Raw genomic sequence first — 115,343 nt, 5'->3', positions numbered from 1 at the left:
TTTGATTATAATTTTCAGGAGTCAATGTTCATCGGAGTATCGCTGACCGCAACCAGCATAGCCATCACGGCAAGCGTATTAAAAGAGATGAAGAAACTGAATACGCCGGCTGCACAGGCGATAATCGGAGCGGCGGTGATAGACGATGTCCTCGGTCTATTGGCGCTGTCAATAGCCGCGCAATCCGTAAAAGAAGGCAACATTGAGCTTATGAAAATAGTTTTGACAGCAATGAAAGCGGCGGCCTTTTTGATCGCTGGGATCTTTGCGGCCCCGTACATCAAAAAATTGTTCATGAAACTTGATGAGCAGGGAGTCGCTAAAGAATTCCCGGATTTTTTATTCATCATGTCGATCATGTTCTGTTTCCTGTATGCGTCTGTTGCGGAGATAATCGGCCTGTCAGCGATTGTCGGGGCTTTTTTATCCGGGGTGGTGCTGGAGGGCCTGAAATTTAAAAACAGCAAGGACCTTAAAGAAGGCGCTGAATACTTGCACGTAATTTTCGGCGCGATTTTCTTCATCAGCCTGGGAATACTGGTGAATTTGAAGGAGCTGTCATTTAGCATCCTGCCTTTTTTTGCGGCATTAATTTTAGTAGCGGTTTTAACAAAGGTCATCGGATGCGGGATTGCGGCAAAAATGGTCCGTTTCAGTAATTCGGAATCTTTGATCATCGGGTTTGGCATGTCTCCACGGGGCGAGGTTGCGATGATAGTGGCCCTGATCGGTTTGACGTCAAACATAATAAGCCAGAATTTGTATGTTTCAATAGTGCTGATGTCTTTGGTGACTACCGTAATCACTCCGGTTGTCGTAAGGAATTTAAGGTGGTAAGTAACAGGAACAGCGATAAAGTTTATATCTCGATTGTCCGTTTAATAGTAACTACAACTATACATTTCGAAAAAAAACATTAAATAAACTCAAAATAACAAAGGAGGCGCAATAATGGCAGACGACAAAAAGATCGAGGTGCTAATGGCAGAAGGCAGGACCTTTCCGCCGTCAAAGGAATTCAGCAGCAAGGCGCATATCAAGAGCATGGCTGATTATGAAAAGCTCTATAAGCGTTCCGTGGAAGATCCTGAGGGCTTCTGGGCGCAGATGGCGGAGGAAAATCTCACGTGGTACAAGAAGTGGGACAAGGTGCTTGAGTCTGACTTCACCATACCTTCGATAAAATGGTTTCAGGGCGGAAAGCTCAACGCATCCTACAACTGCCTCGACCGCCACCTGACAAGCGCAAGAAGAAACAAGGCCGCGATAATCTGGGAGGCCGATGACGGCTCCTATAAGACATATACATATCAGCAATTGCATCTTGAGGTAAACCGGTTTGCCAACGTCCTTAAGAAAAAGGGCGTGACGAAGGGCGACAGGGTGACCATCTATCTGCCCATGATCCCGGAACTTGCGATCTCCATGTTGGCGTGCGCTCGCATCGGGGCCATACACAGCATAGTATTCGGAGGCTTCAGCTCTCAGGCCTTGCGGGACAGGATACAGGACTGTAAGTCGAAGCTCCTTATCACTGCTGACAGAGGAGTGAGAGGCGGAAAACTTGTGCCGTTGAAATCCAACGCGGATGTTGCGCTGCAGGAATGCCCTACAATTGAGAAGGTCATAGTGGTAAGGAGGGCGGACAGGATAGAGATGGAGACTAACCGGGATTCATGGTGGCATGATGATATGAAGGAGCCGGACATCTCAAACTACTGCGAGCCCGAGCAGATGGACGCGGAAGACCCGCTCTTCATCCTCTACACATCCGGTTCGACTGGCAAGCCCAAGGGTGTTCTGCATACGACCGGCGGATACCTTCTTTACGCCCAGCTTACGTTCAAATGGATATTCGACTATCATGAAGAAGACATACACTTCTGTACCGCGGATATCGGATGGGTCACCGGGCATAGTTACATTGTGTACGGCCCGCTTGCCGAGGGAGCCACGAGCCTGATGTTTGAAGGAATCCCGACATATCCTGATGCCGGAAGATTCTGGCAGATCTGTGATAAACATAAGGTCAATATTTTCTACACAGCGCCTACCGCGATAAGGGCATTAATGAAAGAAGGTGAAAGCCATGTGCATAAGCATGACCTTTCATCACTCCGTGTCCTCGGCTCGGTTGGAGAGCCCATCAATCCTGAGGCGTGGATGTGGTATCACGTCAATGTCGGGAAAGAAAAACTGCCGATCGTTGACACATGGTGGCAGACAGAGACAGGCGGAATATTGATCACTGCGCTTCCCGGCGCGATGACGCTGAAGCCAGGCTCCGCAAACAGGCCTTTCCCCGGTGTTGTGCCGAAGATCCTCAAAGAGGACGGCTCGACTGCTGGAGTTGATGAAGGCGGTTATCTTGTAATTGATAAGCCGTGGCCCGGAATGATACGAGGCACATACGGAGACCCTGAGCAAAAGCGGGTGAAGGAAGTTTACTTCGCAAGATTCGCAGGCAAATATCTCACCGGCGACGGCGCGCGTGTTGATAAAGACGGCGACTACTGGCTCATGGGAAGAATAGATGACGTTATCAATATCTCCGGCCACAGGCTGGGAACAGCGGAAGTTGAATCGGCCCTTGTCAGCCACGAGGCAGTTGCTGAAGCCGCTGTTGTCGGATTCCCTCATGAGATCAAAGGCGAAGGCATTTACGTTTACGTTACGCTGAAAGACGGGCAGAAGCCGTCCGATGATTTGAAAAAGATCCTCGTGGGCCATGTCAGGACCGTCATCGGTCCGATTGCAACGCCTGACAAATTACAGTTCGCACCGGGATTGCCGAAGACCAGAAGCGGCAAGATCATGAGAAGGATCCTCAGGAAGATCGCAAAGGGCGACGTCGATGAACTCGGCGACACATCAACCCTTGCCGACCCGTCAGTGGTGGATAATCTTGTGAAGGAAAGATTGTAGAGAAATCTTGTGTAGGGGCGGGTTTGAAACCCGCCCCTACATTTCAGGGGAAACCAATGAAGACTCACGATGAAAAGATCCATATCCTGTCGGAAATAACACAGACATATGAGCCGCCCAAAAAAATAAAAGACAATGCCTATCTCAGGGACTATCAAAAAATTTATAAACAATCCATAAAAGACCCTGATGAGTTCTGGGCCAAAACCGCATCGGAACTGCACTGGATCAAACAATGGAAAACAGTTTCAGCAATTAAGAAACCCAGCCACAAATGGTTTGTCGGCGGAAAACTGAATATTACCCAAAACGCCCTTGACAGACACCTTTCTACATGGAGAAGAAACAAAGTCGCCCTTATCTGGCTCTGCGAGACAGGCGAAGAAAAGATAATTACATACCACCAGCTTTACAGGGCTGTTAACAAAATGGCCAACGGCCTTAAATCCCTCGGCGTGAAAAAGGGCGACAGGGTCGTGATTTATATGCCGCTTACTCCTGAGGGTATTATATCCATGCTTGGATGCGCGAGGATCGGTGCGATCCACAGCGTTGTCTTTGCCGGGATGGGTCATCACGCGCTTCAGGCCCGCATTGAGGACAGCAAGGCAAAGATAATAATAACCTCTGATATAACATACAGGAGAGGGAAAGCGATAGCGTTGAAGCCTATTGTGGATGAGGCCATTGCGGACATCCCTTATATTGAAAAGGTGATAGTGCATAGAAGGGCTGAAGAAAAGATCGAGCTTTATAACGGCAGGGAGATGGATTTTTATGAGCTGTTCAATTCGCAGCCTGCGGAATGTGAAGCCGAGACAATGGATTCCGAAGACCCTCTGTTCATCCTCTATACCTCAGGGACAACAGGGAAACCTAAAGGGGTCGTCCATGTTCACGGCGGATATATGGTAGGAACATATTATCTTGCAAAGGCCTTTTTCGATATTAAGGATGAGGATGTCTACTGGTCCACATCGGACATCGGATGGATCGTAGGTCATAGTTATATCGTGTACAGTCCTCTTGTTGCAGGAGCAACAGTGCTCTGCAGGGAAGGGACCATTGATTACCCCAACCCCGGCATTGTCTGGTCCACTGTTGAAAAATACGGCGTATCGGTTATGTTCACCGCGCCGACCGCTGTCAGGATGTTCATGAAATTCGGAACAAAATTTACAAACAAATATAACAAGAAAAGCCTCAGGCTTCTTGCGTGCGCCGGTGAACCGTTGAATCCGGAGGCATGGAAATGGACGCAGGAGCATATCTGTGCAGACCACGGCTTTGTAATGGACAACTTCTGGCAGACGGAAGTTGCAGGCCCTATGATCGCAACATTCCCGTGCATGACCGCGAGACCCGGAAGGGCCGGGGTCCCGGTGCCCGGCCTTCAGGCCGAGATAGTTGACAGGAGCGGCAAGCCTGTTGAAAACGGCAAGGGCGGACTGCTCATAATAAAAGAACCGCTGCCCTATATGCTCCGCACTGTTTACAACGACCCCAAGAGATATGAAAAGGCATGGGAGACCATACCGGGCGCTTATTTCACCGGAGATATCGCGGTAAAAGATGAACACGGATATATCTCCGTGCTCGGCAGGGCGGACGACGTGATGAACGTCGCAGGCCACAGGATAGGCACCGCAGAAGTTGAATCAGCGCTTGTCAGCCACCCTTCAGTCGCCGAGGCGGCTGTTATCGGCAAGCCCGATGAAATAAAGGGAGAGACCATTAAGGCCTTTGTCATTTTGAGAGCCGGCAACAAAACGTCTGACGCATTAAGGGATTCCATTGTTCGCCATGTACGCAGAGAGCTTGGCCCGATTGCCACTCCCGAAGTAGCCTTTGTTGACAAACTGCCAAAGACGAGGTCGGGCAAAATTATGCGGAGGGTCCTGAGGGCAAAAGAGATGGGCCTTGATATCGGCGATATCTCAACGATGGAGGATTAATTCGAAATGAAAAAATTCACCCCCGACAAAAACAACTCCGTACTCGTTATTGTGGACATTCAGGACAAGCTCGCGGTTGTGATGAAACACAAACAGCGGGTGACCGATAACTGCCTTCACCTCATTGAAGCCGCAAAGCTCCTGGACATCCCCCTTCTTGTTACCGAGCAATATCCAAAAGGACTCGGCCAGACAGTTAAGGAAATTAAAGAAGCCATACCGCACTACGAGCCTCTGGAAAAAGTCACATTCGACTGCTGCAAGGGAGACGGGTTTTTAGAGAAAATCGCCTCATTGAGAAAAACACATATCATCCTCACCGGGATGGAAACGCATGTTTGTGTTTTGCAGACTTGTCTGGGACTTTTGGAAAAAGGATACTTTGTTCATCTCGTCAGCGACGCTGCCTGCTCAAGAAAGAAAGATAATTTCCTCTCCGGCAGAGAACTCATGCGCGATGCAGGCGCGGTGATCACCTGTACTGAAACGGTCTTGTTCCAGCTCCTCGAAAAAGCCGGCACGCCAGAGTTTATTACGATAGTTAAGAGAATAAAATAACGTAGGGGCGAACGGCCGTTCGCCCCTACAATTGTAATCGCAAAGGGCAATTCACCGAATCACCCCTTCAAAAGAAAAACCAATTCTATTAAAGATTCCCCCTTCATTACCCGATTAGTTCAGTAGGGCCGGGGTTACCCCGCCTTGCTGACACCATAATAATTATTCGGGAGAAAAAAACATGAATAAAGAAAAAAGTAAAAACCGCTGGACTGTTTTAGCCGGGGCATTGATCGTCCAGATAATTTTAGGGACCGTTTACGCATTCAGCGTTTTTGTGAAACCTCTTGAGGGGGAATTCGGATGGAGCCGCACAACTACCCAGTGGGCGTTCTCTTTTGCCCTGCTGACCTTCGCGATAGTCATGATCCCCGCGGGCCGTTTGCAGGATAAAATCGGCCCGCGCAAGGTCGCCTCTATCGGCGGCATTCTGCTCGGTGTTTCTTTTCTGCTTGGCTCATTGCTGGTTGATCAAAGCCGCCCCTGGGCGCTTTATCTGACCTACGGAATTATCGGCGGGGCCGGAATTGGATTTGCCTATGTTTGTCCGATTGCCGCTGCAGTAAAATGGTTCCCTGACAAAAAGGGTTTGATCACCGGTCTTGCAGTAGCTGGCTTCGGAGCAGGCGCACTCTTTTTTGCCGGACCTGCATCCATACTATTACAGCAGCCGGGAACGGGCGGAGAGGCCATGGGATTGTCACAGATACTCCTGGTAGCGCTGGGCATCTCAAAGGGAAGCGGATTCGGGATCGGCTGGAAGACATTCTTTGTGCTTCACGGTATCACCAGCGCAGTGTTCGTTATTCTCGGCGCGTCGCTTCTTAGTAACCCGCCTGCCGGGTGGCAGCCTTCGGGATGGAACGCAAATAAATCAGGGAACAAGGCTTCAAATGACGTTGCCTGGAGAGAGATGCTCAACACTCCTCTTTCCTGTATGCTCTGGCTGACTTTCATTTTCGGAGCAACATCAGGATTAATGGCCATAGGACAGTGGAACCCGTTGATGAGCGCCATTCTTAAAGGGAGGACTTTCGCCCCCGAATGGCTGGGGACCTTTGGACGCTTTGTCGAGCCTATAGGCATCCTCGCTATATTCAACGCGCTCGGACGAATTTTCTGGGGCAAGGTGAGCGATTTCATTGACCGCCCGAGGGCCATGATGATAATGTTCCTCGCGCAGGGCATGGCTTTCATGCTCCTTGTTAGCGTTGAGTCTCACGTGGCGGTCTTTCTTGCCTCCGCATGGGTAGGGCTTAATTTCGGCGGGATATTCGCGCTCTTTCCGTCAGCAACCGCTGACTATTTCGGGACAAAAAATCTCGGGGTAAACTACGGCTGGATATTTACGGCTTACGGCGTTGCGGGCATCCTCGGCCCTGTCGTAGGCGGCGTTCTCTATGACGCAACCCACCAGTACATCATGGCATTTGTCTTTGCGGGAATTTTATGTTTTATAGCAGCAGGCTGTTCCGTAGTTGTCTGGGGCCTGGCAAGGGCAAGGTTGCAGGATTTATCTCAACCAGTGGAAGTCGAAAGTTTGCACGCGCTGCAGCACGTCGCGTCATTGAAGAATTATACGCATGTCCCTGAAACCACATTGAACAAAGAATGTGTTTAATGTAGGGGCGGGTTTTAAACCCGCCCTACGGTAATACAAATGAGGCGACCCGCCGGACCGCCTCTACCTTCTTACTACGAGGACAGGGAATCTCGCCTCTTTGTGAATGATCCCGAATGTCACGCTGCCGAGGACCGCTGAGGCGATGGCGCTTCTTCCGTGAGAGCCGATGACGATGAGATCAACGTTTGCCTTTTCCGCTTCATTTATTATTTCCTCAACGGGATGACCGGTGCTTATAATTTTTGTAGCCTTGACACCGTTTTTCTTGCACAGTTTTTTTCCCTCTTCAAGATACGCCTCGGCAGCGATCCTGAGATATTCTCCTATTGGTTCTATGAGGTGAGTAGGCGCGGCCTCCGCTGAGATGGATGTGGCGATATAAGCGCTCTGGTCGATCACGCTGATAAGAATTATGGATGCATTTGTCTGTTTTGCAAGCCCTACTGCAAAGTCAACGGCCTTCTGTGACGTGCCGGAACCATCTGTGGGCACGAGAATCTTTGAGATCATAAACCCTCCTTGTTTTTTTATATTAAAAATCAGCCACTGTCACGAATTGACTCGAATAGAGAAGATATAAACAGTGCCTCTATTACATATTTTGGTTAAGAGAAAATTATTTTATCTGTTTTATTCATTCGTGTTTATTAGTGTGCATTCGTAGCAACTCTTTCATAGACTATCGCAATACTTGCAGCGCCTTTTCGTAGTCAGGTTCTTCAGCAATCTCTTTTACCAGCTCGGTGTATATCACCTTCCCTTTTTCATCAATGATAACTACTGAGCGCGCCAACAGCCCCGCGAGAGGGCCTTCGGCTATCCTGACCCCGTAACGGTTGCCAAAGGACCTGTTGCGCAGTTCAGATACTGGGATGACGTTATTGAGACCTTCCGCGCCGCAGAAACGTGAAAGCGCAAAAGGCAGGTCCAAGGAGACACATAGAACAACCGTATTTTTCAACTTATCAACCTCTGCGTTGAACCTCCGCACAGAGGCCGCGCAGACAGAGGTGTCAACGCTGATGAAAATATTCAGGACCGCCCTCTTCCCGGCCAGGTCCTTTAACGATATGTCGGACAGGTCGGTCTTTGTAAGAACAAAATCCGGCGCCTGTTCTCCCGCCTTAGGCAGCTCTCCAATAGTATTTACCGGTGAACCTTTAAATGTTATTTCCGCCATCATTTCCTCCTTAGTTACAGGACGGGGCCGCCCGCCTGCAGACTGTGCATATTTTAGTGAACTCCATTCCAATGGTTGCAGGCATGAAAGCCTGTGGAAAAATTTCTATACGACACCTTTTAAAAGCAGAGGGCAAAGAGCAGAGTGCTAAGAGAAAAAGTATGAATACATTTTGCCCTGAAGCAAAAATGTAATAAGTTGTTTGTCGATTATAGAAATTATGGAACAGGCTTTCATGCCTGCTGAAAGACCTTAAATAATTATTAATATGTTTTATTACTCGCACTAAAAGCTGTGCCATACGCCTATTCCAAATTGTATAGGGATGCCGGAACCGCCTTTCAATAAATAAAGCCCCCTGCTTCTTAAAAGAAGATATGAGTAGTTAATTTCTCCGAGAGGGCGGACCTTTGTCCCTATGACCTCGCCGGCTACTGTCACTTCCCTGCCGGGAGAGAACACTGCCGTGTCGAGATACCCTTCGTATAGAACAAGGAACCTGCCGCGGGATATGTCCGTGTACTCCGGCCTTTCACGATAGTCGAGCGGCTTTTCGATCACCTCGAGATAGGTCCCGTCCTGCGTGTTTAAAGAACTTACAATAGCGCCTCCAAGAATGAACAGCCTGCCTTTGTATTCATCAGGGTCCTTGAAGAGCGCGGGGATTGATGTTCCCTGCTCCGCTCTGTCCCTCAATTCCTGCGGCACTACATGGGCGCAGCCTGAGACAAAAACAATAATGGCGAACAGAAATATGAGACGTTTCATAATTCAATTATAGTGCGAAATAAGAAAAGCGCAACCACTATAATTAATCCGGGATCACGTCATGCTTACAGGGGATGTGTTAAATATCAATATACTTTTCTATCTCCCACGGGGTCACCTGCATTTTAAAAACGTTCCACTCTTTTGTCTTGATATCAATGTATCTTTTGTACAGATGCTCTCCCAATACACTTTGTATCAGCCTGTTATTTTTCAGCTCAAGTATTGCCTCAAAAAGGGACGATGGGAGAGTGTCTATTTTTTTAGATATCAGCTTGGCTTCATCAAATTCATACAGGTCCTCTTCAACGGGATCAAGCAGCTTCATGTTCTTTTTTACGCCGTCAAGTCCAGCGGTAACCATTACAGCAAAGGCCAGATAAGGGTTGCAAGCTGGATCAGGGCATCTTAGTTCCATGCGTGCAGTGCTTGGTTTGTCATCAAACCAGTGGGGGACCCTCACCAGCGCCGACCTGTTGATCCTGGCCCAGGAGATATACACGGGCGCTTCAAAACCGGTCACCAACCGTTTATATGAATTAACGGTAGGGCATAAGACCGCCATCATGCCTTTTATGTGATGAAGCTGTCCGGCAATGAATTGATACGCTGTCTTTGAGAGGTTATATTTGTCCCCGGGATTAAAGAACGCGTTTTTTTTCTTCTTTGTGTCAAAGAGGCTCTGATGGACATGCATCCCTGAACCCGGCAGGCCCATGATGGGTTTCGGCATAAAGGACGCCCTCAGGCCATGCCTCTGTGCAATAGCTTTTACCGTGACCCTCAATGTCAGTAAGCGGTCGGCCGTTGGGAGCGCTTCTCCGTATTTAAAATCTATCTCATGCTGCCCTGCGCCAACCTCGTGATGTGAAGCTTCGACATCTATCCCGAAATAATCAAGCGCGGTTGTTATCTCCCTCTTTATTGTGTGGGCCTCATCAGTGGCAATGTCAAAATATCCGCCGCTGTCATTAGGCTCTAAATTTGCAAAGTCATTTTTAAAGAGGAAGAATTCAAGCTCCGGACCCGCGTAATAGTCGAACCCCATCGCGCGCGCCTTTTTTAATGCCTTTTTCAAAATGAATCTCGGGTCCCCTTCAAACGGCCTCCCGTCCGGTTTGTATATGTCGCATATAAGCCGCGCGGTATTGCCTTCTGTGGAATTCAGCCACGGGATGAGTGAATATGTGTCCGGGTCCGGTTTTAAATACAGGTCGCTCTCGTGGATCCTGGCGAAACCTTCTATTGAAGAACCGTCAAACCAGGCCCCGTACTTTAAGATGTCCGGAAGGCTTTTCACCGGAGCGGTCACCTGTTTTAATGAACCCAGGATGTCCGTAAACTGAAGGTTTAAAAAAGTCACTTTGTCCGCCTTTGCTTTTTCCAGCACCTCTTTCGCTTTCATCATTGTATAGCTCCTTCTCCTTTCTCTCCTGTTCTTATTCTTATCGCTTCCTCGATATGGCTTACAAAAACTTTGCCGTCACCGGCTGTGTTTGTTTTAGCATTCTTGGTAATTATCTCTATAGCTTTTGCCGCGATGTTGTCCGGCACTATGATCTCTATCTTTACGGTTGGTATAAAATCGAGGCAATGCTGCATCGTGGTAAAAAGCCTGAGGGCGTTCCATCCCCCCGCCTCGTGGAGCTTGACCTCGGTAAAGGTCATGCCCTGAATGCCTATTTTATTCAGGCCGTCTTTGACCTCATTCAGGTTTGACGGCTTTATAACAGCTTCAATTTTTTTCATAGAGCGTTTTAGAAAGGCACCAGTTTTGAATACTCATACAAGGTTGACATGGCGCTGCTTTCAGTGAATATGCCGTTTTCTTCCAGTGCGGCAATGGGATTCAATCCCCCGACGATAACCATCCCTACCTTATCTATTCCAACAGGAATTTCCAGAAGCGCCTTGTTAGGGTCGCCCATATGGATGACACCTTTTATGCCACGTGCCGCCATAATTTCTGTAAGCCTTTTAGCCGCATCGGCACAAACAACCGGGATCTCCCTGAAACTCGCTAATATCCTGCCGGAAGTCCCTTTTACCAGGCCTGAGACATTGGTCATTTTGCTTTTGATGAATATTTCGAGCGGGTCAAGCGATGACCCCTCATAACTTATCAGCGACACGAACCTCGCGGGCTTCCCCGCGATTATTTCAACGACCCCTCCGAATTTTGATGTTACCGGTATCCCGGCCTTTAAAAATATGCCGTTGATGGTAACACTGCATACGGTCCCGATGCCGACCTTGCCCTTGGGAATTACGACATCGCCGATCCTGCCCCCTCCGCGCGCAAAAATGATCCTGTCGCTCATCACATACGGGGATGAAAAGACCGGCTTTAGCGTCCTCATTACATTTGTCAGTTCATCTTCAGGGAAAAAAGAGATGTTGAGGATAATATCTCCCTTTAATGTATCAAGGTTGATCGACGTAAGATAGGAAAGAGACTCGATCTTGCTTATGACGAATCCGAGCTTGTCCGACACGTGAGCATGCCGGATCTCATTTTTGCCTTCCTTTGTGATCCTCCTGCCTTCCTTGCCGAATACTTCCGTATATCCGCGCTCATCAAGGATCTTCAGATGGTAACGGACCGTCCTTTCGGTAAGGTCCACCCCGTGCATCTTCAACTGATTGGATATTTCTTTTGCTCCTGTTATGTCTGCCTGTTTGTCTAAAATTTTGAGGATGGAGTACATTGTCTTGGTCATTGTCATTCCTCTGCCGAATTATGGTTTAAGGGCAAAAACATGGCCCTCATTATTCCTCACAAACTCAGATCAGGCGAGCGGAGAAACCGCGCACGCGGTTTCTCCATCGGCCCGTCATTGCAGTTGTTATGCGAATAAACTTCTAACAGAATAGAATCCTCTGTGCCTCTTCCATATCGGATTCCATCACATAAGTTATCCCTGTCACATCCGCGGCTTCCTTTGTCAGGGCGACGAGGTCGCTTCTGTCAAGGTATTGAAGCGCGAACTTCCTTGAGCCTGCCATGAACTGCTGGAGCCCTGCCTTGAGTCTGTCCGCAAAGGTATACATCGCCACAGCGCCGAGAGGCAGCTTGCTGAAGTCTTTACCAAACTTCACCTTTAATGTTTCGATCGTGATGAATATCCTCTCCGCCACGTCTCCGTATTTTTTTATGTCCGGCGGCAGCTTGTCCTCCTTGATCCAGTTCTGGATATTTTTCCCTATGAATGCCGGCACCATCAGCGCCCTGCCCATGCATACTGCCTTGAAATGCGGGGCCCCTAAGGCAAGCGCCTTATACACATGGTCTTCAAGAGAGAATCCTCCTGCTATCGCGAGGTCAGGAACATATTTGCCCTTTGCCTTTAACTGCGATGCAAATTTATAAGCTAAGGACTGCAGGTAGATCGTCGGGATCCCCCATTCATTCATCATCCTCCAGGGACTCATTCCGGTGCCGCCGCCAGCGCCGTCAATGGTCAACAGATCGATCTCCGCGTCAGAGGCGTACCTTATGGCCCTTGCAAGGTCCGATATCCTGTATGCTCCGGTCTTCAGTGAGACGAATTTAGCCCCTGCTTTTCTATAGTGATTGGCCGCCTTGATGAATTCCTCATGGTCGACCATGCCAAGTCTTGAATGCCTCTCAAATTCCCTGATCTCCTCTTCTTCAAATGCCTTTTTCACAGCAGGGTCTTGAGGATCAGGCATTACGATATAGCCTTTGCTTTTCAGTTCCAGCGCCCGTTCGAGGGTCTTTAGTTTTACCTCTCCGCCTATATTCTTTGCCCCCTGCCCCCATTTCAGTTCGATGCAATTAACGCCGAGTTTTTCAATTGCGTATTCAGCGGAGCCGAGTCTTGTGTCCTCTACGTTTTGCTGAAGGATTATGTCACCTGCACCGTCATGCCAATCCTTGAAAGAATTGACCCTTCTTTCCAATTCAGGCGAGCGGACCACCCTGCCTTTTTTATATTCCGACTTTGGGTCCATGCCCACAACATTTTCGCCGATAACAACAATGATCCCTGAGATCGCCGCACCGATGGCAAGCCCTTCCCAGTTGTCTTTGGCTATGTCCGTTGATCCCAGCGCGCCGGTAAAAACCGGGAGGCTGAGCTTTACTTTATATTTGTTGCCGACTGTTGTTTCCGTGGACACTGCCGGAAATATGGCCTTGTCGGAATCGGCCTTTATACCGACGGCCCCGACACAGGTTCCCTGGATGTTGAGATGAGAATAATCAACAGGATATTTTTTTGTTGCGCCTGCCGTTATCTTTCCGAAAGGCTTTGGATAAATTACCTCTCTTCCCCTATAGGAAGATTTTGCGATCTCACAGGGGCCCGGACATCCGTCAAGGCATGTTGAGCATATTCCGGAAGGCGCAGGGTCCGGAACCCTGTTGCGTGTTAAAGTTGCGGTGCTCGCGTTTGGCCGACCATAACCGTTATTCATAAAACACCTCCATTAAAGTAATACTGAATTCCCGGATAAGAAAATTAAGTATTTATTACCCGAGAGGGCAAAAAAATACCAAAGGTATTTTTTTGCTAAAAAATAACGCTGATAAAATCATTTTTCAGCTTTCAGCATACTACCAACAGCTCTGCTTCATCACCTCCTTCGTTTTTCCATTGCGATGGAAAATCTTCTTTTAGATAGATACTGTCTCCTTCCTTCACTTTCTCTTCTTTGCTTTCGACAGTCACCGACAGTTTGCCCTTCAGCACATATATGAATTCTTCGGTCCGTTGATATAGAAAGTGTTTGCCCAAAGATGTGTTTGGCGGGAAGACAACCAATTTAACGAATTTATTATCATCGCTTGTAACAGGATAAATCAGAACACCTTCTTCGTTGACAGCGGCGCCCGCCAATACTTTTTCTTTTCTCAGCAGCCATGAAGCTTTGTTAAGACCTTTTTCCTCCAGGAACTGTCCCGGATTCACGCCGAGGGCGTTGCATATGAGGACAAAAGAACTCAATGAAGGACTTATCTGATTGCTCTCAACCTGTGAAATAAAACTGGGTGTCAGGTCCACTTTGTCCGCAAGCTCCTTCTGGTTCATGCCGAGCCTTATTCTCGCCTCTTTGATACGGTTGCCTATCTCGGTTGACACCACTTTCTTCGGGAAGCTGATGGTGATCGCAGAATCCTTAATTTCATAGGCATGAGGCTTGAAAGGCTCCCTGTCCTGCCTGCCTTCGAGTTTATGCGCCTTGATGTACAGTTCTTCCCTTCTCTTGTACAGCTCAAAGACAACCTGGGTTATATGCCTGAGATTCGCCTTGAACTTCTGGCTGTGAGCATCTTTTTCAAGTATCCAGTAAGCTACGGTCTCAAGGTCATATAATCTCGGGCACATATAAGTGAAAAACTTGTACGTATCGTCTTCAGTCCCCCAGAGGTCCTGCATGCCCGTAAGACTGTTAAAAACATATCTTGCGCCCGGCGGCAGGCTTTCCTCTATTTGATTGAGCTTCTGGGTAAACTGTTCAATGCTTTTGGGGTTTTCGATCCTGACGATATTCAGGTCAGGTTTGTTTTTGTAAAACTTGAGAAACGTATCATCATTTTTACCTTTGCCTGAGGTAAAACAATCAAACAGTATCAAATGTTCCGGGACAATAAAATCTTTCAGCTTGCTCAGGATACTCTGGGGCGAACTGTTGAAACTCACATAAACTATTGTTTGGGATTCCTGGAAGGATTGCTTAATGAAATTCTGCATAAAGACATCATAGGAAGTTCCGGCATCAACTTCCCAGACTATATTGTCCCCAATATACAGAGAGTCTATGAGGGTATCAAGATTTTTAACGCCGGACGATATTTTTTGCATGGCAAACGGTCACCTTTTGCAGTACTAACTTTATATGAGGCGGATTTCCGTTGTCAAGATTTTATTATTCAACAGTGCCTTAGATAAAATCCCCTGCTGAAAATCATAAGAACCAGCATTTCATATACCTTGCTCCCGGTTTATTTGACAAACGTTAAAATTAATTGTTATTATTTCAGCACGGCAAACGGTTGCCGTCTAAAGCGTTAGATGCCATGGTAATTTGTCCGGCGTCAACGTTTTTTTTTGCCAAAAAGGGTTTATAATTAAATCTGGAGACACAATATGTGCAGGCTTGCCGCGATAACATCAAGTGAATACTTCTCGCCGATGGAGAACATCCTCGCCCTTGAAACTATGAAAGAAGGACATGACGGCTCCGGCATGGGGCTTATCCTGAAAAGCCTCGGCGGTGAATTTGAAGAATTAAAGGACTACCCCATCCTTTCAGGCATCTGTTCCAAGAACGGCATGCACACCCTCGATGATTACATGAACAAGCTCGGTTTCAAATTGAAATATGCGTGGACCCCCAAGATAAAGCCGGTTAAAGGGGTTGAAGGCCGCGACCATTACTTCGCGCGTGTCTACGATTATCCCGATTCTTATAAAGACAGGTCATTCGATGACAAGGGGGGGCTGCTCCTGAAGACAAGGCTCGCCCTCAGAAAACTGGGGGAGAGTGATGAATCAATTATAGTTTTCTCATTCTATCCCGATATACTGACGCTGAAAGAGGTCGGCGACCCGCTTGAGCTCAGTGAGTTTTTCGGTCTTGATAAATCCCCGCTCAAGGCAAAGATCATATTCGCCCAGGGAAGACAGAATACCAATTACGCGATCAACATGTACGCGTGTCATCCTTTTTTCATTCAGGGTTACGGCTCGATGACAAACGGCGAGAATACCGCTTTCGTGCCGATCAGGGAATTTTTAATAAGCAGAAACTTTCCCGGCTATATCGGTTACAACAGCGACAGCGAGGTGTTTTGTCATATCCTTCACTACACCTGCAAGCAGCTTGGTTATCCGCTTACATATTATAAAGACGTGATCACTCCGCTGAAACAGTCGGAGATCGATAAAAGGTCTGACAGCGAGGTTGCGAGAATGCTGAAGATATCGCTGAGGCCGCTCTGCATAGACGGCCCGAACTGTGTCATTGCCTTTACTCCGGACGGGACTTGCATTATGGTTCAGGACGCAAAGAAACTCAGGCCGGGTGTTGTCGGCGGTGTGAAAGGCAAATACGGATTTATGTCCGAGGAGTGCGGGCTTGACAGTGTAATTTCTCAAAGAGATAAATCACAGGATGTATTCCCCATGAAATACGACATGGTCATCGTCAAGCCGGGCGCGCAGGAGGTAATGGTATGGAACCAGCTTCACGCTTAGACCATAATCATGAGCTTTCCGTAAAAGATTTACCATACATAGTAAGATGGCGTGACGACAGGTGCAAACGCTGCGGCAGGTGCACGGCTGTTTGCCCGATGCTTTCAATAGAACCGGTTGTCGTTGTAAAACGGGTTTTACAGTCAGAGGGAATGGTACCTGAACCCAAAGCATCGCGGCTGGTCACCACTATGGTCAAACAGACAACAAACATCGAGCGCTATTGCATTGGCTGCGGTACCTGCACTCTTGTTTGCCCAAACGAGGCAATTGAGCCGGAGTTTAACCCGCAGCATAAATTCAACTTCCATAAAAACAAGGGCGGGCAGCCTTACAGAAGGGGCGGCAGGAGAAACGATCCGATGCCTTCAACCCTGGACAGGCTCAAATTCACCAGGATCTCCATGCTCACCGACCCCGCGCTTGACGCAGGCAGGCATGAATTCAGGATAAGGACTTATTTGGGCAGGATCCTTCCCGCGGAAGAGCTGCCGCTGAAAATGATTGACGGCAAGCTTGCCGCTGACAAGACTACCGGTAAATTCATACCGCCAGTCCGGGAAATATATCCTGTGATGATAGGCAGCATGTCCATAGGCGCGCTTTCCCCCACCATGTGGGAAGGGCTTGCGATGGGCATTACGTATCTCAATGAAGTTGAAGGAATGCCGGTCGTCATGTGCTCGGGTGAAGGCGGAATGCCGCAGAGGCTTCTCAAGTCGAGGTTCATCAAATATTTTATTCCTCAGATCGCCTCAGGCTATTTCGGCTGGGACGAAATTGTCAGGACACTCCCTCATATGATTGAAGACCCCTGCGCGATCGAGATTAAATACGGACAGGGAGCAAAGCCCGGAGATGGCGGACTCCTGATGGCGCACAAGGTTTTGAAATTAATTTCTGAGATACGTGGAGTGCCTATGGGCGTAGACCTTCCGTCGCCTCCGACGCACCAGACGAAATATTCCATTGAAGAGTCTGTCGCAAAGATGATCCAGTCAATGTCCATGGCATGGGGCTTCAGGGTCCCTGTTTATCCGAAGATATCTGGAACGAGAACTGCAAAGGCGGTCCTGAATAATCTGGTTAGAAACCAGTATGCCGCTGCACTTTCCATTGACGGTGAGGACGGCGGGACAGGAGCTGCATACACGGTATCAATGGATACGATGGGGCATCCTATTGCATCAAATATAAGGGAGTGCTACCTTGACCTGGTGAAACTTGGCAAACAGAATGAACTGCCCCTCATTGCAGCAGGGGGTGTCGGAAAGAAAGGCAACCTTGCTGCGAACGCGGCAGCGCTTTTTATGCTCGGCGCATCCGCTGTTTCGATCGGAAAATATATCATGCAGGCCGCAGCAGCCTGTCACGGAGATGAAATGAACCGCTGCAATGTTTGCAACCTGGGAAAATGTCCGAGAGGCATCACGACTCAGGACCCGAAGCTTTATAGAAGGCTCGACCCCGACAAGGTTGCAGAGAGAGTGGTTGAGGTATATAAATCACTGGATATAGAGTTGAAGAAGATATTCGCCCCGATGGGCAGAAGCACGGAACTGCCGATCGGCATGTCGGACGGTATCAGCACGGACGACCATGCGATCGCAGAGAGATTGCAGATAAATTATGTATGTTGAAGATAGAGCACAGATGTCAGAATACAGAACTCAGACTACTAATAATAGTGTCTCAGTCTGTGCTCTGTGCTCTGTGCTCTGTGCTCTGAATTTATGAAAAAGATAACTTTAAAAGGGAACATAAACGGCAAGCGCACCCCGTCAAGGATCTTTGAAGAAGAGATACAGGACGCAGTCAGACAGGGCGCGAGAGAGATCCGGATCATCGCAGACGGGCAGCACGGCATCGGCGGAAGGGTCTGGCCAAAAGGCGAGGCTGTAAAGCTTACAGTGGAAGGTCCTGTCGGGCAGAGGCTCGGCAGTATGGGCTTTTTCGGGACCGAGATAGTTCTAAAGGGAAGCGCCTCTGACGATGTGGGCTGGATAAACTGCGGCGCGAAGATTACTGTTCTCGGTGATGTCACTAACGGCGCCCACAATGCCGCCGCACAGGGGATACTCTATGTGCAGGGAAGCGGAGGCGCGCGCTGCGATACGATGACAAAGCACAACCCGAAATTCGACCCTCCGCAGTCATGGTATTTCAGGGACGTGGGAGATACATTCGCTGAATTCAAGGCAGGCGGCATTGCAGTTGTCTGCGGGGTTGATCCGAGGAATCCGGAGAATGTCTTGGGCTACCGCCCGTGTGTCGGAATGGTTGGCGGCATGGTTTATTTCCGCGGGCCGATCCAGGGCTACAGCGAAGGCGACGTCAGGCTCCTTGATCTTACGGACCAAGACTGGCAATGGCTCACAGAGAACATGAAGCCGTATCTTGAAGCAATTGAGCGCACGGAATATCTCGATACGCTTACCCGCTCAAAAGACGACTGGAAAAAACTCGTGCCCTTCGCCGCGCAGGAACGCGCGAAGAAGAAAGTCTTCAAGATGTCCATCACCGAGTTCCGTAACAATATTTGGGAAACGGGCGTCGGCAAGGGCGGGATCTTCGCGGAGTACCTGAACCATCCTTTCACAGTTCTTCCTTACATAACAACCGGCGAAGACAGGAGATACAAGCCTGTCTGGAACAATTATAAATACGCTCCGCCCTGCGAATACGCGTGCCCAAGCGGGATACCTACGCAAAAACGCGCGCAGCTTATCCGGGCCGGAAAACTCCATGAGGCATTGGAGCTTGTTCTTCAATACAGCCCTCTTCCCGCTTCAGTATGCGGCGAGATATGTCCCAACCTCTGTATGCAGACATGCACAAGGGCGCAGGTTGATACGCCCTTCAATATCAAGGAACTGGGCAGGGCAAGCGTTGACCTGAAGCTTCCGAAGCGCGAGAAAAAGACGAATAAAAAAGTTGCGATCATCGGCGGCGGCCCCGGCGGGTTGTCCGCAGCCTGGCAGCTTGCGCTGAAAGGGCATGACGTTGACCTTTACGAGGCAGCGGAAAAGCTTGGCGGTAAACTCGAACTCTGCATCCCAAGAGAAAGGCTTCCTCAGGAGGTCCTTATAAATGAACTTTCGCGTTTTGAAAAGATCGGAGTGAAGGTCCATTTGAAGGCGGCGGTGAATAAAAAGAAGTTTGAAGATATATACAAAAAGCATGACGCGGTAGTAGTGGCGTGCGGGGCGCACAAACCGAGGATGATGAATGTCACCGGGGCGGAGGACACGGTTTCCGCATATGACTTTTTGAAGGGAATAAATATCGGCGATGCCCCGAAATTGAAAGACAAGAGGGTTGTCGTCATCGGCGCTGGAAATGTAGGAATGGACGTTGCGGCCCAGGCCTTCCACTGCGGCGCAAAAGAGGTGACAGCAGTTGATATCCAGAAACCCGCTGCATTCGGCAAGGAGCTTGAGATCGCCCAGTCATTGGGCACGAAGATCCTCTGGCCGAAGTTCACCGAAAAATTTGTAAAGAAAGACAAGAAGATCTACTTCACCGACGGCTCATCGCTTGATGCAGATGTTGTCGTGATATCAATTGGCGATACGCCAATGACTGAGTTCCTGACGCCAAGCATTCACACAAACAAAAACGGCTGGATAGAAGCTGACGAAGTCGGGCATACCTCCGACCCCAAGGTTTATGCGATCGGCGATGCAACCAAGCTCGGACTCGTAACGCACGCCATCGGTCACGGGAGAAAAGCTGCGGATGCTGTGCACGCACTGCTTGCGGGAAGGTCTTATTATATGCCTGCAAAAAAACCGCTGGTCCCCTATGAAAAGATAAAAACCTCCTATTACGACATCTGCAAAGGCGAACCCTTCAAGCCGGAGACCGAGGCCAACCGCTGCATGTCCTGCGCCGTATGCAGGGACTGCCACATGTGCGAGGCGACATGTTATTACGGAGCGATCAGCAGGAAGGACAATCCCGACGGTTCATACGAATACGTGGTTGACGAAAACCTCTGCATCGGATGCAGCTTCTGCGCCGGCATCTGCCCCTGCGGCGTGTGGGAGATGACGGAGAATATTTAAGGGGTTGGAAGTTTGATATTCTCAGAAGAAGTGTTCGGTTTTTGTTTAAATCAAAATGTATTCCAGGAATGCTGTAAATACTACAGTCTTTTTATAGAGACTTTTAAGCATATACAGAACATCAATATATTCATAAGCAAAGACCCGGAAATTCCTGATTACCGCCATATTTCTTTTATAATTACAATTAATGACAGCGTCGAAAATGTTCTTCACTCCGAAGACATGTTTATAAAGAAACTCAGGAAGCTGGTTAAAAAAGAAAAGCGGCAGTATTTTGTCTACAACTACAATTTGATCTAATTTACTTCTCTCATGTTAAATGCACACTTTTTGCTTTTGGATCAGATGCTTAAACTTATTTAAAGATTCCCTTGCCAGAATAATGCCGAGAGTTGAAGGGTCACTAATCTTAATAGATTGTTTCTTGAAAGATTCCGGATAATACTTTTTCTCGTACTCTTTCATTGAATGATACTCTTTCACCTTTATTTTAGACTTTTTCATTATCGTGCTCCTCTCTATTTTTCCGAAAATAATTAGCAAAAAACCCAGGGTTTAATTCCGGCTTGAAATAATGTTTTCTTTTGATCCAGATGAATCCATCACCTTTCGAGATTACGGCAACGTCAACGGGGCCACCAACGGTTTCAGCATCTAAAGATATTTTTCTTTTAAAGGAAGTTAGATTGACAAGCGATTCCGCCATTGCAGCAAGTTCATCTTTCGGAAGAAATGATACCGCACTGGTGATGGGATTAATGTGAGAAACCTGCCTATACTCCTGCAATTTTTTATTAAAATCTGCAAGTATTGAAAGACCGATTTCTTTCAGCTTTTTTGAAAACTCTTGCTTTCTGGCAGCATTAATATTTTCAATGCTATCCACAATATAATCAGGATACTTCTCGAAATATTCCGAAAGATAGTCAGATATGATTTTATTGTATCCGGGATCAACGCCTTCGATAAACGTGGCAACCATTTCGCTTTGTGCAAAAGGAATAATCCATGCTAAGGAGTCAACGTTAATAGCCGCGTCTTTTTCTTTCTTAAATTTAAGCGTATTATTAATTTTGGCTTCCATAGCAAATGAAACAAGCGCCGGGAATGTTTCTTCTTCGCCAAATCCGGCTATAACCAAACCGGAAGAATTTCTCGCAAACCTATCTTTTGAAAAGATACCTGCACAAATAATCTGCAAATCTTCAACAGTTTTCTCCGAAATCGGCAATTGCTGAAAAATTTCATCCTTAGCCTTTATAATTAGATCGCCATAGTTATCAATCAGGGTTTTATCAAAATCGCTACTGATATGGGTTAACTTTTCAACTTTATTCCATACCTCGTAATGCTTTCTGATAGTCTGTTCAACTATTTCCTTTACTGATGTTTCCGTAATTTTCTTATCACAAGATATTTTTTCTTTTACCTGCTCATCTATTTCACCCCGTAAGTCTGTAAAATACCCAGCAATGGCCCTGAAGAAATACTTTTTCTGTTCGGCTTCTGGGAACAAAGTAATATTTTCAGATAGGAAAGAAATGAAACTATCGGCATATTCTTTTAAAGTAGCAAACTTCTGCTTACCTAATCTTGCTCTGTATATCTTAATAATCGATTCCCATGGGATATCCATAAAATTAGCACTGCCATAGATCATTATTCCAACCGGATGAAATTTTGACAGGGTAAACAGCTTGTTGACCGTATTGAAAATCTTATGCCCTTTGTTCTGTTCAATCGTAACTGCGCTATCAGCCGCAAGAGCCACTGCCGTTTTATTCATTATTGCAATTTCAGCCGTCATAATTCTCCTGAATGATCTTACATGTGGGTCTGCCTATACGTAATATATTAGCAACATAACACAATATCTTCAATGGTTATTTTTACTTTTCCCCCTCCACAATCGTAATCTCCTCCGGTGTTAGACCGTAGAGCTTATAAACAATCTGATCTATCAATTCATCGGCTGTCTTGATTCTATTTTTCACCGGCTCAAGAACCGACATGCTTTTCATGAAATGATTCTCAAGGAGTTCCTGTTTCTTTCTGTCGGAAGAGTTTATAGAAAGTTTGTTTTTATTTCTTTTGAGGACTTCAAGAAAGTGATCAAAGCTATGCTCATGATATTCTTTGATTGCAGTTTTATTTGTTAAGCCGTCAATGTCTGTTCCGATCTCACGCTCAAGCCATATGAGGAAGCCTTTGATCTCCTCGTTCTTGGTTTTATTTAATTCAATCATCTGCTCGGCAAGGTAGGCGAGAAAGTCATGACTGGTGTCGTTTCTGTCCATCGCTAATTCATAATCAGCCCATTTTGAAATGTCTTCATATTTTGAACGTCTATACAGTGTGACAGCTTCCATGTAGAATTCTTTTCTTTCTTTTTCTGGAGTTGTGAATAAAATTGGAGGCATTGGCATGGAGTCAATCTCATAAGAGTTTACATGATTATTTGTGCTTGTAAGACGGAATCTCCATTCCCATAATGATGAATTTAACATGGCGAGAATAGAAAAGAGAGCGTACTCTTTAGGATTGATGATATAATTAATTGTATCCGAGCAAAAACTGTCTTTCGCAATAATGGTTGCAATGATTCTGCGCCAGTTATCTATTGCAGCTCCTCTCTGATAGCCGATTCTGATGTATTTGTAATCATATGCCTTTGTATTTTTACCATGTGCATCAAGATATTTTTGGACATCAAGATACATAGGTGTTCCTTGTTTAGGTTCTTCCTGAAATTCATACCTATTTACATGTGCGCCTCTAAAAATGATCGGGCCTTTTTCTTCGTCTGTCAAAAATTCCATAACAATTATTTCATTAGAAACTGTGTTTAATTTTAGTGCTATGTTAATTCTTTTTTCAAATGTGCGTTGAGAAGGAAAACAACTATTTCAGGAAAGCAACTTTTTCTTGTAACTTTGTGTAATTTTTTTGTAAACTGGTAACAGAAAGATAAAAAGAGACATCATAATGAAACTGCAAATACTGTCCAACTTAAATTATCCTATCGGCAACATCATCAATCAAGAATTGGCAAATTCAACTCAGGCAAGAATAGCTGTTGCATTTATGAAATATTCTGGATTGAAGGTGATTGAGCAGTCATTGAATAGTTGTTTATCAAAGAAAAGCAATGTCGAAATCATTGCGGGGTTAGATTTTAAAACGACCGACCCTCAAGCAATAAACTTTTTACTTAATATTAAGAAGTCATTTCCAAATTTGACTTTCTTTTGCTTCGGCGATAAAAAAGACAACAAAACTGATATCGTTTTTCATCCGAAAATTTACCTCTTTAATAACAAAAAAGAGACGACATCGATTATTGGCAGCACAAACCTAACAGGCGGCGGTTTGCTTTCAAATTTTGAAGTAAATACAGTTATCAAAGAAGACAAACCGCTTTATTTTTCTCAGCTTGAAGCAATCTATAATTCTGTAAAATTTACTCCGTCTATTTTTGAGCCTGATGAAGAATATTTAAGCGGCTACTCCGATATCTATTCTGCATTTTCAAAGAGTGAAGAGAAAGCGAGAAATGATAAAGGGTTAAAGAAAGTAATAGCAGACATTGAACGGAGGGAAAAAGAATTACCTGGAACAGTACCTACATTTAAATCTTTGATTATTGAAGCGATAAAACATTTAACACAAAATGCCGAATATGCTAAATTACAAGAAATCGGGAATTATGTTTTAACAAGAATTCAGGATGAGAAACTTGATTTCAATTTGACAAACTTCAGGGCAAATATACGAGGTGCAATTTATGATGACTTAGTTGGTTTCGACAATGCGTACAACAAAGGGCTTTATGAAACGAAAGGGAAATATACTGGCTTATTTAAATTTACTGAATATGGCAAACAATATCGTGGAAGATAGTTGTATCGGGGGATATTCATATCCTTATTGAGCTTTTCATTGCTGCCGTTTATCAGATGAAAAAGAGCCAAAAGCTCATCATACAAGACTGTCTTGGCGCTGATAAACTCGCCTTTCTCCTGTCTTGCCCTGTCTTTTATTCGCTGAAACCCGTAATGCTTGTAATATTTTGTCAGTGGATTAGTAGGCAGCAAGTCCCTTGCCTCTGCATTGAGCACAAAGAGTATCCTGTATAAAAGAATAAGACTGTGATGGTAAATCGAGTCGAGGTCTTTTTCCGAAAGATGGTTTTCTTCTCTGGAAAGGTACCCGTGGCCAAGCCATTCAACACATTTAAATACTTTTACTCTAAGGTCTTTTTCAATGTCTTCCTGAAATCTCAGGGATTCATCAAAAATATTATCAAGGAGACATCTGCCGGAGCTGTCTTTTATAAAAGCTAAGGGTCTGAAGAGAGCATAGAAATACTTAAACCTCTGAATATCTTCAAGACAATCTTCAATATCTATCTCGAAGAACTTGCTTGAGCGTCCCTCTTTGAAATAAAGCCGCCACTCTTTGCCATTGGTAAGAATTCCCCATTTAATGTGCTCTGACTCGTTCAGATAATCTCTTATCTGTTGATGCGGATACCTGCCCCCTGGAGCTTTGCCTTTACCGGAAGAAGGTTTGTCCAGGTTATGGTCCCATCGCTTTGCCTCGGTAATTGAAAGCGCCAACTTATATTTCATATGCGAAGATAACTCAAAGGCTTTGTCAGCGTCCTTACGGGAGGAATAGAGGAAATAATCGGGAACCTGTCTGCGCTCCGCTTCTGGAATTTGGTTCTGATTAAGAAAACCATAACCCAATTCATTAATAACTTTATCGATAAATCTCCTCTCGGTATTGGCTTCATTGCCTTTTCTCAATCCGACAATATTCGCCTTGTATAAATCCTGAATTGCCTTAAATATTGGAGATACTTCTTCATCTGAGGGCCATAATTTTGTTCCTGTCTGCGGCAGGCGTTCAAGAAGATAATGGCTTGAGAAAATGCCCGTAGTTATCCAAATATTTTTTGATGGCTTATATTGGTCGCTTTTACGAGGCATTTATAAGAACCATTTTATACTAATCGGCTGGGATTTTTCAGGTAAAAACGTGCTGTATGTACGAAGCAATCCATTACAGGGGAATTGTATATAAAAACCGGATTCCCGCTTACAACATGCGTGAATGAATCCTTTACAAAGACGGTTCATACGAATACGTGGTTGACGAAAACCTCTGCATCGGATGCAGCTTCTGCGCCGGCATCTGCCCCTGCGGCGTGTGGGAGATGACGGAGAATATTTAAGGCTTTCCTTTTTGTCATTCCTGTGAAAACCGAAATCCGGAAATGATCTTGCTGGTTCAATTTTGTTGATTGGACCGCCTATTCCCATCCATTTTCACTCATAAATATCTTCCAGCGCCAGCAATCGAGCGCAGCTTCTGCGCCGTATCTGTCCCCGCGGAGTGTGTTGGAGATAGCTGTGCATATGCTATAATCTGAAAATGAAAAAGCCCGATATGGATAGCGACATAAAAAGAATCGTGAACTATTTTAAACGCAGGGAAGAGGTATCAGCATTATATCTTTTCGGAAGCCTTGCCAGGAGCAGAGGAACAAAGGAAAGCGATATTGATATAGCTGTTCTCGTCAATGAAAAGAAATTGAAAAGAAGGAACTTTGAGCGTTTGAAAAATGAATACTATCTCGCTTCGCCGTCTTTTACTTTGCGCCTGGTGGACATTATAATTCTAAATACCGCTTCGCCTTATCTGAAACATCGCGTTCTTAAAACCGGGAGGATACTCTTTGACCAAGACAGGGAACTGAGGGTGAACTTTACTGCAAAGGCGATTATTGAGTATCTTGATTTCAAGCCGATAGAGGACATCTTTAACAAAGCTGTCGCTAACCGTTTCAGGAGGGCAGCAGTTGGTTGATAAATCCCTTATCAGCAGGAAACTCGAAAGGATGGAAACCTACCTTAACCAGGTCCGTCAGAAAAAGGACCCCGGGATCAAGTCGTTTGCAAATGACAGGGACCTCCAGAGCATTGTTCTTTTTAATCTTATTCAGGCGATACAGACATGTATTGATATCGGCGCTCACATCATAAGTGATTCGGAATGGGAGACTCCTGCAACACAGGCGGAGGTCTTTGAAATGCTTTCAAAGAACAAGATCATTTCAAAGCCTCTCGCAAAAAAAATGGTCCAGATGTCGGGATTCAGAAACAGAATCGTGCATGAATACGAAAAGACTGACATGAAAATCGTCTACACTGTCTGGAAAAAGCATCTGAGAGATATCGACAATTTTTGCAAGGCTGTCGTTCTGAGATATAACCTGTAACTTTATTGTGTTTCCCCGCTTTAATCTCCCGCGTATAACATCCGATATATAAGGTGAAAGGCTTGCGGTTAATTTGAGATAGCAATTTTAAAGTGATATCATAATTTAAATGCGCTGCAAGCGGAACAGAGAGATTTGATAATGGATAAAGAGCGCCAGACCATACTTTTTGTGGATGACGAGTTGAGTATTCTTAATTCCCTCCGGCGGCTGCTTCAGGATGAGGCATGGGACCTCCGCTTTGCTGAAAGCGGGGAAAAGGCAATAGACGTCCTGAAAAAAGAGGACGTTGACCTTGTTATCTCCGACGTGCGGATGCCGGGCATGGACGGCATAACCTTTCTAAAACAGGTCCGGGAGCTTTATCCCCATGTCGTCCGTATTTTTTTAAGCGGATATGCAGACCGCGGCGCAATAGTCCAGGCCCTCTCGGAGGGATGCGCCCAGCAGCTTGTCTCAAAACCGTGGAGGGACGACGAGCTTAAAGGAATCATACGGGACGCCCTCCTTCAGGCAGAGGAGTTGAAGCAAAAGGGCAAAGGGCTGCAGAAGATCATCAACTCCATCTCCACTCTTAGGACTATGCCGCAAACCTATTTTGAAATTAAAAAATGTTTTTCGCATATAAATACCGTATCCATAGAACACCTTGCGGAGATCATCGAGCAGGACACGTCCATCTCTGCTGAACTCCTGCGCTGGGCCAACTCATCCCTCTTCGGCCAGAGGCATAAGGTTGACACTGTTGAACGCGCCTTGATGGTCCTAGGTATAGACATTGTTGAAGGACTGGTCCTCTCATATTCGATTTTCAGCCCTATGTCGCCCGGATCTCAGTCGGACACGGGCTTTGACCTGAAGGATTTTCAGACCCATTCACTTTCATGCGGCATTCTGGCAAAAATGCTTGCCGGCAGGCTGCCGCATTTGGACGACAAGGAAGCTGAAAGGGCCTTTACCGCCGGGTTACTGCATGACATGGGAAAGCTTGTCGAGGAAATGTGCCTTGCCGACGATTTCAGGAAAATTATGGACACTGCCCGCTTGAAGAAATCGTTATTGATAGAAGCCGAATACGATATCCTGGAGACAAACCACGAGGAGATAGGCAGGCATCTTGCCGAGTGGTGGAGCATGCCGTCATTTCTGGTGAACGCAATAAGATGGCACCACGAGCCGCGCCTCTGTAAGACCAACCAGGATATTGTCGCTGCAGTGCATGTCTCCAATGTGCTTGTGCAAAAATTTGAGCTGGGCTCAAGCGGCAATTTCCGCGTCCCCGAGGCTGACCCGGCAGACTTGAAACATTTTGGCCTCACAGAAGAGGAACTGCCTGCCATCAAAGAATCCGTTATTTTTTACCTGTCATAAAAAAAATTGCGGTGGATTGTTTTCCATTATATAATTTAACCATGCCCCGGAACACCAAAACAAAAATGAAAAGGACCAATCCTGCATCCAGCAATTTTCCTGTCCACCGAAAAAAGGCGGACAGGAAAATGCCGGACCAGCCCGCCGGCAGTCAGGAGTCCACTGTAAGCGACATCAGCGAGCGGAGAGAGATCGAGCAAAAGCTTATTGAGTCCGAAAAGAAGTACAGACATCTTGTAGATACTTCCCTTGTAGGCATTTTTACTACGAATTTAAATGGCAACCTTATTTACGCAAACGAAGCGCTATTGCGCATTTTCGAATATGAGACTCTTCAAAAATTAAAGCATCACAACATATTGTCCAGCTATAAAAATCCGGAGGACAGGGTTGCGTTGATCCAAAGGATCAAGAAGGACGCCAGGGTGGACCATTTCGAAGTCGAATTGCTTACAAGAACAGGGGAAATAAAAAATATACTTTTAAGCGCGACCCTTGACGGGGATATTTTGTCTGGTATGCTTATGGATATCACGGAGCGCAAGAAGATGGAAGAGGCGTTACAAAAGGCAAAAGAAGAGCTGGAGCTCAGGGTCCGGGAGAGGACCGCTGAACTTCTCCGGGCCAACGAGATGGCCCGCGCAAGCAACGACCTGCTGCAACTGTTCACTCGCAGCTTTTCAAGAAATGACTACCTGGATTCTGTGGTAGACCTTGTAAGAGTATGGAGCAAATGCCGGTGCGTAGGCGTAAGGATATTGGATGAAAACGGGGGGATCCCTTATGAGTCATACGTTGGTTACAGCAGGGAGTTTTGGGAAAGGGAAAATTGTCTCTCGGTCAAGACGGACCAGTGTGCCTGCATCAGGGTGATAACCGGAAAATTCGAGCGCTGTGACGCCCCTTTTATTACTCCGAACGGTTCTTTCTTCTGCAACAACTCGCGTGAACTTATGAACTCATCGGAGGAAAACGGAAAGAAATGTTTCAGAGGTGTATGCGCTCAAAATGGCTTTGCGTCAATAGCAGTTGTCCCCATCCGCCATCAAAACAGGACACTCGGGGCATTTTACCTTGCCGATAAAAATGAAGGAAGGCTGTCAGGGAAGGATGTTGAGTTCATGGAGGTGATGGCCCCTATTGTCGGAGAAGTCATTCACAGGTTCAGCATAGAAGAAGACCGCACTCGCCTTATGGCAGCAGCCGAATCCGCGCCTGACGCATTTGTAATAACCGACATCAAAGGGAAGATCCAGTATGCCAATCCGGCCTTTGAACGCATAACAGGTTTTTCACGTCAGGACGCTGCCGGGCATGATCTGCATATACTTGACAGCGGCAGGCATGACGAGGCTTTTTATCAGGTCATCAGGGAATCGATGAAACTGGGGAATATCTGGAACGGCCTTCTGATAAGTAAAAAGAAGGACGGCTCGCTTTATCATGAAGATTGCACTATCTCCCCGGTTAATGATGCCGCCGGAAAGATCATAAACTACGTCTCTGTCAGGCGTGATGTGAGTGAAAAACTCAGGCTTGAATCCATTGCAGAGGCTGTAAATACCATGAACAATATCGGCTACATCTTCTCCGGGATCAGGCACGAAATAGGCAATCCCATCAACTCAATAAAAATGGCCCTGACGGTGCTCCAGACAAACCTGGACAATTATTCAAAGGAGTCTGTTCTGAATTATATTCAGCGCATACAGGATGAGCTGTCACGGGTTGAATATCTGCTGAAAAGCCTGAAGACTTTCAATATGTATGAAACACCTGCGTTACAGGACATAAGGATGACGGATTTTTTGGAGAAATTTCTTTCTCTGTTTAAAGAGGATTACGAGAGAAAGGGTATCGCCATAACATGCTCTGTGGATCCGGATGCGGAGTTATGCCATGCGGACCCGCGCGCGCTCCAGCAGGTGCTTTTAAATATTTTTACCAACGCAATTGACGCATGCGAAGGCAGGCCAGACCCGAAAATTTCCATCACTGTTTCAAAGTCTTCAGGTATGATACGGCTCAGGTTCTCCGACAACGGCTGCGGCATAACCGGGGAGCATCTTGGAAATTTATTCAAACCCTTTTATACTACCAAATCGAGCGGGACCGGACTGGGCCTGGTCATTGCGAGAAAAATGCTTGCGAAAATGAATTCCTCAATAGAGGTGAAAAGCCGGATAAATGAAGGCACGGAAGTTGACATATTTGTCGCTGAGGTCCTGAGTGAACAGCGATAGAGACAAAAGGGTCCTGCTTATAATAGATGACGACAGGCTGTTGTGCGACGTCATCAAAGACCACCTGAATAAAGACAACCTGAAGGTCCTTGCCGCGCATTCAATCGCGGACGGGACCGCCGCCTGCTCGCAGAACAAGGTTGATATTGTCATGCTCGATCAGAACCTGCCTGATGGCGAGGGACACACCATTTGCCCCTCGATCCTGAAATACAACGACCAGACGAAGATAATATTTATCACTGCCTATCCCAGTTTCGAGAACGCGGTCAGGGCCATTAAGGCAGGCGCCCATAACTATCTGTCAAAACCCTTTGAGATGGAGGAGCTGTACCTTGCCGTAAAACAGGCCTTAAAGACCCTCAGCCTTGAGAAGACCGCTCAAATTGAGAGTTACAGAAAAGTAAAAGACAGCGAAGATGCTGTCCTTGTGGGCGGCAGCAGGGAGTTTTCGGAAATCCTGAAGGCCGTGGACCTTGCCGCCTCAACGGACGCCCCGGTCTTAATTACAGGGGAAACCGGCACCGGCAAAAATGTTGCGGCCAAGGCCATTCACTATAAAAGCCCTGCCAAGGAAGACGCGTTTATAAGCATCAACTGCGCCGCGCTTCCTGAGAACCTGATAGAGGCGGAGCTCTTCGGCTATGAAAAAGGCGCATTCACGGGCGCTGCCTCTTCCAAACGGGGAATATTTGAAATGGCTGAAGGCGGGACCCTCCTGCTTGATGAAATAGGAGAAATGCCCTTGCACCTCCAGTCAAAGCTCCTCAGCGTCCTTGAAGATAAAAAAATAAAAAGGCTTGGCGGAGACCTTATCCGGCCTGTAAATTTCCGTGTTATAGCCGCCACGTCCGCAGACCTTGAAAACGTTATGGGTTCGAAATTCAGGAGCGACCTCTACTACAGGTTAAGCGTCATCAGGATACATATCCCCCCGCTGCGGGAAAGAAAGCAGGACATACCCGAAATCTGCTCTTATCTTCTGAAAAAGATAACAAACTGCCGTGACATTAAAATTGAGGATTCAGAGTTTGAGAAGCTCATGAATTATAAGTGGCCCGGAAACGTGCGTGAGTTGAGAAACATTCTTGAGAGGACTTGTCTCCTTCAGAGCGGGAACTTTATCACTCCCTCCGTGCTTCTGAGTGAGGCCCGCAATCCTGCCCCGGCCTGTAATGAAGAACTCACCGGGGACACCATCCTGCCTCTTGAGGAGGTGGAGAAACAATATATCCATTCCACACTCAAAAAACTTTCATTCAATGTTTCCAAGACTGCGGCAGCACTGCAAATATCTCTTTCCACTCTAAAGAGGAAGATCAAAGAGTACGGCCTAAAATAAAATTCATAGTCCAAAATGGACCTGTCCGTTCAATATGGACCGTCCCAAATAAACTGATATCACCTTCCCGGAAACCCCAAAAATTGTAACTGCGTAATTCTACCTACTATTTAAAAGTGGCATTGTCCTTGCAGTAAGAAGTGTAATGAAAACGTTACTGCTTGTTGATGATGAGAAATTGACTTTGTCCAGTTTGTCCGAGGCACTCAGGCTTTATGATAAAAATTTCAATATCATCACGGCGGAAAACGGCGAGCAGGCGGAGAAAATTCTCGAATCCGGTCAGATAGACCTTTTGATAACAGATCTGAATATGCCCGTTAAAAACGGCTTTGAGCTTTTAGCTTATCTGCTTGAGAAACGCGTTGAAATACCGGTAATCGTGATGTCTGCCGGGCTTACTGATGAGGCAGAAGAGATGCTTAAGCAGCTTAACGTCAGCGATTACATCGCAAAACCTTTCAGATTTGAAGCGCTTATTGAAATGATATGCAGTCTGCTGAGCAACGGGGCGGGAAACAAAAGGGTGTCCGGTATCTCAGCCGGACAAAAAAATAAACGGCGTATTGCCGGGTTAACTTCAGTGAAAAAGGGGGATGAAAAATGTGAAGAAAACCAACAAACAAATAACATCAAAAACAAACACGAAAGGAGAGATAAAATGAAGATGCATAACTTTTTGAATTTTATAAGTGTGGTATTTACAGTGGTCGCCCTTTCATTGGGCATTGACATGGGCTGGGCGCAGACAACGAATAACAGCGCCGGTGCCAAACAGGTACTTAAGTATCGCGGACGAGCTACACAGGCCGAGAAGAAGGCCGCGGCAGCCCGTTTCAAAGCGATGCGCGCTCAGAAAATACAGGTCGGTCAGCCTGTAGATCCACTTGCGGCAACGGCTACTCAGAGAATACAGAGCTGGCAGCTTGCAGCTCCACTTGCGGCTGCAGCAGCTCCTGCAGCTTTCGCTCTCGACCCCGGCGGGGTACCGCATTATTTCGGGCCTTATGGTAACTGGGCTTACAGCCCGCTTCCGACAGGGGCCGTCTCTGTCGTCACGGTTGAGGCTGGTGGCAGTGGATACACCGATCCTGTTGTCACCATCGACGATGTTTACGGCACAGGCACAGGCGCCACTGCTACGGCAACGGTTGTAGGCGGCGTCATTACCGCCATCACGGTCAACACCGGAGGCACGGGGTATAGCGCTCCTGCCGTCACCATTACGGATGCGACGGGCACAGACGCCATAGCTTCGGCAACAATAGGCGGCCCTCTAACCGGCGGCATCAGAAAATTCATAGACAAACTTCCGGGTCTCACGTCTGCCGGAGCTAACGGCCTTGTGACGCCTGGCGGTGACCCCCTCGGACAGCACATCCCGATTGCTGTTGCCGATACTACGACCTACGCCGGTTCTGACTATTACGAAATCGCCCTGGTCGAGTATGAGGAGAAAATGCACTCTGACCTGCCGCCGACCAGACTTCGGGGCTACGTGCAATTAGAGACACCGAATAACTTTGGGGTGAGCAAGCATATTACTCTGACAAACCCGGACGGCACTCCGATTTTGAAGCCTGACCTTTCTCAGGCTATCGCTGTTGATTACCCTCATTCTCTCGGACCCGTTATTGTTGCAAGTGGCAGCATTCCAGGTCAGCCGGGTGTGCCTGTCCGCCTGAAATTTTATAACCTGCTTCCCACCGGTTCCGGCGGAGACCTCTTCCTGCCGGTAGATACTACCGTAATGGGGTCCGGGATGGGCCCGAAGGACGCCATGGGCCTGGACTGTGATCCGATGATACCTGGTACGTCCTGTGAAATGTATACACAGAACCGCGCCACCGTCCACCTCCACGGCAACAATACTGTATGGATCAGTGATGGGACGGCCCACCAGTGGACAACACCGGCTGGTGAAAACACCCCGTACCCTAAGGGCGTAAGCGCGAGTAACGTTCCCGACATGCCGAATCCCGAACCCGGAGCACTGACTTTCTACTATACCAACGCTCAGAGCGCAAGGTTGATGTTCTACCACGACCATTCTTTTGGCATCACTCGTCTCAATGTATATGCGGGCGAGGCCGCGGGTTACCTTGTGACGGACCAAGTCGAGCAGGACATGATCAAGGGGACTAACCTGTCCGGAGTAAACCCGAATAATTTAAAGGTCCTTCCTGACCTTGGGATTCCACTTGTCATTATGGACAGGACCTTCGTAGACGCTACTACAATCGCCGCTCAGGACCCTACATGGAATTGGGGAACAACGCCGCCGGTTCCTAATACCGGGGACCTCTGGTATCCCCATGTCTATATGTCGGCCCAGAATCCGTGGGACGTTACCGGCACTAATGCCTTCGGCCGCTGGCACTATGGTCCCTGGTTCATTCAGCCGACCCCCGTGTGCGACAACAACGGGCTCCCGGTGGGGTGCATCGAGGTAGGACCAGTTCCAAACCCTTACTGTCTCCCGCAGCCGCCGACGACCTGCACTCTGAACGGCACCACCGAGCCAGATGCATTCGACTGCAGCGCAGCGCAATGGGAGCCTCCTTGCATACCAGGACGCCTAACCCTTCTATGGCGGGCGAAGCCTTTATGGACACACCGGTTGTCAACGGCACCGCCTACCCATACTTGGAGGTTGAGCCTAAGGCCTACCGGTTCCGCATCCTGAATGCCGGCGATGACCGTATGGTAAACCTGCAGCTCTATGTAGCTGCTGACAAGACAACGCCGACAACACCCGGCACTATCGGCACGGTGTTGTGCGATGGAGCTGCACCGGTTGCCAACTGCACAGAGGTCAAGATGGTCCCGGTTGGTGTGGCACCCGCGAACCAATATGCGGACACGCCAAGCGGCATTCCCGATCCGGCGACAAAAGGACCGGACTGGATTCAGATCGGCACCGAAGGCGGCTTCCTGCCGAAGCCTGTTGTAGTACCCAGCCAACCGGTCGGCTGGAACCTTAACCCAACAACATTCAATTTCGGCAATGTCAATCAGCACTCACTTCTTCTCGGAACAGCGGAACGGGCCGATGTCGTAGTTGACTTCTCCGCCTACGCCGGCAAAACACTCATTCTCTACAACGATGCCCCTGCGCCTTTACCGGCGGGTGTCACGAACTACGACTACTACACTGGCACGCCTAACCAAATGGATACGGGCGGCGCGCCCGCCACGCAGCCCGGCTATGGTCCCAACACCCGCACTATCATGCAAATCAGGGTAAACTTGCCCTTAACTACAACCACACCTGACGTTACTCTTGCGAATCTCAACGCAGTGTTCGCTAAGACAGTAGCGAAGAGGGGCGTCTTCGAGGTCTCCGAGGATCCGATCATCATTCCGCAGAAAGTTTATCAGTCGGCTTACAACGTGACGAATTTCCCATCGGCCAGCGCGAGCCAATACGTGCAGCTTGCCGATACACAGAAGACCTTTCAGCCTATCAACGAATCAGGGGTTCTTCAGCCTGCTGTAACGATACCGCTGGAGATGAAAGCAATGCATGACGAGATGGGCGGCGTCTATGACACCCAGTTCGGCCGTATGAGCGGGATGCTGGGACTCGCCAGCCTGACCTCCCCAGTCCATACCTTGATACCCTACGGCTTTGCAAGCCCTCCCGTCGATATCATCAAAGGCTCGGTATCCGGGAGTCAAATTGGAGTTCTTCCCGATGGCACTCAGCTCTGGAGAATCTTCCATAATGGCGTGGATACACACACCATACACACACACCTGTTTAACTCACAGCTCATCAACCGCACGGGCCAAGACGGGATTATGCTGCCGCCAGACCCTACCGAGCTGGGTTGGAAAGACACCTTCAGGATCAACCCGCTGGAGGTCACGTACCTCGCAATGAGACCGACCATACCGACGCCGGCAATGGTCCCATTCGATGTGCCTAACAGCGTCCGCCTGATTGACCCGACGTTGCCTCCGGGCGTCCCGCTGGTCGCGCCTGCACCAGCAGGATGGTTCGACCCAGAGGGAAACGCGATCCCGGCGATCTACAACCACGAAGTAAACTTTGGCTGGGAGTACGTGTGGCACTGCCACATTCTCGCCCATGAAGAGATGGACATGATGCATTCGCTGGCGTTTGCAGTGGCGCCGGTGGCGCCGACAGGTCTGACGGCTATTTCAGGACCGGGACTTCGGGTCGACCTGAACTGGTTGGACAACTCAATCAATGATACGGGGTTCACCATCCAGAGGGCCACGGATTCCCTCTTCACAGCCAACCTCATGAGCTTCACCGTGGATCCCCTCTTGACCACCTTCACGGATACGACGGTGTCGGGTGCCACGACATATTACTACAGGGTGTTTGCTAATAATACCGTGGGCGATACTGAGATTTACGCTGCTCCTGCAGTCGGCTTCCCGACCGTAACCATGGATTCGACGCCCTCCAACACCGTGTCGGTCACCATGCCGGCCGGCCCCGTAGCGCCGACAAACCTGGCGGCAGTGATCATTTCAGCTACACAAATCAGACTGACCTGGATCGACGCATCCAACAATGAGACGAGCTTTGTGGTCTGGCGCTCCGCTAACGGCGGCGTCTTCTCCCAAGTCGGAACAGTGAACCGCACCGCTGCCCAGTCCGCGGCAACAGGCGGTAACGTGACGTTCAACAACAACGACACAGCAGCCAATCCGTTGGTGGCGGGCACCACGTATCGGTACTATGTGACCGCACTGAACGCCCTCGGTTCTTCCGCAGCCTCGAACATCGCTGTCGTGAATTTCTTTACTCCGGCGGCGCCGACGGGACTGAGGGGCGCGGCGGTACGGATTGCCGGCAACTTATTGCAGGACAGGGTCTCCCTCAACTGGACGGACAATGCCAACAACGAGGCCGGTTTTACGATTCAACGCTCACTTACTCCGGGCTTTGCCGCTCCAACAACGTATAACGTTGGAGCCAACGTGACAACATTCAATCAGAATGTATTGCGCATATTCAACTTCTATTACCGGGTTCGCGCGACAAACGCTGTTGGTAATTCCGCCTGGTCCAACGTGGTGTTTGTAACAACTCCGTAAGTTAGTAAAAAACTGCTTTTCGGGGAGGGAAAAATCCCTCCCCGAAATTGTTTCACTTGGTCAACGGTATTTCTCCAATTCTTCCTTCAGCCTGGCGACCTCTTTCTTAAGGTCCACCATCTTCATTTCCCTGCCGACAGCCATGTCATAAAAGTCTTGAAGCTCTTTCAACCTCTCCTGGAGCGAATGTTCAAGCTCAATCCGGTCGGTGATATCCATCAGCACCCCTGAAATCATGTCTCCGTCCAGCGCCGCATCCACTAATACATTTTTGTTCTTGCCGGTTTTTGTAATCAGCCTGGTTTCAAATCCCTGTACCCGTCCATTCTGCCTCAGTCCTTCAATAAAGACATTCCTGTCGCTCGGGTCCTTATATCTTATAACCACCTTTTCCCGCATCAGCTCTTCAGCGGAATTAAATTCAAACATCGTTATCAACGCATCATTGACATACAGGATATCGCCTCCGGTATTTGTCTTGAATATTCCAACGAGGGCTGTATCGACAAGGGCGCGGTATTTCTTTTGCGATTCCTCAAGGGCCTCCACTGTTTCCCTGAATTCAGTTATGTCATGCAATATCTCTATCCCGGCGATTATATTTCCTTCGGAATCTTTTAACGGCGAAGCAATAATTTCAAAGTGTCTCATCTCCCCGTTTACAGGGGCGCTTCTTTTCACGGAGTGGATGCCGCCGTCACTAAACGCCTTCACAACCGGACAGTCTTCACAGGCACAGTCCCTTTTTTTGTACGCGCTGAAACAACACTCACCGGCATGGTCCCCGGTCAGATTTTTGTGAATGCTGTTCTGGTACAGTATCCTGAGGGAAATGTCCTGTATACTGATCCCGTTTCCGATGGCCCCGAGCACGGCCTCCAGGCTTTCAAACAGCTTTTTAATATCTTCGACGGTATTTATCATCAGCGCTTCATAGAATAGCACAGAGTTTTTTTCAGACGCAATAAAATTTTGCGTGCCTGTGGGTTTTTAATATGCGATACCGGCTCAAGTTTTTTTATGCAATTTTTTATTGGTAAATCATTCAGCATAATTTTTTTCTGGATTGAACGAGGTTCTTTGTTTTATAATTTTTACATACGCTGCTGTGGTTCCGGGGCTGATATAGCGGCAAAACATTCTGTGTTAAAGGGGTATCGGATGATGAGGGAGGGACAATGTCATTGACCAGGATCTCAACTTATGCGATTCTTGTTCTGACAGTTGCTACTGTTTTGTTCTTCGTCTTTTCCGAAGAGAGCCGTCTCAAGGCGCGGTGGATGCTGAATACGGTCATAGGGAAAGAAACCTGGCTTGCGACCATTTACCCCAACAAAGAAGACATGGGCGTTTTCAGGGAAGTCGGACATTTTAAGTCATTAAACGAATGCCGCGATGCCGCGCAAAAGGAACTGTCCCGGATCTCCGTCGCGGGAGTTTACGAATGCGGCCTCAACTGCGAAACCCTTTCCAAACTGCCGGGGGTTTTGTTCTGCCAGGAAACCCGGCATTAAGTCCACGCCGCTGAACTCAGACCTTAACTATATTTTAATGACTGTGGAAGGAACTATGGGAGGCAACATTTTGCTAATTCCGTTCATGCTGCTCTTATTGGCCCTTTTCTCATCCGGCTGCTCTCCACAAAAAGCAGGAGTTGATCTGTTAGTGACGGGAAAAACATTTTCCCTGACGGACGTTTTAGTGGACGGCAAGAGTGTTGTGGGTAATGTAAATAAAGATACTTCACGGACCATTGAAGGGATCACGTCCTTTTCGCTGGACCAGGGGACACACCTTATCGAATTAATAGGCAGCGACGGCAGACACGTGGAGATTGAGGCGAAAATTAAGGCGAGGGACAATTACGTCTCCTATGATTCGGCCGCCGGCAGGATCCAATGGAACGACGGCGAATATCAGGTTTCCCCCGGCAGGCCCGTTATCATAAAGTAATTTCCCTCTGGATGAAATAGCGGTTATTGGTTATAATTGTTGACCTTAGCGATTAAGAGGGAATGCCTCATTCAACAGGAGAAAACCAATGACCAATCTTGCAAAAAATCTTGCCTTGCCGCTTATCATTGCCTTGTTCATTTTCTCAGGCTGCGCAACTGTTCCAAAGGAAGTTGTTGAGCTTTCATATACCGTCGGACAGGACATCCAGGCTGTGCACTCATCCTACAGAGAATTGGTCCATGCGTATTTTGAGGGCTTGAGAAACAAAACCGAAGACTTTCTATATAACAAATGGAATCCAGCCTACATTAAGGACTTTGTTAAAAATGGCGGATTGATTGAACGCGTACACGGGACAGATCCTGCTCAGGTCCTTGGAGATGTTCAGTTATGGGCCGAAGTGGCTGTTGAGGAAATTGAGGGCAAAAGGAAAGAGATGCTGGACCGGATTGACCGGCAGGAAAAAGAACTTCTCGCCTATGTTGATGACGCCTTCTCCAAAATAATGCGGGCCAACTCCGCAATAACAGCTCATTTAAATAGTATTCGCAAGGTGGAGGCTGTTCAGGATGAAGTCCTTCAAACTTTAAAAGTAAAAGATTTGAAGGATGAAGTTAACCGGAAACTCGCTGCTGCGTCCACTGAGGCTGAAAATGCTATCGGGGCTTTATCAAGGGCGGAAGGCATAATTGAGAAGGCCGATAAGCTTAAATCGGAAATTAAAGGGACATTAAAAGGAGAAGGCAGATGAGCGACAGGGAAGATAAAAAAGCTGAGTTGAAAAAAAAATCGCAGGAATCGAAACAAAAAACAGATGCCTTGCTGTCTGAAGAAATTCAGGCGTTACAGCAGGCAGCGTCCTCCGACCTTCAGCGGTTACGCCCAAAGGTAACTGATACCGAAACATATGATAAGCTGATCAAAGCCGTAAATGAAGCCTCCGCAAAAAATGAAAGCCTTGCTGAACTGAAAAACAGGATCGAGAAACTCGGCGCGGTTGCCGTCAAAGTCGGCAAGGAAGTTGTAATGCTGTTAAAAGGTTTCTGAGTGTGCTTTCATAAGTTATTTCCAGATGCAGTCGGCAAGATTGAATGAGCATCTTCACACATTGAACTTGAAATTAATAATGTCCCCGTCGCGGACCGGATAGGTCTTGCCCTCAAGCCTGAAGAGCCCCTTCTCCTTTGCCTTGACCATGTCTTCTCCGGAAGAGACGTAGTCCTCGTAGCTGACAACCTCGGCGCGGATGAAACCGCGCTCTATGTCCGAATGTATCTTGCCCGCAGCCATCTGCGCAGTAGTCCCCTTTTTAATCGTCCACGCCCTGACCTCGTCCTTGCCGACGGTGAAAAATGAGATCAGCCCGAGCGCGGCATATGAAATCCTGCAAAGCATGTTCATGGCGGGTTCGGCAATTCCCAGGTCTTCAAGAAATACCTTTGCCTCATCAGCGGGGAGCTGGGCGATCTCCATCTCTATCTTCCCGCAGAGTGATAAGACCGGAGGCACGGAGCTTTGTCCGGCGCTTTTGAAATACGCCTCTATCTCATTCTGGAAATTCTTTATCTTGTCTGAATTGATGTCTTTCTCATCGATGTTAAGTGCAATGATCTCAGGCATGGTCGAAAGGAACTGGTAGGGGAGCATGAGCCTCTTTTCCTCTTCGTTGAATTCGAGGTTTCTCAGCGATATCTCTTCCTCAAGGGCCTTTTTGCATTTCAGCAAGAGCTGTTTGTCAGCCTCGTCCTGCTTCTTGCCCTTTTTCGCCTGCTCTTCAATTTTCTGAAGCCGCTTTTCAACAAGCTCAAGGTCTCCTAAAATCAACTCGGCCTCAAATGACTTCACATCCCGCACCGTGTCAACGCTTCCCATCGGATGAATGATCGATCCATCCTCAAAGGCCCTGACAACATGCACGACCGCGTCAGCGTCTTTAAGTAAATTGAAGACCTTCGTGTTGTGGGATACATCGCCTTTTGTGATACCGGCGTAATCGACATACTCAACAGTTGCGTAAGTGGTCTTCTTCGGATCAAAGACAGCCGTCAGCCTCTCGATCCTGACGTCAGGGACTTTGACCATTCCTATTTGCGGCTCAAGATCGGGAGAGATCACCGTAGGGTATGTAGTTGTCGCGAGGTTCAAACCTGTGAGGGCGTTGAAGACCGTCGTCTTGCCTGAATTTGAAAAACCTGTGATCGTTAATTTCATAGCACAAAAATTTCAGCCGCAGATTTGCGCAGATTTGCGCGGATTTTTCATTTACGTATTATCCGTGTTCATCCGTGCAAATCTGTGGCTTAAGATATTTCTTTAAAACTCTCGAATGCCGCGCGGGCGGTCTTGTTTATGTCCGCGGTTGAATGCGCGAGCGACATAAAGCCGGCCTCAAACTGTGAAGGGGCCAGATTGATCCCGCGCTCAAGCATCTTCCTGAAAAATTGCGCGAACTTCTGCGCGTCCGCTTTTTTGGCAGTCGCGTAATCAACGACTTCCGTATCGGTGAAGTATGTGCAGAACATTGATCCCGCCCTGTAGAACTTTGTCTTTATCCCGGCGCGTTTCGCCGCATCTCTCAATGCCTCTTCGAGCGCTGCCGATTTTGTCATAAGTTGTTTGTATGTGTCAGGCTTCGAGATGATCTTAAGCGTTTCAATGCCCGCTGTCATTGCGAGCGGGTTTCCCGAAAGTGTCCCGGCCTGATAAACAGGGCCGTCCGGAGAAACCATCCTCATAATGTCTTCTCTTCCGCCGTAAGCGCCGACAGGAAGGCCGCCGCCGATAACTTTACCTAAGCACGTCATGTCGGGTTTGATCTTGAATGCCTTTTGCGCTCCTCCATATGACACCCTGAATCCGGTCATGACCTCATCAAATATCAAGATAACTCCGTACTTTTTGGTCAGCCTTCTCAGCCCTTCGAGGAAGCCCGGTTTCGGAAGCACGCAGCCGATATTTCCGACGACAGGTTCAATAATAACGCAGGCGATGTTCTTTGCGCTTTGCTCTAAAACTTTTTTGACCGCGTTCAGGTCATTGTATGGAACGGTTATCGTGTTTCTCGCATAATCCTTCGGGACACCGGGACTGTCAGGCACTCCGAATGTCATTGCGCCTGACCCCGCCTTTACAAGCAGTCCGTCTGCATGGCCATGGTAGCAGCCCTCGAATTTTATCGCCTTGTCCCTGCCCGTGAAGCCGCGGGCGACCCTGATCGCGCTCATTGTCGCCTCTGTGCCGGAGTTGACCATCCGAACGATTTCCATGGAGGGATACGCCTTGCGGATCATCTGCGCAAGCTCTGTCTCAAGTGGTGTGGGCGCGCCGTAGCTGGTGCCTCTTTCACAGGCCTTCTGCAAGGCCTTGATTACCGTTGGGTGTGAATGACCTAAGATCATCGGCCCCCATGAGAGGACGTAGTCTATAAATTCGTTCCCGTCCACGTCGTAGATCTTTGAGCCTTTCGCAGACTGTATAAACAATGGGACCCCGCCGACAGCCTTGAAGGCCCTGACAGGGCTGTTCACCCCGCCCGGGATAATGCGTTTTGCCTTTTCAAATAATGCCTTTGATTTTTTCTGGTTTAGTTTTAACATGGCGACTCCTGTGAGTTAAGAATTTTCGTAAGGTTTATTTAACAATAATTAACGGAAAGATGTCAAAGAATCCGTTATGGAAGATGCCCTTACGCTTTAATTGACAAAATTTTTATGATTTGAAATAATACATTTGCATCAGCGCGCAACTACTTTAAACCCCACGACCCTGAGGAGCGGTTTAAACACATTGATTAAGTTTATTAACGCCAATAAATGGTTTAATAATCATCACGTCTTAAAAAACATCACCCTCGAAATCGCCAAAGGAGAAGTCATTGTAATCTGCGGCCCGAGCGGCGCAGGCAAGAGCACTCTTTTAAGGACCATCAATAAACTTGAACCCATCGACGACGGCGAGATCATTGTTGACGGCAAGTATCTCTCCGATCCAAGGACAAACCTGACGGGATTAAGGGCTGAAGTCGGTATGGTATTTCAGCATTTCAATCTCTATCCGCATAAGACGGCGTTAAAAAATATAACCCTTGCCCCGCGCAAGGTGAGAGGTCTAAGCAAAAAACAGGCATCGGACAGGGCGTTTAAGCTCCTTGAGAGGGTCGGCCTCTCTCACAGGCGCGATGCGTTTCCTTCGCAGTTATCAGGCGGCGAACAGCAGCGCGTGGCCATTGCAAGGAGCCTTGCGATGGAGCCGCAGGTCATGCTTTTTGATGAACCGACCTCCGCGCTTGACCCTGAGCTTATAAATGAAGTGCTTGATGTTATGATCTCGCTTGCAAAAGAGGGAATGACTATGGTCGTTGTCACCCATGAAATAGGTTTTGCCCAGAAGGTTGCCGACCGGGTCGTTTTCATGGACAACGGCGAGATACTTGAAGTGGGCAGTCCTCCCGATATTTTTGTGAACCCTCAGCATCAACGCACAAAGGAATTTATGAGCAAGGTCTTCCATATCCCGATTTTTTCCGAGGCGCAGGAAGAGGATTGATAAGGGGGGGAAGTGGTGGGCAGTCGCAGAATCGAACTGCGGACACAGGGATTTTCAGTCCCTTGCTCTACCGACTGAGCTAACTGCCCGTGCTGAAAAGCATAACCCATATTTTTTTTAATTGTCAACTTTGATGGTCCCGGAGAGCTCTGTTCCAATGATTGGAAACATAGAATGGCTGTGGAAGAATTTCTATGCGACACCGTTAAAAAAGCAGGGAGCAAAGAGCATAGGGCATAGGGCTTAGATGACTAAAAAGGCCGATATTCCCCTTGCGGTACTCTCCGGACTTCTGCTGGTCTTTTCATTCCCCCCGTTTGATTTTTATCCCCTCGCGTGGTTCGCCCTTGTCCCGCTCTTTATCGTACTTCGGGGAAAAGATGCTAAAAGTTCATTTCTGACCGGAATGCTGACGGGGTTTGTTTATTTTATGGGGACCATTTACTGGGTATTTCATTCCATGTATTTTTATGGCTATATTGCGGCTCCCTTAAGCGTCCTGATACTCATTGTTCTCTGTCTTTATCTTGCAGTCTATGTCGGGGTATTCTCCACACTGTTCAGTTTTGTTAGTAGAAATTCCAGGCTTCCTGCTTTGTTTATAGCACCTGTTTTATGGGTAACGCTTGAGTTTGTGCGCACATATGCCCTGACAGGGTTTCCCTGGTCCATGCTCGGATATTCCCAATATGAATTCCTGCCTCTCATTCAGGTGGCGGACATTACCGGGGTCTATGGTGTCTCTTTTTTAGTAGCCGCGACAAACGGCGCGATTTATGACATGGCCTTCTATCTGCACGAGAGAAGAAAGGAGCAGCCGCTATTTGCGCGGTGGCCCCTCACTTTAAGTTTAATAATATTTGCTGTAATCATCTCGGCGTCAATATCATACGGCTTTGGAAAGTTGAAGGAGAACAGTCAGGGACAAAAAATAAAGGTGAGCGTGGTGCAGGGAAATATTGAGCAGGACAAAAAATGGGATTTGAGATTTCAGAGAGACGTCATTGAAATCTACAAGAGGCTCACAAAAAAAACTTCAGCGGATTCCCCGGACCTGATTGTCTGGCCTGAAACCGCCGTGCCGTTTGTCTTTGGCTATGATAAAAACCTTACCGAAGACATCACCACGTTTCAGAAAGAGCTGAAAACCTACTTGCTGTTTGGAAGCGTCCTTCCCAAAAATATCCAGCCCGGCAAAACCGAGCTGTCAAACAGCGCTGTCCTGATGTCGCCCGAAGGCAAGGTTTTTTCAGTCTATGACAAAATCCATCTTGTGCCCTTTGGCGAATATGTGCCGCTGAGAAAGCTCTTCCCTTTTATTGAAAAGATAACAGTCGCCATCGGAGATTTTCTTTCCGGGAAAGAGGCCTCCGTCATGCAGACGCCTTTTGCGAAGATCGGCAATCTGATATGTTATGAGATCATCTTTCCGGGGCTTGTCAGGCAGTTTGTCTACAATGGAGCGAATGTCCTTGTGACCATAACAAACGACGGGTGGTTTGGCAAAACTTCCGCCCCTTACCAGCATTTTTCAATGGCAGTGCTGCGGGCGGTTGAAAACAGGGTGCCTGTTGTAAGGGCGGCGAATACCGGCATCTCAGGTTTTATTGACAGCAGGGGAAGGATTATTAACAAAAGCGATATCTTTGTTGAAGCAGCATTGACAGAAACAATCTCGCCTGGAAACCGGAAAAGTTTCTATACGCAAAACGGCGACCTTTTCGCGTACCTGTGCATAATCTGTTCGGCATTATTAATAATGAAAGCTGCGGCCTCCCGGAAGCCATAATTCACATGATGAACTCAGCCTTCAGTTCAGATCAAACTTACTTTCCCTGGTGAGTTTATCTCGCCCTCAATCTGATATTTGATTCCCAGGAATTTTTCAATCACCCAGAGATTTGTGATCAGATGCTTTGTGATGCGCGAGGTTGTAAAAGTTGAAGCCTCGCGCGCGAGGCAGAGGCAGATAACTATCTGATCGGCAAGATTGAAGTCAAGACATGCTGAGGTATTGTGGAAATATTTAAAAGCCTCAGCGGCTTCCCTGCCGACATCCTCTGCGCGTTTGCCTCTTGCGCCGAGGGCAGAAAATCCCGCAAGGCCGTTTTCATATACGCCCTTTAAAAAAACAAATGTCCCCTGCCCGTAAGAAGGGGCTTCAAGAACTTTAATGTTTGCAGTAAGAGGAGAGAGGTTTTGCATCGCAGAATTTCTCTGCCTCTCCGCAATATGAAGCGGGAGGTTTGAAACAGCGGAATACCCGTCAACTGAGAGCAATTCGCCTCTTGAAACTGCGTTCAGGCCTTTAATATTTTCAACCGGGGAAATTTTGAAACTGACCTCGCCGCCGCCTTTTGGATAAAAGCCGTATTTATTTATCGATGGCTCCACATTTATGCCGGTTCTTTTCAGCATGGCAAGAAATACTTCAGCAATGTAGTGATAGGGGGGGCTCATGGGCACATGCGTTCCGCCCTTGATTGTCACGGTTGAAGGGCCTTCCGCAAATAGGAGAGGAGGAAGAATGGTTTGAAAGACAAGGGAGCTTGAACCCGCGGTTTTAATGTCAAAGCAATATTCGCCCGGTTTGATCTTTCCTGGAATAAAGGCAAGCTCCATTGAACCAACCTCATTCCCCATGACTTCAGCATTGCAAACTTCAGAAACAGCGTTGACACAGGTAAGATGCTGCGGCATCAAACCCGGCTTCCTTCTCAGTTTTCTGATATTGAAGAGTTTGAATTTATGGCCGGTGACGCAGCTCAGGCTCAAGGCTGTCCTTAAAATCTGTCCGCCGCCCTCGCCATAACTGCCGTCAATCTCAGTGGTTTTCATATTTAGAAAATTTTGACCGTCCCTCTCCTTTACACGTTCTTTTTACTTATGATAACATTAGGATTGCCTGATAACTTTTTATTTACAAACTATCTGGAATATTATATAACCATATTAAAAATACACGGCACATATTATTTCTATAATTGGAGAAGTTAAAACTATGAAGCTTGCAATCGGTCTGGACATTGGCGGAACAAACACTAAAACCATTCTTGTAACTGAAGACGGCAGGGTGCTTGCCAGCCGGCAAACCCCTACCATTCCTGCTGCAGCAGCAACCTCTAATAACATTGAGGAATTGTTAGTCAGGGACTTGAAGGATTTTTTAAGTAAAGAAACTTCGATATCCAATAACGATATTGCCGGTATAGGCATAGGAGTTGCCGGCCTTATAGACAGAACAAACGGCCTGGTTCTGAAATCTCCCAACATCTCCGCGATAAACGGGCTTCCCATCGGAGAGCTTTTTGAAAGGGCGTTTTCACTTCCCGTTATTGTTGAAAATGATGCCAACGCTAATGCCTACGGCGAGAAATGGGTCGGCACCGGCAAGGACATAAATAATTTCATTGTCCTGACCCTTGGCACGGGATTGGGGGGAGGTCATATCTATAAAGGAGGGCTGTATGAAGGCCCGTTTGAAATAGGGCATATGATCATTGAGCCAAACGGACGCGCCTGCCCCTGCGGCAGCTACGGCTGTCTTGAGTCGTACGCGTCCGGCAGGGCCATTATAGACAGGGCGATTACTTCCATTGAGAGCGGCACTAAAAGCTCGTTGTCCGATTGCTGTGAAGGCAACTATTATAAGATCACCCCTGAACTTGTTTTTCAAAAGGCCCTTGACGGCGACAACCTGAGCAGGGAGATCTTCAGGGAAGTGGGATATTATCTCGGCACCGGGATATCAAATATGATAAATATATTCAACCTCGAGGCTGTGATCATCGGCGGCGGGCTTATAGGAGCGTGGGATTTATTTATCGGGGAGCTGACAAAAGAGGCTTTCAAACGCAGCTTTAAACCTTTTGCGTCGCCTATAAAAATTCTGAAAAGCACCTTGGGAAAAGATGCCGGTTCTCTCGGGGCCGCGGGGCTTCTCTTTAAGAAACTATCAGCGTCTCAGAAAGCGTTAAGCCAGTCTTTTTAATCCAAAATTATGCAATTAACCACAGAGAACACATTCTTATCCTCTCAACTTCTTGTAATTTCTGTGCCCCCTGTGGTTTATCAAAGGTAACACCATGTCCGGAAGCAACATTAGAAATTTTTCCATTATCGCCCACATAGACCACGGTAAATCCACGCTCGCCGACCGCATACTCGAAATCACCGGCGCGCTCACGCAAAGGGAAATGTCCAAGCAGGTGCTGGATTCAATGGACCTGGAACAGGAGCGCGGCATTACCATCAAGGCGCACGCTGTGAGGTTGAATTATACAGCGTCTGACGGAAAGGACTATATACTCAACCTGATAGATACCCCGGGGCATGTGGACTTTTCTTATGAGGTCTCGCGAAGCCTGGCTTCCTGCGAGGGCGCCATCCTCGTAGTTGACGCATCGCAGGGGGTTGAGGCCCAGACACTCGCAAACACCTATCTGGCAATGGACCACAACCTTGAGATAATCCCGATCATAAACAAGATCGATCTGCCAAGCGCAGAACCTGAGAGGGTGAAGGCGCAGATTGAGGAAGCCGTCGGCATTGACTGTTCAGACGTAATACTGACTTCAGCGAAAGAAGGCACGGGCGTGAGGGATGTGCTTGAAGCGATCGTTAAAAAAGTGCCGCCGCCCACTGGCGATAATGATCGTCCTCTCAAGGCGCTTATCTTTGATTCATGGTTTGACAACTATCAGGGAGTGATAGTGCTCGTCAGGCTTTTTGACGGTGAGGTGAAGAAGGGTTCAAAGATATTGCTCATGGCCGTACAGAATACTTACGAGGTGCTGGAGGTCGGCATATTTACCCCTCATAAAAAAACGGTTGATTCCCTGCATGCCGGCGAGGTCGGTTATATCATTGCGAGCATACGGAATGTGGCAGAGACAAAAGTCGGCGACACCATCACCGATGCCGACAACCCGACTCCCGAACCCTGCCCTGGGTACAAAGATATAAAACCGATGGTGTTCAGCGGTCTTTATCCGACTGAAGCCAACCAGTACGCGGACCTGAAAGACGCGCTCGAAAAACTGAGGCTTAACGATGCGTCCTTCAGCTTTGAGCCAGAGACATCTTCCGCGCTCGGCTTCGGTTTCCGCTGCGGCTTTTTGGGCCTCTTGCACATGGAGATAATAAAGGAGCGCCTTGAAAGAGAGTTCAAGCTTGAGCTCGTCAACACGGCGCCTACTGTTATTTATAAAGTTGTAAAAAAACCCGAGGACATCGTATTTATCGACAGTCCGGCGAAGCTTCCTGACAGCTATGAGTGGATTGAAGAGCCTTTTGTCAAAACCGTGATCTTCGTGCCTCAAAAATATATCGGCTCAATTCTCGAACTCTGCCAGGAACGGCGCGGGGTGCAGAAGGATTTTCATTATATTGGCAAGGACCGGATAGTGGTCACTTACGAGATGCCGCTGAATGAAATTTTATGGGACTTTTATGATAAACTAAAATCGCTGTCAAGCGGTTACGCCTCAATGGATTATGAATTCACGGGCTACAGGGAATCGCAGCTTATCAAGCTGGACCTGCTTTTAAACGGAGAACCCGTTGACGCCCTTTCAATGATAGTCCACAAGGACAAGGCCTACAGCAAGGGAAGACAGGTCGCTGAAAAACTGCGCGAAGAGATCCCGAGGCAGATGTTTGAAGTAGTCATTCAGGCCACGATAGGGAGTAAGATCATCGCGCGTGAGACCATCAAGGCCATGAGGAAAAACGTCCTTGCCAAATGCTACGGCGGCGACATAACGAGAAAGAGAAAGCTGCTGGAAAAACAGAAAGAGGGCAAAAAGAGGATGAAGCAGGTGGGCAGGGTCGAGGTGCCGCAGGAGGCGTTTTTAGCAGTGCTGAAAGTAAAATAGAAAATGCATCATTGTTTTTATTGTCATTCCCGCTTGCCGGGAATCTTTTTTAAAGAACGATTCCGAACAAATCGAAATGACGTAAATTAGGAGAAACACGTTGGCTAAAGGAAGAAAATCAAAATTTCGTGAATACGTTGAGGCAATTTCCATCGCCATAATCCTGGCGCTTTTTATAAGGGCCTTTGTGGTGCAGGCGTTTAAGATCCCCTCCGGTTCCATGATCCCCACGCTGCTTATCGGCGACCACATACTGGTAAACAAGTTTACTTACGGGATAAAGGTCCCGCTGACCGGCTCAAGATTTCTGATCTTCAACACGCCCAAAAAAGGCGATATCGTTGTCTTCTCGTTTCCGCTGAATAAGGAAAAACCGGAATGCACGAGTGCCGTCAAAAACATCTCTTCACGGTTTGAGGCCGCCTGGCAGAAGGGGAATATGGCTTATCTGTTTCAGGACGAATGCAGGGATTTCATAAAAAGGGTTGTCGGCGTCGGGGGTGACAAGATCGAGATAAAGAACAAAAAGCTGTACGTAAACGGCGTCTTGCAAAATGAACCTTATATAGTCCATTATGACAGCAACACTGAAACTGCACAAAGGGACAATTTCGGGCCTTTTGTTGTTCCCCGCAATACTATTTTTGCGATGGGAGATAACAGGGACCAAAGCTATGACAGCCGTTTCTGGGGTGTTGTCCCTATGGATGATATAAAGGGCAAGGCGTTTATAATGTACTGGTCGTGGGACAACGACGGCGGCATGTTGAGTAAAGTCCGCTGGGGCAGGATCGGCAAGCTTTTACATTAGTAATAAAGACATCCGCAGATTTCGCAGATGACACAGACTACTAAATAAATGATTTGTAACTTGAAATAAAAAAATCTGCGCTATCTGTGGAAAATTGAACTAATATGTTTACTGGACTGGTTGAGACAATGGGAACAATCTCTTCTGTTGAAAAAACAGGGAACGGCATCAGGCTGTCCCTGAAACCATCTTCTGATTTTGAAACACAGCTTGGCGAAAGCATCGCCGTCAACGGCGTGTGCCTTACCGTTACGATAAACCCCACGGGGATGGGGGGGTTATCCTTTGACGTCTCGCCCGAGACAATACGCAGCACTAACCTCGGGGAGCTTAAGGTAAGCGACAGGGTGAACCTTGAACGCGCGTTGAGATTATCAGACCGTCTCGGCGGGCATCTTGTAACAGGTCATGTGGACGGCGTCGGGACAATAAAAGAAAGAAAGACCGCCGGGGAATATACTTTTTTCACTTTTGAAGCGCCGGCGGAAGTTTTAAAATACATTGTCAGGAAGGGCTCCATAACAGTTGACGGCATAAGCCTGACAGTGGTAGAACCTGGCAACCGGTCTTTCAGCATCGCCATCATACCTCACACTCTCAAGGCCACTAACCTCGGAGAAAAAGGTATCGGCGGCAGGGTGAACCTTGAGGCAGACATTATAGGGAAATATGTTGAAAAATTTCTCGGCAGAAAAGATAATGACAAAGCACTAATGGACCTTCTGAAAGAGGAAGGGTTTGCATAACAAAGGCTGTCAGCTTACAGCTAATAGCTAATAGCTTTTTGAGGAGAACGATGAAAGGCAAATATAAATTCAACACCATTGACGAAGCGATTGACGATATAAAAAATGGAAGGATGATCATTCTCGTTGACGATGAGGACAGGGAGAATGAGGGCGACCTTACCATTGCCGCCGAGAAAGTAACGCCGGAGACGATAAACTTCATGGCTAAATACGGCAGGGGGCTTATCTGCCTCTCAATGACTTCTGAAAAAGTTGAGGCCCTTAAACTGCCGATGATGGCTGACATGAATACCTCCAGGTTCGGCACCGCATTCACTGTCTCCATTGAAGCGAGAAAGGGAGTTACCACAGGCATCTCAGCACATGACAGGGCCAAGACCATCAAGACAGCGATAAATCCGAAATGCAAACCCGAAGACCTTGCGATACCCGGGCATATATTCCCGTTGCGCGCGCAGCCCGGCGGCGTGCTCCAGCGCGCCGGACAGACGGAAGGCTCCGTAGACCTTGCGCGTTTAGCGGGGCTTAATCACTCAGGCGTCATTTGCGAGATAATGAATGACGACGGCACAATGTCAAGGGTACCGCAGCTTGCAAAGTTCGCGCGCAAACACGGCTTAAAAATGGTCACTATAAAAGACCTGATCCAATACAGGATGCGTAATGAATGCCTTGTGACAAGGCTCGCTACGACGACAATCCCCACCGCACATGGTGGCGAATTTACGGCCATTGCCTTTGGCAACATGGTTGATGATTCCGTCCATATAGCGCTTGTAAAAGGCGACATCTCTCCTGAAAAAGATACGCTTGTTAGAGTCCACTCAGAGTGCCTTACCGGCGACGTGTTCGGCTCCAAGAGATGCGACTGCGGGGAGCAGCTGCACAAGGCGCTTGCGCTGATAAAGAAAGAAGGCAGGGGCGTGCTGCTTTATATGAAACAGGAAGGCAGGGGCATCGGTATTGTCAATAAGCTTAAGGCGTATGCCTTGCAGGACAAAGGATTTGACACGGTTGAGGCAAACGTGAAGCTTGGTTTCAAACCTGATCTGCGGGATTACGGCATAGGCGCGCAGATACTCGTCAACCTCGGCGTGCGCAAGATAAAGTTGATGACAAACAATCCCAAAAAACTTATCGGCCTTGAAGGCTACGGACTGCGCATTGTTGAAAGGGTCCCGGTCGAGATAGCGCCTCATGAGAAAAACATAAAATACCTTTCTGTAAAAAAGAAAAAGCTCGGACATATGCTTGAAAATGTATAAATTATTTAAAAATGCAAAGGGCATAGCGCAAAGAGCAAAGGGTTGTGCAAGCAACAATGAAACTTGTTGCCCTATGCCCTTTGCGCTATGCTATTCAAGGGAGGGATTATGAAAAGATTTGAAGGTGAGCTTCAGGCAGAAGGACTTAAATTTGCAATAATCGTAAGCCGCTTTAATGACTTCATCACCGGCAAGCTCCTTGACGGCGCTGTTGACGCACTGATAAGGCACGGCGCTTTGGAAAAGAACATTGATATTATAAAAGTCCCCGGCGCCTTTGAACTGCCGCTCGTAGCGAAGAAGGCCGCCCAAAAGAAATCATACGACGCAGTGATATGTCTTGGAACAGTTATCCGGGGCGCGACCCCGCATTTTGATTATGTTGCCGCTGAAGCCTCAAAGGGAATTGCCACGGCTTCGATGGAAACAGGGGTCCCGATCGCATTCGGCGTACTGACAACCGATACGATTGAGCAGGCCGTTGAGCGCGCAGGGACCAAGAGCGGCAACAAAGGCTGGGACGCCGCAATGGTTGCAATTGAAATGGCGCAGCTGCTAAAAAAATTATGAAAATTTATAAGCAAATCTCCTGTAGGGGCGGGTTTAAAACCCGCCCCTACTTGTCACGCGTCACTGCCTTATGAAACGCCGAAGATCCAGAGAGTACGCTTTGCAAATCCTCTTTCAGCTTGACCTCACAGGCGGAGAATTCAATGAAGACGTGTGGAAGGAGTTCTGGGAAAACATTAAAGAAGAAGATGCGGTAAAGGACTTCACCCGTGACATAGTTGTAAACACCCGGAAAAATCTTGCTGAAATAGACGCAACAATAAAAAAAGCCGCTGAACACTGGTCCCTCGAAAGAATGGCTGTCATAGACAGGAACATCCTCCGGGCCGCCACATATGAACTCCTTTACAGAAAGGACATCCCCCCTTCGGTCGTGATGAACGAAGCCCTCGAAATAGCCAAGAAATACTCAACGGAAGAATCCTCTCCGTTTATAAACGGCATTCTGGACAAGATCGCGCGCTTAATGACACCGGGGTCCGGCAAGAAAGCAAAAAAGTCGTCTGGATGATATAGGAGAATAATTTATGATACCACGTTACACAAGGCCTGAGATGGCAAAAATATGGGAGCCGGAGAATAAATATCAGAAGTGGCTCGATGTTGAGATCGCGGCCTGCGGGGCATGGGCAAAGCTTGGAGCGGTCCCGAAGAAGAGCCTTGCCGTGATAAGGAAAAAGGCGGCGTTCAACATCAAGCGTATCGATAAAATTGAAAAGACCGTCAAGCATGACGTCATTGCATTCCTTACATCTGTTGCCGAAAATGTCGGCCCGGATTCACGCTTCATCCACAAGGGACTTACATCTTCAGACGTTCTCGATACCGCACTCGCGCTTCAGATGAGAGAGGCCTCGGACATTATCATCAGCGATGTCAAAGAACTTTTGAAGGTGCTGAAAGCAAACGCCGTCAAATATAAAAACACACTTCGTATGGGAAGGAGCCATGGCATTCACGCGGAGCCTACAACTTTCGGACTTGTGTTTGCCCTGTGGTATGAAGAGATGAAGCGCAACCTCTTCCGCCTGCAGTGCGCTAAGGAAACCATAAGCTACGGAAAGCTTTCAGGCCCGGTCGGGACCTTTTCAAACATCCCTCCGTTCATTGAGCAGCATGTTTGCAAGGAACTCGGTCTGCAGCCCGCTCCGGTTTCAACCCAGATAGTCCAGAGAGACCGTCATGCTGAATTCATGAACGCCCTTGCGCTCGTGGCAGGGACAATTGAAAAGATCGCCGTTGAGATCAGGCATCTCCAGCGGACAGAGGTGCTTGAGGCCGAGGAGCCGTTTGAGAAGGGCCAGAAAGGCTCTTCCGCGATGCCGCACAAACGGAACCCTATCGGATGCGAAAACCTGAGCGGGCTTGCGCGCGTTGTGCGTTCAAACGCGATGGCGGCAATGGAAAATATCGCGCTGTGGCACGAGAGGGACATCAGCCATTCTTCCGTTGAAAGGATAATCATACCGGACAGCACCATACTCATTGACTACATGCTTGTGAGGCTGACTAATATCCTCAAAGGGCTCAACGTTTACCCGGAGAGGATGCTTGAGAACATCAATAAAAGCTTCGGGCTTTACAATTCGCAGCGAGTCCTGCTTGCCCTGATTGAAAAAGGAATGAGCCGGGAGGACGCCTATCAGTTTGTGCAGAGAAACGCCATGGAAAGCTGGAGCGGCAAAAGGGAGTTTAAGGAGTTTTTAAAAGAAGACAAAGAGATAAAAAATTATCTCTCCTCAAAAGAAATAGAAAAGCTCTTTGATCTGTCCTATTACCTGAAGAACGTGAATTATATATTCAAGAGGGTGTTCAAGTAAACTCGGAATTCCCCTCTTCATGAAGGTGTAATTTTGTCACCCTGAATTCATTTCAGGGTCTTTATGCTGCTATAGATTACGGCGGATGCTGAAACAAGTTCAGCATGACATTTTACAGCTTGTTGGAAATCTTTCCGGCTTTCAGAAGAACCTTTTTCCTTCCGTTTTTATAAACCAATGTCACTGTGGGTTTGAAAAAAACAAAGTCCTGGTGAAATGACGCCCTGACTTTTCCGCCGAAGGTGCTGTTGTCTCCAAGGGCGATATGGATCGTGCCGAAGATCTTTTCCGACTCAAGAATGTTGTCAGGCCGTGAGGCCTTGTCGTTCGTGCCTATTCCGAGTTCCGCTATATTTGCGTTCTCCTTTTTTTCGGAAAGCTTTGACCGTAAATATTCTACGTACTTCTCTTTGCCCTCAACCTTTGTCGCCATGCCTTTTTCAACAAGAAGGGTCATCGGACTTTTCAATTTTCTTGTCGGAGCCCAGTCAAGCACGAGTCTGCCGTTTGCAGTGCCTTCAAGCGGGGCGAGGTAGACCTCTCCTGCCGGGAGGTTGCTGAATGTCCCGGACTTTTTGATAATGCCTGTGTCTGCTTTCGCCTCACGGCCTTTTTTTGAAAGCGTGATAAAAGTCCCGTTCGGGGTTTTGATCTCTATCTCTTCGCTCTTGTTCACTGCTACGGCGATCTTTGTTGTCCGCTCAAGCATCGTCTTGTAATTTACCCTCATCGCTCCTTCAAGCATTTCCTCGTCAAAGAGCGGCATACTCGCGTATCTCGTCCCGCAGATGCGGTTTAACATGTCCCTGAATTTCGTGTGGCTTGTTGAATAATATGAAAGCGCGATCACCGCGTCAACGGCTTCTTCCCTGTGCGCCTTTATAATTTTTTCGATCTCCCTGTTCTGAGCCTCCGAAGTTTTTTTGGCGAGAAGGGGTTTGAAAAGTTTTCTGCGTTTTATTTCCTTATGAACATTCTCTCCGAATGCCTCTCTCCACATCCCCTCCGGCGGCTCAACCCCATGACTGCCTGTTGGCTGGTATTCGATGCAGCAGATGTGCGGAGTAAAGTTTATCCCTGCCTCCGCAATACGCTTTGTGATCTTTCTCAGCTTGCTGTTATATCCGTCTGTGAAGACAATGACCCTTTCCGTCTTCTTCACTCCGAGGTTAATTTTAAATATGTTGTCTATGGCATTACCGATCTGATCTTTCATGAATTAAATTATACATGAATAAATAAAGAAGCTGCAGCAAAGCAGCCTAAACGACAATTGTCATCCTGAACTTGTTTCAGGATCTCAGCATTTTTTACATTCTGAAAGTATGAGATTCTGAAATGAATTCAGAATGACAGATCAGGCATTTTCTAAAATGCCTGACGGTCTGTAATCTGCGGGGAGAATTATTGTCCTCTGTTTGCTGCGTCTTGACTTATTGCCGTAGTCATCCGGTCTGCCACGGCTACCCAGCCGCCGCCCATGGCCTTGTAAATGTTTACAAGTGAGGTGAACAACGCGACGCGGTACTGTGCGTAGTTGAGTTCGGCGGGAAAAAGCTGCTGCTCGGCCTGGAGCACTGTCGAATAGGGCGCGTACCCGCCGTCGTACTGAAGCTGTGCGAGGCGGACATACTCGCCGCTCGCTCTGATGAGGCGCTCCTGCGCCTGGACCTGCTCGACAAGTTTCTTGCGGGCAACCAACGCGTTCTCGACGTCCGCGAAAGAATTCTGGACAGTTAATTCGTAGTTGAGGAGCGCGGCCTTCTGTATTGCCTCGGCCTGCTTTACCTGTCCGTAGATAGCGCCTCCTGTAAATATTGGCCCTGTGAAAGACCCGGCATAACTCCAGACCCGCGCAGGGCCCTTAAAAAGATCGGACAGATCCGGGCTTTCAAACCCATAGGCCCCGGTAAGGGAAATTGAAGGAAAGTAGAGCGCCCTGGCCGCGCCGATCTGCGCGTTGGCCGAGATAAGATTCTGTTCGGCCTGGCGAATGTCGGGACGGTTCATGAGAACATCCGCTGGAAGTCCCGCGGGAACAGCGGGCAGCATAAGCTCATTGATCGTCTTTCCGCGAGTGATATGCCCCGGATTGCGCCCGGTCAGGACCGAGAGAGCGTTCTCGGTCTGGGCGATCTGCGATTCTATCTGCGGGATTGCGGATGCGGCAGTTTCGTATTGGGTGCGCGCCTGCTCAACGTTCATCTGTGACACCTGGCCGTACTTGAAACGCAGTTCAAAAATTTTGACCGATTCGGCATATGTTTCGAGCGTGCGTTTTGAAATTACGAGCTGCTCATCGAGGCCGAGGAGTTGGACATAGTTGCCTGCCACTGATGAAACGAGGGAAAGGATTACCCCCCGCCGCGCTTCCTCTGTTGCAAACAGGTCCGCCTGCGCAGCCTCGGAGAGCCGCCGGATGCGGCCCCACAGGTCTATCTCCCAGCTCGCGCTTGCAAGCGCCTGATATGTAGACTGCGGGTTTGGCACTATTGAAAAAAGAAGTTCGGCCCCGGACTCGCTTGCGCGCTGTCTCGCACCGCTGCCGCTGTATCCGATCTGCGGGAAGAGCGGCGACCGTACCTGCATCAGCACGGCGGCGGCCTGTTCTACATTTGCGGCAGCGATCCTGATATTCCTGTTGTTGGCAAGCGCCTCGGTGATCAGGGCGTCAAGCGCCGGGTCCTGGAACTGTTTCCACCACCCGGTGTTCGCGGTGTCACGGACTTCTTTCTCTTCGTAAATAAAAGCGGCAGGCACATCAACCTTAGGCCGCACATAATCCGGCCCGGCCATGCAGCCGGTGAGAAAGATGGCAAACGCGGCAGCAAAAAGCATTCGCATATCAATCATCCAACTGCTCCTCTCGAGGCGCATTTTCAAGCTTGACCTTTGATGACATGGATGATGTTATCGCCGGGGCATCCACATGCTCCGCCTGCGGAACATTTTCAACCGCGCCTCCGCCCGTGAGAGTTTTCCCGCTGGTTACTTTAGTCTTCTTCTTTTCTTTTGAGCGCTCGCCAAGCCGGTCAAAGATGTAGAACAAAAGCGGAACATAAAGCATTGCCAAAGTCGTCTCGCCGATCATGCCGCCGATGATCCCGGTGCCGATGGAGTGCCGGGCGTTTGCGCCTGCCCCCATCGCGATTGCCAGTGGAAGCACGCCGAAGGCGAACGCAAGCGAAGTCATGATGATTGGTCTTAGTCTCTGCTCGCCTGCCTCGATCGTGGCTTCCATTATCGACTTGCCCTGTTTGCGCAATTCGACCGCAAATGACACTCTCAGGATGGCGTTCTTTGCCCCAAGGCCGATCAGCACGAGAAGGCCGATCTGGAAGTAGACATCGTTTTGCAGTCCGCGAAGCCAGTTCGCTGTAAGCGCGCCGAGCACCCCGAAGGGCACAGCCATCATCACAGAGCACGGCAGCGTCCATGATTCATATTGCGCGGCAAGCACGAGGAAAACTATGATGAGGCCGAACACAAACGCGATTGCAGATGTGCCGCCGGACTTTTTTTCCTCAAAGGCAAGGCCTGACCACGCGACAGTGTAGCCATGCGGCAGCACTTCACCTGCTACCTCTTCCATCGCAGCGATGGCCTGCCCGGAGCTGTACCCCGGCGCGGCATTGCCATTCACCTTTGCTGCGGGGAAGCCGTTGAAATGCGGAAGCAGATCCGGGCCAGTCACCCACCTGGTCGTAACGAGTGCGGAGAGCGGGACCATTTCGCCCTCGCTCGATCTCGTGTAAAGGCGAGTCAGGTCTCCGGGGTCCTGACGATATTTAGGTTCGGACTGCAGGATGACCCGCCAGACCCTGCTGAACTCGTTATACTGGCTGACCACGAGGGAGCCGAACTGCGCCTGAATGGCGCTGTAGACGTCTTTAACGGGAACACCGAGGAGGTTCGCCTTCTCGCGGTTTACATCCGCGCTCAACTGCTGCGTGGTGGCGCGGAAGGTGGTGCTAAGGCCGGAAAGCTCCGGACGCTGACGCGCCTTATTGATGAATTGTTGTGTAAGCTCATCCAGCCTCGCAGGCTCACCGGCGCCTGTGTCCTGTATCCAGAATTCAAAACCTCCGGTAGTCCCGATCCCCGGAATCGAAGGCGGGGCCACGGGAATTACAAGTCCCTCAGAGATGCCCCTTGCCTCCCTGTTTAAATTCATCAGCACTGCGCGCGCGTTTTCGGCAATCGCTTTTTTGGCTGATGAATACCGCTCTTCAAAAGGTTTCAGCGTTACAAAGAAAGTCCCGGCATTTGTCTTGTATCCGCTGTCAAGCAGGCTGTAGCCTGTAAACTGCGTGCGGTCTTCGACCCCGGGTATTTTTTTAAAGATGGCCTCTGTGCGGTCTGCAACGGACCTGCCTCGTTCGAGGCTTGCGGCGTCCGGCATGATTATCGCGGTCATTACATATCCCAGGTCTTCGTTCGGCACAAAGCTCGTGGGGAGAGTTTTGAAGAGATGGATAATTGAATAAACAAGCACCGCAAGGATTACAAAGGCAATGATCATCCTTTTGATGACGAGTGTCACGGCACTGCCGAATCCTCTTGTAATGCCGTCGACTCCCCGGTTGAACCAGGCGAAAAAACCGCGCGTGGTAGGCTCGCTGTGCTTCAGCAGGACACCGCACATTGCCGGGGTGAGTGTGAGCGCAACGAACCCGGAGACCGCCACTGAAATAACAATTGTAATTGCAAACTGCTTGTAGAGCTGCCCGGTAGTGCCGGGAAGAAATGCCGCGGGAATAAAGACTGACGCCATCACCAGCACCACCGCAACGAGCGAGCTGGATATTTCCCCCATGGCTTTGATCGTCGCTTCCTTTGGCGAGAGATGGAACCTTGCCATATTGCGCTCTACGTTTTCAACCACAACGATAGCGTCATCAACGACCATGCCTATTGCGAGCACCAGGCCAAAGAGTGTGAGCATGTTTATGGAAAAACCTAATGCAAGCATCCCCGTGAAGGTGCTGACAAGCGCGACGACGATCGCGACGGCGCATATGATGGTGGAGCGCAGGCTCTGGAGGAAAAGGTATACGACAAGCACAACGAGTATTATCGCCTCAAACAGTGTGTCTTCCACCTCTTTGATCGAGATGCGGACGAAATCATTTGTGTCAAGGGAGATCGCGTAGTCGATCCCCTCGGGGAAACGGGGTCTGATCTCTTCAAGGGTCTTGCGGACAGCCTCCGATACTTCGAGGCCGTTTGCCCCAGGCTGCTGGTAAACTACTATAAAGGTCGCGGGCGTGCCGTTGAGTTTACTGTCGATTACATATTGCATCAGGCCTACCTCGGCGTGTGCAACGTCCTTCAGGTGAACTATGCTGCTTCCGTCCCGGCTTGCGCGCAGGATTATATTTTCGTACTCTTCAGGCCGGGTGAACGGTCTTTGAGTTACGACAGGGAATGTTAACTGCACAGGACCCGATGTGGGCTCCTGCCCGATCTGCCCGGCCCCGTACAGTGCGTTCTGGCTCGCAACGGCCTGCTGTATGTCGCTTGTTGTGATCCCGAGAGACGCCATCCTGTCCGGGTCCAGCCAGATGCGCATGGCCTGGTCCGGCACACCCATGATCTGCGCCTGCCCCGCGCCGGGCACGCGCTTGATGGCGTCGAGGACATAGACATTGGCGTAATTCGCGATGTACTCGCTGCTGTAGCGCCCTCCCTTTGCAAGGACGCCGATAAGCATCATGATCGAAGAGGCCTTTTTTTGCACCTGCACCCCCTGCTGCACGACGGCGTCCGGCAGTTGAGGCATTGCGAGACTGACCCGGTTCTGCACCTGCACCTGCGCGATGTCCGGATCAGTATCGAGAGTAAAATAGACGGTGAGAGTCAATTGTCCATTCGAGGAGCTCGCCGAAGACATATAGAGCATGTTGTCCACCCCGTTTATCTGCGCCTCTATCGGAGCGGCAACAGAGTCAGCGAGGGTCTGCGAATCAGCGCCGGGATAAGTTGTTGTGACCGTGACCTGCACGGGGGTGATCTTCGGATACTGCTCAACCGGGAGCGCCTGCATTGCAACAAGTCCCGCAAGGCATATGATGGTTGCGATCACAGTAGCGAAGATAGGCCGCTCAATGAAGAATTTGGAGAACACGGATCACGTCCCCTTTATCTGCTGTCGGTTAATAAGTTTGCTTTCAGTGCAGGGCCGGAATTATAGGGCTTTACAGTTACAGACATGCCAGGACGAAGCGTGAACCCGCCGTCAACCACCACCTGCTCACGGTCCTTAAGCCCTTCATAGATGAACCAGTCATCACCGTGCCACTCGCCTGTCACTACCGGCCGCTGTTCAGCCTTGTTGTCCTTGTCCACCACCCAGACAAAGTGGCCCCTTGATCCCTGCTGCACCGCGCGCTGGGGCACAATGATCGACTTCGGCCTGACAGCGCCCTTTAATCGGGCGCGCACATACTGGTTTGGACGCAGTACGCCATCAGGATTATTCACACTTGCGCGGATAAGAAAAGTTCCGGTCTGCGCGTTATAAGACGGTTCGGCAAAAGTTATCTGCCCTGTATATGGATAGACCGAACCATCAACGAGTATGATCTCGACTATGTAATTTCCTGCGCCGGGAGTGCGCAGCAGACCTTTGGCGGACTGGTCGCGGAGTCTTTGTATTTCATTCTCGGAGATGCTGAAGTTCACCCACATAGGTGAAAGCACCGCCACCGTGGTAAGCAGGCTGTTCTGCGGATTTATGTACGTGCCGTCTGTCTGGCGCGCTGAACTGCTGACGCCGGTCACAGGAGAGGCGATCGTCGTGTAGGACAGGTTTAGTTTCGCTGTTTCCACCTGCGCCTTCGCCTGCTCAACCGCAGCAGCATTGGACTGGTACTGGCCTGTTGCGTCATCAAGGTCTCTCTGCGAGAGAGCGTTTTGCTCAGCGAGAGGTTTTGTGCGCGCGAGATTCAAACGGGCTGTTTCAAGAGCCGCCTCCTGTTTGGCAAGGGCGGCCTGTGCCTGGTCAAGCTGCACCTGAAACGGCTTGGCATCCATCTGGAAAAGCACCTGCCCTTCTTTCACCAGAGCCCCCTCAGTGTACAGGCATTTGTCGAGGAAGCCGCTGACCCGCGCCTGTATGTTGACCAGATGAGAACTCTGCGTCTGCGCCACATACTCCGCGGAAACCGGGACATCCTTCGCGCTCACATTCATAACCGAAACTACCGGCGGCTGCGGCGCCGATATCTTTTGCTCTTTCTTGCAGCCTGTGAAAAGAAATACAGAGCATATGAAAATGATGAACGATGAAATTATCTTTCTGTCTTCAAATCCCATGTGTAAGCCCTTTCTCTAACCTGTTCCCTGCTCTCGAAATGAAAGCCTGTTCCAGAATTTCTATAATCGACAATAAAACAGTAGCTGGTAGTTGAGTAGACAGTAGTTAGGGGTCCCCAACTACTGCCTACTGACTACCCTTTCAAGGTGTCGCATAGAAATTTTTCAACAGCCTTCCATTTCTGCAACCATTGCAACTGAGTTCAAATTGATTGCACGTTATTATTTTATCCCGTGAACATTGTCCAGAAATATTTTCAGCCTCTCCGACCAGAATTCAAAGGCGTCCTTTGCAGCCCCAAACTTTGTCAGTCCTGAAAGTTTTGAACCTTCCTGTTTATCAATCGCGGCAGCGAGCCGCTCATTTGTGAGAGAATCGAGAAACTCGGCCTCAATGCCCGCGCCTCCAACGCCCGTGTGTTTTCCTGTTACACCCTTTTTTATTGCGCTTATAGCAAGACCGACAGGTATCACGGTGGTAATACCGCTTGCCGCCGGATTGCTCGGTTCAAGGTCGGTAATGGCAACACGCACCCTCAGTACATCAGCGCCCGGTTCTCCCACAATGGGATAAGCCCCCTGCAGCGCCTTCACTGCGGCAAGGTGAAACGCATCCGCCATCTCCTTCATCTCTTCCGCCTGGATCCCTTTGTGCTCCGAGTCCTTTTTTAAATAGAACACCACGTAATCCAGCATGACCTTGTTGTACTTACTGAAGTCGACACCCTCCTTCAAATAGACGAAATCAACGCCGCCTTTCGGTCCCGGTTGGAAGGTTGGATAGTTCTCAAGGAACCCGGAATACTTCACCTGCTTTTGCGCGCATCCGGATGCAATGATCAGAATGGATCCGATTATTACAAATAAAATTCTCTTCCCTGCTTTCATGGCCCACCTCATTTTATAGATTAGTCCTTTTACAATTCTTGTATCACTAACGAAAATCAACGTCAATGCAGATTTCCTAATGAGATTATAAGTGGCGTCCGTCTTTACATATCATGGTTAAGTGATATCATTTTAATCATGAAACCCGAATTGAGTTTCAACAGGCCGGACAATAAGACATTGCAAATCAGCCTTGCGGGGGACTGGGTGCTTGGAATGGATGTTCCCGCTGCCGGTAAAACCAGGGAAGAGATCAGCGTCAACTCCGGGGTCGAGAAAGTGATATTTAATACGCTGGACCTCAAGAGCTGGGACACGGTGGTCCTGACGTTCCTGGTCAAAATCATCGCCCACTGCGCCAGTGTCAATATGAGCGTAGACAAAAACGGATTGCCGACTGGCGTTCAGCGTCTTTTGGACCTTGCCTCTGCCGCGCCGGAGAGAAAAGGTGTGAGAAAGGAAGCGGCACGCATCCATCTTCTTGAACAGGTCGGCGGGTCGGCTTTAACATTTTGGCGGACGCTTGTTGAAATGACGGCCTTTATCGGCGAGGCCTTTGCAGCATTTTTAAAACTGCTTCAGGGCAGGGCGAGATTTCGCAGGTCCGACCTCTTTCTAACGATACAGCAATGCGGGGCGCAGGCGCTTCCCATCGTCTCTCTTATCAGCATCCTTGTGGGCCTTATCCTCGCTTTTATCGGGGCGATCCAGCTCAAGATCTTCGGCGCGCAGATCTACGTTTCAAGCCTCGTGGGAATAGGAATGGTCCGCGCGCTTGCCGCTATCATGACCGGCATCATTATGTCAGGCCGCACCGGCGCTTCCTTTGCCGCCCAGCTTGGTACGATGCAGGTGAACGAGGAGATAGACGCCCTGAAGACACTCGGCATCTCACCTGTTGAGTTCCTCGTTCTGCCGAGGATGCTGGCCCTTTTTCTCATGATGCCCATCCTCAGTCTCTACGCAGACCTGATGGGCATTTTAGGCGGACTGATCATCGGGGTAACCATGCTTGACCTGAATTTCACGGAGTACTACAACACAACCAGGGAGGCGGTGAGCATTACTGATTTCTGGATCGGCCTTTTCAGCGCGGCGGTCTTCGGTGTGCTCGTCGCGCTTTCCGGATGCATGAGAGGTATGCAGTGCGGCAGAAGCGCCTCGGCAGTTGGAGAAGCCACCACTTCTGCGGTGGTGACAGGCATTGTGAGCATCGTAGTTGCTATGGCGGTGATAACTGTAATATGTAACATTCTGAATATTTAGCGCGTATTAATCATAAATTTTTATTTGGAGCGCCATGGAAAAGCCGGAGCCTCATATAGTTGTTCAGGACCTCACCATGGCATACGGAGACTTTCTGATACAGAGAGACCTCACTTTCACAGTGAATAGAGGCGACATCTTTGTTATCATGGGAGGAAGCGGCTGCGGCAAGAGCACCTTACTTCGCCACATGGTCGGGCTTAAGGAACCGGCAAAGGGAAAGGTGTTGTACCGGGGCGTGAGCTTCTATGACGCGGATGAGAAGGAGCGGGAGAGGATCATGAGAAACTTCGGCGTGCTCTATCAGAGCGGCGCACTCTGGAGCTCCATGACCCTTGCCGAGAACACGGCCCTTCCTCTTGAAGAGTATACAGACCTGGCTGACGACGAGATCAGGGAAATAGTTTCCATAAAACTCGCACTGGTCGGGCTTGCGGGTTTTGAAGACTACTATCCTTCCGAACTCAGCGGCGGTATGAAAAAGCGCGCGGGGCTTGCGAGGGCCATGGCCCTTGATCCGGAAATTCTTTTTTTCGATGAACCCTCTGCCGGACTTGACCCGGTCAGCGCGCGCCTGCTGGACAATCTTATCCTGGAGCTGCGGGACAGCCTCGGCGCAACCGTTGTGATCGTGACGCACGAACTCGCCAGCATCTTTGCCATCGGCGACAATTCTCTCTTCCTGGACGCGGGGACAAAAACTATGATCGCCGGCGGGGACCCTAAAGAACTTCTATCAAGCTCCAGGGACCCAAGGGTGAGGAATTTTCTCACGCGGGGAGCGGAGGCAATGTGATAAAAGCCAACAAAAGCCTTATCGGCGCTTTCGTCCTCGGCGCCATCGTCCTTGTGATCGCCGGGGTCGTGGTCTTCGGGTCAGGGAAGTTTTTCAAGAAAACGTATAAGTACGTTATGTTCTTCGAGGGCTCGGTCAAGGGACTGAACGTAGGCTCTCCAGTCATATTCCGAGGTGTCAAGGTAGGCCAGGTCACCGGCATAAAACTGCGCTTGAATTTGAAAGACCTCATAGTTATTATTCCGGTCTACATCGAACTTGACCCGGCGCAGGCCGATATTGTGGGCGAGCTGAAAGATGGCTACAACCTTAAGGCCATGATAGCGAAAGGGCTGAGGGCACAGCTCCAGATGCAGAGCATCGTTACCGGACAATTTCTGATAAACCTTGATTTCTATCCCGACAAGCCGGCCAAATTCGCGGGAAAAGAAAAAACCCTCGAGATACCTACGATACCCACTCCGCTGGAGGAGCTGACAAAAACGATCCAGGACCTTAAACTCGGCCAGACCCTCAAAAAGCTTGACAGCGCGGTCGAAGGCATCGACCGGCTGGTGAATTCCCCTGAGCTAAAAGAGGGCATTGTCTCTCTGAACCAGGCGCTAAGAAATATTGACACGCTCGCAAAAAATATCGATTCAAAAGTTGCGCCTGTTGCATCAAGCATTGAGGAAACGTCCGGGGCCGCCCGCGGGGCCTTTGCTCAGGCCGAAAAGACCCTTGCATTAAAAGAAGGCGTTCCAGCCGAATTGGCCCAGGGAATCAGGGACACCCTCGCGGCGGCGCGCACAACCCTGCAAGAGACACAAAGCGCGGTCGCGGGCATCAAACGGGTCGCCGATCAGAACGCAAATATAGGGTATGACTTAAGCAGGACGCTTGATGAGATCTCCGAGCTTTCCCGCTCTCTCCGCTCCCTGACTGATTATCTCGACCGGCATCCTGAGGCCCTGATCAGAGGTAAAAATTTACCGGGAGGAGACTGACATGGCACGTGTATTTTTTCGTGGACCAGGAGTACTGTTAATTTTTTTTCTGTTGACGCTTTGCGGATGCGCCGCTTCCACGCCGTCCAGATTTTATCAACTGAGTTCCGTAAAAATCGAAAGTAGACCGGCGGCAGAAGCCTCGCGTGATAAAAGCGTTATCGTCGCGGTCGGGCCTTTGCGCATTCCCGATTATCTGAACAGGCCGCAGATCGTGACACGCTCCGGCGAAAACGTGATCAGGCTCGCGGAATTTGACAGGTGGGCAGGCTCGCTTGATCACGATATTACCCGCGTACTCGTAGAAAATATTTCTACACTTTTGCCCGCGGAATCCTTTTTTGTGACTCCATGGATTTCCGCTATGCAGCCGCCTGCGGCCCACTGGTACCGTGTAGAGGTCAGCATCATGCGTTTTGAAGGCGCTCCTGGCGGGTACGTGCAAATGAAGGCCCACTGGGCGATTTTCGATAAGGACAAAGGGATGCTCCTAAAACGGGAATCGAACATCAGCGAGGAAGTCCACGGCGCTGGCTATGAGGCATTTGTTTCCGCCCTGAGCAAAACACTTTTCAGTCTTAGCAGGGACATTTCAAATGCGGTCATGTCCCTCTGATTTGATGACGGCCTTCACTCTTCTTTCTTTGCCCGGTGCTTTTGTACATGCAATGAAACCAGGCGCGCTATAAGAATGGCCGGGAAAAGCTGCCCTACAAGCGCTTCCGCCATCGCAAGGTTCCTGGCGATCGGATGTATCGCAGTGATATCTCCGTAGCCCACTGTAGTAATGGTGCTGATACTGAAATAATGAAAGACCTTCCATGATTGACTGTCGATCTGCATCATGGGCCGGTCCTGGATTTGAAAAGAGCCGGGAGCTATGAACTCGATCAGAAAATATGCCAGAGAAAATGCCATTGCAAGCAGCAGGTATGCGGCAACAGCGCCCTGTATCCGGTGGCCAGTCACCGGCCCTTCCTTGTACACATGGCCCAAAACAACAACCGCAAAAGCAAGCGAGGACACAAGCGATAAAAAAATGTCCCATCCCGCCAGCCAGGTCCCGCCGGATATCAAACGCGCCCAGCGGACAAATATGATCAACGCGACTATCACGGCAAAAACCGTCTGGATGACTTTGTGGCGGGTCAATTCAAACACACCGGCCAGAAACAGCAGAGAGTAAGTTAAGTTGGTCAGGAGGTTGATGGCCAGCCTTTCTCCAAACACACTCGTCAGCGAGGGCAGTATAAAAAAGTAAAAAATAATTATTCCAAGCAGCACCGATAAATTCCGTTCTTCAGACCAGAATGCTGATAGATGTCTTAATACTATGCGTTTTGAACTCATTGTCTTTTGGGAGAAGTAGCTGCTAATTCCAGGGTCTGATTGAAGACCCGCAGGCTCTCTTTATCGTTCAGGATACCAACGTGAGTAGCATCAAACCCGTAGACCTTTTGAACAGCAAACTGCTTCCTCGGGTCCAACTGGCTTTTAAGTGTAATGACACCGTCGCTGCTGTCGCTCGATCTGACAAGGGAGTCGTCCCTGTAACCGAAAAAAAGATAAGAAGGCGACTCCGGACTGCACCTTTGCCGGTACATGTTATCAAGAAAAGCGCTCCCCTCAGCAACGTCCTTCCAGGAAGGCACAACGAGCGGGGCATATTCAACTCCGGTCTTCGCACCCCCGACTCCCCCGTAAGGTGTTGAAAAGGAAATATACATTTTGAGATATTCAGGGGTCCCGTCGCGGCAGAGCTTGTTGATGGCATCCTGGGCCACCAGCCCCCCCATGCTGTGGGCCACGATTATCAGGCGGTTATTGACGATGCTTTTGTTAATATCGATAATTATCCGCGCAAGGAGTGAGCCGAGTTTTTCGAGGGGAAGACCTGAAGGATAATAAAAAAACCACGGCTGGAACCGTGCCCGGTCCATTCCATCGATGATAAACTTCCAGTCCTGAGGCGTGCCGCCGACCCCGTGAACAAAAAGGACCTGTATCTTGCGGGCGTCATATTCTTCAAGGCCAAAGAAAAATCCCTGTGTATGGGTGATCAATGCGGTGGGCTGGTAAAGCCCCACCTGTCCGTAGCGGGCATCGAAGAAATCATCTCTCAGAGAGTCATAAATATAGGTGCGGTGAGTGACCTTGATTTGCAGTGGAAAAGCGGAAACTCTGGGACGGTCAAAATCAATTGCAACCTTCGGGCCTTCCACTGTAAAGCTATCCTTTGTCAGGCCGGCAGCTACCCTGACGGGATCATCAGGTGAGGTCTGTCCGACCAACTCATGTGAATCAAAAGTACCGTTCCGGTCGAGGTCCGCAAAGAAGAATAATGTATATTCCCCTTCAGGGACAAAGACGGTGTAAAAGGGGATGCCAATCACGAGCTCCCTGGCAACTACCACTTCATCCTTCCCGAAGCGATTAGATACGATTACGGAGAGAAGGGGAGTGTCCCGTTGCGAACTGAAGGCAAGGTAACCCTGGAGGCGGAAGCAGTCCTCCGGGGAGAGTTCCATAAGCAATTCCACCCGCTGCTGATTCTGGAAGGCGTTCTCTACGCTTTTGTGCCTCTGAAGAAATCCAAGGTATCCGGAGACTTGAGCGCATCCCGCAAGGACAAAAGCTGATAACAATAAAATAATAAGCCTTCTCATCATATCGTCTTTACCCTCTTAACTCTTTAACTCGGTCCCTCGATCTCGATGATCTCGACACGATGGTTCGTTTCAGAGTGCCTTGAAGAAGGCCCCTCTGTCAGCACCACGAATTTACCTTTGATGCTGTGCGACGCGAGCCAGTCCTTAACGTACACACGCCAGTTCTCAGGATGCGAGGGTTCGCACACCGCAAATACTCCATAAGTAAATTGCAGTCTCTGGCAGGTCGCCTCATGCGACGTGACGGCAACTATCCAGACTGGAAGCCTGAACCGCGAAATGCTCCTTGCCGTAGCCCCGCTCTTTGTCGGAACGAATACCGCAGCCGGGGCAGAATGTTCAAAGATCGTCTCGACGCTGAGGGAGATAAGGCTTTTGATGTCCGGCGAAGAATCTTTTATACCGCACATTGGGCGATGGGGCTCAGTAGAAGCGGCAATCCTCGACAATACCGAGACAGCCTCTACAGGATACTTTCCTGTGGCCGACTCCTCGGAAAGCATGACACAATCAGTGCCGTCGAGAATGGCGTTCGCCACATCAGTGGCCTCCGCCCTTGTGGGCCTCCGGTTGTCCGTCATCGACTCAAGCATCTGAGTTGCCGTGATCACCGGCTTGGCGCGCAGGTTCGTTTCTCGTATCAAATGCTTCTGAACAACCGCGATCCGCTCAATCGGAATTTCAACTCCGAGGTCTCCTCGGGCGATCATGATGCCGTCCGCTGCTTCGATGATCTCATCGAGATGATCGAGCGCGCTCGACCGTTCGATCTTGGCGATGACAAATGGATTATATCCGAGTGATGTCGCCGCGTCCCGCACTGCCGTGATGTCCGAGGCCCTCTCGACGAATGACTGGCTGACCGCATCAACGCCAGCTTCAAGCGCAAAGCGCAGGCACTCGCGGTCGCGTTCGGTGAATGCGCTGATGCCGAGGTCTATGCCCGGCAGATTAAGTCCCTTCCGGGAGCGCAGCTCTCCGCCAACTATGACGCGGCACTGCACGTCGCTGCCTTCGACACGGACCACTTCAAGCTGGATCAGGCCGTCGCTTAAAAAAATAATGTCACCCTGTTTCACCACCCGGGGCAATTTACTGAAACTGACAAAGACGCGCTGCTCATCTCCAACGCACTCTTCGGTGGTCAGTTTAATTAAAGAGCCCGGCTTCAGCCAGACCGGTTCATTTGCAAGCATTCCTATGCGTATCTTCGGGCCCGGAAGATCTGCGAGGATTGCGACACGCCTGCCTTCTTCTTTTGCCGCCGCGCGGATAGAGCCGATAACTCTCTTATGTTCTTCAAATGCGCCGTGTGAAAAATTGAGGCGCGCCACATTCATGCCGGCCCTGATCATCTCCCGTAAAATTTCCGGCGAATCAGAAGAAGGGCCAATTGTGCAGACGATCCTGGTTTTGTTGGGTGACAGGTCCATGAGTCTCTTCTCCTTTTCCATCTTATCACATGCTCTTTGGCTGCCCGGTGGATGAAAGCACCGCGGCCCAAAGCCAGTGTTCGGTGTCAAGCTGTTTGCGCCGCGAAACTGCCGCAGAGATCGGCACGTGCGTGAAATCTCCGCGCCATCCACTGACGATCATGTCTGTCTTTCCCGCCATTCCCGCGTGGACCGCATTCTGTCCGAGCAGGAGGCAGAGGGCCGCGTCCCGCGCATTCGCAGGCATACTCCTGATCGTATAGCTCGGGTCAATATATTTCAGGTTCATCTCAATATGCTTTTCTTCAAAATGGCGTCTAATCCGGTCCCTCAAAAAAATGCCGATGTCCCCAAGCCGCACATTGCCGGAAGCATCACGGGTATGCGTGTCCTCCATGAGGTACTGTCCCGCCCCCTCGGCTGTCACAACAAGGGCATGGCCCTTTTTTGAAAGTCTCTCTTCCAGCGATGCGAGAAAACCCTCAAGGGTAAAGGGAACCTCAGGCACCAGGCAGAAATTTACCTCGCTGTTTGCGAGTGTCGCGTATGCCGCGATAAATCCTGAGTGGCGTCCCATCAACTTCACGAGGCCGACGCCGTTACGCGCACCCGTGGCCTCGACGTGCGCGGAGTAGAGCGATGTCTTTGTCTCTGTCACAGCCGTTTCAAAACCAAAGGTCTCCTGAATGAAAGCAATGTCATTATCGATCGTCTTTGGAATTCCTATAACTGAGATCGTCAGCCCCCGCCGTTTCACCTCCTCCGCGATCGCGCTCGCCCCGCGAAGGGTCCCGTCGCCTCCGATGGTAAAGAGGACCCCTATTTTCAATCGCTCAAGGGTATCTGCCATCACGCCGATATCCTGCGCCCCGCGGGATGAGGCGAGGACCGATCCCCCGCTCTTATGAATGCCCTTTACTGTCTCAGGGGTAAGGGCGACTGGTTCATGGCCGTATTTGGGGACAAGGCCCTCAAAGCCGAAACGGAAACCGTAGATTGTCCTCACTCCGTAATGGTTGTAAAGGCTGAGCACTATGGAACGGATCACGTCGTTGAGTCCCGGACATATCCCGCCGCAGGTGACAATGCCGCATCTGAGGGACGAAGGTTCAAAGAATATCTTCTCCCTCGGACCGGCTATCTCCATTTGCGGAGGCTCGCAACCCGCGTCAAGGCACTCCCTGACCTTCCCTAAATGGGAGTCGAATAGCACGTGCCCGTCGTCATGGACAAACGGCACATCGGTCATGGGCGAAGTGATACTGCACTCGCCAAGACGGGAAACAGTAAAGTCCGGAATTTCTCTTTTCATATCAGCCTCCGTCATTGAACATTTTTTGGTGTTACGCCGGATGCAGAAATTATTTGCATCGTCTGTCTCGCTATCGCGAGCTCCTCGTTCGTCGGGACCACGAGGAGTTTTACTTGCCCTTCAGCCCTCTGTATCTCAAAGACACCTTCATACTGTAATTTGTTTTTGTCATCATCTATCATGATGCCGAGGCAATCGAGTCCCTCGCATGAGCCCTTGCGCACCTGCGAAGCATTTTCCCCTATCCCTCCGGTAAAGACTATCGCGTCGACCCTTCCCAGCACAGCATAATACGCGCCGATGTATTTCTTTATCCTGTAACAGAACATCGTGATCGCAAGCCGCGCCCTCTTGTTCCCCTGTTCCGCGGACCGCTGTATCTCGCGCATATCATTTGCGCCGCATATGCCGAGGAGCCCGCTCTCGTGGTTCAGCAGCGATTCTAATTCGTCACTCGTTTTCCCGGCGCTTCTGCTTAAATAAAATTGTATTGCAGGATCGATATCTCCGCAGCGGGTCCCCATTATCAGGCCTTCGAGCGGGGTCATGCCCATCGAGGTATCAATGCTCTTGCCGCCTTTCAAAGCTGCCGCGCTCGCCCCGTTTCCAAGGTGAAGAGTTATGAGGTCCAGTTCCAGCAGAGGTCTTCCTAAATGTCCGGCTGCCCGGTTCGCAACGTACTGATGCGATGTCCCGTGAAATCCGTACCTGCGGACATGGTGTTCTGTGTACAACTCGTACGGAAGGGCGTAAAGGAATGCGTGCTCAGGCATTGTCTGGTGAAATGATGTGTCAAATACCGCCACCTGCGGCACATCAGGCATATGCTCAAGGGACGCCTCTATTCCCATCAGGTTTGCAGGATTATGCAGAGGCGCAAGCGGCAGCAGCCTTCGGACCGAATCCACTACCGTATTGTCTATCAATACAGGTTCGTGGAAAATTTCTCCTCCGTGGACAACGCGGTGGCCTATGCCTGAGAGTTCGTTCCTGTTTCCGATTATGCCGGACTCTTCGATAACGGTGTCAACAAGTATTAAACCTTGTCTATGGTCTGAAACCTGCCCCCCATAAATTCTTTCCACGAAACTGCCCGACGATTCTCTCCACCGGTGAACGAGCCTGCTGTTGTGTTCTCCGATCCTTTCGAGCAGTCCGGTTGCGAGCACGGAGAACTCCACGGCGTCGAACACCTGATACTTTATCGATGAGCTCCCGGAGTTGATGACGAGGACCTTCATTTCTCAAACTCCTTCGACTGTGCCTGAATCGCGGTGATGGCAACGGTGTTAACTATGTCCGTCACCGTTGCCCCGCGGCTTAGGTCATTCACCGGGTTTTTCAGCCCCTGAAGCACAGGACCGATGGCCACTGCATTTGCAGAACGCTGCACGGCCTTGTATGTGTTGTTGCCTGCGTTGAGGTCGGGAAACACAAACACAGTGGCATGGCCCGCGACCTCGCTGCCCGGCATCTTTGTGCGGGCGACATTCACATCGACTGCCGCGTCGTACTGGATCGGCCCTTCGATCTTGAGATCAGGACGGAGCTGTCTTGCGATGCGCGTCGCCTCCCTGACCTTGTCCACCTCTTCGCCCTTTCCGGACTCCCCGGTGGAATATGAGAGCATCGCAACGAGAGGCTGGATGCCGAACAGTTGCGCGGTCTCCGCTGAGCTGACAGCTATGTCCGCCAATTGTTCCGCACTTGGGTCAGGGTTGACAGCGCAGTCGCCGAAGACCGCCACATGGTCTTCAAGACACATGAAGAAAACGCTCGATACTATCGAACAGCCCGGTTTTGTTTTTATGATCTCCAAAGCGGGGCGTATGGTGTGCTGTGTCGTATGGACCGCTCCCGATACCATGCCGTCAGCATGTCCGGAGTAAACCATCATGGTCCCGAAATAACTGACATCCGTCATAATGTCATGGGCCATCTCCGGGGAAATGCCCTTGTGTTTGCGCAGCTCATAGAAAGTATTAGAAAAGGTTTCGCGCAGCTCCGTGGCCCCGGGGTCGATGATATTCGCCTTTTGAAGGTCCAGTCCTAATGCGCCTGCCTTCTGCCGGATCTCATCCGGATTTCCCAGCAATGTAATATCGACAACGTCCCTGAGCAGCAGGATCTCCGCTGCGCGCAGGACCCTTTCCTCAATACCCTCCGGCAGCACGATATGTCTTCTGTCAGCCTTTGCTGTATGAATTAATTTGTATTCGAACATGAGCGGCGTGACGCGGGACGAGCGGGTCATCGAGAGGCGTTTTCCAAGCTCGGAGAAGTCGACATTGGCCTCCATGACTCCCAGCGCAGCCGCTATCTTGCGCGTGTTGCCGGGAGTGATCGTGCCTTTTACCGAACTTGCCTGCATGGCAGTTGTAAAGGTGTCTGTTGAAACAATAAAGACCGGGACCTGTGATTTGTTCAATCCCTCAACAAGCCTTTTCACCTGAGGGGCGGGCATAAGGTTGCCCGTCAGCATCAGTCCGGCGATATGCGGATATGCCCCTGATGCGTCCGCGATCAGCGTCCCAAGGATAATGTCCGAACGGTCACCGGGTGTGATAATCAGGCTGCCCTCCCGCAGGTAGTCAAGAAAATGAGGAAGCTCCATAGCAGCGACTGTGAAGTGGGCGACATCCCTGTAAAGACCGGCAGCGTCTCCGATTATGAGGGCGGCATTAAGCGCAGTCGCGATCTCTCCGACTGTCGGTTTGCCGAGCGCGTCGACCTCAGGCACGACGAAGAAGGATGTTTTTTGTGTAATCGCGGACCTTAGCCGGGCGGATAATTCCCGGACCTGATCAGGTGCGACCCGGTTGACGATAATTGAGAGGACATCGCAATGTCTTTTTTCCAGAGATTCGAGAAAAGCGCTTGCCAATTCAACGATCTCCGCAACTGTCCTGCCGCTCCCTTTGACCACCGGTAATATGAGGCATCCGAGGTTATTGGCTGCGTCCGCGTTGAGATCTAATTCAAGGGGCAGCGGGGCAGCGCCCGTGAAATCAGTGCCTACACACAATATAAAATCACAGCGGGATTCCAGTGTTTTGTATTTATCAAGGACCAGCTTGAGCAGCTCATCATACTGTCCTGCCGATACCATCTTCTGCGCTTCTTCAACAGTGCATCCGAACATGCTCTCATAAGGGAGGTTAAGGTCGTAGCGGGATGTAAGAAGCTCAATGGCGCGGTCGCGTTGAGCTCCAGCGCGGGTCAGAGGCCTGAAAAATCCGGTCTTCAATCCGGTCCGTGTGAGGAGCTCCATCAGGCCGAGCATGACAACTGATTTCCCCGCCTGCGGTTCCTCGCTCATAATATAAAGGCCCTGCGGCATCCGCGCCCTCCTTCTACTAACTACTTGCTACTGTCTACTTGCTACTCCTCGCTTTGACATGCTTGCGGCCCTTTCCTGTATCGTCCACTCCACATTTCCTGACATGTCAACAACCACAGGCTCCGCCTTCCAGATGTCACGGCAGTATTCTTTTATCGCGCGGTCGGAGGAAAACTTTCCCATGCGCGCCGTATTCAGAATGGACATCCGCGTCCAGTTTTCACGGTCACGGTATGCCGCTTCCACTCTTGCATGACAGTCGATGTAGGATTGAAAATCCGCAAAGAGCATGTATTCGTCGTGATACATGAGGGTGTCCAGGAGCGGCCTGAACAGGTCGGTATTGTCAGGAGAAAAGCGCCCGCCCCGTATGAGCTCCATTACTTCTCTCAACTGCTGGTTTGAATAATAGAACGCAGAGGGATTGTACCCCTGCGATTTTGCCTCCTGTACCTGTTTTGCCGTGAGCCCGAAGAGAAAGAAATTCTCAGCGCCGACCTCTTCCCGTATCTCTACGTTAGCGCCGTCAAGCGTGCCGATGGTCAGCGCGCCGTTCATTGCGAACTTCATGTTCCCGGTCCCTGACGCCTCTGTCCCGGCTGTCGAGATCTGCTCCGACAGGTCGGCGGCAGGGTATATCCTCTGCCCGTTCTTTACATTGAAGTCGGGAAAGAACACCACCTTCAGCCGTCCGCGCACATCAGGATCGTTATTGATCACCTCAGCGACAGAGGTGATGAGCTTGATCATCAGCTTCGCCATAAAATAGCCTGGGGCGGCCTTGCCTCCAAAGATGAATGTCCGGGGTACGATGTCAACATTCGGGTTAAGCTTGATTTGAATATAGAGTGAGATGATGTAAAGGACATTGAGATGCTGGCGCTTGTATTCATGGATGCGCTTGACCTGCATGTCGAAGAGCGAATCTGGATTTACAATTATACCTGTCACCTCTTTTATCCGTGCCGCAAGTCTTTTTTTGTTTTCAAATTTCACGCTGCGCCACTCATCGCGGAACTCTTTGTCATCCGCAAATTCCTCGATCCTCCTGAGTTCATTTAAATCCTTGATCCATCCGGGGCCGATCTTACCGGTGATAAGTTCAGTCAGTCCGGGGTTGCTCAGGACCATCCAGCGGCGCGGTGTGACGCCGTTGGTCTTGTTGCTGAATTTCTCCGGGCTGAATTCGTAAAAGTCGCGCAGGACTGTGCTTTTCAAAAGCCCGGTGTGCAGAGCTGCCACACCGTTTATGGCATGACTGCCGACACATGCAAGGTTCGCCATCCTTATAAAGCGGCCGCCTGTTTCGTCGATAATCGACATCCGCCTCACACGGTCTTCGTCACCCGGATACCGCCTTTTCACATCCTCAAGAAATCTCCAGTTGATCTCGAAGATGATCTCAAGATGCCTCGGCAGAAGTTCCCCGAATAATTGCAGGGACCACTTTTCCAGCGCCTCTGGCAGAAGGGTGTGGTTTGTATATGCAAAGGTATTCACGGTAATGTGCCATGCCTTTTCCCAATCCATCAGGCGCTCGTCTATGAGCAGGCGCATAAGCTCGGCAACAGCTATGGACGGATGGGTATCGTTGAGCTGGACTGCGTAGGTTTCATGGAGCGTGTCGAGGCTTTTACCCCTTCCGAGATGAATTCGAATAATGTCCTGCATAGAACAGGAGACGAAGAAGTACTGTTGTTCAAGCCGGAGGTGCTTGCCCTGAAGCTGCTCGTCATTCGGATAAAGGACCTTGGTAACATTCTCTGACACAACCTTGTCCTCAACAGCGCGATAATAATCGCCGTGGCTAAAAGCCTGAAGATCAAAAGACTCGGTTGCCTCGGCCTTCCACAGACGAAGAGTATTGCAGGCCCCGACCCTGTAGCCTATCACCGGTGTGTCATAGGCAGTGCCTCTTACAATGCGGTGTGGCGCCCAACGCACGCAATAGCGTCCCTGTTCGTCCAAATAACTCTCGGTGCGGCCTCCTAACTTAACATCTATAACAACTTCCGGGCGCGCGATCTCCCAGGGATTGCCGAACCTGAGCCACTTGTCCGTCTTTTCAACCTGCCACCCGTCCCGCAGCTCCTGGTCGAAGATACCGAATTCATACCTTATTCCGTATCCAAAGCACGGGATTTCAAGTGTTGCCATCGAATCAAGGTAACACGCCGCAAGACGTCCGAGTCCTCCGTTGCCGAGGCCGGGCTCTTCTTCCTGCTCAAGGAGCTGATCGATGTCGAACCCGGCTGCCTTAAGGGCGTCGCGCACCTCGCTGTATATGCCGAGGTTGATAAGATTATTGCCGAGATGCGGGCCCATGAGAAATTCCACTGAGAGATAACAGACGACCTTAAAATTTTTTTCCTTGTACGTATGAAGCGCGTGGGCGGCCCTGTTCATCATGCGGTCCCGCACAGTGTAGGCAAACGCCATGTAACGGTCGTTCATTGTGGCAATATCGGGGATGCCTCTTCCCTGCACACAAATGAGATTTTCCACATAGGCACGCCATAGCGTATTAAGACCTAATCCGCTGCGAACATCTTCACACGGGCCACCGTCATCTGGCGGTTTTTTTTGAACAGGCTTGTCCATTATGCCGCTTTTTTATCCATAAAAAAAGGCTGAGCTGCCCAACCACTCTTACTATCGTAAATATCACTTAGCAGAGTCGCTGTCAAGGAAATATCTTTATTTCTTTATTAGACTTACACGCAGCACACGGCTGTAAAATGAATTCAATGAGAAGCTTAATGGATAAAATACACAGCACTGACAAGCGAGACTGCTCTCAATACTGATTTTAGCTTTCGTTGTTAAGGGTTAGAAAGTTATGGCAGCTATTTTAAATCTATACCTTACCTTGTTTTATTCTGCTTTAGAAAATAAAACGGGCTTACAAAAAGTTACAGTAGTTCCTGGGTCTTTTGTCTGCTCGCAGCTTTGTCTGAAAGAGTATATATAATTCTTTCTTCATTGAGCAAGGAGTTTTTTTGATATTTTAATTTTTCTAAATATAGTTTTCTCTCTGTCTTATTCTTTTTATCTTTATATATTTAAAATAAAAAAGAGTAGAAAGGTTGTTGGCATTGTTGATTAGGAGGCAACCGGACATAAAAGAAAAGGGAAAACAGGTGTTGATAATTTGTTGAGGTTTCCAGAGGTAACCAACTTGACAAAACACGGTCGAAATGATACCCTTCAAAGTCGATAAGATTAGTTAAATCACATGCCGGAATCGTCAATGTTCCCTTATTGTATACAGCTCATAAAATCTAAACTAAAGAAGATAAGATGAAAATATATTTATCACAGATGGTTTCAAAAAAAATGGTGTCAATAAACAATGACGTCGAAGTTACTAACAATTATCCGGCATCGTTCAACAGGATTTGTACAGTGTCGGAAAAAGGGGCCGCATGATGTCACGCGTATTTAATTTCAGCGCAGGGCCGGCAATGCTGCCGCAGGAAGTTTTGGAGCAGGCCGCCTCCGAGATGCTTGACTGGCGCGGAAGCGGCATGTCCGTAATGGAGATGAGCCACAGGGGCAAGGAATATATCTCCATCGCCAAAAAGGCTGAAACAGACCTGAGGGAAATAATGGGAATTCCCAATAATTACAAAGTCCTTTTCCTTCAAGGCGGTGCGTCAACCCAGTTTGCGATGATACCCATGAATTTATTGCGTGATAAAAAGACCGCTGATTATATCAATACAGGGCAATGGTCAAAGAAGGCGATCTCAGAGGCCAAGCGTTACTGCACAGTGAATGTCGTTGCAACGAGCGAGGCCAAAAATTTCACAACCGTGCCGCCGAGATCTGATTGGAAACTCAATCCGGATGCCGCATATGTTCATTACACGCCAAATGAAACCATCGGCGGAGTGGAGTTCGATTCCATCCCGGACGCGGGCAAGGTCCCGATTGTTGCCGACATGTCTTCAACGGTCCTCTCACGTCCGATCGATGTGTCTAAATTCGGCCTCATCTATGCTGGAGCTCAGAAGAATATAGGTCCCGCCGGTTTGACGATCGTGGTCATCAGAGAAGACCTGATCGGCGATCCGCTTCCCGGAACGCCTGTTATGTTCACTTACAAGACACACGCGGAAAATGATTCCATGTACAACACGCCGCCTACTTACGCATGGTATATCGCAGGGCTGGTGTTTGAATGGATAAAGAGAAAGGGCGGCCTGACGGAGATGGCGGAGATAAATAAGCGCAAGGCTGATAAGCTTTATGCCGCTATTGATAAGTCCGGGTTTTATAAAAATCCGGTCGATCCGCAATACCGCTCATGGATGAACATACCGTTTACCCTGAAGAATGCTGAACTCGACAATAAATTTATTGAAGGGGCAAAGGCCGCCGGATTAGTAGCGCTTAAAGGCCATCGCAGCGTCGGCGGCATGAGGGCCAGCATTTACAACGCCATGCCGGAAGAGGGCGTTGACGCCTTGATAACATTTATGCAGGAATTTCAAAAGAAGAACGGGTAATTGCAGGGGCACGTTCAACGCGCCCTTCCTGACAAAGAGAGAAAAATATGAAGAAAAGCATTGAGCAGAAAGAATTAAAAGTACTTGTCAGCGACAACATCTCCCCTAAGGGTGTGGACATACTGAAAAAGGCGGGGCTGACTGTCGATGTAAAAACAGGTATGCCGCCCGAGGAGCTGAAAAAAGAAATCGGCAATTATGATGCCCTCGTGGTCCGCAGCGCTACAAAGGTGACCACAGATATTGTGGAGCACGCAAAAAAATTAAAAGTTATCGGGCGCGCAGGATCAGGGCTCGATAATGTTGACAAGACTGCCGCCACAAAACAGGGCATTGTCGTGATGAACACCCCTGGAGGAAACACGGTCACAACCGCTGAGCACACAATGGCGTTGCTCTTTTCCATGGCGCGGCAGATACCTCAGGCCACCGCCTCTATGAAACAGGGCAAATGGGAAAAGAAGAAGTTCATGGGCGTTGAGCTTTGCAATAAGACCCTCGGGATCATCGGACTCGGAAATATAGGCGCTCATGTCGCAAAGATAGCGCTTGGAATGGGCATGAAGGTCATAACGTATGACCCGTTTTTAAGCGAGGAAAAGGCAAAGACCCTCGGAGTGACTGTAGTGGATCTGGACGAGTTGATAAAGACATCCGATTTCATCACCATTCACGTCCCGATGACAAATGAAACAAGAAATATGATAAACGCCAAAAGCATCGGCATAATGAAAAAAGGCGTGAGGATCATTAACGCATCGCGCGGAGGCATTGTTGACGAAAAGGCGCTGCATGACGCGTTGAAATCAGGTCATGTTGCCGCCGCCGCCCTTGATGTATTTGAAAAAGAGCCGCCGGGCGAATCCCCGCTTCTTGAGCTTGATAATTTCATCTGCACCCCTCATCTCGGGGCATCAACTGAAGACGCGCAGGAGAATGTTGCCATAGCGGTTTCCCATCAGATCGTTGATTATCTGCTTTATGGAACGATCAGAAACGCGGTCAATTTCCCGTCTGTCTCGGCAGACATGCGGCCCCTTATGCAGCCTTATATAGATCTCGCGGAAAAGATGGGAAGCTTCCTCTCGCAGATTTTTGACGGAGGCATTGAAAGCATTACCATAGAATACCGCGGCGAGGTCGCGGGGCTTTCATTGGAGCCGGTAACCGTTGCAGCGTTAAAAGGTGTTTTGACCCCAATCCTTGAAGAGACGGTAAATTTTATCAACGCCCCTTTGATCGCTAAGGAAAGAGGGATAACGTTAAAAGAGATCACCACCGGCGAGGCCGGGGACTATCACAACATGATAATCATCAAGATAAAATCAGGAGCGAAAGAAAGCATGGTCGCGGGTGTCCTTTACGGAAAAAAGGAACCGCGCATCATAGCGATCAACAATTTCCCGGTTGAGGTTGTGCCCGAAGGGGAAATGCTGGTGCTGTCGAACAACGACAAGCCCGGCGTGATCGGCGGCATAGGGACTGTGTTAGCCAAGCATAATATAAATATTGCACGGATGCAGTTCGGAAGGGAAAAACAGGGCGGCAAGTCCATATCGGTCGTCAGTGTTGACGCGCCCGTTTCAAAAGAGGTCCTTTCCGAGATCAAGAAACTTCCGAATATCCTTTCAGTAAAGCAGATTCATCTGCCTGTCTAATTAATTTGGGGGAAAAATAATGTCAAATATTGTGGTTGTTGGCGCCCAGTGGGGCGACGAAGGGAAAGGCAAGATAGTAGACCTTCTCACGGAAAGCGCCCATGTTGTTGCGCGCTACCAGGGCGGACATAACGCGGGTCACACCGTGATGATAAAGAATGAGAAGTATGTCCTGCACGTAATTCCATCCGGCGTGCTGCATAAAGGCAAGACCTGCATCATCGGCAACGGGGTTGTCATTGATCCAAAATCGCTCATTGAGGAAATCGAAGGGCTGAAAAAACGGAAGATCTACGTCGGCAATAATCTTTTTATCAGCGGCGGCGCGCACGTCATCATGCCCTATCACATGCTGCTTGACGGAAAGAATGAAGAATCAAAAGGCTCAAAAAAGATAGGCACGACAGGCAGGGGCATCGGCCCGGCGTATGTAGACAAGATGTCGCGGGTTGGCTTCAGGATGCTCGACCTGCTGGACACTAACGGTTTCAGGGAAAAATTAAAGGCAAACCTGGCAGACGTGAATTTCCTGCTTGAAAAGAAATATCACAGCGGCAAGCTGCGCCTGGAGAAAATTTATTCAGAATATATGAAGTACGCGGAATACCTTTCCCCGTTTATTACAGATACAGTTGTTCTCGTAAACAAATTTATAGAAAACGGCAAGGATGTGTTGTTTGAAGGGGCGCAGGGGACCCTGCTTGATATTGACCACGGGACCTATCCTTATGTCACCTCATCAAACGCGTCTGTCGGAGGTGTTTGCACCGGACTCGGCGTAAGCCCCAAAAGGATAGACGGCATCGTCGGAGTTATGAAGGCGTATACAACCCGCGTTGGAGGAGGCCCCTTTCCAACGGAATTGAAAGATAAGCTCGGAGAGGACATCCGGCTGAAAGGCGGCGAATACGGCGCAACCACAGGAAGGCCGAGAAGGTGCGGCTGGCTGGATTTCGTCAGCCTGCGGCACGCAATAAGGATAAACGGATTCACGAGCATCGCCCTGACCAAGCTTGATGTGCTTGATGATCTCGATACAATAAAGGTCTGCACGTCCTACACATACGAAGACCCGTACAAGCGGTGCGAGTGCAGCAAAAAAGGCGTTGCATGCAAAATCGCCGACATGCCGCAGGACGCGCGGGTCCTGGAGTTATGTGAGCCCGTGTATAGGGAATTCAAGGGATGGAAGACCAACACTGAGGGTGTGAAAAAACTGAAAGACCTCCCGAAACAGGCAAGGGCATACATTGATTTCATCAGCGAAGCGCTAAATGTAAAAATTGACATTGTCTCCACAGGACAGAGACGGGATGAAGTCGTGATCGTGAAGGACCCGTTTAAAAAGTAACGCATGACTGACTGGTAGCGTGTAACGAGTAAATCAAATTATAAAATACATTTACTGACTGCTTAGCGCTAAAACTAAGCCTGTTTTTTTTTAATTAAACTTTTTGCTATACTAATTGTCCGTTATTACCGGGTAACGGATTAAGCCCTTTTAAAAAGGGCCGCTAGCTCAGTAGGTAGAGCAACGCCCTTTTAAGGCGTGGGTCGTTGGTTCGAATCCAACGCGGCTCACCAGTGTCCCCATCGTCTAGCCCGGCCTAGGACATCGCCCTTTCACGGCGGTAACAAGGGTTCGAATCCCTTTGGGGACGCCATGAAAATTCACGGCCTGCTGTAGACTCTTTAACGGTATACAGCAGGCTTATTAATGAAATAAGCGGTTCTTTCACGGATCCATGGACTTCAAAGAAAAAATACTTATACTTGATTTCGGCTCGCAATATACCCAGCTCATCGCGCGAAGGGTGAGGGAGCAGAAGGTATATTCCGAGATACTGCCGTACAACGTCACCATCGAGAGGATCAGGGAGTTTGCCCCGAAAGGGATAATCCTTTCGGGCGGACCTTCAAGCGTCTACGATAAAAACGCTCCCATATCGGACAAGAAAATCTTTGAACTCGGGGTCCCGGTCCTTGGGATTTGCTACGGTATGCAGCTTATGGCCCACTGTCTTGGCGGAAAGGTCGCAAAGTCGGCAAAGAGAGAATACGGGCGCGCTGAGCTGGCGATTGACGACGATGCGGATTTACTTAAAGGAATAATAAAGCAGAAGACAGAAGGCAGAAGACAGAAGACAGAAGTAAAAAAGACCGTTACCCGTCACCCATCACCCGTCACTGTCGTCTGGATGAGTCATGGTGATAAGATCGTGAAACCGCCTAAGGGTTTTGTTCCCATCGCCCACACGGGCAATTCCCCTATCGCGGCCATGGCGGACAAGGCCAGAAAATTCTACGCACTGCAATTTCATCCCGAGGTAGCGCACACGGACAACGGCACAAAGGTCCTCCGCAATTTCATATTCACCGTCTGCAAGTGCAGGCCGAAATGGACGATGCACTCGTTTATCGAAACGACAACTCTGGCGATCAGGGAAAAGGTCGGCAGGGACAAAGTAGTCTGCGCGATAAGCGGCGGCGTTGATTCCGCTGTGACGGCGGTCCTGATCAACAGGGCCATCGGCAAGCAGCTTACCTGCATATTCGTAGACAACGGCGTCCTGAGATATAAAGAGGCGGAGAAGGTCGAAGGCATGTTGAAGAAACATTTCCACATGAATATCATCTGCGTTGACGCCTCAACGAGATTCATGAAAAAATTAAAGGGCGTCACCGACCCTGAGAAGAAAAGAAAGATCATCGGCAATGAATTTATACATGTGTTTGAGGAAGTGGCCTTGAAGATCAAAGACGCGAAATACCTTGCGCAGGGCACGCTTTATCCCGATGTTATAGAAAGCACCTCATTCAAGGGGCCGTCAGCCACAATAAAAAGCCATCATAATGTCGGCGGGCTGTTGAAGGACATGAAGCTTAAGCTCATTGAGCCGCTCAGAGAGCTTTTCAAGGACGAGGTGAGAGTTCTTGGCAGGGAGCTTGGGATGCCTGATGAAATTATCAGCCGCCATCCGTTTCCCGGGCCCGGGCTTGCAATAAGGATCATAGATGAAGTTACTCCCCAGAGGGCCGAGATATTACGCAAGGCCGACGACATTGTCCTTGAGGAGATAAAGAAGGCCGGGCTTTATCACGAGATATGGCAGGCATTTGCCGTCCTTCTTCCCATCAAGACCGTCGGGGTCATGGGCGACGAGAGGACTTATGAAAATGTTGTCGCCGTCAGGGCGGTTAAGAGCGTGGACGGGATGACCGCCGACTGGGCAAAACTCCCCTACGAGGTTTTAGGCATAATCTCCAACAGGATCATTAACGAAGTAAAAGGCATCAACCGCGTTGTGTTTGACATCAGCTCAAAACCACCGAGCACTATCGAGTGGGAGTAATAACAGAGCCATGAAAAAAAGAGCAAAAGTACAAAAGCGCAGAAGCGTGAAAAGCTTTACTTTTGAACTTTTGCTCTATGGCACTTTTGCCCTTTTTATTACTGTTTATTGAGTCTTTTTGAAAGATATGAGCCTGTCATGGCGTCAATGTCCGCTGTCAGTTCTTGCAGGCGGAGTTCTTTTTCGATCTTTTCATTGATCTCTGCGGTAGGCGAAAGGAGCATGGCTATCTGCAATTTCCTTCTCTCAAAATAAAGCCTCGTGACCTCATTCAGGACGTCATCCCTTAACTGGACCATAAGCCTTGACCTTGCATCGATTGAGGTCTGGGAATCATTCCATACAAGGTCACCAAGCTCCCATGTGACAGAGACAGACCATGCCTTGTCATCAGTGCTGGTAAAATCATCTATTTTATGGTCGCTATCGTAGAAATGGTCTTCCTTCTGCCAATCGATATTCTTCTGGTATTCAAACCTTAATTGCGGCAGCAAAGCCCTGGCCGCCGCCGCCTTTCTCCATTCATTTATTTTATCTGGTTGCACCTCGGCATACATTATGGCAGCCTCCCTGATCTCCTCTATTGAGGGTTCATACGCAAATTTAGAAAGGACATTTTCGGTCTTCACCCCATCGCCCGCGGGGCCGGCATCCTGTTTCGCTGATGTTTTATACACTCCATTTTTTGTCACCGCCCACAGAGTTATATTATGGTCCTGGGGATTTGAAGCGACCGCGAGATAACGCGCGTCTTGAGAAATCATACCGCTATAAAGCTCGTTCCAGCTTTTGGATGTTTTTGAATACGCGAATACTCCCCTGCCAGTTGCCGCATAAATGCTGTCAGGGTCTTTTGAACTGACTGCGAGATAGCGTATATCACGGCTGGTCAACCCCGACCTGCCTGCCGCATTCCATGTTGCGCCTTCATCTGTGGTGATTAAAAGGCCTGCTGTTGTGCCGGCGTAAATTATTTTATTGTCGGATGTATCAACGGCAATGCTTCTTATCTTTGTCTCGCCTTTAAGTTCATCGGCCTCTATCGCCTCATCAACAATTGACTGCACCTCCTCATTTTCAGATGAGATCTTCACAAGGATTCTCTGCCAATCGATACCGTTGTTGATACTTTTAAAAAGCCCTTTGTCTGTTGCAGCGTAAATTTTTCCCGGCCCGGAGGGGTCAATAATAATAGAAGCCGCCGCGGATTCTTCAGGCAGGCTCCGCAGCTTTGTCCACTCATTTCCAAAATTACCCGTCCGGTAGATCCCGGAGTCTGTGCCGATATATACAACACCGGAAAGTTCAGGATGAACAGCGATTGAAAGAACAAAATTCTCAAGCTCCGCGACCCCCCTGAATACCCTTTCCCAACTCTTCCCGCCGTTTTTGCTTTTATACAGCCCTTCCTGAGTTCCAATAAATACAGTCATTGAATTACCTGGATCTACGGCAACGGCATTTACAATGTTTACGGTGCTTCTGAAAATCTCCACCCATTTTTCCCCGCCATTTGAAGTTTTATAAACAGCATGGGCAGAGCTGACGTAAACGGTGTCCGCATTGTCACGACCAATCGCCGCTCTTTGCAGTCCCGGATCGCTGATACCGCTGCTTACATCCTTCCAGATTTTCTCTTCGATACCTGCGTGGATTGTTGATGTTGAAAGATGAAGAAAAAAACATACTGCCGCAACTAAAGTGATACGATGTCCCCTCATAACAATATTCTCCCCTCAAAAGATATGTGTTCCCCCGAATGGGGGTGAAAAGTTTTTAAAGACAAGATTTGAAATTTCTTCCCAAGAGCCGGTTATATTATATTGATTGCAGGACAAGACTTCAAGACGCCGGATTGCTGTAAAATAAACATGTGACGGAGAACCAGTTAAAGCAAAGGACAGACACCGAGATTTTATTCACAGAGGATTCCCCCTGCCCGTACTTCGATGACGGAAGAATATCTTCAACAGAATATTTCATCCCCGCAAAGAAGCGCAGCCATAACTTTCACGAGCTTCTGTCAAAAGGGTACAGGCGTATCGGGAGCGTATTTTACCGCAATGTCTGCAAGGCATGTTCAGCCTGCATCCCCCTGCATATTGAAGCTGAAAAATTTCAATTGAGCAGAAGCCAGAAAAGGACCCTCGGTAAAAATAAAGACATCCGTGTGGAAGTCCAACCAAGACCGTCCATCACCCCGGAGAAGGTCGCGCTTTACGATAAATACATAGCCGTGAAGCATAAGGATGACAAGAAAGAAGAAACACGCAGTCCCCTGCCTTTTCTTCTTGCAATGCATTCAGGTTACGATCACATAATCGAAATGGATTATTACTGCGGGGAAAAGCTTATAGCTGTAGGGATCGTTGATGAGGCAGAGGATTCGCTTTCGTCCAATTACTTTTACTATGACACTGATCATCTTGACAGGAGGCCCGGCGTGTTCAGCATTATCCAGGAAATTTACCTCGCGCGGGAAATGGGGAAGAAATATCTCTATCTTGGATTTTATATAGAAGAAAATCCGAAGATGCGCTATAAAAAGTTTTTCCGTCCCAACCAGATCTACAGGAATGATCAATGGCAGGACCACTTAAAGGGACAATGACAAAACTGACATCCCAATCTTTCAAACTCATCATCACCGCTGCCCTGAAAAAAGAGGTCCCGAAAGACTGGCTTGCATCTCGCGGCATTCCCGTACACACTCTTACAGCCCTTAAGGCAGGGGCGCTTGATCAGCGCAGTTCATCGGGAATTATGGTTGTAATAACCGGCGCAGGTTATAAGGCAAGCGAAGAGGCCGCGCGCTATGTGCGTGATAACCTGAATCCACTGTTCGTCTTTAACATCGGCACATGCGGTGTAATAAATAAAAAATACCCGCTTGGCAAATGGCTAATTCCTGAGCATGTCGCAAATGAAGAAGGCGACATGCTGAAGTTAGACACGAGGCTTCCTGTTCCGCATCCTGAAAAGATGATAAATGTCCGCTCGCTGATCAGCGTCATGAAGCCTTCAATAAATGATCTGCCCGAATCATTGAAAGGACACGAGGCGATCGATATGGAATGTTATGCGCAGGCAAAGGTATTTCATGATGCTAAGATCAGCTTCCACTGCCTGAAATTCAGCACTGACCATTCAGACCATAACACCTTCTCCGATTTCAACAGGAACGTTGAACTTTTCGCCGGAGAGGTAAAAAAGCTTTTCAGCTTTATCAGGGACGATCACAGAGTGACCGTTATTATTCCTGTCCACAACCGGCCGCATACAATCAGGCGTGCAATTGATTCCATACTGTCTCAATCACTGCAACCTGAAGAGATCATCGTTGTTGACGACTGTTCCACCGACGGCACGCAGGAGATACTGAAAAGCTACGGCGATAAGCTGACCTGCGTTTTCCTGTCCGAAAACTCAGGGCCGTCAAGGGCAAGAAATGAAGGTGTCAAATACGCAAAGACAGAGTGGATTGCTTTTCTGGATTCCGATGACTGCTGGGAAAAAGACAAACTGAAAAACCAGATCGCATATCTCACGAGATGTCCTTTTTATCAAATCCTGCAATCGGAGGAAATGTGGATAAGAAACGGCGTGCGTGTTAATCCCTGCATGCATCACAAAAAGCCGGAAGGCTGGATATGGGAGCAATCCCTTGAGAGATGTCTTGTCTCGCCATCAGGAGTTCTTGTAAAGAGATCCCTGCTTGAACGTTACGGATTATTTGATGAGGGCCTTTTAGTGTGTGAGGATTATGACTTGTGGTTAAAGATATCAAGGCATCACCCGGTCGGGCTTGAGCCCGGTTTGTCCGTCATTAAATACGGCGGTCACGAGGACCAGCTTTCGCGGAAGTATCCCGCAATGGATATGTTCAGGGCCAGATCATTAATGAAACTATTAGAGAACGAGCCGCATCCCGAATTCAGAGAAAAGATCATCGACGTCCTTACAAGGAAGCTGAATATACTTACCAAGGGATATGAGAAGAGGAAGAAAACTCAAGAGGCGGAGAAGTGCAGGGAGATGCTCGCTTCCATGAGTAAATATCGGAAAGAGATGGTGTAAAATATTTCATGTCAGTCCAAAATATAAATGTCAAAGACGTCCTCGTTGAGCAAAGCCGTTTTTCGCTGAAAGATCTCCTCGTTGAATCAAACAGCATTGAAACCTCTCTTGAAGATTCTTTGAAAAATCTTGGCATACTTCATCCGGTTATTCTTTACAGAGATAAAGACGGAAAACTTCATCTGATTGACGGAAGGAAGCGGATTCATTTCGCAAGGCAGAACCAGATCCAAACAGTCAGCGCAATCGTCCTGCCGGAGGCTACGCCGGTTACAGACATCATTACCTTAATCCTCTGTGATAAGAGGCTTGAGATTGAGCAAAGCATTATGAACAAAGTCCGCTTTATCTGTTTCGCACTTTATCTCAAAGCGCCTGAATCGTGGATACTGAATTTCCTCTGCATTCAATTCAGTTTTAAACCGTACAGTGAATTCCTGCGGGACTGCGAGCGCATGAACGATTTGCCTGCAGAATTAAAATCCTTCTGCCACGAAAAAAAATACTCCCTGAAACAGATACTCAATTTAACTTCCTATCCTATGGACATACTCTTACAGTTGATGGCGTGGAAGCCGATACTGCAATTGACCGCCTCTACACTTGATGAGATCGCCTCAAATTTAAAAGATCACCTCAGGATGCAAAACAAGACCATCAATGATTTTCTCGATGGGCCTGATGTCCAGGAGATAATCAGGTCTTCACTAAGCCCCCGCGACAGGACTGAAAGGCTGCGTCAGCTTATTTATACAAAACGGTTCCCCACCCTTTCCGAGACAAACGCGAGGATGCAGAAGACGGTTGAGGGCCTTAAGCTTCCGCAGGCTGTATCTATTAACTGGGACAGGACGCTGGAGAATAAAAATGTGGACATCGTTGTCCATGTGCAGGATTTCAAAAAGCTGGCAGCGCTGCTAAGTACTTTGAACTCGACTGAAACGAAGAAGGCGGTGGAGGAAATACTGGATGAGCTTTGAGAATATTAACACCCTCCCCTTAATCCCCTCCCGTCAAGGGAGGGGAGATAAGTTAGTTCCCTCGCCCCTTGCGGGAGAGGGTAAGGGAGAGGGGGTTCTTAAACAACCATGAATACCTTGAACTATAAAGACGGGAAAAAGGAAGTTAAGCCCATTCCGAAACACGGCGAGGCAATGGGCACGTGCGCTACGTTCAACAGAAAATACCTCTGCTGTTATGTGCATGTATTGAAGTCCGTCCACAACTGCCCGTTTGAATGTTCATACTGCTTCCTTCAAAACTATATGAACGACGGCGCGACAAAGATCGTGGACGATATTGACGCGTTGATGGAAGAGGTTAAAAGCAAAACCGCAAATGAGCCGCAGAGGCTGTTCCGCATCGGCACTTGGGAGCTTGGCGACAGTCTTGCGCTGGAAGGAGAGACGGGACAGGCCGCAAGACTTATCCGCGAATTTTCCACAATGGGAAATGCCGTTCTTGAACTAAAGACGAAGTCAGACAACGTTGATTCGATACTAAATATCTCTCACAATGAAAGGACGGTTGTCTCGTGGTCCCTGAATACTGATCACGTCATCAACACAGAAGAGCACAGGACCGCGTCTCTTGAAGACCGGCTTCACGCCATGCGCAAGGTTTCAAAGGCAGGCTATTTGATCGGCCTGCATTTCGACCCGATGATCTTTCACAAGGGATGGGAAGAAGGATATTCGGGGCTTGTGGACCGGGTCTTTGATTCGGTATCGCCTGAGAGGGTCGCGTGGATATCCATCGGCAGCCTCCGCTTCAACCCTGAGATGAAAAAGAAGATGGAAAACAACTACCCGGACAACCGCCTGACCTGCGCGGAGATGGTACTGGGTGATGACGCAAAGATGCGGTATGTAAAACCGCTGCGGGTAAAGATGTACAAGCACATTTACAGCGCGCTGAGGGGGAAAATTTCACAAGACAATCTTGTATATCTTTGCATGGAACGGTGGGATGTCTGGGAAAAGGTCTTTGGCAATCGCCCTGATTCAATCGCACACCTGGACTTTCTTTTCGCGCAATCACTTTACAAAAGATTCGGGCTGATGAGTGGCCAGCCGAAAAGGGAGTTCTACGAAGAAACATCGAAGTGAATTCAGGCCTTAATTTTACTCTTCACGGGAAGGGTGATAAGAACGTTTTTCTTTTTTTATGGATTGCAGGTGTTTCCCTTCAAGCATCTTTTCCTTTGCGCGCTTTGAGCGTTTGCGTTTCTGCCGCCTGATCTTTTCGATCCGTTGTTCTTCCTCGCTCTCCTTGCCTTTTATCAGGCGTTCTACTTTTTCAAAAAGCAGCACACGGGCATAATATCGGTTCATTCCCTGAGTGCGCGCCTTCTGGCATTTGACCTCAACACCGGTTGGGATGTGTTTTAGATAAACACAGGTTGCGACCTTGTTGACATTCTGCCCGCCGTGCCCGCCTGAGCGGATGAACGATTCCTCGATGTCCTTTTCATGAATGCCAAGGTTGTCGAGTTTGGCCTTGAGAGACTTTTCTTTTTCCGGGCTTACAGGGAACATGCCTAATTATACACAAGTTACAGCGCTTAAAAGCAGGGGGCTGAGGGCATAGAGTTAAAGGATGAATACAATTCGCCTTCTTGCATTAAGCAATCCATGCAATATACAATATTCCCAACAAATGCGGGTGTAACTCAGTGGTAGAGTGTCAGCTTCCCAAGCTGGAGGTCGCGGGTTCGAATCCCGTCGCCCGCTCCAAAAAAACTGTTGGCTCTTAGCATTAAGCGATAAGCTTTTTATTTAGGAATGATTTTATGTAAAGCTTATAGCTGACAGCTAATTGCTGATCGCTATTTTTAATGTCTAATCGCACAGACAGGAAAAAATAAATGCCGCTAAGGATAGCCCATCTCTCCACCTTTTATCACACCTCGATACTTTTAATAGCCCAAGGCAACATTGATCGGGAGATCAGTGCCGATGTCCAATGGAGGCTGTTTGGCACCGGACCTGCGATAGTTGATGCATTTCAAAGAGGAGAGATCGATCTGGCTTATATCGGACTTCCTCCGGCAATTATCGGCATGGATAAAGGAGTGAAGTTCAAATGCATTGCAGGCGGGCATGTTGAAGGCACGGTCATCATCGGAGGGGCTGAATGCAAGGGGTCCCCGGAAACTGATGATCTCGCCGAAGTGTTAACACAGTTTCGCGGCCACAAGATAGGGGTGCCGGGAAAAGGTTCCATTCATGATGTCATTATCACTGAATGTCTTGAGAGATTTAATTTAAAAAGTGAAATTGACATTGTAAACTTCCGGTGGTCTGACCTGATCATAGATGCGATGCACAAGGGGCAGGTAGCAGCGGCAGTCGGCACGCCAGCTCTTGCCGTCGCGCTTGGCCGCTTTGCAGGAGGGAAGATACTTTGTCCCCCGTCTAAACTCTGGCCTGACAATCCAAGCTACGGCATCCTTGTTGAGGACAATTTTCTGAATGGACACCGCGAAACCATTGAACGCTTTCTTAAGCTGCACGAAGAAGCAACGGCATTTTTTAGAAACAGGCCGCGGGAGGCTGCAAAGATAATTTCAGATTATACCGGGATCGTAGACGCGGATTTTGTTCTGGACACCTTGAATATCTCGCCAAAGTATTGCGCTTCCATTACCAAAGGATATATTTCTTCCACAATGGCATTTGTGAAGGTATTGAAGAGGCTTGGATATATAAGCCGCGAGCTCTCAGATGAAGAAATTTTCGATACCTCAATGATCAAAAAGATCCACCCCTCAAAAGACCATTACCAGGACGGAATAGCTATTTAACCCTCTTTCCCCGGCCCGTTATTTTAGTTGTCTTCCCCGCCTGCTGTTTGAACTTCCTGAGGGCCACGGAAAGAGTTGATGATTCGGAAATTGCGCCGGAAATAAGGACCGCATCCAAAACTTCATCATTGGTTGCGCCCTCGTCAAGGGCCCTGTTTATGTGCGCGGTAAGGCAATGCTCGCATCTGAGAGCGGCGGCAGCGCCGACTGCAACCAGTTCAACCGTTTTCCTGTCCAGGGCAGACGGCTCGCTGTAGATGGACATCCCTTTGAGGACATAAGGATTAAAAGTGCGGGGACGCATTTTCAAGGCGCTCAGGAGAAACCCCAGATCTCCCCTCTGCTTCTCGATCATCTTTGACAGCCCTTCGGTAAGCTCCCTGCTTTTCATCAGGGATTTTACCTGCCCTATGGAACTTTTATTTTTTCCTTTCCTCATGATGGTATCTCCTGTTCCGTACTTTGTCTCCGGCAATTTACACAGTCCATAAAAAATATCATGTAACCAAAGCTAAGTCAATGAAATCGTAATGCGTGATGGGTGAAAGGGGTTTATCATGGAATCGGGATTTATTAAAAGCGGGCTTTATTTTGGAACAGTGAAGATAAAATTAGGATGGTTGTCCCAGGTGTTTTCATACCACATGTCGCCGCCGTGCTTTTTAATGAGGTTCCGGCAAATCGCAAGGCCAAGGCCTGAACTGTCAGTGCTCTCAAACTTTTCAAAAATGTTGGTCCTTCGTTCTTCCGGGACAGGCGGTCCGCTGTTATAGACGTTCAGCCTGTAATGGTCTCCTTTGTCTTCAAAGCCGAAGGCGATCTGCCCTGAGGCCGCATACTTTATCGCATTACGGATAAGATTTCTGTACACGATCTTGATCCATCGCGCGTTTGCCTTTATGATGACCTTGTTGCCCGGGATGGCGCCCAACCGGTTGTCTATCCTGATCCTGCTTTCTTCAATTTCAGTCGCGAATTCATCGAGGGTGGGGTCGATGATGTCCTGCCGCAGGTCGAGATATTCCTTCTCAGGCATTTTAACGTTCATCATGGAAGATTTACAGAGGTACTCACCCAATAACTTTTCCAGGCAGATAATTCTCCCGGAAATATCAGAAAGAGTGACCTTGACGCTTTCATCGATAAAGCCGAACGCCCCGCGCATGAGGAGTTTTATCATACTGCCGATCGAACTTAAAGGCCCCCTTATGTCATGAGTCGCGATACTCAGCATATCGAGAATATGTTTTTCTCTTTCGATCCTTTCAGTGACCTCCCTGCACACGCAAATTAAACCTACAATTTCTCCGGCGCTGTCTTTCCACGGGAACTTGGTAACCGAGATCCAGATCTCTGATCCGTTCAGACAGACCATTTTCTCTATTTTGTCTTTGACCGCCTCACCTGTTTCGATTATCTTTTTGTCTTCAAGAAGCATCGCCTCAGCCTGTTCCCCTGGGAAGAAGTCCAGGTCCGATTTGCCTATCATGTCTTTGATCATGCTGCCCGAATGAATTGCGACACTGTCACTGACCGCAACGTATTTGCCGTCCAGGTCCTTGAAATATATAAAATCCGACGCGCTGCGCAGAAGCGCTTCTACCAGATCAGTTCTTAAAATAGCATTTCCCATACAATCAACCGTTGCCTATATTATTCAATATTGCCATAACATAAATCGAGTGTTGCGTTACTATTCGGATTTTTTCCATAAACTATTAAGGTTTGATGGGGAGACACTGTTATGGTAAATTAATATCATGTCAAAGAAAGAAAAGCCCCTGCCAAAACCGCCGTCAACACCCTTTGGAAGAAAGAGGTCTTTTGAGGACAATGAAAACAGGGAGCCACTGATGGCCGATCAATTGGCCGTGGCTATGGCTCAGGGAAAGTTTGATGAGTTTCTGAAGAGAGAAATGCCCGACAATGAACATGCCAGAAAATTGGCAGAGATGATGATGGGCATGACCGGCATGATGGCTCCTGCAATCCCTCCTGTCCCGTCTGAAAACATTAATGCTGAACCTTCAGATAAAACTGATGCCGCCTCAGATGAACAATCAAATGTCCCTGGTGCTCCGCCTGAAGATGTTGTCAAAAGTGTTCAGTCCGGCGATGTCAGCTCGCTCATGGAGCTGCTTGCAAGAGAGTATAAAAAGAGGACCGGCAATTCAGTAGATACTGTTCAGGAAGAAAAAATCCCTGATGCCTCCTCATCTGATAAGCCTGCCATTGATAAAGAGATCATCGACCAGTTAATCAACATCTCAGCCGATAATAATCTCTCTCTCGACTGGCTTTTCTTCCGGGCGCTTAAACGCTACGTCGAGGAGTATAGGAAGACAGGGAATTTGTAGGGGTTCTTCCCTGTTGGGATTGCATATATCTGTCAGTAGGATTGCTCTGCGAATCGTTATGCTTTGTGCGTCTCAATTTCCTTTTTAAGGCTTTCTGCGAAATCCTCTGCCTCTTCTTCTCGTATAAATTCATGGTCGCATGGCATTCTGTTTAATATATTTTGTGCCTTAATAAAGGCTGCTTTTAACTTCTCATCCTGCGGAGACCCTATCAAAACATTTAACTTAAAAAGCTCTCCGCCATCAATCAGGCTCGTGATTCGTCCTACCCATGTATTTGCTTTGTCGGTGATAGAAGTAGCTTCTAATAAATCGAAAGAGACCGGCTCGTGAATATGCCAGCGCTCATTTTTCCAGCAGTATTTAAATTCATAATCATAGTTGTTACCAATAATCTGGTGAGGTCTGAGGCTGGCAATGACGTGTTTTTCCTCGAGAGGCCTCTTATAAATCTTCCATACATCTTCATCGCTTCTGCTTTGTCGTTCTGTTTTTTCATAATACTTTTCTACGTAACGGTTATAAATCTGTTCAAGAGTTTCCTGCAGGTTGTCCGTCAATCCATATCCTTCTGGGGAGAATTGCAGCGAACTGTCATCTATAGGCAACACCTTTGGAGTAAAATCTTTCACACTAACCGGCATTTTCTCAAATGGGAGTTCAGTAAGCAAACGCTCACCTTCTTCCTCAAGCCTTGCCTGAATGTATCTTGAGACCTGTCGGAAGTGGTCGCCGTTTATATTTGAAAACATTTTTGAAATGCGGCCGTATCTTGACGTGCAGACAGTGCTAAGAAATCTCGCCTTAGGAGCATATAGCACAACGCCAACGTTGATGAACTCACCTGATACGATATCGTGAATATATCTCAGGATTGAGAAACTATAAGGTATCTTCATTGTAACGCCCTCCTTATTTCGTCGATGAAACTATTTCTATGATGCATAATCTCGTTGATATGGGTTGTAATTTTTGATATGTTGTTGCTTCGCCAATCCTCTGGCACATTTGTAAGAATTGTTTCCATGGCATTATCAGTCAACAGTTCAAGTGCCCCGGCAAATCGGTCGAGATTCACTGCCTGCCCCTTCAGATTCTCGTAAAACAAGTGATCTTTGATAAAGTTCAAATTTGTTATCTGCCACGGAGTTGGCATCGGCAATATTTCATATATAAACATCAGACTCATTTCATGGTCTATGATATATAAATCGTCACCTTTCCAAAGGATGTTCGGCTTTTTAACCTTTCTATCAGGGTTTTGTATCAGTGCATCAAAGGCGAATATCTCTGCCGCTAATGTTCGCAAACTTGAAGGTATTGCTTTGCCTACAGGCCATGTTTCAAAACCGCCGGTTATCACCCTGCTGCCGAAATTCGGTCCGGAGCTTCCTTTGATTTTCCGTGAGAGAGCAGGATCAGAAATAACCTCTGCCAGCAACGGGTCTATTTCAATTATAGCAGGTTCTGGAGTGGGGATATCAAGGAAAGCTGCCAGTTGAGATGCAATCAGTTCAGCCGCAAGACCGTTCACCCCATTTTCCATTCCTGCTTTGAGCTTAACAACATATTCGCCGTTGCTATCACCGCTTTCATCTTCGCAGAAAAAAATACAGGGCTTAGTCCTGCCGGATGGCAGAACCCGTTGAAGTGAAGATGCGTTTAAAACTGGAATGGTCATAATTACAGCTTCCCCCTAATGCTGTTCAGCAATTCGCGGATCGTACAAGCACGCTATTTTTGAAGCTGGTGTTATATAAATGCGACATGTTTAATCCTGCCCTCGCCAAGTTTCTTTAGGTTATCTATCCTGTTTTCTAAGAGCCATAAGCCCTCTCTATAATTCAGAGAGGTATATGATTATATTTCAACCGATATAAAAACGGAAGGATTATTTCTGACAGTAAACGATGTTGTTGAAAGATAATAGCTGTTTCAATTGTCTACGATTTCAAAAACTCCATCACCTGTTTTTTGATCTCAAGATGGTGAAGAGTAATCGTCGGCACGTCTTTATTTCCTGGAATTGCCAATGCGTGGATAAAGCGCAGTCCTGTGTGAGGCTGCTTCATGGCATCGATCAATTGTTTCCGGCTTGCGGTTTTGATCACGTTCTGAAAACCGAAACCTTTTGCGACGAGTCCGAGGTCTACGCATGAGCCGGTCAGTGTGGGCTGGTCGCCTGTTGAGCCGTAGGAACTGTTGTCGATTGCCAGGATCGTCAAATTAGCCGGGGCAAAGTGCGCTGTTGTTGCGAGAGTGCCGGGGTTCATGAGGATGCTGCCGTCGCCGTCTATAACAATGACCTCTTTGTCGGATGTTAGGCTGATGCCGAGGCCGATCGGCGCAGCCATGCCCATGCTGCCGAGCATGTAGAAGTTTGATGGCTGATTCCTGATATGGAAAAGTTCTTTGGAGGGGAAACCAAGATTGCAGACAACGACTTTGCCATCGAGGTATGGCGCTATTATTTTCAGAATTTCAAAACGGGTAAACTGCGGCTTCATCCTTTTTGGCTGACAGTCCTCAATCTTTTTGGAAACAGGACATGACGGCAATGTTATTGCCCCCGAGTCACAGACGCCCTCGAATATAGCAGGGCTCAGAAGAAACGCGTGTATCATGCCATGTTTGTATACACCGGCAAGATTCTTTTCCACCAGAGTGAAATCTTCTATTGAACTGATAATCGAATACGGGATGCCCGCGCCTTTTAATATCCCCGGAAGACGCTGCCCCATTGGCATTTGCGCGGCTATCTTCTCTTTGTAGATCCCCCGCCGGCTCACGAAGACGGCGAGAGGCAGTTCATAGAATCCGGTCAGGGAAAGCAGGGCATTAATCATATTGCCGACGCCGGAACTCTGGACGAACATCGCGGGCCTCTTTCCGGCAAGCGCAATGCCCGCGCTGATGCCGACACCTTCCTCTTCTCTCGTCAACGGGACATGAGAAAATTCTTCAGCTACCCTTTGAAGGAGCCCTCTGATCTTTTCACAGGGAAGGGTGCAAACAAAGGCCACTTTGTTTTTTTTGAGAATAGATGTCAGCTCAATTTCAGGCGATTGCACAGGAGGTCCTCTATTTCTTCATCCGGGATTTTTTTCGATACAAACACGGGTTCAACTTTGTATGTCTTCATGTCCTGTTTCAACCTCTTCTCACCGCCGCCGGTGATATTTAACAGGACAGTGTCCTTTCTATCCACATGGCCGTTTTCGACCGCGTTACAGAGTGCGGCAACAGCCACGCCTGCGGCAGGCACAATGTCTATTCCCTCTGCTTTCTCAAATAACTCAAGGGCCGCGTAGACATCGTCATTCTCAATGCCATACATTTTCCCTCCGGTTTCACTGAGCGCATCAAAAACCCCGCCCAGCACAGAGTACGCGGGGTAGCGGGTTGAAAGTACCCGCGTTGTTATCTTCCCTATTAACTCCGGGTTCAAATCCTCGGGGAAAAGTTCCCTGCTGTTTTTCTCCCAGGCCTTTACCATCGGCGCAAAGGGAAGGTTCTGCGCAAGGTGCATTACCGGAAGCTTTGAACCAAACCTTCCGTCACGAAGGAACCTCTCAGCCATCTCCCATACAGCAATCGCGCCGGTGCCGCTTCCTACAGCCTGGAAATAACGGTCAGGCAGTCTTCCTATTTTTGAAACCGCCTCAAGCAGGACAATGCCGAGGCCGTCCCTCTTTGCTATGTTCTTCACCCCGCCCTCAAAAGGAAAACCGTGCGTCAGGGCGATTCTCTTTGCCAGATCGATTGCGTCTGAATAGTCGCCGTCTTCAAGCACAAGGGTCGGAATTTTTAATGAAGCCTCAAGATACCACATCTCAAAAAGACACATGCCCGGGACCACTATTATCACAGGGAACCCTGACACGGTTGACAGGTGGGCAAAGGCCCTCGCTGTATTTCCAGCGGATGCCACAACCATTCCTGTGATGCCGTTTGAGCGCGCGTTCTCAAGCACCACCGCTGCTTCAAATTCCTTGAACGTGCAGGTTGTGATTTGCGCCCCGATCTCAGGCCAGTACCCGTTAAACGCGATGAAGAGATTTTCAAGTCCGAGTTTTTCAGACAGCCCTTTTGACCTAAAGATCACGGGCCCGGGCTGATGAAATCCATGATCATGGATTGGAAGCCAGTTAAATCTCCATATCTCATTTGGTCCTCTTTCTGTAAAGGCAGTCTCCTTGTAATCGGTCATGAGAAGCGCGTCCTTGCAGTGCTCGCAAAAGGCGCAGTGGGCTTCCTTGAGGACCGTTCCGCATTTCCTGCATTTTATAACGTAGTGGCTCATAGGTTTATGTGTATTTGCAGGGTGGGTTTAAAACCCGCCCCTACGATATCAATCCCGAAACCAGCTCCATGATGTCCACGATCTTTATCTGCTTGTCATATCCCAGCAAGGCTTCATTAACTTTTTCATAACATGCCGGGCAGCTTAATACAAGTTTATCAGCTTTTTTCTCTACCGCTTCGTCTATTGTTAATCTTCCCATCGCGATGGCGTTTTCGTGAAAGACCTTTCGCGCGGCCCCGCCTGCGCCGCAGCACCGAGAGTCAAGGCCGTGCCTGTCAAATTCCAGGAGCTGTATCTCCGGTATCTGTGAAAGAATAAATCTCGGCTCCGCTATTATTCCAACTCCCCTGCTTAAGTAGCACGGGTCATGATAGATTATTCTCTCCTTCAGTCCCTGCCTGAATTTCAGCTTGCCTTTTTTTATCGCAGCCTCGACAAACTGGCTGATGTGCCTTATCTTAAATGGCAGCTCCTTTCCATAGAACAGCGGCCAGTCCTTTACCATAATATTTACGCAGCAGGGACATGAACACAAAAGGGTCTTGACCCCTTTTGCCTTATACGCGTTAACAAGCCTGCTGACCAAATCCCTCAGCATATCGTGCTGGCCTGTTATGAATAACGGAAATCCGCAGCACACCTCTTCCTCCGCAGACAGCATCGTAAATTTTTCTCCAATGGCAGACAGCACCAGCACATCGCCCCTTACCATCGGCTGAGCCTCATACGCGCCGGTGCATCCGGCGTAATAAGCTATGTCCGCTTTCTCCGCGATCTTTACTCCCTCAGGAAACCACGGGCTGAATCTCTGCTCAGGCGGCTTTTCATATGGATTGCCCGTGCGTTCAATCGAGCCGGGCATTTTTGCCTGCGGCCCCATCGGCCCAAGGCCGTGCCTTACCATTTCTTTTCTCAGCATGGGCCAGAGCCTTTCCGTAAATATTCCTGCTGTACAGCTTCGACCGCAGGCCCCGCAGGTCGTGCATTCATACACTGCCTTGGTGAAATCCTCAAGCAGCTTGCGGTCGATTTCCCTGCCGCCAAACAGCATTGCCTTGAGGCCGCCGGAAGCCTTTATAAATTCCCTGAACATGCGTATCTTCTCAGGCGGTGAAATGCTCGGGTTACCTGTCACGTCCTGAACAGGACAAAACTTGAGGCATTCACCGCACTGCGTGCAGGCGTCCAGCTCAATGAGCTGTTTCTGCGACAGGGACCTTATAAATGAATCCTTATTTTTCATGGATCACGAAGTCAAACCTGTCCTCACGTTTACGTGCCTGCAATAATGTATAAGGCGCGGCAAAGATGTGGGTAGGCAGGGAGACCAGGAATACTAACGTAGTGTTGAAGTGTATATTGAACAACATGCTTGCCGGTATTGATACGGGTTCGAACATTAACATGTTGAGCATGAAATACTTGATCTCGACGATGTCAGGCCGTATAACATTTTTCATCAATATGCCGGTCAGGCTGATCGTTATCAGGAGTATGAGAAGAAAAAAATTATATGTAGAGAAGTATCCCCTTTTTTCTATCTTGAGCTTTGCTATTAAGATATAAATAAGTGACAGGTGAAGGATATATCCAGCAAATATCCCGACAGACTGAAGGCTCAATACCCAGCCGGGAACGGGGTAAAAAAAATATCTCAAGTGCCTCAGCAATACAAACAGAAAAGACCAGTGAAAGAGCCACTCCCCGATCCATAACAACTTATTAACACGAAAAAGTCTGGTTAAAAACAGAATGTCTCTTATAGCTTTCAGCATCGTCATCATTGTGATTCCCGGGGGGGAAAGAAGTTCTCCGTGGTCTTTGGGGACATTTAGCAAAAGAAAGATACGCCATATCATTCTCCATAAAAAAATTGCATAACACAGGTAAGCAATGACCAGCAACACTGTTCCTGAATATTCTCTCATAACTTGGAAATATCTATGCTTCTTAATCTTTTACAAACACAATACTGACATCCCTTGGCAGGGCCGCTCCTGCCTCGACCTCTATTGCCTTTAAAATTGCGCTTGCCACGGGACACGCGACATGCTGTAAATGTTTTGCCGCTGACAGTAATACCGGATTGTTCTGATGCCGTGCCAGGGCTGACCGCACGTCGAGAAGTGAAATGTCTTCACGCATCTTGTTCACCATTTCGCATTCAGTGTCGAGTGAAATGCTGAGCTTTTTATCTTTTCCCTTTTCAACAGTAATGGTAACGGCAAATCCGCATATGCCTGAGTTAACCATAACCTTTGTCACCCTTTTATCTCCACAGCGCTTCCCGATTTTTTAAGCAGCTCCTTTAAATTCGGGAAGGGGTCTTTCATGTGCGGAATGTGCATGGCCTGCATGAACTCCTTCTCGAATGTCGGGTCGGTAGCGATCTCGATGAACTCGACCCACCGCGCCCTTTCATTTGCTTCAATGCGTTTTCCTTTATTAATGAGCGCCATCCTCGCGCCGTCACCCGCGGCATTGCCGACTGCGTAGACCATGTCTATCGGGCAGTCAGGGAACATTCCAAGTGTCATTGACGATTCTTTGTCAATATGACTGCCGAATGCGCCCGCAAGGATGACCCTGTCGAGTTTGTTAATGCCCAGACGCTTCATCAGTAATTTCGCTCCGGCGTAGAGAGCCCCTTTTGCGAGCTGCAAGGCCCTGACGTCCCCCTGTGTAATGGTAATATCTGTACCGATAGATGTCTCTTCGGCCCAAGCAAGGACATATTCAGGCTTGCCGTCAATGTCCTTTCTCACGCGCGTAGTATCGAGGTTTGGGACAAAGCGTCCTGACTTGTCTATGATGCCTGCCTTAAACATCTCGGCAACGACCTCGATTATCCCTGAGCCGCACAAGCCCTTTGCGTTTACTTTCTCAAGGTGTGTATGCCAGTCCGCCTTGCCGATGACTTTATACATAGGCTCTTTTGTAACGGGGTCTATCCTGACGGTTTCAATGGCCCCGGGTGCGGCGCGCATCCCGAATTTTATCTGCGCTCCTTCAAACGCAGGGCCTGTCGCGCAGGAGGTTGAACAGACCTTGCTGCGGTTGCCGAGGAGCAGTTCCCCGTTTGTCCCGATATCAATGATGAGTACGTTCTCGTCCTGGTTGTACGGTTCTTCAGCTATAAGAACGCCGACGTTGTCCGCGCCGACAAATCCAGCTTCGATTGGCAGTACGTGAACATACGCCGCGGGATTTATCTTCAATCCTATGTCGCGCGCCTTGATGTTCAGCGAAGTCTGTACCGCGGGAATAAAAGGCGAGCGTCCGATGTATTCGGGATTGAAACCGAGGAGGATATGATGCATTGCCGTGTTGAAGACGATGGTAATGTCATCAATAACATAGCCGGGATTCGGGCCGTCTTTTACAATTTCGGAAATTGCCCCGGCAATAATTTCATTCAAGCCCTCGATGATCGCCCTCTGCATGGTCTCAAGTCCTGAGGGATTTGTCATTGCGTAAGTGATGCGTGACATGACGTCTTCGCCGTACGGCACTTGCGGGTTCATCATTGATTCCGTGTTTACAACTTTGCCTGTATCCAGATCGGTCAGATACCCGACGCACGTTGTTGTCCCGACGTCAACAGCCAGGCCGTAGCATTTTTCCACGAAGCCCGGCTCCACTTTTATTATCTCCCTGTCCATCCATACGGTTACAGTTGCCTTCCATTCTCCTTTTCTAAGGACATCCTGAAGCTCTTTCAACACAAGATAATCGAAGGAAAGGTTTTTCAGTCCGTAATCCTCTTCGAGGAATTTCAGCACGCGCTCATAGTCACCTGTTGTCATGTCATGAAGCTTTGGAGGAACGAGGTCTACATTGTATTTCCTCACCGCGGGATCGAGAATGATGGTGAGCTCTTTTGCGGCCTTGCGTACGATCTGCTTGCCGGCCCTTGAGCGTTCAGGCACGAACACCTTTACGTCACCATGTATCTCTGCTGTGCAGGCGAGCCGGATGCCGGGGCCGTCTTCGGGTTTTATATGTTTCTTTTCAGCCTCGGTGATCGCGGAGAGATGGGACATCCCGGACTCCATGTTGTCCTTCTCAAAATAGCCTTCTTCAATCCTGACCTTGCACTTGCCGCAGACCTTCTTGCTGCCGCAAAGCCCTTCGATATCAACTCCGAGCAGCTGCGCGGATTCAAGGAGGGTCTTTCCCTCCTCCACTTCTCCCCTCCTGCCGGAGGGCTGAAATATGACCCTGTATTTTTTCACGTGAGCCTCTTTCTATTATAAAGTCACTATGTTCGTCATTCCCGTGAAAACGGGATCCAGGTACTTCTGAAAACTGGATTCCCGCTTAATAACTGCGGGAATGACGCCTTAATGTTTTTTAGCATTCTTCCTCCCATACGGACATATGTTTATGCATAATCCGCAATTGGGTTTATCTGTTACCGCCCGGCTCTTCTTTTTATGTGAGCGGCAATTATCTAATATGACAAGCTCGACAAAGGGCTTGCTCCTTGACCAGTCACTTCCTGTTATCGCCTTGGACGGGCAAAAATCCACGCACAGGGTACACTCTCCGCAGCGGCTGAATTCAACCGGCGCGCCTGCCTGAAGCGGGGCATCCGTAAGGACAGTTGCAAGAGAGAGGCGTGGGCCGTGATCGGGATTTATAAGGAGCCCGTTCCTGCCTATCCAGCCAAGCCCCGCGGATGTCGCGGCGATCTTGTGCGTAAAGAGGGGATAGAGCTTTGATATGAACGAGCCTTTTACCCTGTCAGAGTCGGGCGGGATGGAGAAATATTTGTAGCCTTCCTTTTTTAAGATCATGGCGGCCTTTTTCTGGAGCCTTGTCAGCAGGCTGATGGTGCCCTGGTTTAAATTTTTAATCACCGCGATTGAAATACCATTTTGCAGATGCGAGATATCGCCTTTTGGTATTCCCTTTAAATCTGAAAAACCTACTATATCGGCGCCTGCGTTTATGAGTTCATTTCTCAGCGCTTCATGGATCAACGTTTCTTCTCTTCCGCTTCCTCTTTCAATTTCTTCAATGAGCTGATCATATTGATCGCGTCCTTGAGCGCATTGGTCGCGTCTTTAGCGTAACCGTCCGCGCCCCATTTGTCCGCTATGTCCTGCGACACAGGCGCGCCGCCGATCATGATCTTTACGTTGGGGTTTTTCGCCCTCAGATTGTCGATTACTTTTTTCATGCCGACCATAGTTGTGGTCATCATTGCCGAGAGGCACACAAGGTCGGAGTCCGTCCGGATCTGTTCTTCCACGAATTTATCAAGTGGGACGTCCCTGCCGAGGTCATATACGTTGAAGCCGGCCACATCAAACATCATCTTCACGATGTTCTTCCCGATATCATGAACATCCCCTTCCACAGTGCCGATGACAACGGAGCCCTTTACGCCGAGGTCCATCTTTTTCACGTGCGGTTTTAAAATGTCCAGCCCAGCGTAAAGCGCATCTGCGCACATGAGCAGTTCCGGCACAAAATACTCCTGGGCCTCAAACAGTTTTCCCACTTCCTGCATGCCGCTTACAAGCCCGTTGAATATGGCGTCGTTTGCGTCCAGCTCATTATCAAGCGCTTCCTGCGCGCCCTCTTTTGCCGTGTCTTCGTCATACTGGATCACGGCATTCTTCAGCTTTTCCAGGATCTCCTTCCTCTTTTCTTCTGTGGCCATAATTTTTCCTCCTCTATTTTTTTACCTCATCCATCATGGCTTTAATATTTTCAGGCTGGACAGTCGGCCATATATCGCATCCGGGCCATACAGCGCTGACGCCGTTGTCAATGCACTTTCTTATCGTTTCCTTGACCAGTTCAGGTGTCCCTGACACGAGGACATTGTAGGGATCATAATTTCCAAACAGCAGGGCCTCAGCGCCTATCTTTTTCCGCGTTTCCGCGACATCGTTTTTCTGGTCTACACTGATGGCCTTTGCGCCTGACTCAACCATAAAGACGGCGATGTCATTTGTCTTCCCGCAAATGTGGAGCACGCTGTTTACGCTCAGCCCGGCAAATATTTTTTTGAGGTAGGGGAGGATAAGATTTTTAAACACTCTCGGGCTCAGCACGTCGGAAGTTGCCCCCATCTCTCTTACGGTAATATAATCTATCCCGGTCTTCTCATATTCTTTAGCGATCATGATTACGGCATCGGCCATGAGGTCGAGCAATTTCCCGACCTTGTCCGGCTTTTTGAAAGACAGCTTCAGCAGATCGTTCAGCTCCATGATCTGTCCGGCAAGAGTAAACGGCCCAAGGACATATGTGCCTATGGCGACCTCACTGCCTATGTCTTTTTTGATCAGGCCTATCGCCTCTTTCATCAGAGGGACCCTTCCCCTGTTCACAAGGTCCGGTGGGACCTTGATATCCATTTCATCTTCATTATGGATGAGCTTCTTTTTGATCGTTGGATAGACGATATCGTCAAGATGCGCGTATACATTTATCTCGCAGCCAAGCGCCTCCGCTTCAACGCAGAGGTCAAAGGGGACGACCCCGCATTCAAACCCGAACAGTTTATACGTGGATGCGGCGGCGTCAGCTAACATCTTTGCGTCGGAATGCAGGGCGGCGAATTTATAGCCGGACTTCTTCAGCCCCTCCACAGTGACATTCCCCATGCCGCTGAAGCACGGGGGCCTGTCAACTTTTTCTCCATTGAACAGTTTCAGCACCCTCTCTCTCGGTTTCATCTCATTTGCTGCCATTGATGCTCCTTTCTGTCATCATTTCCTCGCCTGCCCGGAAATGACCTTTTCAATAAAGTCGGAAAAATATTTTCTGATTGGCAAGGAATTATTTTCTGGAAAAGTTTTTGTCTCATCATATACAAGGGTTGAAAGCAGGACGTGGGCGGTTGCCACGGCAGGGAATATCCTCGGCGCGGTAACAATAGGGCCGTAAAAGTTGAAGTCACTCCAGAGCACTGATGCCATGCCCTGCGCGACCGCGTCCATTGCCTTGAAGCCATCAAGCCCCCAAGCATCTCTTGCGGCCTGCCACATGTGAGTGCCGTTTGAATACGCGCCTCCGCAGGGAAGGCCGGTTTTTTCTTTTATAATTTTGTTTGCTATCAATGAAAATGAAGTGGCCGGAAGATTCATCACGGAAGTATCTACTATGACAGTATCAAAACTGTCAGCCCCCTGCGACAGGATGTTTTCAAGCGATTTCAGCCTTCCCGCGGGTGACTGGTCTTTATCATCAAATGCCTGTACGACTACATTTTTAATTCCCAAATCTTTTAATCTTGATACCTGACCTTTAATATCCTTGTCCCAGGGGGTGATGCTGTTGTAGAGGAATTTGTCCTGAACGCCCAGCTTTGCGACATATTCAGTTGCCTTTGCCCTTTTGTCAGCCATCCACATATCAATTCCAAAAGGCATATTCGTTGTCTCAAGATAGAAATCTATATAGACCTGCGCCTCTTCAGGCGTGTTCGCTACCATGGCAACCATTGAAGGGACCCCTGTTGACGATGAAAGGTCTTCCTGTTTCTTAATAAGTTCTTTTGCCCTTTCGCGGTCGAAGCTGCCTTTTCTGTCTTTAAGCAGACGGTCCTTGTTATGAAACATGGAGGCTATCAGCAGGGGGGGATTTTCACCAGGCTGGCCGCCTATTTTCAGGCCGCTGATGTTGAATATTTTTTGCTCTCTCGAAAATACAAACATAAAGCTCCTGTGCCTACCGTAGGGGCAGGTTTAAAACCTGCCCCTACAGAATCTGTTTTCTTAAAATACGCCGTGGTCGAACTTCGGCTGCGGCAAATACTCCCACGCCTCTCCCTTTCTGTACTTTGCTTCTATATCGAGACATTTCAGGGCATATTCAAAAGCGTATGGGATACCGGGCCCGCCGGGCACAAAACCAGCGAGTATCATTCCTACGGAAGCTGCCTCGAATATCTCACCTGTGGTCGCCCCTGCATTGATCGCGGGGATCACATGGATTATGCATCTCGGGGAGCAGTAGCCGACGCCTCCGGCCATGAACATGAGTTCCTTGACCTTCCTCGACAGCGCCCCGTCTCCGAAGATGCTGGCGTAAAAATCAGCAAAGGTCCTCCCTGGGTCGGGGGTGACCGTGTTAATTATCTGGAACATCCTGGGCACAAAGCCGCACTTTTCCTTCATGTACGCATTTACTTCCTCGACAGTCATTTTCTTGTCTGCCATTGTTGCATCCTCCTGCCCGTTCAGCTCTCCGGGCTTTTAAGGTTTACGTATGTTAATCCTGATGCCTCGATCTGAATAAAGTTCTCTCTCACCTCCTTCTCCTTAGAGTTTCCATTCCCTTGCGACCTGGATGAACTTCTGAATATTTTCATACGGCACGGTCGGCGGGATATCGCAGCCAGGCATGAGAATAAAACCGCCTTCCGTTCCGGCTGTCCGGATCACCTGTTTGCAGGCGTCTTCCACCTCCTGGACAGTACCCTGAAGCATTATCTTCACGGGGTCCACATTGCCCGCAAAACACATTTTACCATGCAAAATTTCCTTCGCCTTTGCTATGTCCGTCTTGTGGTCGAGGCTTATACAACTTGCCCCGGAAAGAGGGAAGAGGTCCAGCCTGTCAGTGGTATTGCCGCAGATGTGAACGAGGGTATAAACATTTTTAGAACGCGTCCAGTCCGTAAATTTCTTCAGATACGGGAGGGCAAATTTCTCAAACTGTTTTTTCGATATCAGATCACCGGATGCGGTTGGATCAGCAATGCTTATCAACTCAAGGGTCCCGTCCGATACAACCGGTTCATAGAGATGGATCAGCAGGTCAGTGGCAAAGTCCACAACCTTGTGAACAAAGTCGGGCTTCTTGAAGGTGGCCTTCATCATAGTTTCTTCTCCTACCAGCCGCGCGCCGAGGGTATACGGGCCCCATGCAGTCATAGTTATGAGATACTCATCGCCGATCTTTGATCTGGTTGATCTCAGGGCCTGCTTGACCGCATTGATCACTTCATTTGAATCTAACTTTGATAAATCCATCTTCCGGAGGTCTTCTTCTGTTGAAATGATGTGGGCCTCAAGGTCGGGCGCGCCGACTTCCCTGAATTTTATTCCGCCTCCGAAAGCTGCCGCATGAAAATTGTTGTAGCCTGAACCTGCGTAAACAACGTCACAGAGCAGTTTGCCGGACATTTTAACCAGCATGTCCGTCATTTTTTCCGGGTCCAGGGACAAGTCCTTAAAGGTGGTGCTATATTCCTTGATACTCCACATCCCTCCGCCGAAGAGGGTCACCGGGACACGTTCGGCTTTGCCCCCCTCAAGCGCCTTGATGATTGCTTCCCGCGATGTCATAAGAGCCTCCTTTTTTTAGTGTCAATCAATAAAAATATAGAAGGTATTTTTCGGTTAGAGATTGTTTTTCAAGATATGACTTTTTCAGGAAATGATATATGACGTTAATCATATAATTGATAAATAGATGAGTGTTTGTCTTTGCTTACTCTGCCAATGAGTTATGCTTATGTAAGTATTTTATCACAATTGTCGGCAAACGGTACTAATATATTAATTAACCGGGCCAACCAGCCTTCTTGAATTAAATATCAAAAGCCGGATACAATACTTCGTCGCCAATTCCTGGTGTAATCCGGCTGATATAGACAGCGTTCAACAGCGGTTACCATAGCACTTGATTTAACTATGTCCAAAGGTTTGATACATGTATATACCGGTGACGGCAAGGGTAAAACCACCGCCGCTTTCGGTCTTGCCATCAGGGCCGCCGGTCATGGCAAAAAAGTCCTGATACTGCAGTTTCTCAAGAGCAGGACAAAGGATGCCGGCGAGAGGGCGATAGCCAAAAAGAGCGGTATTAAGGTAGTAAAATTCAAAGGCCAGACAACCCCGCTTTTTGACCCGACAGTCAAGCGCTCTGAACTTAAACGGCATATCCAGGAAGCCCTGGCTTTCACAGGAGAGCAGATCAAAAGCGGAGAATACGATCTGATTATTCTGGATGAATTCAATAACCTTTTTCGAGACAGGTACGCGGACACCGAAGACATTTACAAACTTACAGAGGAGCAGCCCAGGGGACTTGAGCTTGTCTTTACCGGCAGAGGGGCGCCGAAAGAATTGATAGAGATTGCCGACTACGTGACTGAGATGCGAATGATTAAACATCCTGCCGTCAACGGTTTAAAGGCGCGAAAGGGGATAGAGTTTTAATTTGAAATTAAATTCGGAGCAAGCATGGTTCAAAAACATCTTGAATGCGATAGATTTTTTTTAAATGAAACTCTACCCCAACATGTCATTCCACTTGTCTGGAATCTTCTTAATATAAGGCGCAAGCAGCAAAGGAATCGCTCAATATGTTTTTTCACCACACTTGCTCCGAATTTAAAGGGCATGTATTAAAGGGAGGGAAAAGGTATGTCATACCTGAAAGAGATTACTTTGTCTTTGGAGTGCATCAGCAAGGAAGAGCTCCTGAAGCGTATAAATGATAACGCCAAATTCATTCTCGTAGATACTGTAGGCAAGTACGACGGGAACAAGTTCAGGATAAAAGGCGCAAAGACTATTCCGTATCCTGATGTGATAGACAGAAGAAAAGAATTAATCCCGCATGATGAGATCATAATTTACTGCAAGCACAAAGACTGTGTCGCCTCAAAAAAAGTCGCCCTCGGTTTGAAATTACTTAACGTCAAAAACGTGAAGGTCTACGAAGGCGGGATAGATGAGTGGGTCGCAAACAACCTGCCGGTCGAAGAAGAGTAGGCATAAGAGTTTTTTCATAAACTGACTTTTTTTATTTTCGTCATGCCCGAAGTTAGTAATCGGGCATCCAGAACTTATTTAAAGATACTGGATTCCCGCTCAACAGACTGCCAACAGTAGGTGCTTTAGGCACGGGAATGACAGACAGTTCAAAGTTTGAGTTTATGGACAAACACTGTTTAAGCGAACTTAAAACTCAGTAGTTTGTAAATCAACTTTGCCGCGAGGAAGTCCGGGGCAAGGTTGTTTTTTGACGGGCAGAATTCAACGACATCGAGGCCCACGACGTTTTTGTTTTTCATAACGCTCTCCATCAGGTCCAGCACTTCATACCAGCCCGGTCCGCCGGGTTCAGGCGTGCCTGTAGAAGGCATTATTGAAGGGTCGAACACGTCAAGGTCAATGGAGACGTAGACGTTTTCAGACAACTTTTTCACAATCTGTTTAATCCAGTCTTTTGACCCGCGGATGTCTGACGCGTAGAATGTGTTCTGCCTGTTGATATTCTTCAACTCCGATGAATCGCTGCTCCTTATTCCGACGGAGACTATGTTCTCTGTGACTTCCTTTGCCCTCGCCATGATGCAGGCGTGGCTGAATTTATCGCCTTCGTATGAATCCCTCATGTCGGAGTGGGCGTCAAGATGGAGGATGCTGATATTTTTAAAAGCCTCCGCGTGGGCCTGAATGGTTCCCAAAGACACAGAGTGTTCTCCTCCAACAACTACGACGAATTTTTTGTCCGCTAATAATGCGCCGGTCCTTTTCCTGACCTTGTCCGCTAATGCGCGCGCAGTTGGGGCATTGACCGCCTTTGCCGTGTGGATGCCTTTTTTATAAATCTCGGAGCCGGTCTCGATATCATAGAGCTCCATATTACGGGAGGCGTTGATGATCGCGCGCGGGCCTTTGTCAGAGCCTTTGATCCATGAACTGGTTTTATCAAAGGGAACAGGCAGGATGATTATGTTTGAATTTTTATACGAAGAGTATTTCGGAGGCAGGCCGCCGTAATTGTAAGGTACAGAACTTTTCAATTACTCTTCCAGAAGCATTACTGCCGCGGCAATCGCCGTAGTCCACAGTCCGTCCTTGTGGCCCTCTGTAGACTGGCAGATGTGTGTGGATTTGAAGATGTATCTGCTTGCCTTGTAAACCTGCTTTCTCGCGTCCCACGCCAGGTCGGAATCGAATGGAATGCCGAGGGTTGTTGCAAGCATTGTTGCCGCGAGGTCTTCGGCGTATTCACCGGATTTCTTCGCGGTCTCACCGAATGTATGGTGCTCGGATATATAACCGTAATTTTTCCTGTCCGAGGGCACAGCCAGTCCTATCGCGGCGGAGACCAGCCTGTTGGCCTCATTCGTCTCGTTTCGCGCCATTACGCAGAAAGTTATCTGACCGGGCTTGATCTCCTTCAGGCCTTTATCTTTGCTTATGATCTTGCAGTTAGGAGGGAAGATGCTTGAGACGTAGACAAGATTACATTTTTCTATACCCGCCTGCCTGAGGGCAAGCTCAAAGGATGCAAGTTTGTCCTTGTGGATTCCGACGCCTTTTGTGAAGAAGATCTTTTTGGGTATCAAGTAATCTATCATTCTCACCCCCGAAAGAGGAATATTTTGTGCGCAGGTACTCTAACGCATACGGGCAGATTTTTTCAAGTGCTTTAATTGCGCTGGGGTGACTTTTTTGTGACAAAACAAACTGCTGCAGAAATTTTTCTGCACGTATTAAACAATTATGACTATTTCTGAGGGGAGTACTTCTGAAAATTCGTCCTGTTAATTGTTTATAATAAAAACCATGAATGACGAAATGAAAAAACTGGTCCTCTTTGACATCGACGGGACTTTGATAACCGCGGGAGGGGCCGGCACGAGATCGCTGAACATGGCGTTTCACGCGCTATTCAATATTGAGGGCGCTTTTAAAAATATAACGATGGCCGGGAAAACCGATATTCAGATAATAAAAGAAGGCCTCGGCACTCACGGCTTTTCCATGGACGGCAATGTGAAGAGGATGCAGGAAACGTATCTTCGCTTTCTTCAGATCGAGATCAACAACCCGATGAAGAAAATAAAACCCGGGATAAAAGAAACACTCGATCTGTTGAGAGCGATGGAAATGCCTCTCGGCCTGCTCACCGGCAATCTCGAAGGAGGGGCGAGGATAAAGCTTCATCCTTTCGGGCTGAATGAATATTTCCCTGACGGCGCGTTCGGCAGTGATGATGAAGACAGGGACAGGCTTTTGCCCATCGCAATTGAGAAATTTTCCAGAATGGGATTTGAATTTACTCCGCGTGAATGCATTGTCGTTGGAGATACGCCGAGGGACGTCAGATGCGCCAAGATCCACGGGGCGCACTGCATTGCCGTGGCAACAGGGCCTTATTCAAAAGAAGAACTGCTGAAGACCGGCGCGGACATTGTCTTTGATTCGCTTGAGGATGTCAGCTCCTTCATGAGTTTTATTACAAAAGCATTGTAACCTGCATCCTCCGGCGGACTGCTTGCGGAAAAAATAGCACAGCAGTGAATTCCTGTTAACGGATATCCACTGCTGTGTTTTTCTGTCGCGGCATTCAGCCGCTAATTTTCATTACTTTCTTCTACGGGTGTATGCCCGTTGCCGCAGCTTTGGCCTGGTCCTCTGTAAGCGGTATGCCGATGTAGCTGCTCATTGAAGAGTCATGGCACTTGCCGCAGGCGTACTTAACGGAGATGGCGTTAGTCGCCACGTTCGTGAATCCATTTGATCTGGTGATAGTTACGGCTGCCGGATCGATTTTGACGATGTGAGTCTTCACATCTCCCTTCCTGCCCCACGCCCCGTCAGGCGATTCGTTAGTCGCGGACTTTGTAGCTTCCGCCATGTGGCAGTCAGCGCACTTGATGGCGCTTACATGATAACTGAGAGCTGATACTTTAAAATCAGCGCCTCCCCCTGCCGCACCAGGTGTGCCGGGTTGATGGCAGCTTTCACAAGAGACAACAGCGCCCCTTTCCTCCGCCGAAAAGGCGTTGTCGGTAATTCCAAGCGCCGCCGCAATCGCGTCCGTCACTTTGTGTGAACGCTTATGAGGATTATGGCAGCTTACACAATTCAGGTCCCTGTGCACGCCGTCATTAAGCCCGACAAGCTCGTTATACTGCTCATGGTGGTTGATGTAGTCGCCGGTTATCTTTGCGCCGTTGGCGAGGATGGCGGGATTTGAATCTCCGCCGCATTCTGCGCTTACGCCTGATGTATTTTCAGCTCTGATATGGCACCGTCCACAGGCGTCTTTGGAGGTGGCAACAACCGGCAAAACTGCCGATGGATTCTTCGCATGGCTTGCTGCGGGACCGTGACAGGCCTCGCACTGAACGCCGTCAAAAGTCCACTGGCTGTTGAACCCTCCGTGGTTCACAAGAGGGTCCATCCCGGTAAGTGAGGCCCAGGGCTGTGTGCGCGTATTCGCAGACGGATCGGAATAGCAACTGTACCCGGCTGTGAACACCATGCCGTTTGTATTGTGGCAGATAGCGCACTCATACTTCTTGGACTGGCCGGTGGCGGAGCCATAAGAGGACCAGTCATCCCTCCTGTTCAACGGATCAAGGGCCGGGTCAGCGGCAAGCATGTTAAACTGTGCCATTTTCCCCGCACTTGACCAGACAAAGCCGGTCTTGTCATTGCCGGAAGTGTCCAGTATTCCCCATCTTGCCTTCCATCCGTAACCGCCGATTACAAACTGCACCGATGACCAATCAAGTTTTCCGTCTCCATTAAGATCGACCTGGAAATCAGGAACGCTTGCATCATCATTAAGAGACGGAGTGCCCAAAATGCTCGGCATATTGGCTGAAAGCAGCGCTGAAAGAGGATCTGTATACGCGGTCGGCGTAGCGCCTGCTGTTGCCCTGAATTTGTAAGGATGTCCTGACTGCGCAAAGTCGTTGTAATGTGAGGTATGACAGCCGGCGCAGGCATTTGAGCCTATGTACCCACCGTCGATACCTGTGACGTTGTGGTAATTACTCGCTACAAAAGAAGCTGAGACCTTGTCTGTGATGCCGCCGGGAAGTGTTGCCCCTGCCGCATATCCGTAACCGCCCTCGAATATTCCGCTGTCATGGCATCTGCCGCATACGTAGTCAAGGGAAAGATAATTTTCAGCAATCGTCTTGCCGTTTGCATTGGTCCTCATGCCGACCGTTGCTGCTGCAGCATCGGGGTTGATCTTGAAAATGTGGGTTTTGTCGTCACCCTTCTTGCCCCATGTGCCTTTGATGCCTGTCCCTGACTTTGTTGCTTCCGCCATATGGCAGTCTATGCAGTCTATGCCTTTGGCGTTGTGTGCCGCAACTGCCGCGCTGCTGACGGCTCCGCCAGCGGCGTACTTCTGTGCCTCGTGGCATGCAGCGCAGTCAGCTACCGCGCCGCGTTCCTTTGCGGATAAATTATTATCAGTGATGCCGAGGGCTGTTGCAACATTGTCAGGCACCTTGTGGGCACGTTTATGAGGATCGTGGCATGTTACACAGGACAGACCTGCATGTACTCCTTTGCCTGCTCCGGCTTCCTCATATCCGACCAATTCATTATACTGCTCATGGTGCTTGATGAACCCGTCGGCAGTTCCACCTGTAAGCGCGCCGCCGGTGACCTCGATTCCAAAGCATTCCTCGTCGGCCTTATTTCTGGTATGGCACTGACCGCATGAGGTAAGTGAAGTGTTCTTGGAGATATTTAAAGCTGATGGTGCAGTTACATGTGTCTCACCAGGGCCATGACATGCTTCACACTGAACTCCGTCAAATGTCCATTCGCTCCAGTAGCCGCCATTGGCCGCAGGGCTCAATGACGGGTTCTTGGCCCATGGTTCTGTCCGGCCGCTGCCAAGCGGCGTATAACACTCACCGGCAGTGCCGTTCGTGCCGTTTGTGTTATGGCAAACTGCACAGTTGTATTTCTTGCCCTGGCCGCTCGCTGAGCCGTACGTGGACCAGTCACCTCTCTTGCTGAGCGGATCGTTTGGGCCTACAGCCAACTCGTTATACTGCGCGCCATAACCGCCTACGATGGAAGCGGCTGACCACACGAGACCGGTCTTATCATTGCCGGAGGCGTCCAAGATTCCCCATCTTGCCTTCCAGCCATAGCCGCCAACCATATAGTTGACCGCGGCCCAGTCAAGCTTTCCATCGCTGTCAGCATCGATGGCCGGAGAACCGACATCACACTTGCCATCAACCGGACTGACGTCAACGCACAATGAAGCATCATAATTGAGAGCTGCAACAGAGGCGATAGTATTGCCCGGATTGCTGGTAAAAAGCACAGAGATCGGATCAGTCGGCTCAGCGCCGCCGGTCGCCCTGTATTTGTAGGAATGGCCCGACTTGTCGAAGTCTGCTTTTTGTGCTGTATGACATGCCCCGCAGACTGACGAGCCTACATAGCCGTTGTCAATCGCCGGGGGCGCAAATTTAAATCCCTCGGAATGCACGTGGCAGTCTGTACATTTTTGCCCGTCGTAATGTCCGACGTAGTTATTGCCTGTATCCAGATCGCCGGGGGCTGAGCCGTCATTCCTGTGATGGTTTGTCTGTGTGTGGCACATCTCGCAGATATTTTCATTGTAAGGCGCTCCGTCTGCAAAAGAACCCGCGCCTGAGTTTGCAGCGAATTGTATTAACTCAGCGAAGTTGCCGCCTGTTGCATTATTCGTATAGCAGACATACTCTTTTATGTATTTGCCGTAGGTAGTCCCGTACCTTGCGTTCTGCTCCTGCTGATGCGGGTTATGGCAGGTTAAACAATCCATTGTCCAGCCGCCGTACTTTGTCCCGGCTACGGACGATGAGTGCATCTTTACATTCTTTGCCGTGCCGAATCCATATGGAGGATTTGCCGGATACTGCGCCTTCAAAACTCCGTTTAAAGGATCGGATGTATCCGCAGGGTCAGCGTGGCACCTCTGACAGGACCTTCTCTGGTCAATGACGCCTGAATCATCAAAGTGACACCAGTTGCAGGATGTTTTATTGGTTGACCCGTCCCCATTCAACAGGTTAAACGTATGCACGCCGTCATTGGGGCTTGTCTTTGTAGTGCACGAAGGTTGAGCGCAATCAGAGTCTACCGCATCTGCCTTTTTATCACAGTCATTGTCCATGCCGTCGCTGCATGTAGGGTCTCCGAAATGCCCTTCCCTTTTGCCGGGGTTTATGTTTGGATTGGCATCATTACAATCGCCCGCCGCGTATCCCGGTAAAACGCATATCGGGAACCCGTCATGGTCAGCGTCCACGTCAGTG

At 48.9% G+C, this 115,343-nt stretch carries 96 protein-coding genes and 4 tRNA genes (1 of these 100 running past the window's edge); 51 read left to right on the top strand and 49 right to left on the bottom strand.

The window, feature by feature from the left end; all coding sequences use genetic code 11:
* The 5 genes from HZB61_11445 to HZB61_11425 all read left to right on the top strand — a co-directional run.
* A protein-coding gene (locus HZB61_11445) for a cation:proton antiporter (protein ID MBI5057215.1) crosses the window boundary here: on the top strand, nt 1–837 show its 3' portion. Its footprint begins 312 nt before the window's first position; the window shows 837 of its 1,149 coding nt (coding positions 313–1,149); its start codon lies beyond the left edge, outside the window; it ends in the stop codon at nt 835–837.
* Between the two features lie 111 nt (nt 838–948).
* Nucleotides 949–2,925: an acetate--CoA ligase gene (acs, locus tag HZB61_11440; GenBank protein ID MBI5057214.1), complete on the top strand. Its 1,977-nt coding sequence runs from the start codon at nt 949–951 to the stop codon at nt 2,923–2,925.
* Between the two features lie 56 nt (nt 2,926–2,981).
* A complete protein-coding gene (gene acs, locus HZB61_11435; GenBank protein ID MBI5057213.1) occupies nt 2,982–4,880 on the top strand; it encodes an acetate--CoA ligase in 1,899 nt (632 codons plus the stop codon).
* Between the two features lie 6 nt (nt 4,881–4,886).
* A complete protein-coding gene (locus tag HZB61_11430) occupies nt 4,887–5,438 on the top strand; it encodes a hydrolase (protein ID MBI5057212.1) in 552 nt (183 codons plus the stop codon).
* 181 nt (nt 5,439–5,619) lie between these two features.
* The gene (locus tag HZB61_11425; protein MBI5057211.1) at nt 5,620–7,059 is read left to right on the top strand and encodes an OFA family MFS transporter; all 1,440 of its coding nucleotides are present in this window, start codon (nt 5,620–5,622) and stop codon (nt 7,057–7,059) included.
* A 63-nt stretch (nt 7,060–7,122) separates the two neighbouring features.
* Here the strand turns inward: HZB61_11425 and HZB61_11420 are convergent, their stop codons facing one another.
* The 8 genes from HZB61_11420 to HZB61_11385 all read right to left on the bottom strand — a co-directional run bounded on the left by HZB61_11420 (nt 7,123) and on the right by HZB61_11385 (nt 14,838).
* On the bottom strand, nt 7,123–7,572 hold the full coding sequence (locus HZB61_11420) for a universal stress protein (GenBank protein ID MBI5057210.1): 450 nt from the start codon (nt 7,570–7,572) through the stop codon (nt 7,123–7,125).
* A 169-nt stretch (nt 7,573–7,741) separates the two neighbouring features.
* The gene (gene tpx / locus HZB61_11415) at nt 7,742–8,242 is read right to left on the bottom strand and encodes a thiol peroxidase (GenBank protein MBI5057209.1); all 501 of its coding nucleotides are present in this window, start codon (nt 8,240–8,242) and stop codon (nt 7,742–7,744) included.
* Nucleotides 8,243–8,527: 285 nt separating this feature from the next.
* Nucleotides 8,528–9,010, bottom strand: coding sequence for a Slp family lipoprotein (locus tag HZB61_11410; protein ID MBI5057208.1), 483 nt, complete (start codon nt 9,008–9,010; stop codon nt 8,528–8,530).
* 79 nt (nt 9,011–9,089) lie between these two features.
* Nucleotides 9,090–10,415: a glutamine synthetase gene (locus HZB61_11405; protein MBI5057207.1), complete on the bottom strand. Its 1,326-nt coding sequence runs from the start codon at nt 10,413–10,415 to the stop codon at nt 9,090–9,092.
* On the bottom strand, nt 10,415–10,759 hold the full coding sequence (locus HZB61_11400; protein MBI5057206.1) for a P-II family nitrogen regulator: 345 nt from the start codon (nt 10,757–10,759) through the stop codon (nt 10,415–10,417). Before HZB61_11400 ends, HZB61_11405 begins: the two co-directional genes overlap by 1 nt.
* Before the next feature lie 8 nt (nt 10,760–10,767).
* Nucleotides 10,768–11,730, bottom strand: a complete 963-nt coding sequence (locus HZB61_11395; protein ID MBI5057205.1) for a DUF128 domain-containing protein — start codon at nt 11,728–11,730, stop codon at nt 10,768–10,770.
* 142 nt (nt 11,731–11,872) lie between these two features.
* Nucleotides 11,873–13,450: an FMN-binding glutamate synthase family protein gene (locus tag HZB61_11390; GenBank protein MBI5057204.1), complete on the bottom strand. Its 1,578-nt coding sequence runs from the start codon at nt 13,448–13,450 to the stop codon at nt 11,873–11,875.
* Nucleotides 13,451–13,581: 131 nt separating this feature from the next.
* Nucleotides 13,582–14,838, bottom strand: a complete 1,257-nt coding sequence (locus HZB61_11385; GenBank protein ID MBI5057203.1) for a helix-turn-helix domain-containing protein — start codon at nt 14,836–14,838, stop codon at nt 13,582–13,584.
* Between the two features lie 285 nt (nt 14,839–15,123).
* Here HZB61_11385 and HZB61_11380 point away from each other — a divergent pair, with 285 nt between their 5' ends.
* The 3 genes from HZB61_11380 to HZB61_11370 all read left to right on the top strand — a co-directional run bounded on the left by HZB61_11380 (nt 15,124) and on the right by HZB61_11370 (nt 20,300).
* On the top strand, nt 15,124–16,233 hold the full coding sequence (locus tag HZB61_11380) for a glutamate synthase (protein MBI5057202.1): 1,110 nt from the start codon (nt 15,124–15,126) through the stop codon (nt 16,231–16,233).
* Complete coding sequence (locus HZB61_11375; GenBank protein MBI5057201.1) at nt 16,212–17,873, top strand: 4Fe-4S binding protein; 1,662 nt, start codon at nt 16,212–16,214, stop codon at nt 17,871–17,873. The genes HZB61_11380 and HZB61_11375 overlap by 22 nt, the downstream gene beginning before the upstream one ends.
* Before the next feature lie 93 nt (nt 17,874–17,966).
* A complete protein-coding gene (locus HZB61_11370) occupies nt 17,967–20,300 on the top strand; it encodes an FAD-dependent oxidoreductase (protein MBI5057200.1) in 2,334 nt (777 codons plus the stop codon).
* Between the two features lie 493 nt (nt 20,301–20,793).
* Here the strand turns inward: HZB61_11370 and HZB61_11365 are convergent, their stop codons facing one another.
* Both HZB61_11365 and HZB61_11360 read right to left on the bottom strand, forming a co-directional pair.
* Nucleotides 20,794–22,110: a hypothetical protein gene (locus HZB61_11365; GenBank protein MBI5057199.1), complete on the bottom strand. Its 1,317-nt coding sequence runs from the start codon at nt 22,108–22,110 to the stop codon at nt 20,794–20,796.
* An 82-nt stretch (nt 22,111–22,192) separates the two neighbouring features.
* Entirely contained in the window at nt 22,193–23,122 is a 930-nt protein-coding gene (locus HZB61_11360) for a hypothetical protein (GenBank protein MBI5057198.1), read from the bottom strand.
* A 163-nt stretch (nt 23,123–23,285) separates the two neighbouring features.
* Here HZB61_11360 and HZB61_11355 point away from each other — a divergent pair, with 163 nt between their 5' ends.
* A complete protein-coding gene (locus HZB61_11355) occupies nt 23,286–24,203 on the top strand; it encodes a restriction endonuclease (protein MBI5057197.1) in 918 nt (305 codons plus the stop codon).
* Here the strand turns inward: HZB61_11355 and HZB61_11350 are convergent.
* Nucleotides 24,131–25,297 (bottom strand): hypothetical protein, encoded by a 1,167-nt coding sequence (locus HZB61_11350; protein MBI5057196.1) that lies wholly within the window; start codon nt 25,295–25,297, stop codon nt 24,131–24,133. The two genes, HZB61_11355 and HZB61_11350, sit on opposite strands and share 73 nt — an antisense overlap.
* Before the next feature lie 128 nt (nt 25,298–25,425).
* Between HZB61_11350 and HZB61_11345 the strand changes: the two genes are divergently transcribed.
* From HZB61_11345 to HZB61_11310, 8 genes are all read left to right on the top strand, one after another.
* On the top strand, nt 25,426–25,542 hold the full coding sequence (locus tag HZB61_11345; protein MBI5057195.1) for a 4Fe-4S binding protein: 117 nt from the start codon (nt 25,426–25,428) through the stop codon (nt 25,540–25,542).
* 200 nt (nt 25,543–25,742) lie between these two features.
* Nucleotides 25,743–26,177 carry a nucleotidyltransferase domain-containing protein gene (locus tag HZB61_11340; protein ID MBI5057194.1) on the top strand — a complete coding sequence of 145 codons (435 nt, stop codon included), beginning with the start codon at nt 25,743–25,745 and terminating at the stop codon, nt 26,175–26,177.
* On the top strand, nt 26,170–26,589 hold the full coding sequence (locus HZB61_11335; protein MBI5057193.1) for a DUF86 domain-containing protein: 420 nt from the start codon (nt 26,170–26,172) through the stop codon (nt 26,587–26,589). Before HZB61_11340 ends, HZB61_11335 begins: the two co-directional genes overlap by 8 nt.
* Before the next feature lie 141 nt (nt 26,590–26,730).
* On the top strand, nt 26,731–27,960 hold the full coding sequence (locus tag HZB61_11330; protein ID MBI5057192.1) for an HDOD domain-containing protein: 1,230 nt from the start codon (nt 26,731–26,733) through the stop codon (nt 27,958–27,960).
* A gap of 65 nt (nt 27,961–28,025) precedes the next feature.
* Nucleotides 28,026–30,203, top strand: a complete 2,178-nt coding sequence (locus HZB61_11325) for a PAS domain S-box protein (protein MBI5057191.1) — start codon at nt 28,026–28,028, stop codon at nt 30,201–30,203.
* Nucleotides 30,190–31,545 (top strand): sigma-54-dependent Fis family transcriptional regulator, encoded by a 1,356-nt coding sequence (locus HZB61_11320; protein ID MBI5057190.1) that lies wholly within the window; start codon nt 30,190–30,192, stop codon nt 31,543–31,545. Before HZB61_11325 ends, HZB61_11320 begins: the two co-directional genes overlap by 14 nt.
* Before the next feature lie 145 nt (nt 31,546–31,690).
* The gene (locus tag HZB61_11315) at nt 31,691–34,231 is read left to right on the top strand and encodes a response regulator (protein ID MBI5057189.1); all 2,541 of its coding nucleotides are present in this window, start codon (nt 31,691–31,693) and stop codon (nt 34,229–34,231) included.
* Nucleotides 34,153–36,621, top strand: coding sequence for a hypothetical protein (locus tag HZB61_11310; GenBank protein MBI5057188.1), 2,469 nt, complete (start codon nt 34,153–34,155; stop codon nt 36,619–36,621). The genes HZB61_11315 and HZB61_11310 overlap by 79 nt, the downstream gene beginning before the upstream one ends.
* Nucleotides 36,622–36,681: 60 nt before the next feature.
* Here the strand turns inward: HZB61_11310 and HZB61_11305 are convergent, their stop codons facing one another.
* Nucleotides 36,682–37,545 (bottom strand): PAS domain-containing protein, encoded by an 864-nt coding sequence (locus HZB61_11305; protein MBI5057187.1) that lies wholly within the window; start codon nt 37,543–37,545, stop codon nt 36,682–36,684.
* 254 nt (nt 37,546–37,799) lie between these two features.
* Here HZB61_11305 and HZB61_11300 point away from each other — a divergent pair, with 254 nt between their 5' ends.
* From HZB61_11300 to HZB61_11285, 4 genes are all read left to right on the top strand, one after another.
* Entirely contained in the window at nt 37,800–38,135 is a 336-nt protein-coding gene (locus HZB61_11300) for a hypothetical protein (GenBank protein MBI5057186.1), read from the top strand.
* Nucleotides 38,136–38,190: 55 nt separating this feature from the next.
* On the top strand, nt 38,191–38,574 hold the full coding sequence (locus tag HZB61_11295) for a hypothetical protein (protein ID MBI5057185.1): 384 nt from the start codon (nt 38,191–38,193) through the stop codon (nt 38,572–38,574).
* A gap of 88 nt (nt 38,575–38,662) precedes the next feature.
* Nucleotides 38,663–39,328, top strand: a complete 666-nt coding sequence (locus HZB61_11290; GenBank protein MBI5057184.1) for a hypothetical protein — start codon at nt 38,663–38,665, stop codon at nt 39,326–39,328.
* Complete coding sequence (locus tag HZB61_11285; GenBank protein ID MBI5057183.1) at nt 39,325–39,624, top strand: hypothetical protein; 300 nt, start codon at nt 39,325–39,327, stop codon at nt 39,622–39,624. Before HZB61_11290 ends, HZB61_11285 begins: the two co-directional genes overlap by 4 nt.
* Nucleotides 39,625–39,678: 54 nt before the next feature.
* Here HZB61_11285 and ychF read toward each other — a convergent pair whose 3' ends face one another.
* Together ychF and hemL are read right to left on the bottom strand one after the other, a co-directional pair.
* Nucleotides 39,679–40,788, bottom strand: coding sequence for a redox-regulated ATPase YchF (gene ychF, locus HZB61_11280; protein MBI5057182.1), 1,110 nt, complete (start codon nt 40,786–40,788; stop codon nt 39,679–39,681).
* Nucleotides 40,789–40,877: 89 nt separating this feature from the next.
* Complete coding sequence (gene hemL, locus HZB61_11275; protein ID MBI5057181.1) at nt 40,878–42,173, bottom strand: glutamate-1-semialdehyde 2,1-aminomutase; 1,296 nt, start codon at nt 42,171–42,173, stop codon at nt 40,878–40,880.
* A gap of 190 nt (nt 42,174–42,363) precedes the next feature.
* Here hemL and HZB61_11270 point away from each other — a divergent pair, with 190 nt between their 5' ends.
* On the top strand, nt 42,364–43,122 hold the full coding sequence (locus HZB61_11270; protein MBI5057180.1) for an amino acid ABC transporter ATP-binding protein: 759 nt from the start codon (nt 42,364–42,366) through the stop codon (nt 43,120–43,122).
* Nucleotides 43,123–43,135: 13 nt separating this feature from the next.
* Here the strand turns inward: HZB61_11270 and HZB61_11265 are convergent.
* Nucleotides 43,136–43,211 (bottom strand) — tRNA-Phe (locus tag HZB61_11265).
* A 158-nt stretch (nt 43,212–43,369) separates the two neighbouring features.
* Here HZB61_11265 and lnt point away from each other — a divergent pair.
* Nucleotides 43,370–44,911, top strand: coding sequence for an apolipoprotein N-acyltransferase (gene lnt / locus HZB61_11260; protein ID MBI5057179.1), 1,542 nt, complete (start codon nt 43,370–43,372; stop codon nt 44,909–44,911).
* A gap of 26 nt (nt 44,912–44,937) precedes the next feature.
* Here lnt and rtcA read toward each other — a convergent pair whose 3' ends face one another.
* Complete coding sequence (rtcA, locus tag HZB61_11255) at nt 44,938–45,960, bottom strand: RNA 3'-phosphate cyclase (protein MBI5057178.1); 1,023 nt, start codon at nt 45,958–45,960, stop codon at nt 44,938–44,940.
* 163 nt (nt 45,961–46,123) lie between these two features.
* Here rtcA and HZB61_11250 point away from each other — a divergent pair, with 163 nt between their 5' ends.
* The 8 genes from HZB61_11250 to HZB61_11215 all read left to right on the top strand — a co-directional run bounded on the left by HZB61_11250 (nt 46,124) and on the right by HZB61_11215 (nt 54,213).
* Nucleotides 46,124–47,113 (top strand): ROK family protein, encoded by a 990-nt coding sequence (locus tag HZB61_11250; protein ID MBI5057177.1) that lies wholly within the window; start codon nt 46,124–46,126, stop codon nt 47,111–47,113.
* 94 nt (nt 47,114–47,207) lie between these two features.
* Nucleotides 47,208–48,998: an elongation factor 4 gene (gene lepA, locus HZB61_11245; protein MBI5057176.1), complete on the top strand. Its 1,791-nt coding sequence runs from the start codon at nt 47,208–47,210 to the stop codon at nt 48,996–48,998.
* Nucleotides 48,999–49,083: 85 nt separating this feature from the next.
* On the top strand, nt 49,084–49,809 hold the full coding sequence (gene lepB / locus HZB61_11240; GenBank protein MBI5057175.1) for a signal peptidase I: 726 nt from the start codon (nt 49,084–49,086) through the stop codon (nt 49,807–49,809).
* Nucleotides 49,810–49,913: 104 nt separating this feature from the next.
* Nucleotides 49,914–50,555 (top strand): riboflavin synthase, encoded by a 642-nt coding sequence (locus tag HZB61_11235; GenBank protein MBI5057174.1) that lies wholly within the window; start codon nt 49,914–49,916, stop codon nt 50,553–50,555.
* Nucleotides 50,556–50,605: 50 nt separating this feature from the next.
* The gene (locus HZB61_11230; GenBank protein ID MBI5057173.1) at nt 50,606–51,823 is read left to right on the top strand and encodes a bifunctional 3,4-dihydroxy-2-butanone-4-phosphate synthase/GTP cyclohydrolase II; all 1,218 of its coding nucleotides are present in this window, start codon (nt 50,606–50,608) and stop codon (nt 51,821–51,823) included.
* 108 nt (nt 51,824–51,931) lie between these two features.
* On the top strand, nt 51,932–52,393 hold the full coding sequence (locus tag HZB61_11225; protein MBI5057172.1) for a 6,7-dimethyl-8-ribityllumazine synthase: 462 nt from the start codon (nt 51,932–51,934) through the stop codon (nt 52,391–52,393).
* 70 nt (nt 52,394–52,463) lie between these two features.
* Nucleotides 52,464–52,904, top strand: a complete 441-nt coding sequence (nusB, locus tag HZB61_11220; GenBank protein MBI5057171.1) for a transcription antitermination factor NusB — start codon at nt 52,464–52,466, stop codon at nt 52,902–52,904.
* Nucleotides 52,905–52,920: 16 nt separating this feature from the next.
* Complete coding sequence (locus tag HZB61_11215; GenBank protein ID MBI5057170.1) at nt 52,921–54,213, top strand: adenylosuccinate lyase; 1,293 nt, start codon at nt 52,921–52,923, stop codon at nt 54,211–54,213.
* 112 nt (nt 54,214–54,325) lie between these two features.
* Here the strand turns inward: HZB61_11215 and HZB61_11210 are convergent, their stop codons facing one another.
* The 5 genes from HZB61_11210 to HZB61_11190 all read right to left on the bottom strand — a co-directional run bounded on the left by HZB61_11210 (nt 54,326) and on the right by HZB61_11190 (nt 62,418).
* A complete protein-coding gene (locus HZB61_11210; protein MBI5057169.1) occupies nt 54,326–55,429 on the bottom strand; it encodes an aminopeptidase in 1,104 nt (367 codons plus the stop codon).
* A 188-nt stretch (nt 55,430–55,617) separates the two neighbouring features.
* A complete protein-coding gene (locus HZB61_11205) occupies nt 55,618–57,057 on the bottom strand; it encodes an efflux transporter outer membrane subunit (protein ID MBI5057168.1) in 1,440 nt (479 codons plus the stop codon).
* 1 nt (nt 57,058) lies between these two features.
* Nucleotides 57,059–60,340 (bottom strand): multidrug efflux RND transporter permease subunit, encoded by a 3,282-nt coding sequence (locus HZB61_11200; GenBank protein MBI5057167.1) that lies wholly within the window; start codon nt 60,338–60,340, stop codon nt 57,059–57,061.
* A 14-nt stretch (nt 60,341–60,354) separates the two neighbouring features.
* Nucleotides 60,355–61,530 carry an efflux RND transporter periplasmic adaptor subunit gene (locus HZB61_11195; protein ID MBI5057166.1) on the bottom strand — a complete coding sequence of 392 codons (1,176 nt, stop codon included), beginning with the start codon at nt 61,528–61,530 and terminating at the stop codon, nt 60,355–60,357.
* Nucleotides 61,531–61,752: 222 nt separating this feature from the next.
* Nucleotides 61,753–62,418: a DUF3313 domain-containing protein gene (locus tag HZB61_11190; GenBank protein ID MBI5057165.1), complete on the bottom strand. Its 666-nt coding sequence runs from the start codon at nt 62,416–62,418 to the stop codon at nt 61,753–61,755.
* Between the two features lie 138 nt (nt 62,419–62,556).
* On the opposite strand from HZB61_11190, the gene HZB61_11185 reads away from it, so the two are divergent.
* From HZB61_11185 to HZB61_11170, 4 genes are read left to right on the top strand one after another with little or no spacing between them, the layout of a single operon-like run.
* The gene (locus HZB61_11185; protein ID MBI5057164.1) at nt 62,557–63,684 is read left to right on the top strand and encodes an ABC transporter permease; all 1,128 of its coding nucleotides are present in this window, start codon (nt 62,557–62,559) and stop codon (nt 63,682–63,684) included.
* A gap of 34 nt (nt 63,685–63,718) precedes the next feature.
* Complete coding sequence (locus HZB61_11180) at nt 63,719–64,480, top strand: ATP-binding cassette domain-containing protein (GenBank protein MBI5057163.1); 762 nt, start codon at nt 63,719–63,721, stop codon at nt 64,478–64,480.
* Nucleotides 64,477–65,466 carry an MCE family protein gene (locus HZB61_11175; GenBank protein MBI5057162.1) on the top strand — a complete coding sequence of 330 codons (990 nt, stop codon included), beginning with the start codon at nt 64,477–64,479 and terminating at the stop codon, nt 65,464–65,466. The genes HZB61_11180 and HZB61_11175 overlap by 4 nt, the downstream gene beginning before the upstream one ends.
* A gap of 1 nt (nt 65,467) precedes the next feature.
* Nucleotides 65,468–66,082 (top strand): membrane integrity-associated transporter subunit PqiC, encoded by a 615-nt coding sequence (locus HZB61_11170; GenBank protein ID MBI5057161.1) that lies wholly within the window; start codon nt 65,468–65,470, stop codon nt 66,080–66,082.
* A gap of 14 nt (nt 66,083–66,096) precedes the next feature.
* Here HZB61_11170 and HZB61_11165 read toward each other — a convergent pair whose 3' ends face one another.
* From HZB61_11165 to HZB61_11135, 7 genes are read right to left on the bottom strand one after another with little or no spacing between them, the layout of a single operon-like run.
* Nucleotides 66,097–66,816 (bottom strand): two pore domain potassium channel family protein, encoded by a 720-nt coding sequence (locus HZB61_11165; protein ID MBI5057160.1) that lies wholly within the window; start codon nt 66,814–66,816, stop codon nt 66,097–66,099.
* On the bottom strand, nt 66,813–68,135 hold the full coding sequence (locus HZB61_11160) for a hypothetical protein (protein MBI5057159.1): 1,323 nt from the start codon (nt 68,133–68,135) through the stop codon (nt 66,813–66,815). Before HZB61_11160 ends, HZB61_11165 begins: the two co-directional genes overlap by 4 nt.
* A gap of 23 nt (nt 68,136–68,158) precedes the next feature.
* The gene (gene pyk, locus HZB61_11155; protein MBI5057158.1) at nt 68,159–69,568 is read right to left on the bottom strand and encodes a pyruvate kinase; all 1,410 of its coding nucleotides are present in this window, start codon (nt 69,566–69,568) and stop codon (nt 68,159–68,161) included.
* A 25-nt stretch (nt 69,569–69,593) separates the two neighbouring features.
* Nucleotides 69,594–70,895, bottom strand: a complete 1,302-nt coding sequence (locus HZB61_11150; GenBank protein MBI5057157.1) for an ATP-dependent 6-phosphofructokinase — start codon at nt 70,893–70,895, stop codon at nt 69,594–69,596.
* Nucleotides 70,892–72,121: an acetate kinase gene (locus tag HZB61_11145; GenBank protein MBI5057156.1), complete on the bottom strand. Its 1,230-nt coding sequence runs from the start codon at nt 72,119–72,121 to the stop codon at nt 70,892–70,894. Before HZB61_11145 ends, HZB61_11150 begins: the two co-directional genes overlap by 4 nt.
* Complete coding sequence (gene pta, locus HZB61_11140) at nt 72,118–74,220, bottom strand: phosphate acetyltransferase (GenBank protein MBI5057155.1); 2,103 nt, start codon at nt 74,218–74,220, stop codon at nt 72,118–72,120. The genes HZB61_11145 and pta overlap by 4 nt, the downstream gene beginning before the upstream one ends.
* 27 nt (nt 74,221–74,247) lie before the next feature.
* A complete protein-coding gene (locus HZB61_11135) occupies nt 74,248–76,821 on the bottom strand; it encodes a glycogen/starch/alpha-glucan phosphorylase (GenBank protein ID MBI5057154.1) in 2,574 nt (857 codons plus the stop codon).
* A gap of 827 nt (nt 76,822–77,648) precedes the next feature.
* Here HZB61_11135 and serC point away from each other — a divergent pair.
* The 6 genes from serC to guaA all read left to right on the top strand — a co-directional run bounded on the left by serC (nt 77,649) and on the right by guaA (nt 83,742).
* Entirely contained in the window at nt 77,649–78,731 is a 1,083-nt protein-coding gene (gene serC, locus HZB61_11130; protein MBI5057153.1) for a 3-phosphoserine/phosphohydroxythreonine transaminase, read from the top strand.
* A 47-nt stretch (nt 78,732–78,778) separates the two neighbouring features.
* On the top strand, nt 78,779–80,389 hold the full coding sequence (locus tag HZB61_11125) for a phosphoglycerate dehydrogenase (GenBank protein ID MBI5057152.1): 1,611 nt from the start codon (nt 78,779–78,781) through the stop codon (nt 80,387–80,389).
* Nucleotides 80,390–80,408: 19 nt separating this feature from the next.
* Entirely contained in the window at nt 80,409–81,740 is a 1,332-nt protein-coding gene (locus HZB61_11120; GenBank protein ID MBI5057151.1) for an adenylosuccinate synthase, read from the top strand.
* Nucleotides 81,741–81,897: 157 nt separating this feature from the next.
* Nucleotides 81,898–81,973: transfer RNA gene (locus tag HZB61_11115), tRNA-Lys, on the top strand.
* Between the two features lie 2 nt (nt 81,974–81,975).
* Nucleotides 81,976–82,053: transfer RNA gene (locus HZB61_11110), tRNA-Glu, on the top strand.
* A gap of 81 nt (nt 82,054–82,134) precedes the next feature.
* The gene (gene guaA, locus HZB61_11105; GenBank protein MBI5057150.1) at nt 82,135–83,742 is read left to right on the top strand and encodes a glutamine-hydrolyzing GMP synthase; all 1,608 of its coding nucleotides are present in this window, start codon (nt 82,135–82,137) and stop codon (nt 83,740–83,742) included.
* Nucleotides 83,743–83,840: 98 nt separating this feature from the next.
* On the opposite strand, the gene HZB61_11100 is transcribed toward guaA, so the two are convergent.
* Nucleotides 83,841–85,463 carry a hypothetical protein gene (locus tag HZB61_11100; protein MBI5057149.1) on the bottom strand — a complete coding sequence of 541 codons (1,623 nt, stop codon included), beginning with the start codon at nt 85,461–85,463 and terminating at the stop codon, nt 83,841–83,843.
* A gap of 152 nt (nt 85,464–85,615) precedes the next feature.
* Between HZB61_11100 and HZB61_11095 the strand changes: the two genes are divergently transcribed.
* The 4 genes from HZB61_11095 (at nt 85,616) to HZB61_11080 (ending at nt 89,927) form a co-directional block, all read left to right on the top strand.
* Nucleotides 85,616–86,353, top strand: coding sequence for an arginyltransferase (locus HZB61_11095; GenBank protein MBI5057148.1), 738 nt, complete (start codon nt 85,616–85,618; stop codon nt 86,351–86,353).
* Nucleotides 86,326–87,819 carry a glycosyltransferase gene (locus HZB61_11090; protein MBI5057147.1) on the top strand — a complete coding sequence of 498 codons (1,494 nt, stop codon included), beginning with the start codon at nt 86,326–86,328 and terminating at the stop codon, nt 87,817–87,819. The genes HZB61_11095 and HZB61_11090 overlap by 28 nt, the downstream gene beginning before the upstream one ends.
* An 8-nt stretch (nt 87,820–87,827) precedes the next feature.
* Nucleotides 87,828–88,799, top strand: a complete 972-nt coding sequence (locus HZB61_11085; GenBank protein ID MBI5057146.1) for a ParB N-terminal domain-containing protein — start codon at nt 87,828–87,830, stop codon at nt 88,797–88,799.
* Nucleotides 88,800–88,907: 108 nt separating this feature from the next.
* Nucleotides 88,908–89,927, top strand: coding sequence for a hypothetical protein (locus HZB61_11080; protein MBI5057145.1), 1,020 nt, complete (start codon nt 88,908–88,910; stop codon nt 89,925–89,927).
* A 15-nt stretch (nt 89,928–89,942) separates the two neighbouring features.
* Here HZB61_11080 and HZB61_11075 read toward each other — a convergent pair whose 3' ends face one another.
* Nucleotides 89,943–90,356, bottom strand: coding sequence for a peptide chain release factor-like protein (locus tag HZB61_11075; protein ID MBI5057144.1), 414 nt, complete (start codon nt 90,354–90,356; stop codon nt 89,943–89,945).
* A gap of 123 nt (nt 90,357–90,479) precedes the next feature.
* Between HZB61_11075 and HZB61_11070 the strand changes: the two genes are divergently transcribed.
* Nucleotides 90,480–90,554 (top strand) — tRNA-Gly (locus HZB61_11070).
* 131 nt (nt 90,555–90,685) lie between these two features.
* Complete coding sequence (locus HZB61_11065) at nt 90,686–91,624, top strand: ABC transporter substrate-binding protein (GenBank protein MBI5057143.1); 939 nt, start codon at nt 90,686–90,688, stop codon at nt 91,622–91,624.
* Here the strand turns inward: HZB61_11065 and HZB61_11060 are convergent.
* Both HZB61_11060 and HZB61_11055 read right to left on the bottom strand, forming a co-directional pair.
* Nucleotides 91,617–92,063 carry a carboxymuconolactone decarboxylase family protein gene (locus HZB61_11060; protein ID MBI5057142.1) on the bottom strand — a complete coding sequence of 149 codons (447 nt, stop codon included), beginning with the start codon at nt 92,061–92,063 and terminating at the stop codon, nt 91,617–91,619. The two genes, HZB61_11065 and HZB61_11060, sit on opposite strands and share 8 nt — an antisense overlap.
* Nucleotides 92,064–92,210: 147 nt before the next feature.
* Nucleotides 92,211–93,257, bottom strand: a complete 1,047-nt coding sequence (locus HZB61_11055) for a PAS domain-containing sensor histidine kinase (protein ID MBI5057141.1) — start codon at nt 93,255–93,257, stop codon at nt 92,211–92,213.
* 127 nt (nt 93,258–93,384) lie between these two features.
* Here HZB61_11055 and HZB61_11050 point away from each other — a divergent pair, with 127 nt between their 5' ends.
* Nucleotides 93,385–93,981 carry a hypothetical protein gene (locus HZB61_11050; GenBank protein MBI5057140.1) on the top strand — a complete coding sequence of 199 codons (597 nt, stop codon included), beginning with the start codon at nt 93,385–93,387 and terminating at the stop codon, nt 93,979–93,981.
* 56 nt (nt 93,982–94,037) lie between these two features.
* Here the strand turns inward: HZB61_11050 and HZB61_11045 are convergent, their stop codons facing one another.
* The 14 genes from HZB61_11045 to HZB61_10980 all read right to left on the bottom strand — a co-directional run bounded on the left by HZB61_11045 (nt 94,038) and on the right by HZB61_10980 (nt 107,598).
* Nucleotides 94,038–94,880 (bottom strand): DUF3037 domain-containing protein, encoded by an 843-nt coding sequence (locus HZB61_11045; GenBank protein ID MBI5057139.1) that lies wholly within the window; start codon nt 94,878–94,880, stop codon nt 94,038–94,040.
* Entirely contained in the window at nt 94,877–95,662 is a 786-nt protein-coding gene (locus tag HZB61_11040; GenBank protein ID MBI5057138.1) for a hypothetical protein, read from the bottom strand. The genes HZB61_11045 and HZB61_11040 overlap by 4 nt, the downstream gene beginning before the upstream one ends.
* A 262-nt stretch (nt 95,663–95,924) precedes the next feature.
* Nucleotides 95,925–97,052, bottom strand: coding sequence for a sulfopyruvate decarboxylase subunit beta (gene comE, locus HZB61_11035; protein ID MBI5057137.1), 1,128 nt, complete (start codon nt 97,050–97,052; stop codon nt 95,925–95,927).
* Nucleotides 97,028–98,284 carry a cysteate synthase gene (locus HZB61_11030; protein ID MBI5057136.1) on the bottom strand — a complete coding sequence of 419 codons (1,257 nt, stop codon included), beginning with the start codon at nt 98,282–98,284 and terminating at the stop codon, nt 97,028–97,030. The genes comE and HZB61_11030 overlap by 25 nt, the downstream gene beginning before the upstream one ends.
* Before the next feature lie 40 nt (nt 98,285–98,324).
* The gene (locus HZB61_11025; GenBank protein MBI5057135.1) at nt 98,325–99,530 is read right to left on the bottom strand and encodes a (Fe-S)-binding protein; all 1,206 of its coding nucleotides are present in this window, start codon (nt 99,528–99,530) and stop codon (nt 98,325–98,327) included.
* A complete protein-coding gene (locus HZB61_11020) occupies nt 99,520–100,215 on the bottom strand; it encodes a hypothetical protein (GenBank protein MBI5057134.1) in 696 nt (231 codons plus the stop codon). Before HZB61_11020 ends, HZB61_11025 begins: the two co-directional genes overlap by 11 nt.
* A gap of 22 nt (nt 100,216–100,237) precedes the next feature.
* Nucleotides 100,238–100,552, bottom strand: coding sequence for a hypothetical protein (locus tag HZB61_11015; GenBank protein MBI5057133.1), 315 nt, complete (start codon nt 100,550–100,552; stop codon nt 100,238–100,240).
* Complete coding sequence (locus tag HZB61_11010) at nt 100,549–102,522, bottom strand: DUF4445 domain-containing protein (GenBank protein MBI5057132.1); 1,974 nt, start codon at nt 102,520–102,522, stop codon at nt 100,549–100,551. Before HZB61_11010 ends, HZB61_11015 begins: the two co-directional genes overlap by 4 nt.
* Before the next feature lie 108 nt (nt 102,523–102,630).
* Nucleotides 102,631–103,272: an epoxyqueuosine reductase gene (locus HZB61_11005; GenBank protein ID MBI5057131.1), complete on the bottom strand. Its 642-nt coding sequence runs from the start codon at nt 103,270–103,272 to the stop codon at nt 102,631–102,633.
* Nucleotides 103,269–103,958, bottom strand: a complete 690-nt coding sequence (locus HZB61_11000) for a corrinoid protein (GenBank protein MBI5057130.1) — start codon at nt 103,956–103,958, stop codon at nt 103,269–103,271. The genes HZB61_11005 and HZB61_11000 overlap by 4 nt, the downstream gene beginning before the upstream one ends.
* 13 nt (nt 103,959–103,971) lie before the next feature.
* On the bottom strand, nt 103,972–104,982 hold the full coding sequence (locus HZB61_10995) for an MtaA/CmuA family methyltransferase (GenBank protein MBI5057129.1): 1,011 nt from the start codon (nt 104,980–104,982) through the stop codon (nt 103,972–103,974).
* A 33-nt stretch (nt 104,983–105,015) separates the two neighbouring features.
* Nucleotides 105,016–105,963, bottom strand: a complete 948-nt coding sequence (locus HZB61_10990) for a tetrahydromethanopterin S-methyltransferase subunit H (protein ID MBI5057128.1) — start codon at nt 105,961–105,963, stop codon at nt 105,016–105,018.
* Between the two features lie 60 nt (nt 105,964–106,023).
* Nucleotides 106,024–106,467, bottom strand: coding sequence for a carboxymuconolactone decarboxylase family protein (locus tag HZB61_10985; GenBank protein ID MBI5057127.1), 444 nt, complete (start codon nt 106,465–106,467; stop codon nt 106,024–106,026).
* A gap of 102 nt (nt 106,468–106,569) precedes the next feature.
* On the bottom strand, nt 106,570–107,598 hold the full coding sequence (locus HZB61_10980; GenBank protein MBI5057126.1) for a uroporphyrinogen decarboxylase family protein: 1,029 nt from the start codon (nt 107,596–107,598) through the stop codon (nt 106,570–106,572).
* A gap of 348 nt (nt 107,599–107,946) precedes the next feature.
* Between HZB61_10980 and HZB61_10975 the strand changes: the two genes are divergently transcribed.
* Both HZB61_10975 and HZB61_10970 read left to right on the top strand, forming a co-directional pair.
* The gene (locus tag HZB61_10975; protein MBI5057125.1) at nt 107,947–108,474 is read left to right on the top strand and encodes a cob(I)yrinic acid a,c-diamide adenosyltransferase; all 528 of its coding nucleotides are present in this window, start codon (nt 107,947–107,949) and stop codon (nt 108,472–108,474) included.
* A 207-nt stretch (nt 108,475–108,681) separates the two neighbouring features.
* A complete protein-coding gene (locus tag HZB61_10970) occupies nt 108,682–109,032 on the top strand; it encodes a rhodanese-like domain-containing protein (GenBank protein ID MBI5057124.1) in 351 nt (116 codons plus the stop codon).
* A 179-nt stretch (nt 109,033–109,211) separates the two neighbouring features.
* On the opposite strand, the gene speB is transcribed toward HZB61_10970, so the two are convergent.
* Both speB and HZB61_10960 read right to left on the bottom strand, forming a co-directional pair.
* Nucleotides 109,212–110,069, bottom strand: a complete 858-nt coding sequence (gene speB, locus HZB61_10965) for an agmatinase (GenBank protein MBI5057123.1) — start codon at nt 110,067–110,069, stop codon at nt 109,212–109,214.
* A complete protein-coding gene (locus tag HZB61_10960; GenBank protein ID MBI5057122.1) occupies nt 110,070–110,630 on the bottom strand; it encodes an arginine decarboxylase, pyruvoyl-dependent in 561 nt (186 codons plus the stop codon).
* A 220-nt stretch (nt 110,631–110,850) separates the two neighbouring features.
* On the opposite strand from HZB61_10960, the gene HZB61_10955 reads away from it, so the two are divergent.
* A complete protein-coding gene (locus tag HZB61_10955) occupies nt 110,851–111,528 on the top strand; it encodes an HAD hydrolase-like protein (GenBank protein MBI5057121.1) in 678 nt (225 codons plus the stop codon).
* Nucleotides 111,529–111,649: 121 nt separating this feature from the next.
* Here HZB61_10955 and HZB61_10950 read toward each other — a convergent pair.
* On the bottom strand, nt 111,650–115,343 hold a 3,694-nt coding region (locus HZB61_10950; GenBank protein MBI5057120.1), incomplete at its 5' end, for a hypothetical protein.

This window comes from Nitrospirota bacterium (genome assembly GCA_016214845.1).
In the GTDB taxonomy this organism is placed as follows: domain Bacteria; phylum Nitrospirota; class Thermodesulfovibrionia; order UBA6902; family UBA6902; genus SURF-23.
The sequence above is the reverse complement of the archived record's forward strand: the minus strand, read 5'-3'. Positions and strand labels throughout refer to the sequence as shown.

Excerpts from the sequence above, each read along its gene's own strand:
- acs (MBI5057213.1), top strand. The coding sequence starts at position 2,982 with ATGAAGACTCACGATGAAAAGATCCATATCCTGTCGGAAATAACACAG.
- HZB61_11430 (MBI5057212.1), top strand. The coding sequence starts at position 4,887 with ATGAAAAAATTCACCCCCGACAAAAACAACTCCGTACTCGTTATTGTG.
- HZB61_11425 (MBI5057211.1), top strand. The coding sequence starts at position 5,620 with ATGAATAAAGAAAAAAGTAAAAACCGCTGGACTGTTTTAGCCGGGGCA.
- HZB61_11420 (MBI5057210.1), bottom strand. The coding sequence starts at position 7,572 with ATGATCTCAAAGATTCTCGTGCCCACAGATGGTTCCGGCACGTCACAG.
- tpx (MBI5057209.1), bottom strand. The coding sequence starts at position 8,242 with ATGGCGGAAATAACATTTAAAGGTTCACCGGTAAATACTATTGGAGAG.
- HZB61_11410 (MBI5057208.1), bottom strand. The coding sequence starts at position 9,010 with ATGAAACGTCTCATATTTCTGTTCGCCATTATTGTTTTTGTCTCAGGC.
- HZB61_11405 (MBI5057207.1), bottom strand. The coding sequence starts at position 10,415 with ATGAAAGCGAAAGAGGTGCTGGAAAAAGCAAAGGCGGACAAAGTGACT.
- HZB61_11400 (MBI5057206.1), bottom strand. The coding sequence starts at position 10,759 with ATGAAAAAAATTGAAGCTGTTATAAAGCCGTCAAACCTGAATGAGGTC.
- HZB61_11395 (MBI5057205.1), bottom strand. The coding sequence starts at position 11,730 with ATGACCAAGACAATGTACTCCATCCTCAAAATTTTAGACAAACAGGCA.
- HZB61_11390 (MBI5057204.1), bottom strand. The coding sequence starts at position 13,450 with ATGAATAACGGTTATGGTCGGCCAAACGCGAGCACCGCAACTTTAACA.
- HZB61_11385 (MBI5057203.1), bottom strand. The coding sequence starts at position 14,838 with ATGCAAAAAATATCGTCCGGCGTTAAAAATCTTGATACCCTCATAGAC.
- HZB61_11380 (MBI5057202.1), top strand. The coding sequence starts at position 15,124 with ATGTGCAGGCTTGCCGCGATAACATCAAGTGAATACTTCTCGCCGATG.
- HZB61_11375 (MBI5057201.1), top strand. The coding sequence starts at position 16,212 with ATGGAACCAGCTTCACGCTTAGACCATAATCATGAGCTTTCCGTAAAA.
- HZB61_11370 (MBI5057200.1), top strand. The coding sequence starts at position 17,967 with ATGAAAAAGATAACTTTAAAAGGGAACATAAACGGCAAGCGCACCCCG.
- HZB61_11365 (MBI5057199.1), bottom strand. The coding sequence starts at position 22,110 with ATGACGGCTGAAATTGCAATAATGAATAAAACGGCAGTGGCTCTTGCG.
- HZB61_11360 (MBI5057198.1), bottom strand. The coding sequence starts at position 23,122 with ATGGAATTTTTGACAGACGAAGAAAAAGGCCCGATCATTTTTAGAGGC.
- HZB61_11350 (MBI5057196.1), bottom strand. The coding sequence starts at position 25,297 with ATGCCTCGTAAAAGCGACCAATATAAGCCATCAAAAAATATTTGGATA.
- HZB61_11340 (MBI5057194.1), top strand. The coding sequence starts at position 25,743 with ATGAAAAAGCCCGATATGGATAGCGACATAAAAAGAATCGTGAACTAT.
- HZB61_11330 (MBI5057192.1), top strand. The coding sequence starts at position 26,731 with ATGGATAAAGAGCGCCAGACCATACTTTTTGTGGATGACGAGTTGAGT.
- HZB61_11325 (MBI5057191.1), top strand. The coding sequence starts at position 28,026 with ATGAAAAGGACCAATCCTGCATCCAGCAATTTTCCTGTCCACCGAAAA.
- HZB61_11315 (MBI5057189.1), top strand. The coding sequence starts at position 31,691 with ATGAAAACGTTACTGCTTGTTGATGATGAGAAATTGACTTTGTCCAGT.
- HZB61_11310 (MBI5057188.1), top strand. The coding sequence starts at position 34,153 with ATGGACACACCGGTTGTCAACGGCACCGCCTACCCATACTTGGAGGTT.
- HZB61_11305 (MBI5057187.1), bottom strand. The coding sequence starts at position 37,545 with ATGATAAATACCGTCGAAGATATTAAAAAGCTGTTTGAAAGCCTGGAG.
- HZB61_11300 (MBI5057186.1), top strand. The coding sequence starts at position 37,800 with ATGTCATTGACCAGGATCTCAACTTATGCGATTCTTGTTCTGACAGTT.
- HZB61_11295 (MBI5057185.1), top strand. The coding sequence starts at position 38,191 with ATGGGAGGCAACATTTTGCTAATTCCGTTCATGCTGCTCTTATTGGCC.
- HZB61_11290 (MBI5057184.1), top strand. The coding sequence starts at position 38,663 with ATGACCAATCTTGCAAAAAATCTTGCCTTGCCGCTTATCATTGCCTTG.
- HZB61_11285 (MBI5057183.1), top strand. The coding sequence starts at position 39,325 with ATGAGCGACAGGGAAGATAAAAAAGCTGAGTTGAAAAAAAAATCGCAG.
- ychF (MBI5057182.1), bottom strand. The coding sequence starts at position 40,788 with ATGAAATTAACGATCACAGGTTTTTCAAATTCAGGCAAGACGACGGTC.
- hemL (MBI5057181.1), bottom strand. The coding sequence starts at position 42,173 with ATGTTAAAACTAAACCAGAAAAAATCAAAGGCATTATTTGAAAAGGCA.
- lnt (MBI5057179.1), top strand. The coding sequence starts at position 43,370 with ATGACTAAAAAGGCCGATATTCCCCTTGCGGTACTCTCCGGACTTCTG.
- rtcA (MBI5057178.1), bottom strand. The coding sequence starts at position 45,960 with ATGAAAACCACTGAGATTGACGGCAGTTATGGCGAGGGCGGCGGACAG.
- HZB61_11250 (MBI5057177.1), top strand. The coding sequence starts at position 46,124 with ATGAAGCTTGCAATCGGTCTGGACATTGGCGGAACAAACACTAAAACC.
- lepA (MBI5057176.1), top strand. The coding sequence starts at position 47,208 with ATGTCCGGAAGCAACATTAGAAATTTTTCCATTATCGCCCACATAGAC.
- HZB61_11235 (MBI5057174.1), top strand. The coding sequence starts at position 49,914 with ATGTTTACTGGACTGGTTGAGACAATGGGAACAATCTCTTCTGTTGAA.
- HZB61_11230 (MBI5057173.1), top strand. The coding sequence starts at position 50,606 with ATGAAAGGCAAATATAAATTCAACACCATTGACGAAGCGATTGACGAT.
- HZB61_11225 (MBI5057172.1), top strand. The coding sequence starts at position 51,932 with ATGAAAAGATTTGAAGGTGAGCTTCAGGCAGAAGGACTTAAATTTGCA.
- nusB (MBI5057171.1), top strand. The coding sequence starts at position 52,464 with ATGAAACGCCGAAGATCCAGAGAGTACGCTTTGCAAATCCTCTTTCAG.
- HZB61_11215 (MBI5057170.1), top strand. The coding sequence starts at position 52,921 with ATGATACCACGTTACACAAGGCCTGAGATGGCAAAAATATGGGAGCCG.
- HZB61_11210 (MBI5057169.1), bottom strand. The coding sequence starts at position 55,429 with ATGAAAGATCAGATCGGTAATGCCATAGACAACATATTTAAAATTAAC.
- HZB61_11205 (MBI5057168.1), bottom strand. The coding sequence starts at position 57,057 with ATGCGAATGCTTTTTGCTGCCGCGTTTGCCATCTTTCTCACCGGCTGC.
- HZB61_11195 (MBI5057166.1), bottom strand. The coding sequence starts at position 61,530 with ATGGGATTTGAAGACAGAAAGATAATTTCATCGTTCATCATTTTCATA.
- HZB61_11190 (MBI5057165.1), bottom strand. The coding sequence starts at position 62,418 with ATGAAAGCAGGGAAGAGAATTTTATTTGTAATAATCGGATCCATTCTG.
- HZB61_11185 (MBI5057164.1), top strand. The coding sequence starts at position 62,557 with ATGAAACCCGAATTGAGTTTCAACAGGCCGGACAATAAGACATTGCAA.
- HZB61_11180 (MBI5057163.1), top strand. The coding sequence starts at position 63,719 with ATGGAAAAGCCGGAGCCTCATATAGTTGTTCAGGACCTCACCATGGCA.
- HZB61_11170 (MBI5057161.1), top strand. The coding sequence starts at position 65,468 with ATGGCACGTGTATTTTTTCGTGGACCAGGAGTACTGTTAATTTTTTTT.
- HZB61_11165 (MBI5057160.1), bottom strand. The coding sequence starts at position 66,816 with ATGAGTTCAAAACGCATAGTATTAAGACATCTATCAGCATTCTGGTCT.
- HZB61_11160 (MBI5057159.1), bottom strand. The coding sequence starts at position 68,135 with ATGATGAGAAGGCTTATTATTTTATTGTTATCAGCTTTTGTCCTTGCG.
- pyk (MBI5057158.1), bottom strand. The coding sequence starts at position 69,568 with ATGGACCTGTCACCCAACAAAACCAGGATCGTCTGCACAATTGGCCCT.
- HZB61_11150 (MBI5057157.1), bottom strand. The coding sequence starts at position 70,895 with ATGACGGAGGCTGATATGAAAAGAGAAATTCCGGACTTTACTGTTTCC.
- HZB61_11145 (MBI5057156.1), bottom strand. The coding sequence starts at position 72,121 with ATGAAGGTCCTCGTCATCAACTCCGGGAGCTCATCGATAAAGTATCAG.
- pta (MBI5057155.1), bottom strand. The coding sequence starts at position 74,220 with ATGCCGCAGGGCCTTTATATTATGAGCGAGGAACCGCAGGCGGGGAAA.
- HZB61_11135 (MBI5057154.1), bottom strand. The coding sequence starts at position 76,821 with ATGGACAAGCCTGTTCAAAAAAAACCGCCAGATGACGGTGGCCCGTGT.
- serC (MBI5057153.1), top strand. The coding sequence starts at position 77,649 with ATGTCACGCGTATTTAATTTCAGCGCAGGGCCGGCAATGCTGCCGCAG.
- HZB61_11125 (MBI5057152.1), top strand. The coding sequence starts at position 78,779 with ATGAAGAAAAGCATTGAGCAGAAAGAATTAAAAGTACTTGTCAGCGAC.
- HZB61_11120 (MBI5057151.1), top strand. The coding sequence starts at position 80,409 with ATGTCAAATATTGTGGTTGTTGGCGCCCAGTGGGGCGACGAAGGGAAA.
- guaA (MBI5057150.1), top strand. The coding sequence starts at position 82,135 with ATGGACTTCAAAGAAAAAATACTTATACTTGATTTCGGCTCGCAATAT.
- HZB61_11100 (MBI5057149.1), bottom strand. The coding sequence starts at position 85,463 with ATGAGGGGACATCGTATCACTTTAGTTGCGGCAGTATGTTTTTTTCTT.
- HZB61_11090 (MBI5057147.1), top strand. The coding sequence starts at position 86,326 with ATGGCAGGACCACTTAAAGGGACAATGACAAAACTGACATCCCAATCT.
- HZB61_11085 (MBI5057146.1), top strand. The coding sequence starts at position 87,828 with ATGTCAGTCCAAAATATAAATGTCAAAGACGTCCTCGTTGAGCAAAGC.
- HZB61_11080 (MBI5057145.1), top strand. The coding sequence starts at position 88,908 with ATGAATACCTTGAACTATAAAGACGGGAAAAAGGAAGTTAAGCCCATT.
- HZB61_11075 (MBI5057144.1), bottom strand. The coding sequence starts at position 90,356 with ATGTTCCCTGTAAGCCCGGAAAAAGAAAAGTCTCTCAAGGCCAAACTC.
- HZB61_11065 (MBI5057143.1), top strand. The coding sequence starts at position 90,686 with ATGCCGCTAAGGATAGCCCATCTCTCCACCTTTTATCACACCTCGATA.
- HZB61_11060 (MBI5057142.1), bottom strand. The coding sequence starts at position 92,063 with ATGAGGAAAGGAAAAAATAAAAGTTCCATAGGGCAGGTAAAATCCCTG.
- HZB61_11055 (MBI5057141.1), bottom strand. The coding sequence starts at position 93,257 with ATGGGAAATGCTATTTTAAGAACTGATCTGGTAGAAGCGCTTCTGCGC.
- HZB61_11050 (MBI5057140.1), top strand. The coding sequence starts at position 93,385 with ATGTCAAAGAAAGAAAAGCCCCTGCCAAAACCGCCGTCAACACCCTTT.
- HZB61_11045 (MBI5057139.1), bottom strand. The coding sequence starts at position 94,880 with ATGAAGATACCTTATAGTTTCTCAATCCTGAGATATATTCACGATATC.
- HZB61_11040 (MBI5057138.1), bottom strand. The coding sequence starts at position 95,662 with ATGACCATTCCAGTTTTAAACGCATCTTCACTTCAACGGGTTCTGCCA.
- HZB61_11030 (MBI5057136.1), bottom strand. The coding sequence starts at position 98,284 with ATGAGCCACTACGTTATAAAATGCAGGAAATGCGGAACGGTCCTCAAG.
- HZB61_11025 (MBI5057135.1), bottom strand. The coding sequence starts at position 99,530 with ATGAAAAATAAGGATTCATTTATAAGGTCCCTGTCGCAGAAACAGCTC.
- HZB61_11020 (MBI5057134.1), bottom strand. The coding sequence starts at position 100,215 with ATGAGAGAATATTCAGGAACAGTGTTGCTGGTCATTGCTTACCTGTGT.
- HZB61_11000 (MBI5057130.1), bottom strand. The coding sequence starts at position 103,958 with ATGGCCACAGAAGAAAAGAGGAAGGAGATCCTGGAAAAGCTGAAGAAT.
- HZB61_10995 (MBI5057129.1), bottom strand. The coding sequence starts at position 104,982 with ATGAAACCGAGAGAGAGGGTGCTGAAACTGTTCAATGGAGAAAAAGTT.
- HZB61_10990 (MBI5057128.1), bottom strand. The coding sequence starts at position 105,963 with ATGTTTGTATTTTCGAGAGAGCAAAAAATATTCAACATCAGCGGCCTG.
- HZB61_10985 (MBI5057127.1), bottom strand. The coding sequence starts at position 106,467 with ATGGCAGACAAGAAAATGACTGTCGAGGAAGTAAATGCGTACATGAAG.
- HZB61_10980 (MBI5057126.1), bottom strand. The coding sequence starts at position 107,598 with ATGACATCGCGGGAAGCAATCATCAAGGCGCTTGAGGGGGGCAAAGCC.
- HZB61_10975 (MBI5057125.1), top strand. The coding sequence starts at position 107,947 with ATGTCCAAAGGTTTGATACATGTATATACCGGTGACGGCAAGGGTAAA.
- HZB61_10970 (MBI5057124.1), top strand. The coding sequence starts at position 108,682 with ATGTCATACCTGAAAGAGATTACTTTGTCTTTGGAGTGCATCAGCAAG.
- HZB61_10960 (MBI5057122.1), bottom strand. The coding sequence starts at position 110,630 with ATGATAGATTACTTGATACCCAAAAAGATCTTCTTCACAAAAGGCGTC.
- HZB61_10955 (MBI5057121.1), top strand. The coding sequence starts at position 110,851 with ATGAAAAAACTGGTCCTCTTTGACATCGACGGGACTTTGATAACCGCG.